Source organism: Allobosea sp. 10N428 (assembly GCF_056394545.1).
In genome coordinates, this window is the sequence record NZ_JBFTIC010000001.1 from 1 (window position 1) to 111,750 (window position 111,750).

The following is a 111,750-nucleotide window of genomic DNA, read 5'->3' on the forward strand; positions in this document are numbered from 1 at the left end:
CCGTCGCATCGTCGATGAATACGATCAGCGTGCAGCGCGGGCCACGATCCTCGAACCAGCGATGCTCGCTGCCGTCGATCTGAACCAGCTCGCCAAAATGGTCGCGACGAAGCCGTGGCTGATGAAACTGACGCCGCTGCTTGCGCGAAAGCCAGAGACCTTCCTCGCTCATCCACTTGCGCAGCGTCTCCCGGGAAACGCTCAAGCCGTGGCGTTCAAGAAGCATCTGGCTGGCAAAGGTCGGCCCAAAATCCCGATAGCTCTCGGTGACATAGGCCATGGCCATCTGGCGAACATGCGGTCCCAGCAAACGGTTGGAGGGTCGCCCGCGAGCGCGATGGCGCAGGCCCGCCGCACCGTGATCCGCAAACTGTCGCGCCAGACGATGCGCCTGGCGCCGCGTCACGTCCATGAGGTCGGCTGCCGCGGTCATCGTCAATCGGCCCGCAAAGACCGATGCCAGCACCTCAGCGCGGCGAAGCTCCCGTTCGCTCATCTCCACCCAGCCCATGCCAGACTCCAACGCACGTCACGGCGGAGGAGTGTGACATTCCTAGTTTGCCACGGTGAGACATTCTAACTTTGCGCCTACAAGAGTGATTCGCATAAGACATATTATGGAACTAACAAGCGGTTTGGACTGTGTTGCATTCCGGGGCCAATCGGCCTGACAGTCTCAGCAGAAATGGCGAAGGCATCGGGATTGCCGATATGCCGGCTGCGACCCTGAGATCGGCGATCATTCCACCAAGCCTTAGAGGCGCCGTCGGCGTGCGACACTGCGGTGCCCCGAGATTCCGGGCGTTGATTTGGCTCCATGCTCCCATTTGTCAGCAATCGACCGACTGTACGAAGCTGCGCATCGTCGCCATGGAACGGATTGCCTCGACCGGTTCCTTGCCGACGCCGATTGAGACGCGATCGAGGACGTCTTGGCAGGCCTTTTGGTCCGTCTCAGAAATGAAGCAGCGCTTGCGGCGGAAGATCGATCAGCAGCTTGGGTTTCTGTGCCAACCTTCGTTCGAGACATCCAGCGATTTAATAGCGGCTCCGCTGGGGCTCGAACAACGGATGTCGAGAACAGACTGTTCAGGCTGGATCGGCTGTACGGCCAACTGGCGCCGAACTGGTTCGGCCTCCCCGCCCGTTCGCGCTTTGCCACCAGCCATAATCGAAGGCCTCTATGCCATCTTCGACCCTGTCTCGACGCGCAATCCCTTTGAGACCGAGCGGCTTCGCTGTCGCAATCTGCTCGTATCTTGCAGATGCTCCGCTTAGGCCTTCGGCGTGGTGACACCGCCCTCCTCCTTGCCAATTCGATGAAAGATGATGTCGACTCGGAAACGGGCACCATCCTGACGCACCACTGACCGTTGCCACGGCCCGCGGTTCCGTTTCCGGTCGCACTGTCGACGCCACCAGTGCCACCTGTTCCGGCAGCTCCTGTGCCGCCGGCGCCGCCGCCTGCCAAAGTCGGACTGGCGGCGAGCGAGGTTAGCAGTGCAACTCCGGAGAGAAGGGCTGTGGCCGCATCGGCCAGTTCGAACGACAATTTCATTCCTCTTGCCAGTCAGGCAAAAATGCAGTGCAGGCGTAGGCATCGACGTATCCTCAATTCCCCGTGCTTACCGGTGCGGCGGCCTCGCAGCTTGAGAAGAGAGCTCTTCGCCCACACCGGCCCTAGCCGATAGAGGAGCCGCAGCCAGTCTCTCCAAGATCGGCACTGCAATCTGTCGTGCCAATTTCGCCTGAAGACGATGCCAACGGCGCTCTCCACCCGGATCTTTGCGCCTGCGCCGAGATGTTCCCGGGTAAGTATTCGCATCGGGACATCCCTGGCGGTATCGGTCACAACTTCCCTCAAGCGGCGCCACAGGCCTTCGCGGACGCCGTCCGTCGAAGCCGACAACTGCGTTCGATGCGGCGCGCTCTCCGGTTCACTGTTCCAGGACGAGCCGATTGACAGGGAGAAATCCATGCCCTTCACGCTCAAGATCAACGGCAAGACTCATCGCGTCGATGTTGATGACGACACGCCGCTTCTATGGGTCTTGCGGGACGTTCTCGGCATGACTGGAACGAAGTTCGGTTGCGGAGCCGCATTATGCGGCGCCTGCACCGTTCATATTGACGGCGTCGCCACGCGCTCCTGCATCACCCCGATCGACAGCATCGGTCAGTCGCAGGTGACGACGATCGAGGCCATCGGCATGACACCGGTCGGCGCGAAGATCCAGAAGGCCTGGCTCGACCGAGAAGTTGTGCAATGTGGCTACTGCCAATCCGGACAGATCATGTCGGCCACAGCGCTGCTGACGCAGAACCCTCACCCGAGCGATGCCGACATCGATGACGCCATGAGCGGCAATATCTGCCGTTGCGGCACATATCCGCGCATCCGCGAGGCGATCAAGCTCGCAGCCGGCATTGGCGGCTAGGGGGGCGATGATGATGATCCGCGATCGCAACCCAACCACCACATGCGACCGCGCCCCGTCGCGGCGAGGCTTCCTCGCGGCAAGTGCCGCGGTTGGAGGCGGCTTGATCTTGGGTCTCAACCTCCCAACTGGCCGCAGCGAGGCCGCCAGCCCTACTTCGTTCACACCCAACGCCTTCGTGCGGATCGGCAATGACGGGCGCGTTGTCCTGACCATGCCCTATGTCGAGATGGGCCAGGGTACCTACACCGCGATCCCGATGCTGATTGCCGAAGAACTTGAGGTGAGCCTCAAGGACGTCAGCCTCGAGCACGCGCCCCCGAATGAAAAGCTCTACGCCAACCCTCTGCTCGGCGTGCAGGCGACCGGTAATTCCAACGCTGTGCGAGGCGCATGGAAGCCGTTACGCGAGGCAGGAGCTGCAGCCCGGCTGATGCTGGTTGCAGCGGCGGCGAAGCGTTGGGGCGTCGAGGCGACGTCATGCCGAGCCGAGAATAGCGAAGTGATCCATCAGCCCAGCCAGCGCCGCCTCAAATACGGCGAATTGGCTGCGGAAGCCGCGAAACTCCCAATTCCCACCAGCGTCGCTCTCAAATCACCGGATGCGTTCAAGCTGATCGGCACGCGCGCCAATCGGCTTGATACGCCGGCGAAGGTCAATGGCACGGCCCTCTACGGCATCGATGCGCGCCCGTCGGGGGTCAAGTTCGCGACCCTCGCACAATCGCCGGTGTTCGGAGGTCGCCTGAAGCGCGTCGATGATACCGCAGCCAAGGCCGTCAAGGGCGTCCGTCAGATCGTCCGGCTCGACGACGCGGTGGCGGTTGTCGCAGACCATATGGGCGCCGCGAAAAAGGGCTTGGCCGCCCTCAAGATCGAATGGGACGACGGTCCGAACGCGTCGCTCACCACGGAAGCGATCGCGAAGGACCTCGAAGAGGCGGTCCGCGCCCCCGGCACGGTGGCGCAAAACATCGGTGATGCCGATAGCGCCATGGCGCAGGCCGCCACGAGGATCGACGCGATCTATCAACTTCCGTTCCTGGCTCACGCCACGATGGAGCCGATGAACTGCACGGTCTATCTGCGCAAGGATACATGCGAGATCTGGCTCGGCACCCAGGCAGTGGCGCGGGTTCAGGCGATGGCTGCGAAGGCTGCGGGTCTGCCTTTGGATCGGGTGATTGTCCATAATCACCTGATCGGCGGTGGCTTCGGACGACGGCTGGAGGCCGATGGAGCGGTTCGCGCCGTCGAGATCGCCAAACAGGTCAACGGCCCGGTCAAGGTCGTGTGGACGCGCGAGGAAGACATCCAGCACGACATGTATCGACCGTACTGGCTCGACAGGATTTCCGCTGGCCTTGATGACAAAGGTCGGCCGGTCGCCTGGATCAACCGGTTCGCGGGCCCCTCCGTCATCGCCCGCTGGCTGCCGCCGGCTTTCCAGAACGGGCTCGATCCCGATTCGACGGAGGCCGCAATCGACCTGCCTTACGACCTGCCGAATTTCCATGTCGAGTTCGTCCGGCGGGAACCGCCGGGCATTCCAACGGCCTTCTGGCGCAGCGTCGGCCCCTCGCACAATGTCTTCGTCACCGAGAGCTTTGTTGACGAGATGGCCGTGGCAGCCAAACAGGACGCAGTCGCGTTCCGTCGCTCGCTCCTCGGCAAGTCGCCGCGGGCAATGGCTGTCCTTGACCTAGCCGCAGAGAAGGCGGGCTGGGGCCAAGCCCTGCCCCAGCGCACTGGTCGAGGCATCGCGTTGCAGCACGCCTTCGGCAGCTACCTGGCGACCGTAGCTGAGGTTCAGGTCGCTTCGGATGGCGCCGTGCGCGTTCGCCGGGTCGTCTGCGCGATCGACTGCGGAATCGTCGTCAACCCGGACACGGTCGAGGCACAGCTCCAGGGCGGAGCGATTTTCGGCGCGACGGCGGCGCTCTACGGAGAAATCACACTGAAGCAGGGCCGCGTCGAACAAGCCAACTTCGACACCTATCAGATCATGCGGATCAACGAAGCGCCGGTCGTCGAAGTCCATATCGTCAAGAACGCCGAACTGCCGGGTGGCATCGGCGAAAATGGCACGTCCGCAATCGTTCCCGCCATCGCCAACGCTATATTTGCCGCCACGGGCAAGCGGCTCCGCAAGATGCCGGCAGATAGCAACTTGCTGAAGGAGGCGGGCTAGGCGACCGAACAAGAAGGCCGGCGGAGACTGTTCCTTGGTCCGCCGCGCTGCCGACAGGCAGGGCTGCCGCGCGCACCCTAAATCCTCACGCAGGTCATCGACATCAGGGAGGATCAATCATGAAGCTCCAGAGTCAGCTGACGCTTGCTGCGGGCTCGGCCGCGATGATCATTCTCGGAGGCGTCGCCCTATCCGCACAGGATAAGTATTCTTTGCAGTCGCCGAGCGGAATCGCCTTCTCCGACTTCAGGGGTTACGAGGATTGGTCGGTCGTTTCCTCGGCTCGCACCGACGAGGTGCTGAAGGTCATCGTCGCCAACCCGATCATGATCGACGCCTACAAGGCAGGGATTCCAGGCAATGGACAGCCGTTCCCTGATGGCTCCAAGATCGTGAAACTCCAATGGAAGCCGAAGAGGAGCACAGAGGCGCCGTTCATCGTCGATGTGCCCGATACCTTTTCTCAGGCTTTCGTCATCGAGAAGGACAGCAAGCGCTTTCCGGACAGCGGCGGCTGGGGGTACGCCTTGTTCAACTACGAGGCCGCATCGGACACTTTCACAGCCGATTCCAGTCCCTCAGACTGCGGCCACGTTTGTCATGTGAAGGTGAAGGCCAAGGACTACATCTTCCATCCTTACCAGAAGAGATGACGTTAGGTCCTGGAGCGATCGGCAGCGCAACAGGCGATGCTCGTGCCGGTCAGAGCTTGGACAGTTGACGGATGCGCTCTGTCAGTCGGGAGGCCCTTGCTTCCGTCATTTGTTCGCACCTGCCTCAACCTGAGCGCTTTTCCGGCTCTTCATTCAAAACGAGGCTGGCACATGTGCCGAGCGTCGCCAAATGATCAGAGGGGGCATTCACGCCGATCGTTGAGCATCTAAAAGGGGCGAACCGGGCTCCCAACGACGTTGTCGCCGGCGACGCATTGGCGTCCTCGACGCCGACGACGTGCATTCGGTGTGGCTGTACGGCTTGGCGGCTCGCGTGCTCAAAATGGCGCCGCCCTCGACAAGGCGATGTCACACGAGCGTGATGGCATCGTATCCCAGCGCGTTGTTGATGTCGTCGATCGACGTGAACGTGCCGCCGCCCGAAACACCGTCGATCTGGATGGTGCCGAAGCCGAAATCGAGAACGACGCTGGGGCCGGAATCGTCCACCGTCACCTCGACAGTCGTCGGATCGGCAACATCGACCTCGATGACGTCCTCGTCCCCCGCATTGAGGTCGGTGACTTCGTCATCGCCAAACGGAGTGTCGGCACCGTCACCGAAATGGAAGGTGTCGGTGCCTGCGCCGCCCGTCAGCAGATCATCGCCAGCGTCGCCGTATAGGTTATCGGCGCCGTTTCCGCCGTCGAGCTCGTCGTTGCCCTCGCCGCCATGGAGTTCGTCGCTGCCGGCGTCACCTTTGATCTCGTCGTCTCCGGCGTCGCCCCAGAGGGTGTCGTTTCCGGCCCCGCCAGTCAGGGCGTCGTTGCCGTCACCGCCATGGCCCGTGTCGTTGCCGTCCCCGCCACTCAACTCATCGTCGCCGGCGTCGCCATTCAACGTATCCGCATCCGCTCCGCCGCTCAGCGTGTCATCACCGTCGCCTCCATTGAGCGTATCCAGACCGGCTCCACCCTCCAGGGTGTCGTCACCGGCGCCACCGCCCATGGTGTCGTCGCCGTCACCGCCGTCCATGACGTCGTCGCCGGCGTTGCCCTCCATGATATCGTTGCCCGCATCGCCGCTCATCGTATCGTTGCCGGCATTGCCATTCATGGTGTCGTTGCCGTCGCCGCCATTCAGCGTATCGTTCCCGATACCGCCGTTCATGACGTCGTCACCGGCATCGCCGTTCAAGGTGTCGTTGCCGGCGCCGCCGTCCATCGTGTCGACGCCGGCCCCGCCGTTCAGCGTGTCGGCACCTGCCGCCCCGTTGAGGATATCGTCGCCATCGCCGCCATCGACGGTATCGTTGCCGGCGCCGCCATTGAGGGTATCGTTCCCGGCATCCCCGGACAGGGTATCGTCCCCGGCGTTGCCGTTGATGACGTCGTCGCCATCGCCGCCGCCGATCGTGTCGTTTCCGGCATCGCCGGACAGGGTGTCGTTGCCCTCGCCGCCGAGAATATTGTCGTCGCCGGCGCCGCCGCTGACGGTGTCGTCCCCGGCATCGCCGGCCAGGATGTCGTTGCCGGCATTGCCGTTGACGACGTCGTCACCGTCCCCACCGCTGATCGTGTCGTTGCCGGCATCGCCATCGAGCGTATCGGTGCCGACGCCGCCGAGAATATCGTCGTCGCCAGCTCCGCCGCTGACGAAATCGTTGCCGCCGTCCGCGTCGATCGAGTCATTGCCGGCGAAGCCGTGGATAATGTCGTCACCGCTCGTATCCGGAGGGGGGATGATGTCGTCGCCGGGTGTACCATTGATAATCGCCATGGCAGTTCTCCCTGCTGCAGAGCCCCTCGCATAGGCATGCGCCCGCCCATGCGCGGTCTTGCGCAGGGTATCGATCGTCACGGATCGAGAAATTTGCGAAGGTGGCGAAAGCTAGGAAGATGCAGGGGGGCGGCGCAATCCCCATTTGGAGACAAAATCCGTCGAGGCCGACGCTATTCCTATCTCACTTCCCAAGTCTAACTGGCTTAATCTATGGGAATTCGAGCGCTCAACGCTGCGATTTATACGGCAATCAATTGAAATATTCGACGAATGGATTCCGCCTAGCTATCGAGGCAAGCGCACCGACGCCGCCGGTAAGTCCGGCATCGCCGGATCGCTGACACTTGCAGGTGGTCATCGCCTCAAACCGTTTCTGTCACCAAATGGGGATTATGCCGGAGGATAAGCTTCCCTAGCGTCGCCTCTCCGCTTTCGGGCCGCCCTTCCATGGCTGCAAAGCGGCACCGGCCAAGTCCGGTGGTTGCGCAAATCCACGAAGGGGCGTGCTGGATCAAGGGAGGCGAGATCATGGCTGCGGTGGCGTGGGCGCTAGAGAATTTCCCGATAGCAACATGGCTGGGCAACAGGGGCTCCCCTCCCCGGATCGGAACTTCGCAGCTTCGGACGCGTCCGCCATACGGCGCGATCTGAAGCCAGCCTCCCATCACGCTCCAATGCGCCGGAGCATGATCTCGTCCGATCGGCTTTTCGGGGCGGCTTCATCCTCCCGCAACATCGCGCAAGCGCTTCTTTCAGTCCGAGGACACATGTCCGACGCGTCTGCAAGCCGCAGGAACCCTGGGTTCCGCACCAGGGTCACCGCCGACGCCGCCCTATTGAGGGGCAGCAGGCTTCTCATGGCGATCCCGGGATGGCGGGCGTTGCTCTGGGTCGTCGTCTTCAGCGTCGCGATCAATCTGCTCCTGCTGATCCTGCCCTTCTATTCGATCCAGGTCTTCGACCGAGTGATCACGAGCGGCAATATCGACACGCTCGTCGGGCTGACTGGCCTCGCCGTGGTGGCGCTCGGCTTCAGCGCCTGCTTCGACATCCTGCGCAATCGCCTGCTCGGGCGCTTCGCCGTCAGCTTCGAGCGATTGCTCGCGCCGCTCGTGCTCAAGGCGGCGATCACGGACTCGACGAAGCGGAACGAGGCCGGCACTCACGACATGGTCCGGGTGCGCGAACTCCGGAACATCCTGTCGAGCGGGACCGCCTCGACCTTGATCGACGCGCCTTTCCTGCCGGCCTTCGTAGTCGTGCTTTACCTGATTCACCCGTGGTACGGCACGATTGCGTTGATGGGCTCCCTGCTCCTGCTCCTGCTGGCGTTCGTGAGCGGGCGCGTGGCGCGTGCCGAGCTGGCGGAGGCGTCCGGGACGGCCCTGCGCGCGCAACGCGCCCTGGACGGCATCGTCGGCCATGCCAGCCTCGTCCGGGCGATGGGGTGGACGCATGGAGCGATCCGCGAATTCCTCCGGCTCAACGACGCGGCGCTGGCGCCCGTGGTCAAGGCGAATGAGCGGGTGGCCCTGATCGCCTCGCTCGCGCGCGCGGTCCGGATCATGCTCCAGGTCGCGGCGATCGGGACCGGCGCCTGGCTGGTGCTGCAGAACGAAGTGCTCAGCGGCAGCATGATGGCCAGCTCGATCCTCATCAGCCGCACTTTGGCGCCGATGGAGCAGCTCGTCGCCGGGCTGCGCACGCTGACCTCGGCGCGCGATGCCTGGGTTCACGTGCGCGGCGCCGCCGCCTCCGCCCTGATCTGCCAGGGCCGGACCCTCCTCCCGCCTCCCCTCGGCGCGCTCGACATCAACGCTGTCGCGTTTCGCAATCCGAATGCGAGGCGGTCGGCCCTGGCGGGCATCAGCTTCCGTTGTCCACCGGCCAGCGTCATCGTCGTCATCGGCCCGACAGGTGCGGGCAAATCGACACTGCTGCGGATGATCGCGGCGCTCGAAAAGCCGACGACGGGCACGATTCGGCTGGACGGCGCCTCGCTCGAGCACTGGGACCCGGATCAACTCGGCCGCTATGTCGGCTACCTGCCCCAGGATGTCGAATTATTGGGTGGCACCGTCGCCGAGGCGATCGCCGGCTTCGATGAAACGGCGACCGATGCCGACGTGATCGGGGCCGCCAGGCAAGCCAACGCGCATCAGATGATCCTGGCGCTACCGAACGGCTACGAGACCGATATCGGCCGGGATGGCAGCAAGCTCTCCGGCGGGCAGCGCCAGCGCATCGGGCTTGCCCGCGCGCTCTTCGGCAAGCGCAGGCTGATCCTGCTCGATGAGCCCAACTCCAATCTCGACCCGGAGGGCGAGGAGGCGCTGTGCGCAGCGATCCGGGAGGCGAAGGCGCGGGGAACCACGCTGGTCATCGTCACGCATCGCCCGCGCCTCTTCACTGTGGCGGACCTCATTCTCTTCCTGCGGGACGGCGTCCAGGTGGCGTTTGGTCCTCCCTGCGAAGTGCTCCCGCAGACCATGGCAGGCGCGACGCCGATGCGTCATTCACGCCCTGCCCCGAATGAGAAGGCCAGGTCCGACATCATCGACAGGAGGCGCTGATGCCTGCCGTCGCCACCCCCTCCCCGTCGCGCGGGCTCAGCGTCGTGCAGGACGGCCGGGCCGCCACACTCATCCGCGCCGTCGGCCCCGACCTGGCCCAGCTAGCGGATCTTCCACGGTCGGAGACCACCTCCCTCGTGCGCTGGGGCGCCCTGCTCCTGATCCTTCTCTTCGGCATCTTCGGCACCTGGGCTGCAGCCGTGCCGCTCGCGAGCGCGGTCATCGCACCTGGCGTAGTGAAGGTTTTGTCGCAGCACCGCGCGGTGCAGCATCTCGAAGGCGGGATCGTCAAAGCCATTCTCGTCCGCGAAGGCGAGCAGGCCGAACGCGGCCAGCTCCTCGCTCGGCTCGACACGACGCAGATCGAGGCCAATATCGGGGTTCTCGAAACCAAGCTATTCGCCGATCTTGCGATGGAGGCGCGTCTTGAGGCGGAACAGGCAGGCGCAGCCGAGGTTTCGTTCCCCGACGAACTGCAAACCAATACGACGAACAGGGAGGCGCGGTCGGCAATGGCGACGCAGCTTTCCGAATTCGCGGCAAGGGCCACCTCGCTCCAAGGGGAGCGCAAGCTCATCGATCAGCAGATATTGCAGCTCGAGGAAGCGATCCGAGGGCTTCAAAGCGGCTCTGGCGGCCTCGTGCGGCAGCTCGCCTACCTCCAGGAGGAAATCAAGGATACAGACTTTCTGCTGGCTAAGGGACTGGCCCGGCGACCGAAGGTTCTTGCGCTCAAACGAGCCGAAGCCGATGTCGAAGCCCAGATTGCGACAAATGCATCGTCGGTAGCCCAATCGAGAGGCAAGATCGCCGAGCTGGAGGACAGGCGTCGACAAACCGTCTACGCCTGGCTCGAGGACATCGCCAAGCAGAGCCACGCCGCGCGCGAACGGATCGCCGATGCGCGGCACCGGATAGCGGCGGCACGCGACATGCTGGTTCGGAGCGAGATCCGCGCACCGGAAGCAGGTCTCGTCGTCGGCCTCAACACGCGGAGCCTGAACGCGGTCCTCAATCCGCGTGAAACCCTGCTCGACATCGTTCCGATGCAGGATCGCTTGATCGTCGAGGGCGAGGTAAAGCCGAGCGATCGCAACGAGGTAAGGGTCGGGCAGCCCGCGCGCGTGCGGGTTCTCGCGCTCAACTCGAGACGCACGCCCCTGTTCGCCGGGGCCGTCACGATGGTCACGGCCGATGCACTCATCGACCCGAGATCTGGCAGGTCGTTCTACAAGGCCGAGGTTGACCTACAGCAAGCGCCGGAGCTCACTCCCTATTTCGCCTCGCTTCAGCCGGGCATGCCCGTCGAGATCTTCATTGAGACCGGGCGCAGGACTTTCGCGGAATACCTGCTGCAGCCGTTGATGCTACGCGTGCAGCGCGCCTTCAAGGAGAGTTGAACAACACGGCGGGGGATCAATGCGACGGAGGAGGCCTCGATGTTGCGGGACGATTCCATCATGCCGACGCCGCCTGGCAGAGCCGCGACGCTTCTCGCCCTGGAAGCTTTCGGACGGGCGATGCTCGGGCTGCTCGAATGCAAGCGATGCTTTGTCCTGACACTAGCCCCGCCGAACGGCTTCGCGGCAGCCGCCGTTCGTGTCGGCTTTGACAGTGACGTGCAGCCCTCGGCGGATGCGATCACGCATCTGGTGCATCGGCCGGACTGGCAGAGCGCCGGGCTGTTCGCGGTCGAAGCGACCGATACGCTCATAGCGGAATTGCTCGGGCGGGAGGCGGGCGAGGCCGGATACGCGCTTGCAGGGCGCCTGCCTGCGAGCGATGGAAATGATCTGGTTTTCCTGGCAGGCTGGCGGCCGCATTCCCTCTCGGCCGCGGAGATGGTCTGCATCTCGCGCGCCGCGAGCGTGATCTGGGCGACGACCCAGGGCTTCACGCAACGTCGACACGAAAACCTGAGTCTGGACACCCTGCTGCAGGAGCTGGCCTTTCCGGCCTTCGCCGTCGACCACCAGCTACGCCTCCTCGAAACCAACGATGCCGGCCGGCAGATGCTTCAGGCGAAGAACCCGGTTCGCCTCGACCATGGCGCCCTCGCCGGCCCCAACTCCCTCGTCAACAATCTCCTGCGCCACGCGCTGCGCGACACGATGGCATCCCGCTCAGGGCGAGGCTGGACGAACACGATCATTCCCCTGTCGACAGACCATCGCGCCTTTGCCTTCGCATGGATCGGCGCGGCGCCGACCGAGCGGCACATGGACCGGCTGCTCGTCGTCATCCCGCAGATCGATCCGGCGGCGGGGGCCAAGCGGATTGCGACGGCCTTCGGCCTGCCCTGGGCCGAGGAAAGAATCGTGATGCGCATCCTGGGTGGGGAGCCGCCATGCAAGATCGGCCAGACGCTCGATCTCACGGAAGCGACGGTCAGGACCTATATCAAACGCATCATGCTCAAGCTCGGCATCAATCGGCAGATCGAGTTTTTCCTGCTCTATATTTTGACGTTGTCACCCTTCGTCGAGGGATGTCGCGATCAGCTCTTTCCCGACGAGATACATCCTCCCAATTCATGCAGCGGGCCGCACCTGTTTCGGCATGAGGAGGCTTGATGTGACGGGCGGCGGCCCTTGTCTTCGCGTGGCCGCCGGGGCCGTCGCCGTCCTCGTTGTCCCGGTGGCCCTTGCCGGGGAGGCGCCGATCTTTGCCCTGCCGGTCGCCTGCGAGCCCGGCCGCAACTGCTTCATCCAAAACTATGTCGACGCCGACCCCACATCCTCGGCGCGGGATTTTCAGTGCGGCACCCTCTCCTATGACGGCCATAACGGGACGGATTTCCGCCTGCCGACCAAGGCTGCCCAGCGAGCAGGGGTCGAGGTCCTGGCTGCCGCCGCCGGCCGCGTCGTCCGGCGACGCGACGGCATGGCCGATATGTCCGTTCGCGACAGCGGCGCGGCGGCCGTGAAGGGCACCGAATGCGGCAATGCCGTCGTGATCGAGCATTCGGCCGGCTGGCAGACCCAATACTGCCACATGGCTCACGGCAGCCTGCGCGTCGAGGTCGGCGACCGGGTCGAAGCGCGTCAGGCGATCGGGCAGATCGGCCTGTCCGGCCTGACCGAATATCCGCATCTTCATTTCATCGTCCGTTATCGCGGCAAGATCGCTGACCCCTTCGCCTACGAGGCGCCGCCTCATTCATGTGGCGGCGGTCGCATGCTTTGGGAGCCCGCATCGGCGCCCCTGCTCGCCTACAGGCCGCGCTGGGTCTTGAATGTAGGCTTTGCCGCCGCCTCGTTGACGATGGCGACACTGGAGGCGGGTGACGCCGAACCGCCCCCGGGCATCGAAGCCCCCGCGCTCGTCGCCTATGTCCGCGGCATCGGCCTCAAGATCGGCGACGTGCAATCGATCGTCGTGAGCAATCCGTCCGGCCAAGTGATCGCCAGGCATGAAGCCTCGCCGCTCGAGCGAAATCAGGCGCAGACGCTGATCTTCACGGGGCTGAGGAAACCACCGGCCGGGTGGGCAAGCGGCACCTATCGCGCGAGATACACGGTGCTCAACGACAAGAACGAGGTTCTCGAACGAAGCTTCGATATCGAGCTTCAACAGAGCCGGCCGCACCCCTAAGCCGACCTTGTCGGCTTTCGGATTTGCCGCGTCCCTCCACGATGGGTTCAGCCGGCGTCGCGGCGCCGATAGGCGAAATAGCGCTCCTCGGGTATCTCGGCCGGAAGCGGCACGGCCTCGAAGGCGGGATCGTCGAGCGGCCAGCCGCTGACGATCAGCCCGCCGGGCTGCACCAATGCCGCCACTTGTCCTGGCAGCCATGCGAAGGCCACCCGGTCGCGCATGGGCACGCCCGTCGTGACATCGACATGGATCAGAATCGCCGCGGCGCCATGCCGGGCCGCGAAGGCCGGCAATGTCTGCTCCATCTCCCCGATGATGAGGAGGTGCTGCGGGGGCATCGATCGGGGATTCGGGCTGGGCGAGCGCTCGAAGACATGGATGTCGCGGCCGGGCAATCTCTCGCGCAGATGGTCGTATGTCCGGCCATTGCCGAGGCCGAGCTCAAGGATCAGGCCGTCCTTGTCCGCGGCGAAATCGGCTGCCCAGTTCAGCACGCTGCGCTGGGCCTTCAGACGGCGGATGAAACTGTCGAGCCGGCTCATGATCTTCGCCTGCCAATCTCTGCTTGATGCCGCAAATCGAGATTGCGGAACCGGTACGCATCTCGGCCACGCGCTTGCCAAACGGATGGGCCCGATGGCCTAATCCCCAAGACGGTCCGCATTGTCGGACACGCAGCGAAGGCCGGCAAGAGCCTCGCCCTGGGAGAGAGCCGATGATCACGAAGCGATACTTCATCGCGGCGACCGCCGCCGCATCCGTTCTGGCCTTGCATGCTCCGGCGTGGGCGGAAGCCTGGCCGGCGCGGCCGATCACCTTCATCGTGCCCTTCCCTGCCGGCGGCGGTACGGACGCGTTTGCGCGGCCGCTCGCCGCGCAGCTCGATCAGCAATTGGGCCAGCGCATCATCATCGAAAACCGCGGCGGTGCCGGCGGGACAGTCGGGGCCTCCGCAGCATCAAAGGCAAAGCCGGACGGGTATAGCTTCTTCGTCGGAGCCGCCCACCACGCCATCGCGCCCGCGCTATATCCAAAGCTCGACTACAGCATCGAGACCGATTTCATCCCGATCGCCGTCGTTGCCCAGCCGCCGCAGGTCATCGTCGTCCATCCCGGCAAGGTCCAGGCGAAGACCGTGGCCGAGCTGGTCGATTTCGCCAAGAAGAACCCGGAAAAGCTCAATTACGCCTCGGCCGGAAACGGCACGACGCATCATCTCGCCGGCGAACTGTTCCAGCTCTCGACAGGGACAAAGCTGACCCATGTGCCCTATCGCGGCGCCGGCCCAGCTTTGCAGGATACTGTCGCCGGGCAGGTCGATATCCTGTTCGACGGGCTCGGTTCCTCGGCAGCCCAGATCCAGAGCGGCGCCTTGCGGGCTCTGGCCGTTGCCTCGCCGACGCGCTCGGAGGCTGTGCCCGATGTTCCGACGGCCAAGGAGGCGGGCCTCGACGGCTACGAGGTCTCGACCTGGTATGCGCTCTGGGCTCCCAAAGGAACGCCGCCCGAGATCGTCGCACGAATGCGGACGGAGGTCGAGAAAGCGCTGAAGTCCCCGGCCATCGATGCGGCCTGGAAGAAGAACGGCTCCCCGATCCCGAGCCTGAGCGGCGACGCCTTCGGGCGCTTCGTTACGGCGGAGGTCGAGCGCTGGGGCAAGGTGGTCAAGGACGCTCAGGTCAAGCTGGAGTGAGGCCGACTCAGTGAAGCCTGACGTTCAGGACGCGCTATCGGCATCGCCATCGATGACGCTGTGGGCCGTCGCGTAGCCGAAGCCGAGCCGCGCCAGGGCGGCGAGATCCTTCTGACGGCAGGCGGCCCGCTCGTCCGGCCTGCGCCAGGGGCCAAGCCGGCGGCGCTTCGCGGCAATGCGGGCGGCGGCGATCTCGTCGCCCGCATCGGTGTTCGCGAATTCGCCCGCAAGATCGCGCGCTATCCCCTTGGCGGCCAGCTTGACCATAACGCTGCGGCTAGACTGCCCCTTGCGCCGCAGCGTCGCCGCCCGCGCCTCGGCGAAGCGGCGATCGTCGATCAATCCGCTGGACAGGCAGCGGGCGATCACATCGTCCAGTGCGGCGGCGTGATGCGCGGGATCGTCGCCGTGATGCCGACAGCTCACGGCGATCTTGCGCGCCAGCACGCGGCGCAGCTGCGCGGCGGGGGCCGAATAGCGTTCGAGATAGTGCATCGCCGCACGCTGGAGATAGTCGGCGGTGATGCGCCGCGGGGCGCGGGCAGGGCGAGCCCCCTGCCCCGGCTGGCGTTTGCTGTCGGACATGCTAGTCGGCCGCAGGCTTCGATCGGCCCGCCTTGACGCCGGAGCGGCGATCCTTCGAGGCGAGCCGGCGCTCCTTCGACGCCTTGGTCGGCTTCGTCGCGCGTCGAACGGTCGGGCGGACCGCGGCGGCGCGGATCATCTCCACCAGCCGCTCGACGGCCTCTTCGCGATTGCGCTTCTGGCTGCGATGCGTCTGGGCGACGATGACGATGACGCCATCCTGCGTCAGCTTGCTGCCGGCGAGCTTCATCAGGCGGATGGCGACCTCGTTCGGCAGCGACGGCGAACGGCGCACGTCGAAGCGGATCTGCACGGCGCTCGAGACCTTGTTGACGTGCTGGCCGCCGGGACCCGAGGCGCGCACGAAGCTCTCCTCGATCTCGCTCTCGTCGATGGCGATGGACGGGGTGACTTGAATCATGGGAGGAAGCTAGATCACGTCGCATTCGGATTGAAACATCCGAATGCGAAAAACGTGATCGATTCTGAAAGTTTAGAGCATTGCTTCAGCGAAAAACCGGTTCCCACTTTTTCGCGCAGCAATGCTTGACCGCAGATCATGGGGACAGGCAGCGTTGAAGCCCTCTCGCGACATCGAACGGCTGATCGAGATCATGGCGGCGCTGCGTGCGCCCGGAACCGGATGTCCCTGGGATCTGGAGCAGGATTTCGCGTCGATCGCTCCCTACACCGTCGAAGAGGCCTATGAGGTTGCCGATGCGATCGCGCGCGGCGACAAGCTCGACCTGAAGGACGAGCTGGGCGACCTCCTGTTGCAGGTGGTTTTTCATGCCCGTATGGCCGAGGAGGAAGGGTCCTTCGCCTTCCCGGATGTGGTGGAAGCGATCACCAGCAAGCTGATCCGCCGGCATCCGCATGTTTTCGGCGACGCGCGGGATCTCTCGCCGGCCGAAGTGAAAGTGCTGTGGCACCGGATCAAGGCCGAGGAGAAGGCGGCCAAGGCCGCGGCGCGCGAAGCAGCTGGCCTGCCGCCGCTGCAGGAGGACAGGAGCGTCCTCGCCGGCGTGCCGCACAACCTGCCCGCCCTCACCCGCGCCTGGAAGCTGCAGGCCCGAGCCTCGACCGTCGGCTTCGACTGGAACAACGCCCGGCTCGTGCTCGACAAGATCCGCGAGGAGACTGAAGAGATCGACGAGGCGCTCGCTGGCGGCGACAAGGCCGCCATCCAGGAGGAGATCGGCGATCTGCTCTTCGTGATCGCCAATCTCGCCCGCCATGTCGATGCCGATCCGGAGGCCTGCCTCAACGCCGCGAATGCGAAATTCGAGCGACGTTTCAAGGGTATCGAGACAGCGCTTGAAGCGGAGGGGCGAACCGCAAAGGAGGCGAGCCTCGACGAGATGGAAGCGCTCTGGCAGGCGGTGAAGAAGGCCGAGAAGGCGATCTGATCACGATAGTCGCCGTCAGGAGCAGACGACCTCCGGGGCCGGATCACGCGGGCTTTCGTGCAAGTGCAGGTCATCCCGGCCGGAGCGAAGCACCGAGCCGGTATCCATGGCTGAATCGTGCTCGGAAACGTTCTAGCATAGATCCCGGGTCAAGCCCGGGATGACCGCAGCTCCATGAAAAACCGGCAGAATTCGATCATATCCGACCCAAAACGGCACCTGACGTCGCCGGCCTTCACCCGTGGCGTTCAGCCTGCGGGAATCGGGCCGTGAAGGCCCCTTCCCGCTCCGGCGGCAGGCGAACGACGAGCTTGAGCCGGCCGTCCTCGGCGTCCGCGCGCTCCAGGATTTCGCCGTTGGCGTGGAGCCAGGCCAGCGACTTGCCATCGCCGGGCGCGAGTTCGAGCGCGTAGACTGGGCGGCTCAAGGCGATCCGGGTCTCGATGGCGCGGGTCAGGCGATCGATGCCCTCGCCGGTCAGCGCCGAGACGAGAACCGGCCGCGTTTCGGCGGGACGCAGCGACGCGACGCCGAGCTGGCGTTCGCGCTCGGCCGCATCGAGCAGATCCGCCTTGTTCCAGACTTCGACGACGCGCTGGCCATCATCCGGGTTGATGCCGAGATCGCGCAGGATCGCCTGGACATCCGCGGCCTGCGCCTGCGTGTCCTCATGCGAGACGTCGCGGACATGCAGCAGGACATCGGCCTCGATCGCATCCTCCAGCGTGGCACGGAACGCGGCAATGAGCTGCGTCGGCAGGTCGGAGATGAAGCCGACTGTGTCGGAGAGCATGATCCGGGCGCCATGCGGCAGCTTGATCGCCCGGGCGGTCGGATCGAGCGTAGCGAAGAGCATGTCCTGCGCCAGCACCTCAGCCGAAGTCAGCCGGTTGAACAGCGTGGACTTGCCGGCGTTGGTGTAACCAACCAGCGCAACGATCGGATAAGGCACGCGTTTCCGGCTCGCGCGGTGCAAAGAACGGGTTCGCTTCACGCTCTCCAGATCGCGCTCGATCTTGGTCATGCGCTCCTGGATGATGCGCCGGTCGGCCTCGATCTGCGTCTCGCCGGGGCCGCCGAGGAAGCCGAAGCCGCCGCGCTGGCGTTCAAGGTGGGTCCAGGACCGCACCAGCCGGCTCTTCTGGTAGTTGAGATGCGCAAGCTCGACCTGGAGCGCGCCCTCTTTGGTGCGCGCCCGCCGGCCGAAGATCTCGAGGATCAGGCCCGTGCGATCGATGACCTTGCAGCCGAAGGCCTTTTCGAGGTTGCGTTGCTGAACCGGCGACAGCGCGCAGTCCATCACGACGAGGCCGATTTCCTCGATCTTGATGCGCTCCGCCAGCTCCTCGACCTTGCCTTTGCCGAGATAGGTCGCGGGCCGCAATGCGGTCAGCAGCACCTGTACCGGCTCGACGACGGTCAGGTCGATCGCAGCCGCGAGGCCGACGGCCTCGTCCAGCCGCGCCGCGAAGGAACGCTGGTTGGCGTCGACGGAAACGCCGCGCTTCTGCAGATAGGGTCCCACGACGAAGGCGCGCGTATTCGCCGCGATGTCGCGTTCGATCTCGTCGAGCGGCTTCGCGCCTGTGACACGCGTGGCCGCCCGATCCTTGTCGTCCTTGTGGCTTGTCGCCAACTCAGTTCTTGTCCGTTTCCTCGGGCTCGAACAGCTGCACCGGGTGGCCGGGCATGATGGTCGAGATCGCATGCTTGTAGACGAGCTGCGAATGGCCGTCGCGGCGCAGCAGCACGCAGAAATTGTCGAACCAGGTGACGACGCCCTGCAGCTTCACGCCGTTGACAAGGAAAATCGTCAGCGGAATCTTCTGCTTGCGAACGTGATTGAGGAAAGTGTCCTGGAGGTTCTGAGCCCGCTCTGCGGCCATGGGTAGTCCCTGTTGTTGGGATCGGCGATCGGTTTACGCCCGCGATCCAGTTCGTTCCGTTCGGGTCGGCGGCGCATTCCGCCAGCCTCGGAACACCGACGCTCCATTAGATCGTCGAGTTCGTCTTCAACGCAAGTGCAGCAATGCCGCGTTTTTTCGCAGGTGCATCTGCGTGGCGTGCAGATGCACCCTACGAAAGGCTAGCCGACACCGAGTGACTTGAGCTTCCGGTGCAGGGCGGAGCGCTCCATGCCGATGAATTCGGCGGTACGCGAGATGTTGCCCGAGAAGCGCGCTATTTGTGCGATCAGATACTCGCGCTCGAAGATTTCGCGCGCATCGCGCAGCGCCAGGCTCATCAGCCGCTCGCCGCCCGAGCCCGATGGCGTTGTCGGCACCATCGCGCCGACCTCGGCCGGCAGCATCTCGATCGTGACCTCCGCGGTCGGATCGCCCTTGGTCAGGATCATCAGCCGCTCGACATTGTTGCGCAGCTCGCGGACATTGCCCGGCCACTCATGCGACTGCAGAACGGCCATCGCATCGGAGCCGATCCGCCGCTTGGGCAGACCGCTCGCCACCGAGATCTGGTCCATGAAGAACTCGATCAGCTCCGGCACGTCCTCGCGCCGTTCGGAGAGCGCGGGCACGCGGATCGGCACGACGCTGAGGCGGTGATAGAGGTCCTCGCGGAAATGCCCCTCGGCGATCAGTTGCGCGAGATCGCGGCTCGAGGAGGAGATGATGCGGACGTCGACATGGACCCGCGTCGCGCCGCCGACGCGCTGGAAGTTCTGGTCGACCAGCACGCGCAGGATGCGGTTCTGCGTCTCGCGCGGCATGTCGCCGATCTCGTCGATATAGAGCGAGCCGCCATGCGCCTCCTCAAGCGCGCCGACGCGACGCGAGCGCCCGTCCCCGCCCTCGACGCCGAAGAGCTCCTCTTCCATCGTCTCGGGCGTGATCGTCGCCGCATTGATGACGACGAAGGGGCTGTGCGAGCGGGTGGATGCCTCGTGCAGCGTCCGCGCCGCGAGCTCCTTGCCGCAGCCCGGCTCGCCCGTGATCAGGACGCGCGCATTGGTCGGCGCGACCCGCTCGATCGTCTGGCGGAGCTGGTTGACGACGGTCGTGCGGCCGACGATGCGGTTGGCCTGGACCGAACGGGTCTTGAGCTCCCGCACCTCGCGGCGCAGCCGCGACGCTTCCAGCGCACGCTCGGCGACGAGGACGAGCCTGTCCGCCTTGAACGGCTTCTCGATGAAGTCGTAGGCACCGCTCTTGATCGCGGACACCGCCGTCTCGATGTTGCCGTGGCCGGAGATCATCACCACGGCGAGATCCGGGTGACTCTCCTTGATCAGCTCGAGGACCTGCAGGCCGTCGAGGCGGCTGCCCTGCAGCCAGATGTCGAGGAAGACGAGGTTCGGCCGCCGCGCCGCGATCGCGGCCAGCGCCTCGTCGGCGGAGCCCGCCTTGCGGGTCCGGTAGCCTTCGTCCTCGAGAAGGCCGGCGACCAGATCGCGGATATCGACTTCGTCGTCCACCACCAGGATGTCAGCGCTCATCAACCTATCCCATTCTGCGAATCGTGAGTGACCGGGCCGGAACCCGGCCGGGCGGCATCATCGCCGCCATTGGCCTCGGAAGGGCCGGTTTCAGGGAACCAGAGGCGGATGCGGGCGCCTCTGGCACCGCTGGAGGCGTCCGGGCGGTCGAGCAGCTCGATGCCGCCGCCATGATCCTCCAGGATCTTGCCGACGATGGCGAGGCCGAGACCGGTGCCCCCTTCGCGCGTCGTCATATAGGGCTCCAGCAGCTTTTGGCGCTGGTCGGCCGGCAGCCCCTTGCCGTTGTCGATGATCTCGATGACGACGCGCCCGTCGTCGCGCCGCTCCAGGCGGACGTCGATGCGACCCTGGCCGCGCTCGTCGGCCGGAACCGCCTCGACCGCTTCCGTCGCGTTCTTGATGACATTGGTCAGAGCCTGGGAAATCAGGCGGCGGTCGAAGCGGGCAAAGACGGCTTCCGCCGGCAGGCTTTCCTCGATCGTCGTCTCCGGGTTGCCGACCCGCCAGAGGAAGACAGTCTGACGAACCGTTTCGACGATATCCTCGCGCGCCAGCGACGGCTTCGGCATGCGAGCGAAGGAGGAGAACTCGTCGACCATGCGCCGGATATCCTCGACCTGCCGCACGATCGTGTCGGTGCATTGGTCGAAGACATCCTTGCCTTCGATGATGACGCGGCCGAAACGGCGCTTGATCCGCTCGGCCGAAAGCTGGATCGGCGTCAGCGGATTCTTGATCTCGTGAGCGATGCGCCGGGCGACATCGGCCCAGGCGGCGGTGCGTTGGGCGGAGACGAGATCGGTGATGTCGTCCAGCGTCACCACGAGACCGGCGCTGAGCCCCTCGCCTTCGCGCACTGCGCGAATATTGACCATGCGGTCCTGCCCGGCCCGCGTCAGCGTCGCCTGCCCCGAGATCTGCCGCTGCCGGCCCTGCAGCGCGTCGGCGACCAGGCCCGCGACCTCGGGGGCGATCTCAGCGATCGGCCTGCCCAGCAGGCGGCCGCCAGTACCCAGGAGCGCCTCGGCCGAGCGATTGATCGTCGTGATGTGGCCATCGCCATCGAGGCTCAGCACGCCCGAAGAGACGCCCGAGAGCACGGTCTCGGTGAAGCGCCGTCGCCTGTCGATGACCTCGCTCGCCGTTACCAGGCTGTCGCGCTGGCGGCGCAGCTCCGCCGTCATCTTGTTGAAGGTCTCTCCGAGATGGGCCAGGTCGCCTTCCGATCTTCGGATCGGCACCTGGACGTAGAAATTGCCGCTGGAGACCTGATCGGTCGCATGAATCATCCGCCGGATCGGAGCGACCAGGCCGTTGGCGAAGCTGAGGCCAAGCCAGATCGCCGAGAGCAGCAGGATCAGCGCGATCAGACCGTACATCGAAGCGAAGGCGACCTGGACGCCTTTGCGGCGGGCGTCGATCGACAGGTATTCGACAGCCGCGCCACGCGCGACCGCCGGGAACTCGACCGCCAGCGGGTCGACCTCCCGCGCGATGTGCAGGAAGCTGTTGCCGTAGGCGGGCAGTTTCACCACCGCCCCGAAGACCCGGCCGGTGCGCGGGATGACGCAGATCGGCTCCGGTGCCGACTGGGCGTCGTCGAAAGCGGCCTGATCAGGCTTGGGAGCGTCCTTCAACACGTCGATATTGGCGCGCACCAGAACCTTGTCCGGCGGTTGCATGATCGCGGCGACGGGGACGCCGAGCGCTGTCGCGCGCGAGGTCAGGAAGTTTTCGAACCATTTGCGGTCGGCGTCATAGGCAGGTTTGGCGCGCGTGAGATCGTCTGCGAGCACACGGATTTCGCGGCCCAGCGAGCGGCACTGGCTCGCCGCATAGGCATCCGCCACCTCGACCGATTTGAAGATCGCATCCCGCATCCGGTCCGAGAACCAGGGCTCCAGGCCCCGCTCGATGGTGACGGTTGCGATCACCGCGACGAGAACGGCCGGCAGCGCTGCCACGATGCTGAAAAGGCCGACGATCCGCACATGCAGCCCGGCCGCTGCAGCTCCCGCCTTGCGGGCGCGGATCAGCACGGCCGCCTCGATGGCGACGACGACGAGCAGAGCCAGAATCAGAAGTGCATTGAGAACGAAGACGCCAATCACGACCTCATGCACCGGGGCGATCGGCGTCGCGCCCGACAGGACGAGGAAGGTGAGCAGCGCCGAGACCAGCGCCAGAAAGACGATGATCCCACCGATCCAGCCGGAAACGCGGCGGGATTTCTCCTCGCCGCGCGGCATCATTCTGGCTTCAGTTGCGGAAGCGGACACGTGTGCTGACAACTCCGATGCGGCACCGCCGAAGCATGGCGCCGCCTAACGGCGCCACTGATGCGCCGCCGCAACGGTGTTGTCAAAATATGACATAGACAAGGCGAGCTCGCGCGCCCTCAACGCGGCGAGCGGACAACCTGCATGTCGAGCTCGCGGATCTTCTTGCGCAGCGTGTTGCGATTGAGGCCGAGCAACTCGGCGGCACGGATCTGGTTGCCGCGCGTGGCCGCCAGCGCGGCAGCTATCAGCGGCGGCTCGATCTCGCGCAGAATGCGGTGATAGAGGCCCGGCGGGGGAATGTTGTCGCCGAAACCACCAAAATACTGGTTGAGATGGCGCTCGACCGAGCCGGACAAGGTCTCGGCGCGTTCCGGGGCAGCCGAGCTGCCGGAATAGCCCGGCCCCGCCGCAGCAGGCTGCAATTCGGCCTCGACGATCGGGGCGGTGATCGTCTCCTGTGGATAAAGCGCCGCCAGCCGGCGCACCAGATTCTCGAGTTCGCGGACATTGCCGGGCCACCGGTAGCGACGCATCACGTCCATCGCTTCCGAATCGACCTGCTTGCGCGGCAGCCCCTCCTTCTCGACCAGCGAGAAGAAGTGGCGCACGAGATCCGGGATGTCCTCGACGCGCTCGCGCAGGGGCGGCAGCCGGATTGGCACGACGTTCAGCCGGAAGAACAGGTCCTCGCGGAAGAGGCCCTGCGCGATCGAGATCCGCAGATCCTTGTTGGTCGCGGCGATGATCCGGACATTGGTCTTGATCGGGGTGCGCCCGCCGACGGTCGTATATTCGCCCTGCTGGAGCACGCGCAGGAGGCGGGTCTGCGCCTCCATCGGCATGTCGCCGATCTCGTCGAGGAAGAGCGTGCCGCCTTCCGCCTGCTCGAAACGGCCGGAGGAGCGGGTCAGGGCCCCGGTGAAGGCGCCCTTCTCATGACCGAACAATTCAGATTCGATCAGATCCTTCGGGATCGCCGCCATGTTGATGGCGACGAAGGGGCCGTTCTTGCGCTTGCCGTAGTCGTGCAGCGCGCGCGCCACGAGCTCCTTGCCGGTGCCCGACTCGCCGTTGATCATCACGGTCAGGTCGATCGGCATCAGGCGGGCCAGCGCGCGGTAGACGTCCTGCATCGCGGGAGAGCGGCCGATGAGCGGGATGTCCTCCGGCTCGGCGGCGTGGCTGCGTGCGGCCTCGCCGCGGGGGCGCGACATGGCGCGGCCGACGATGGCGACGAGCTCCTTCAGGTCGAAGGGCTTGGGCAGATATTCGTAGGCACCCCGCTCGGACGCCTTGATCGCCGTCATGAAGGTATTCTGCGCGCTCATCACGATGATCGGCAGCTCGGGCCGCACGCGCTTGATGCGCGGCAGCAGGTCGAAGGCATTCCCGTCCGGCATCACGACGTCGGTGATGATCAGGTCGCCGAGGCCCTGGGCGGCCCAGGTCCACAACGTCGCGGCCTGGCCGGTGGTACGGACTTCGTAACCGGCCCGGGCGAGCGCCTGATTGAGGACGGTGCGGATCGCGGCGTCGTCGTCGGCAACGAGGATATGACCGGTCGGCATGTGTTCGCTTAGGCCTTGCGTTGACTGCCCTGACCAAGCTGGTGCAGCGGCAGAAGGATCCTGAATTGCGTGCGGCGGGGAACGGACTCGCATTCGACGATTCCGCCGTGATCGCCGATCACCTTGGCGACAAGTGCAAGTCCAAGGCCACTTCCCTGCGCCTTGGTGGTGACGAAGGGATCGAACAGGTGCTGGACGAGGTCATGCGGCACGCCCGGGCCGTTGTCGCGGATGACGATTTCGAGCGGCAGGGCGATCCGCTCGGACGACCCGGGAACCTGCATGCGGATGCCCGGGCGATAGGCCGTCGTCAGCGTGACCTCGCCATCTATCGCATGTTCGCCAATGGCTTCTGCGGCGTTCTTGACTAGATTCAGCAGGACCTGGACGAGCTGGTCGCGATTGCCCGCGACGGGCGGCAGGGAGGGATCGTAGACTTCGGAGAAGCGGATGTGGCGGGCGAAGCCCGACTGCGCCAGCCGTTTCACATGGTCGAGCACGTCATGGACATTGACGGCGTCGCGCTCGCTCGGCCGTTCGTCACCGAACAGCTCGACGCGCTCGACCAGCTTCACGATCCGGTCCGTCTCGTCGCAGATGAGCTGGGTCAGCATGCGATCCGCATCCGAGATCGAACCTTCCAGCAATTGCGCCGCCCCGCGGATGCCGGAGAGCGGGTTCTTGATCTCGTGGGCGAGCATGGCACCGAGTGCGGTGATCGACCGAGCTGCCCCTCGATGCGTCAATTGTCTGTCCATTTTTTCAGCAATTGTCCGTTCCTGCAGCATCAGGACGACCGCGTCGCCCTGGCTGGGCAAGGGAGAGGCAAAAACATCGACGGTGCGATCACTGCCGAGGCGCGGCGAGCCGAAGTCGAGGCGGTATTCGCTGACGCTCGCGCCGCGGCGCTGCACCTCCTCGATCAGCCCCAGGACCGGGGAGCCGAAGGCGACGAGATCGTCGATGCGCTGGCGCTTGAGCATGGAGGCGCTCGACTGGAAGAAATCTTCCGCCGCCGTATTCGCGTAGATGACCACATGCCCTTCGCCGATGACCAGGACAGGCATCGGCAGGACGTTCAGCGTCTGTATTTCAATAGCGTCGAGCAGATAGGTACGCTCGCTCGCGAGCCCCTTGTCGGCAAATAGCGCCGTCATCGGCCCTTCCTTTCCGTCTCAGGCCGCTTCGCGGCTTCGTTCGGTCGAAAACAGCCCCGCAAGCGCCGTCAGCACCTGGCGAGGCTCTTCCGACGTGAGCAGTGTCCGACGCAGTTCGGGATTCGGCTCGCAGCCCTCCGCCACAGCCTCGTCGGCATAGGCGGCGAGGTGCTTGCGGGCGTGGCGCACGCCATGGGCTGCCCCCATCAAAGTCAGCAGGCCTTCGTAATGCTCCCGCGCGACGCCGAGCTTTTCGGCCAGCGTCAAGGGCGCCAGCTTGCGACCGTCGAGCGCGGCACCGATCTCGCCGACCAGCCAGGGCCGCCCGAGAGCCGCCCGTCCAATCATGACGAAGTCGGCTCCCGACTCGGCGAGACAGGCTTCGGCATCGGCGACATCGTGAATGTCGCCGTTCGCCACCAGCGGAAAATCTCCGGCCGCCCGCACCGCGGCGATGGCGCGCCAGTCTGCCTTGCCCTTGTAGAATTGCTGGCGGGTCCGGCCATGCACGGTGATCATCCGCGCTCCTGCGGCGACAGCGCGGCGCGCGAGCTCCGGCGCATTGCGGGAGGCGTCGTCCCAGCCCAGCCGCATCTTGACCGTCACCGGCAAGGTGGTGGCGGCGACCGCCGCCTCGACCAGTGCCACGGCGTGATCGAGATCGCGCATCAGCGCGGAGCCGGCCCAGCCGCCGGTCACTTTCTTCGCGGGGCAGCCCATATTGATGTCGACGATGGCTGCGCCATTGGCCTCGGCCAGCCGCGCGGCCTCGCCCATCCAATAAGGATCGCAGCCGGCGAGCTGGACGACATGGGGCGAGACGCCCTCGCCTTCCGCGCGGATGCGCGCTTCCTCGCTGCCGCGGACAAATTCGTCCGAGGCCACCATTTCCGAAACGACGATCCCGGCATGGCGCCGCGCCGCGAGCCGACGCATGACGATATCGGTCACGCCGGACATCGGTGCAAGAAAGGCCCGGGTTTCGATGGATATTCCTGCGATGTTCAAACGGCCCAGCCTGCTTTTAAGGCAACTCTTGATATGCATATTTATTGGACAATGCTGCGGGAGCGCAAGAGCTTAGAGGTTGATGCTGCATTGCAGCAGAGTCACCCCCTGCCCAGCGCCGCCGGAATTAGCTATGGCTGCCGCATGAACAGCCATTCCGCGGACCCCCTGTCGTCTTCTGACCATGCCGATACCGGCGCTCCGGTGGCGGCGCTGCTCGTCGCTGCCGGACGTGGCTTGCGCGCGGGCGCAGGCGAGCCGAAGCAGTACCGGCTGGTCGATGGTGTGCCGGTCCTCGCCCGCGCGCTCGCGCCCTTCCTGGTGGAGCCCGCCATCGGCCGTGTGGTGGTCGTCATCGGCGAGGACGATGAGGCCCGCTACGCCAATGCGGTCGCCGGGATTGACGACGACCGCCTCGCGGCTCCGACGCCGGGCGGCGCGACCCGGCAGGATTCGGTGCGACGCGGATTGCTCGCGCTTGCACGCGAGGGTTTCGACGGCATCGTTTTGGTCCATGACGCCGCCCGCCCCTTCGTCTCGCAGGCGCTGATCGGCGCGGCGATCGGCGCGCTCGGCGACAGCGGATTGGCCGCGATCCCCGCCCTGCCGGTCACGGACACGGTCAAGCGCATCGATGCCGCCGGCCATGTCGCGGAGACTCCGCCGCGCGACCAGCTCGTCACCGTCCAGACTCCGCAGGCTTTCCGCTTCAAACCGCTCCTGGCGGCGCATGAAGCTGCGGCGGCGGTTGCGCTGCACGGCTTCACCGACGATGCGGCCTTGATGGAATGGGCCGGCCACCCCGTCGCGACGTTCAAGGGCGAGATCGCCAACATCAAACTGACCCGTGCCGAGGATTTCCGCCGCATGGATGCACGCGCCGGGCAGACGCTCGTGACGCGAGTCGGCACCGGCTATGACGTCCACGCCTTCGGTCCGGGCGATCATGTCTGGCTCGGTGGCGTCAGGATCGCGCATGAACGCGGCGTCGTAGCCCATTCGGATGGCGACGTGGCGCTCCATGCCTTGACGGATGCCCTGCTCGGTGCGCTGGCCGATGGCGATATCGGCACGCATTTTCCGCCGAGCGACCCGCAATGGCGCGGCGCGGCGTCCGCGCAGTTCCTGGCTTTCGCCGCCGAACGGGTGCGGCTGCGCGGCGGGCGCATCGACCATCTCGATCTGACGATCGTTTGCGAGGCGCCGAAGGTCGGGCCGCATCGCGAGGCCATCCGCGCCGCGATCGCAGCGGCCGCCGGCATTCCCGTCGAGAAGGTCGCGATCAAGGCGACGACCTCCGAGCGCATGGGCTTCACGGGCCGGCGCGAGGGGCTCGTCGCGCTGGGAACAGCGACGATCCGGCTGCCCGAAGCGGAGTAGCGCGATGTTCGATGCCGAAGTCACGACACTGTCCGAGACCGTTTTGGCCCTGTGCCGCGAGGCCGGTCTCAGGGTCGCCACCGTCGAATCCTGCACGGGTGGCCTTGTCGCGGGAGCGCTCACGGCGATTGCCGGCTCCTCCGACGTCGTGAACGGCGGTCTGGTGACTTATTCGAACGCAGCCAAGACAGCGCTTGCCGATGTGGCGACCGAACTGCTCGCGGCCCATGGCGCGGTCAGCGAGCAGGTCGCCTGCGCCATGGCCAAAGGCGGGCGCGCCAGGCTGTCGGCGGATCTGGCCGTGGCGATCACCGGCGTCGCAGGTCCCGGCGGAGGAACCGAGCGCAAGCCGGTCGGCCTCGTGCATTTTGCCTGCGCGACGGCCACCGGAACCGTCCACCGCGAAATGCGCTTCGGAAACCTGTCGCGCGACGAGATCCGGCGGCTATCCGTGATCGTCGCTCTCGAATTGCTGCGGGACGCTGCGCGCTGAGCTGCCTCAGCGGGACAGGAGGCGCCAGACCGCCGGGAGGCATCAATCGCTGGCCGAGCGTCAGCCGCGCGTCGCGATCAATTGCCTGTCACTGCCTTTGACGCGGCTCCGCCATAGACCACATCCGCCCGGCGCGCGAAGGCCTCCGAGAATTTGTGGAAGGCCTTGTCGAACATCGCGCCCATCAGCAGGCCGAGCATGCGGCTGGCGAACTCATAGGTGATGAAGAAGCCGATTTCGCAGCCCGTATCGAGCGGCTTGAAGCTCCAGCGGTTCTCCAGATGGCGAAACGGACCGTCGACATATTCGACGAGGATCTTGAGGTTGGCAGGATCGAGCGTGACGCGGCTGGTGAAGGTCTCGTGGATCGCTTTGTAGCCCACAGTCATGTCGGCCAGAAGCACCTCGCCGCCGCCCTCCCGCGGCGTGCGTCGGCGCACCGTCAGCCCCTCGCAGAGCGGCAGGAACTGCGGATATTTCTCGATATCCGCAACAAGCGCGAACATCTGCTCGGGTGAGTGCTTCACCCGGCGGGTGCTGTTGAACATCGGCATGGTGGAAGCCGCTACTGGCCCTGCCGCGCCGCCCGGTTCGCACGCAGCCGCGCGAAATCCTCGCCGGCATGGTGCGAGGAGCGGGTCAGCGGCGTCGAGGACACCATCAGGAAGCCCTTGGCATAGGCGATGGTCTCGAAGCTCTTGAACTCGTCGGGGGTGACGAAGCGGATCACGGCGTGGTGCTTGCGCGACGGCGCGAGGTACTGGCCGATGGTCATGAAGTCGACATCGGCGGACCTCAGGTCGTCCATCAGTTGGAGAACCTCGTTCCGCTCCTCGCCGAGGCCGACCATGATGCCGGATTTGGTGAAGATCGAGGGGTCGAGCTCCTTCACCCGCTGCAGCAGCCGCAGCGAATGGAAGTAGCGCGCGCCGGGGCGCACCTTGAGATATCTGCCCGGAACCGTCTCGAGATTGTGGTTGAAGACATCGGGCCTGGCCGCGACCACCACCTCAAGCGCGCCCGGCTTGCGCAGGAAATCGGGCGTCAGGATCTCGATCGTGGTGCCGGGCGACGCTTTGCGGATCGCGCGGATGACGTTGGCGAAGTGCTCGGCGCCCCCATCCTTGAGATCGTCGCGATCGACCGAGGTGATGACGACATGCTCGAGGCCGAGCTTGGCGACGGCATCGGCCACCTTGCGCGGCTCTTCCAGATCGAGCGGCTGCGGCACGCCGGTCTTGACGTTGCAGAAGGCACAGGCGCGCGTGCAGGTGTCGCCCATGATCATGAAGGTGGCGTGCTTCTTCTCCCAGCACTCGCCGATATTGGGGCAGCCGGCCTCCTCGCAGACCGTGACCAGCTTCTCGGCCTTAACGATCGCCTTGGTCTCGGCCCATTTGGGCGAGCCCGGCGCCTTGACGCGGATCCAGTCAGGCTTCCGCAGGACCGGGTTTTCCGGACGCTTCTGCTTCTCGGGATGGCGCACCTCGCCCGCGGGCTGGGCCGGCTGCGCCTTCGGATTGCCGGCGTTGGGCCGCGGATCGCGGTTCAGCAGGTCGAGAACAAGCGCCATATCGAGGTCCGGGCTTCAAAAGCGGGAGCCGGCACTGCCGGCTCCCTCCTAGCTAATCCCCAAAGCGCGCTCCCGCAACTGCCGGGCCGCGCGCGGGGGGCGTCAGTTGCGGCTGCGCGCCGCATTCCAGATCGCGATGATGATGACGGCGCCGGCGATGGCCGCGGTCAGCGTGCGCCAGAAGCCGAAGACCGGGATCGCGAGCAGTTCCGCCACTCGCGTGCCAACGAAGGACCCGGCGACGCCGACGAGCATGTTGGTGAAAAGGCCGTGATCAGACGAGGTCAGGCGCTCGGCGATCCAGCCGGCGAGCACGCCGATCAGCAGCGTCATGAAAAAGCCGTAGCCCGGCTGGGCCATGGTGGCGGCAAAGCTTTCCATCGAAGAAGTCCCCCTAGCCATGCGCAAATGCGCGTCCAGACAACAATGACGGCCCGCGGTTCCTGTCAGGCGATGAAGCGCGCCAGCAGGATGACGAGGATCGCGCCCAGCACCGCCATTCCGGCATCGTCGAGAAAGCCATAGCCGGTATTCAGCCGCCACCCGGTCAACCGCACGATGCCCTGCCCGACCAGCATGCCGAGCACGCCGACCACGGAGTGACGGATCAACCCGCCACCACCAACCACGAGGCTGGCGACGAAGCCCGTGACGGTCCCGAACGCCACGGTCGGCAACACGACGCTCCAGTCGAGCGGCAGCGTCCGGCGCGGCGGCAGAACCTCGACCTCTTCGTCGCGAACGACGCGGTCGGGTTTGGGCGGTTTGCGGGTGCGTGGCGGCATGGCACCAATATGGAGCGCAGGCAGGCCGCCGCCAAGTCGAAGCGTCATTCTCGGGCGGCGCGAAGCGGCGACCCGAGAAACGCTTGCAAGATGAGGCTCCCGGGCCATCCCGAGATGCTCGGGTCGAGCCCGAGCATGACGAGATCCCGGCTCAGGCGTTCAGCACCTTGCCGTAGGCGTCGAGCACGCTCTCCTTCATCACCTCCGACAGGGTCGGATGCGGGAAGATGGTGTGCATCAGCTCTTCCTCGGTCGTCTCGAGGTTCATCGCGACGACGAAGCCCTGGATCAGCTCGGTGACCTCGGGACCGACCAGATGGGCGCCGAGCAGCTTGCCGGTCTTGGCGTCGAAGATCGTCTTGGCAAGGCCGCTGTCCTCGCCGAGCGCCACGGCCTTGCCGTTGGCGACAAAGTTGAAGCGGCCGACCTTGATCTCGTAGCCGGCGTCCTTGGCCTTGGCCTCGGTCAGGCCGACGCTGGCGATCTGCGGGTGGCAATAGGTGCAGCCCGGGATCATCAACTTGTCCATCGGATGCGGATGCAAGCCCTTGATCGCCTCGACGCAGATCACCGCCTCATGCTCGGCCTTGTGGGCCAGCATCGGCGGGCCGGCGACGTCGCCGATGGCGTAGATGCCCTTGACGTTGGTGCGGCAGAAATCGTCGATGACGATGCAGCCGCGATCGGTCTTCACGCCCAGCGCTTCCAGCCCGATATTCTCGATATTGCCGACGACGCCGACGGCCGAGATCATGCGATCGGCCGTGATCGTCTGCTTGCCGCCCTTCTCGTCCTCGATATGGGCGGTGACGGAGTCGGCCGATTTCTCGACCTTCGTGACCTTGGCGCTGGTGATGATCTTCATGCCCTGCTTCTCGAAGGCCTTGCGGGCGAAGGCGCCGATCTCGGCATCCTCGACCGGGACCACCTGCGGCAGCACCTCGACCACGGTCACCTCGACGCCCATCGTCCGGTAGAAGGAGGCGAATTCGATGCCGATGGCGCCGGAGCCCATGACGAGCAGCGATTTCGGCATCTTCGCCGGCACCATCGACTCGAAATAGGTCCAGATCAGCTTGCCGTCCGGCTCGAGCCCGGGCAGCGCGCGCGGCCGGGCGCCGGTCGCGACGATGATGTGGTCGGCGGTATAGGTGCCCTCGCCCTTGGCGTTCTTCGGCACCGGCCCTTGCGGTTGCATCGCCGGCTTCTTGGTCGGCGCGACGGTGATCGTGCCAGGCTTGGTCAGCTTGGCCTCGCCCCAGATGACGTCGACCTTGTTCTTCTTCATCAGGAACTGGACGCCGTTGTTCATCCTGACGGCGATGCCGCGCGAGCGCTTCACCACGGCGTCGAGATCGGCCTTGAACGAGCCTTCCAGGACGAGCCCGTAATCCTTGGCATGCTCGCCATAGTGCAGGATCTCGGCCGAGCGCAGCAGCGCCTTGGTCGGGATGCAGCCCCAGTTCGAGCAGATGCCGGCGAGATGCTCGCGCTCGACGATCGCGGTCCTGAAGCCGAGCTGGGCGGCCCGGATGGCGGCGATATAGCCGCCGGGGCCGGAGCCGATGACGATGATGTCGTAGTCAGCCATGGGCGTTTTCCTTGCGTCTCCGACGACGATGATCGGTTCTAACGGAGTTGCGCCTGCAGCGCGGCGATCGTGGTGCGCGCCGCCGGCAGAATGAACGGCACTGCCGTGCGTTGGGCCAGCTTGAAGACGTCGCCTGCAGCTTGATCCTGCGTCATCCGCATCCCCACAGTCGCGGGGATGCATTGCTTGCCTCCGCGCTGACGGCTCCAGGCGTTGACTGTGTCGGCCCCGTATTCAAAGCAGATTCTGGTATCTTCGACCGGCCGCCCGAGGACAGGCACGTAGCGACCTGCGGCCTCCAGAGACCAGCGCCCGCGCAGCACTTCGCGGTTGCCGGGGAACCAAAGATAAATCGAGCCGCCAGGCGCCATATAGGAGACTTGGGAGCCCAGATTGTTGGCCGTCACCACTCGCGTGGTTCCGGCAAAGAACGCACGCGCCTGAGACAGGGACATGCCGTCCAGCCGCCGTTCGCGCACTCCGGATTCTGTACGCGCCGCGGCGACATTCGCCTGCTGCTCGGCGCTGACACACCCGGCTATCCCGAGCGTCAGCAGCAGGGCAACAGCACGCCCAAGCCCAACGGTTCTCGTCATGCGACCCGCCTGCCGGAGCTTCACACCAGCATCGCCATGGGCTTCTCGATATAGCCCTTGAACGCCTGCAGCAGTTCGGCGCCGAGCGCGCCGTCGACGGCGCGGTGGTCGGTCGAGAGCGTCACCGACATCACCGTGGCGACAGCCGGCTGGCCGCCCTTGACGATGACGCGCTGCTCGCCGGCGCCGACCGCCAGGATCGTCGCATGCGGCGGATTGACGATCGCCGCGAAGTCCTTGACGCCGAACATGCCGAGATTGGAGACTGCCGTCGTGCCGCCCTGGTACTCCTCGGGCTTGAGCTTGCGGGCCTTGGCGCGCGCGGCCATGTCCTTCATCTCGTTGGAGATCTGCGACAGCGTCTTGTGGCAGGCGTCGCGAATGATCGGCGTGATCAGGCCGCCCGGGATCGAGACGGCGACGCCGACGTCAGCGTGCTTGTGCTTGAGCATGGTGTTGTCGGTCCAGGACACGTTCGCGTCCGGAACGGCCTTGAGCGCCAACGCCAGCGCCTTGATCACCATGTCGTTGACCGAGAGCTTGTAGGCCGGCTTGCCGTCCTTCTCGGGCGCCGCTGCGTTGAGCTCGGCCCGCAGCTTCAGCAGCGCGTCGAGTTCGCAATCGACCGTGACGTAGAAATGCGGGACCGTCTGCTTGGCCTCCGTCAGGCGGCGCGCGATCGTCTTGCGCATGCCGTCATGCGGGATCTCCTCATAGGAGCCCGGCGCGAACAGCTTCTTGACCTGTTCGTCGGAGGGGCCGACCGCGAGCGGCGCGGCGGCAGGCTTGGCGGCCGATGGCGCACTTGTCTGGGGGACAGATGCGCTAACAGCCTTGGCGCCGCCGCCCTTCTTGGCAGCCTCGACGTCCTTCTCGACGATGCGGCCATGCGGGCCGGAGCCGGCGATGGCGGAGAGGTCGAGCCCGGCTTCCTTGGCGATGCGCCGCGCCAAGGGCGAGGCGAAGGGCCGGCTGCCGTTGGGCTTGGCCGAGGCTGTGACGGGAGCGGAAGCAGCCGGGGCGGTCGAAGCTGCCGCCGGAGCCTCCGCCGTCGGCGCTTCGGCCTTCGGAGCCTCGGCCTTGGCAGGCGCAGCGCCGCCGGCCGCGGGGGCGGAGATGCTCTTGGCATCCTCGCCTTCCCCGGCGATCACGCCGATCACTTCGTTGACGGCGACATCGGCCGTGCCTTCCGGCACCACGATCTTGGCGAGGATACCCTCATCGACCGCCTCGACCTCCATGGTCGCCTTGTCGGTCTCGATCTCGGCGATGATATCGCCGGACTTGATCGTATCGCCTTCCTTCTTCAGCCACTTGGCGAGATTGCCCTTTTCCATCGTCGGAGAGAGGGCGGGCATCAGGATGTTTGTCGGCATCGGTCAGCCCCCTCTCAGCGATAGCAGACGGCCTTGGCCGCCGCGATGACGTCGCCGACATTCGGCAAGGCGAGCTTCTCGAGATTCGCCGCGTAAGGCATCGGCACGTCCTTGCCGGTGACGCGGGCCACGGGGGCGTCGAGATAGTCGAACGCCGCCTCCATGATCTTCATGCCGATCTCGGCGGTGACGCCGGACTGCGGGAATCCCTCTTCCACCGCGACGCAGCGATTGGTCTTCTGCACGGAGGCGACGACGGTCTCGATGTCCATCGGGCGGATGGTCCTGAGGTCGATGACCTCGGCCTCGATGCCTTCCTTCGCCAGCGCCTCGGCCGCGCCGAGCGCATAGGTCATGCCGATGCCGAAGGAGACGATGGTCACGTCCGTGCCGGGGCGGACGACCTTGGCCTTGCCGATCGGGATCAGGAAATCGTCGCCCTTCGGCACATCGAAGGACTTACCGTACATGATCTCGTTTTCGAGGAAGATCACCGGGTTCGGATCGCGGATCGCGCTCTTCAGCAGGCCCTTCGCGTCGGAGGCGCTGTAGGGCACGACAACCTTGAGGCCGGGCACGTTCGAATACCAGGCGGCGTAGTCATGGCTGTGCTGGGCGCCGACGCGGGCGGCCGCGCCGTTCGGCCCGCGGAAGACGATCGGGCAGCCCATCTGGCCGCCGGACATGTAGAGCGTCTTGGCAGCGGAATTGATGATGTGGTCGATCGCCTGCATGGCGAAGTTGAAGGTCATGAACTCGACGATCGGCCTGAGGCCGGAGAGCGCCGCGCCGACGCCGATGCCGGCAAAGCCGTGCTCGGTGATCGGGGTGTCGATGACGCGCTTGGCGCCAAACTCCTGCAGCAGGCCCTGCGTGACCTTGTAGGCGCCCTGATACTCCGCGACCTCCTCGCCCATGACGAAGACATCGCCGTCGCGGCGCATCTCCTCGGCCATGGCGTCGCGCAGCGCCTCGCGGACCGTCTGGCTGACGATCTCGGCGCCCGCCGGGAATTCGGAGGAGGCGTCATAGGCCTTGGCCTGGGCCGGCACGCTCTGCGGCGCACTGGCGGCAGGCGCCTCTTCGGCCTTCGCCGCGACAGGCACTGCCTCGGCCTTGGGCTGGGGCGTGGCCGTCGTGGCACTGCCGCTCGCTGCGGCGCTGACGTCCTCGCCGTCAGCCGCGATCACGCCGATCCGCGTGTTGACCGCGACATTCTCGGTGCCGTCGCCGACGAGGATCTTGGCGAGGATGCCCTCGTCGACCGCCTCGACCTCCATGGTCGCCTTGTCGGTCTCGATCTCGGCGATGATGTCGCCGGCCTTGACCTGATCGCCCTCTTTTTTCAGCCACTTGGCCAGTTTTCCTTCCTCCATGGTGGGAGAAAGGGCAGGCATGAGAATGTCGATCGGCATGAACGCACCCGGAATCTAAGACGCGGGGAAAGACGGTGAGCGGGCCAGAGGCGCCGGGCTTTCAGCCCTGCGCCGGCTCCAGCAGGATGTCGGTGTAGAGCTCGGACGGATCGGGCTCGGGGTCATGCGTGGCGAACTCGGCCGCGTCGTTGACGACCTCACGCACCTTGGCATCGATCGCCTTGAGCTCGTCCTCGCCGATCTTGAAGTCGCGGATCAGGCGGGCACGCACCTGCTCGATCGGATCGTGCTCCTCGCGCATGCGCTGAACTTCGTCCTTGGAACGGTATTTCGCCGGGTCGGACATCGAGTGTCCACGATAGCGGTAGGTCTGCATCTCCAAGATGTAGGGCCCCTTGCCGGAGCGGGCGTGCTCGACCGCACGCAAGCCGGCGTCGCGGACGGCGCGGACATCCATACCGTCGACCTGTTCACCGGGGATGTTGAACGAAACACCGCGGCGGGAGAAGTCTGTCTGCGCCGAAGCCCTGCTGACCGCGGTGCCCATGGCGTAGCGGTTGTTCTCGATGACGAACACGACCGGCAGCTTCCAGAGCTCGGCCATGTTGAAGCTCTCGTAGACCTGGCCCTGATTGGCGGCGCCGTCGCCGAAATAGGTCATCGAGACCGTGTTGTCGCCGCGGTACCAGTCGGCGAAGGCCAGGCCCGTGCCGAGCGATACCTGCGCGCCGACGATGCCGTGGCCGCCATAGAAGTTCTTCTCGCGGCTGAACATGTGCATGGAACCGCCCTTGCCGCGCGAATAGCCGCCGCGCCGGCCGGTCAGCTCAGCCATCACGCCGCGCGATTCCATGCCGCAGGCCAGCATGTGGCCGTGGTCGCGATAGCCGGTGATAACCTGATCGCCATCCTTGGAGGCCATCTGCATGCCGATGACCACGGCTTCCTGGCCGATATAGAGGTGGCAGAAGCCGCCGATCAGGCCCATGCCGTACATCTGGCCGGCTTTCTCCTCGAAGCGCCGGATCAGCAGCATCTCATGATAGGCGTGGAGATCTTCTTCCTTGGTAAAGCTCGGCGTGTTGCTGAGCGCGGCGGAGGTCTTACCAGCCCCCTCCTTGGCGCCCCGCGCCTTCGCGGCGGCTTTCGGTTGAGCGGGAGCTTTCGACTTACGCGCAGCAACAGCCATCAGGCGGTCCTCCAAGGTCTTTCGACTTTTGTTTTAGAGGATCGCAAAAATCTTGGCGAGCACGCTATCTCGCAATGCAACATTAGCTAAGCTGTTGAAAAACCGAGATAGACTTCTCGTAACCGGATTTCAGTTAATCGATACGTCCGGGACTAAATGCCGTACCGTCAGAGCCCTCAGCGGCCCATGATGACAACGTCATTCTTATGCGTACGACCGAGAATGGCGCGCGCGTTCTCTTCCAGCAGATCGCGATCGACAGCTTCGTCGCGCACCAGCGAGAGACGATGTTCCCAGGATTTGCGCTCGGCGACAAGTCCGGCGAGTTCCGCTTCCATATCGCGCAGCGACTCACGGACGGCGCCGCGTGCCTCGAGGCCGCGCGCGCCATGCTGCGCATGGAACATGAAATAGGCCACGGCTGCTCCCGAGACGAGATAGAGCGCCAATGTCACGAAGATCGAGCGGAGGCCGCGGCGGATAACCATGGCGCCACGCTAGGAAAACTTGGTTTCCGGCGAGTTAACGGAAGGCGCGGCCTGGGATTTTTGCCGTTGTGGTGAGCGGGGTGGGGATCGAACCCACGACCACATGATTAAAAGTCTGATTATGGCTGTTTTCTAGCCATTTCCTGAGTTTCCGAAAATCACGCAACGGCTTGAAAAAGAAACAAAAAGAAACCTATGTCCGCTTGATTTTTTAGGGCGCCTATCCATATTGCTGGCTACAATGTGGCTATAAGGGACGGGCCGTGGCTACAATCCGCATCACTGCTGAGAACGTTTCGGACGTCATGAAGACGGCGCGTCCGAACAAGACGACCTTCTATTTTGATGACGATCTGGCGGGGTTCGGCTTCTACCGCACTCCAGGCGATACCGGGACGTTCTTCGCCGAATTCCGGCCGGTGGCCGGCGGATCGAAGAAGCGAATTAAGCTCGGGCGCGTCGGAATTCTGAAGGCAAACGAGGCTCGAGAGGCAGCGCGCAAAGCCATCGCCAATGCGGCCCTCGGAAAAGACTTGGCGCAGGGTCGGGCGGACGAGCGCGCGAGCGTGACCGTCAAGCGCCTGCTGGAACTCTACGTTGAGAGAACCCGCGACAAGAAAAAAGCGTCGACTGCTGACGGCTACGACCTGATCGCCAGCGTGAACATCGTGCCACATATTGGCTCGATAAAGGCATCGGCGCTCACACGCCGCGAGGTGCAGGCCATGCACAGCAAGGTCGGTACCGGCCGGGGTAAGTATGCAGCCAACCGCGCCGTAGCGGTGTTGAAGGCAGCGTACGCGTGGGGCGGCAAGCAGGACCACGTGCCCACGGGCTTCAACCCGGCGTCAGGAGTTGACCGCTATAAGGAGGAGGCTCGCGAGCGCTTCCTTACGGTCGAGGAAATGCAGCGCCTAGGCGAATCCATGGTCGAGGCCGAGACGATCGGCTTTCCGGTCAACGCCGGTGACGCGAAGCACGCCCCCAAGGGCCAGCGCGTCGCTTTTCATCCTCATGTCACTGCCGCTATCCGGCTATTGATGCTGACCGGCTGCCGGCTGCGCGAGATACTGCACCTGCGCTGGAGCGAAGTGGATTTTGACCGCGGCGTGCTTCGGCTGCCCGATAGCAAAACGGGACGGAAGGTCGTGTTCCTGCCTCAGCCGGCAATCGATATTCTGAACGGGATGACGCGTATCGGGGCCTACGTGGTCGCCAGCGACAGCGCCGGCACGAAAGACGAGAAGCCGCGGGCCGACCTGAAACGACCATGGGCGGCAATCACGAAGCGCGCCGGGTTGGACGACGTTCGCCTGCATGACCTTCGCCACAGCTTCGCGTCGATCGGCGCGGAGTCGGGGTTAGGCTTGCCGGTGATCGGCGCCCTGTTGGGCCACAGCAGTGCTCAGACCACGAAGCGTTACGCCCACGCGGCGGATGAAGCGTCGCGGCGTGCCGTGGATATGATTGCCGGCAAGATCGGGAGCGCGATCGGTGGCTAAGCTTCCCCCGTACGCCACACTGCGCGCTCTGGAGATATGGGAGCGTTATGAGGACGGTCGAAAACCCGAGGCGAAACAGATGGTCATAGCGGATTTGGAGTCGGGCCGTGCCGACGATCAGGTGCAGTGGATCGCAGCGCAGATGCTCAAGGGCGAAAAGCGGGGCCGAGGGCGCCCGTCACATCCACCAACCAAGTGGCCCGACATTGGCGCAGCATTCGAAGACGCGATCGATAATGGTAAGACGTTTGAAGTCGCGAGAGAGGAGACCGCGGCGCAGTTCGACGTGTCCGAGACACATGCGGAGAATGCCCTGAGAACCTATCGGCAGGCCCGCGATTAGCCTTCAGCCCAAGAAAATCCGAATTCCGTGATGTGACTTTCCAAGTTAGGATTCACCATAGTGCCCTCAGTTTCCGCAATGGTCGCGGACTTGGAGGGCAATGGATGAACATTCGGGTTCGAGAGGCAGCAGATTACGTAGGGCTGTCGAAGTCCACGCTGGACAAACTGCGCTGCTACGGCACCGGGCCGGTCTATTTCAAGCTGGGTCGCGCCGTGGTCTATCGCAAGAGTGACCTTGACGATTGGGTTGCCGAGCACGGCGTCAAGCCCGCCAACGACAACCGCATCGCCGCCCGCGCCATGAGGGCTGCGTGATGGCGGGCTCTCTCAGGACCGTGGGCAGGATACGGGCGCTCGACCGAAGAATGGCAGCAGTACATGAGGCTGGCCACGCTGCCATAGCAATGCATGTCGGCGTCGATGTCTGGAGCGTACATATCTACCCGAACGACACCAACGACATCTGCAATGAAAAAACGTATCGCGGGCAAGCGACGTTCGAGCCGCCTTCGGACCCGAACCATTGGCGTATGATTTCTGTCGCCGGCATGGTTGCGGAACGCGTCTGGGAGGCGCGCGGGCCAGCATTTGTATGTTGGCCGGACAACCTCTCCGATTCTGATTGCATGTCTCCCACAGACTGGGAAGGCACGGGCTGTGAGCCCGGCGAGCCCGATGACGCACTGATTGCGGCTGTAGACGCGGTTGAAGACTTGCTGGTCTGGGACCTTTGGCCGAAGCTGGTCGCACTGTCCCGCAAGCTCATCGAGGCCGACAGCCGCCGGACCCCAGAGGCAACCTTGGATGTCTCGTCGATGCTCGGCCACAGGGTTGTCAGGGAAGTCGCATTCGACATCCCTGAGCGCCTCGCCGCCTAACCCATTCCGGCGCGGCCACCTCATCCTCGCAATCCGGGCTCCTCGTGCCGCGCCGGATATCCATCACCAAACTGCGGCTTAACCGCACTCACCCGCCGCCTCGCGCGGCAATTCCCGGGACATAGGCCCCGGATTCCTAGCCCGCTTATGGGCATCACGTCCTCGGAGGACACATTTGAACATCACCTCATTCTGGCCAGCCCCATCGGGCGGGCCGACCCTTGGCTATTTCGACATCCAGATATCAGACGGCCTTCGCCTTTGCGGCCTGCGCCTGCTTCAGCAGGACGATGGCCAATACCGTGTCAGCGCTCCCAAGGTAGGCACCCGTCGCGCTGCCACGTTCACGCCCGCCATCGCTTCCAAAATTACCCGCGCGGCCATCGCGCACATGAACGGACAAAAGCCGAATGTCGCTGCCTGCAACTGAACTGACCTCATCCCCGATCCGCGACCACGTCGCAATGATCCACCAGCTTGCCGAAGGCATCGACGGCGTGCTGGTCGTGTCCGTCTTCCACGACGACCGGCCCGGCAGCGTCACCCATCACCGTGTCGGCGACGTTGCCGGCATGGTGGACGCCATAGAGGCGCACGCGGACACGCTCGGCGCCAACGTCTACGCCGGCCTGCAGGTCATGCGTCGCGGCCTGGCCCGTGGTCAGCGTGGCGGCGAGGCTGACGTGGTCGCCGTGCTCGGCCTTGTCGCCGATATGGACGTGGACACTGGCAGGGCCGGCGAGTATCCCGCCGAGCCCAACTATGTGATCGAGACAAGCCCGGGCAATCAGCAGCCCTTTTGGCTGTTCAGCCGCCCGGTGCCGCCAGCCGAAGCGAAGGCTATTGCGCGCGGCCTGAAGGCTGCGACAGGCTCGGATCATGGCACGGCGGACATTGCACATGTCTGGCGCATCCCCGGTACGCTCAATCATCCGAATGCCGTCAAGCTCGCGCGCGGTCGTTCTCCGGAACCGTTCGAGGTTGCGGTGTCGCAGCCATGGGATGGCAGCCTGACGGACCCGCTGGCCTTGCTGGTCGCCGTGGGCAGCCATAGCGCTCCTGCGGCCGCTCCGTTGCCTGCGCTCGGCGATCTGCCGGATGCTGGCGCCATCACCGTATCGACCGAAGCCGCTGCGCTGCTCGCGCAAAACGATGTCGGCGACCGTAGCGCGCATGCCTCGCGTGTTGTTGAGAAGCTGGCATTCGACGGCCACAACGCGGAGGAAGCCGCCGCGTTGTTCCTGGCGGCAACCGGGGACTGGTTTGCGAGATACGCCGGCCGTGACGCGCTCGCTGACTTCCGGCGCATGTGGGCCAAGTTCTACCGCGATCCGATGCACGGCCTTGAACCGTGGACGCCACGAACCTTGCCCGTCGCAGCCAACGACAACGATGCCGACTGGATCCGCGACGAAGCCGAGTTCAAATCGGACGCCAGCCTGTCGGACCTGACGCGCCCTGGCGGCTTCGTCGAGGAGCTGGTCGATTGGATCGTGTCCTCGGCAGAGCACCCTTCGCGCGAGTTGGCCCTATCCGCCGTCCTGCCGTTCGTCGGTGCGCTGATCGGACGACGTTTCTCCGGCTATCGGGATGCTCGCAGTAACATCTACGGCATAGCGCTGGCTCCGTCCGGCTACGGCAAGGACCACGCCAGGCAGCAAATTAAGCGTTTGATCGCCTCGGCCAACCTCCACTGCTTCAGCGGGCCGGCTCGCATCATGTCCGCTACAGGGCTCCGCAATGCTCTGATGGAGAAGCCGTCGATGAACTGCCAGATCGACGAGATCGCCGGCCCTTTCCGCGAGATGCTGGACCCGCGGGCGAACGTCCATCAGCAGATGCTCAAAAGCGACCTGCTGGAATATTTCAGCACGGCGTCGACGTACTTCGAAGGCGCTGCCTACGCGCAAGCGAAAGCGGTGAAGCTCGAGGCGCCGAACCTGTGTGTCTACGGCACGAGCACCGGCGACGACTTTTGGAACAGCGTATCGGGGTTGTCCCTGCGCGACGGCTTCCTGGCGCGGCTGCTGCTGTTCAATGTGGAGGGCATGAAGCCTGAGCTGACCACCCCCAAGCACGACGTCAAACACGTCCCCGACGCCATCCGCATCGGCGCGCAGCAGTTGGCGATGGCAGGACGAAGCGGGCGGCTCGATATCCCACAGAGCGACCGCGGCGACATGCCTCGTCCGACTGTCGACGTGCCCATGACGCCCGAGGCCGAGCAGCGTCGCGCGGAGTTCAAGGCGGACATCGAGCGCAAGTTGGCGAAGGCGGACAGCGCTCACCACGCGATCCTCAACCGCGCCGTCGAGCATGCGGTGAAGCTCGCGCTGATCGTCGCAGTAGCCACCACGCCCGAGGCGCCGACCGTCACAGGCGTCAACATGGCGTGGGCGGTGCAGCTTTCCTGGCTTTCGTGCTGCGCCCTGATGCGGGAGTCCTCGTTCAATATTGCCGACAGTCAGCGCGAGGCTGCAGTGGGCAAGGTGTTGCGGCTGGTGCGCGATGCTGGTGAGGCCGGACTCACGATTGGCAAGCTCACGGATCGGACGCGCGGGCTGGACCAGCGGTTGCGGCGCGAGATCGTTCAAGACCTGGCTGTAGCCGGGCGAATAGTCGAGGTGACGCAGCCGACGGGGCCACGTGGGGGCAAGCCGACTATGCGGCTGCGTCTCGCGGGATAGCGACATACCGATGGGCGGAACCGTAAATCTGATGCGGCGAACCTAGCCAAACCGCGATTTCGGGCGGGTTTCTCGTCACACAGGAAACCCGTTCCCCGCATAACCGAAAACGGAAAACCAAGGGGAGAAAGGGTAATGAAATCAATGATATATGATAATATATATAGTATCTCTGTATCTCGTTACGACTTCAAGAACCCCCTCTACCCCCTGCAGGGGGTTATATAGGTAGGACCGAGATATACCGGGATACCCCTGTGACCGGGGCATCAACTTCCCTGGCGATGCCCCGGGCGGGACCGGCGTGGGTAGCCATTTTTCCGCGCGTGCATAACCACAAAGAAAAAGTGTCGAGCCCCGGGCGTGTCGGCTTCCTTGGCGATCGGCCAAACCGCCGGACCTGCCGGGGAGCCATGCGCAACTAAAAGTCGGGTTTTGATTTTTTTAGGGAAGCAGATCGACCCCAAAGCGGCGATTAGCAAAGCAGTAACAAGGCGTTACCCGATGCCTTGAATCTTTTCCCCGCGGGTCACATCTACCTACCAGATGTCGTGCCGCGATCGGGGGCAGACACCATTCCTTGACGAATTGCGCTCTTCGGGACTAAATTTTGTAGGACGTCCGTAGGGCATCAACTCGGCCCGCCGCGACATTAGGGTAGAGAAGGCCGCGCAGCGGCTCCTGCCTAGTTTGGCTATCCACCTATCAAATACTTCAACACCGCCGCCACCGGCCCGCTCTGGGCTGGGAAACGGCATTCCACAAGTAGACGCCGAGCAACGGTGCGCTTAATTCAATGGGGACTACATGACTGTTACAAACTCAATGCTCCATCCAGGCGCACCGGACGTTGATTTCGTCCCTTCGCGTTATCGCGCCGAACTTCCCCGCCTAGTCAAAAGGATGGTCGGAACCGACCCAGCCGGCGCGCTGGCCTTGATTCAGTACGACCGCGCGACTTCGGCGCCAGCCAATGACAACCTCGACCTGACGATCGAGAACGACGACAACCGGCGCGGCCGATTTGCCGATCCTGATGTGCACGCAAAGCCGGCGGGCATCGTGATGGATACGGACAGCATCCTGCGCACCCGCCCAAGCATCGACGAGTTAATGGCCGCGGCCCCTCCCGGTTCGCCCGTCACCTTCGACAAGCGCCCCGACCGGCGCGATCCAGTTATCGCCCGCTGCGGAACGGTTGTCCTCGACCTGACACCGGGACAGGAGCACCCGATAGATACCGGCTTCATCGTCGAATACGGACGGACGTCGAAGGACAAGCCGAGGCGCCCTTCCTGCCGCATGACCGGCGACCGCGGACCCGCAGAGCCGAAGCGCTCACAGGCGGCTGTCTGGGCGTATCTACGCCTTCCTGCTAGCACTCCCACGGCCGGCGGCTGGATGCGGCCTTGCGTTCCCCTCGGCGCCGTTACGGGTGGCTTGCATGGCCTGTCTCGCTCTGGCCCCAAGCACGACAATCGCTTCGGCGTGGTGGAAGGACGTGCGCTTCTGCGGAGCCTTGGCGTTGATGGCTCGGTACCGTTCGAGATAGCGCGGTTTCAAGCACGACGCATCGCGGTGAAGGGTAGGCCTGCCATTGCGCGCGGTGCCGAATTTGGAGGCGTGACGCAAGCGCACAGCGCGGACAAGTCCCAGCCGGTGCCGATGCCAGAGCGCGACCCGCGCGAGGAATTGGGAGCGCAGACCGTGGCTGTTCTGGAGATCGTATTATCCGGCGGCACGCTTGAGGACATTGGGAAGCACTTGGGCGCTCCAGCCAGCACTGCGGCCCGTCATGGTAAGCCGGCGCTGCTGGCCGCCGTAGATGAGGTTAAGCGCGTCATGGGAGTCGCCGCGAACGATAATCAAGGAATTTGCTCGGAGGCAGCGTAGCCGAGTCGATTCCGCAGCCACTGAGACGGGTCATAATAGGAGATGTAGAAATACATCCTCTCTGTAGACCCCTTCGACTTCAAACGACCTCGCTTCGGCGGGGTCGTTTTCTTTCATCCATTCAATGCGGCGTGCCGCACCTCTCGCTGCGCAGAGCGTCCCGCTGCGTGGCCGCCCGGCGTTCGAGCTTTGGCTCCGCCGGGCACCTCATCATGGAGCAATCATGGAGCGCGCCTACAGCCAGCGCCTAGCCGAAATCGCCGGCCGCGGTTTCTCGTCATCACGGCAGTTGCTTCGCGCCCTGCGTGAAGCGGGCCTGGTTCCTGGCCATGGAAACGCGCCGACCGCTGCAGACATCGCAAACATCGTCTTGGCGCTTTCCGCCGAGACGATCGCCACGGCACCGAAACGCGCACGGGCTCTTTCAACCTTGCCGCAGACATCGGCCACCGGCCTGCCGCCGACCGCGGGCGCCATGCTGGCAGCGCTGCTAGTGGCTCGCAAGACATCGCCAGTCTTCGGTGACTTCGACATCGAGGATGGGTTTCTCCACCTCGGCGCGACGGGCATCGTCCTCGAATGCCTGACCCTGACCGGAAAACGCGCCTGCGTGCGCTATGGCGCCGGCGCCGACGGCATTTCCAACGCGACGATCATCCCGCTCCCGATCGTTGCGAAATTCTCCCACCTAATTTGAGATCCCATGAAACCAATCGATATTCCGAAGATCAAAGATTGCTCTGACATTCTTGCCGGGCTTGAAGCTCGTCAGACCGAGATCAGTCACCAGATCAACAAAAAGTTCGCCGAGCAGCTTGCCATCGGCGCCGAGCCAGATGATGCGCCCCCAGTCGATCCCGCGGAAGCGCGCGTGGCTGCGCTACTGGGCAAGCCGCCCGCCCCTGTGACGGGGTCAAAGCGCGAGCGGCTGGGCAAGCTCACACTGGAGCTTTCCGACCTGCGGCGCGCGCTGGAAATGTTGAACCAGCAAATCTACGTCGAGCGGTCGAAAGCCATGCGTGTGCAACGCGCCCATGTGCGACCGGAGTTTCTGCGACGTATGGGCGTCTTCTGCCGCGCACTTGCCGGCGTTCACGCGGCCAATTTGTCGCTTCGGGAACTGGAAGACGCTGTCGAAGCTGCTGGGTGCAATCAGCACCATGAAGATTTGCGCGTACCGAACAGCATCGGCTCGCCAAAGGACAAGGATGGGCCGCTCGCGCGCTTTTTCGCCGAGGCCGCAAAGGCCGGAGCGATCGACAAGCGCGATATTCCAGTGGAACTGCAATGACGATTAACGTGCCTGTGCCGCGCGCCGTCGCCGCTTTTCGCGAGAAAATGGCGGTTGCCGATGCGCCCTATGCCGCAACGACGAGGCGCAGACCATCCAGACAGACACCGGCGGCCCCTGCTGTAGCTCGCAGGCGATTTCTTTCGTCGGAAGGGCGAGAATTAGCACGACCAGCAGTCCAGGGCTGGGCCTGCCTTCACGACAAGGCGTTTTTCGCCAACGACCGGTTCCGCGTCCTCCGGCTGGGCGCGTTCTCGGATACGCTGAAGGACGGCAAACGGAAGCCGCTGATCTTCGATCATGATGCTCGCCGGGAATACGGCGACACCAACTCCGGACTAGAGTTCGCAAGTTGCTTGCAAGGCTTGGCGTTTCGAATGCCAATCCGAGATGACGAGGCTGGCCGAGCAATTTTTGACAACGTGATGTCAAATAAGCGCCCCTGCGTATCGATCGGAGCCGATGTTATCAAAAAGAAAGTCCGTTGGGCGAAAGATATCGAATTCGACGATTGCGCTCAGGTCGACCTGCGCGAGATCTCACTTGTTCCAGAGGGAGCCGTTTCGAATACATTTGCCGCGATTGTGGATCTGGACGATGAGAATCCGTTTCTCTGGGCGGCATGCCGGACGCCGGACTTCGCCGCCCAGGCGACGGTGGCGAATGTGACGGCTCGGGCATCTCGCCTCGTTGAGAGGCTAGAGCGGCTCAGGGCGGAGATCCGCTCGGGATGATCGTCAGCGTTTCATGCGGATATGTCCCAGCGCCCGGCAACGGGCCGCTCGGCAAGGTGGCTTGGACGGAAATCCTGACCGAGGGCGGTTCAACCATCAATGCTGCGCCCGATGCAAATCGGTTCGGACGTCCCTTCTTCGACATCCAGATTGGCAAGGCGGGCTTGCTCGCCATTGCTTCCGCGGAGCCTATCGACTTCGCTTACTACGCAGCCGGCCAGCGCCTTCTGCAGCCAGCCGATCCGGGCGACCGCGTGCATTGGATGGACCGGATGCACGGCACGGTCGTCGTTTTGAATCGCGCTACTGGGCTCGTCAGGCGTGACGGCGGTGACGAGACCTTTGCGGTTCGAGATCGCGCCGCCCCGTTCCGACCAGGCGACGCAGTCACCTTCAGCACGACACGCGATGTCGATCGCCAGGAATGGGCGATCGATCTTCAGCCAGCTTGAATCAACAGGATTACTTATGACCCATACCAACTCGCCGATCTTCGGCGAGATTATCCGGCTCACGCCCAATGGCGCCGTGATCCGGCCAGAGGGGCTCACGACGAACAGAGGCAACTTCGCGCACAACAGTTGCTTTGTGCAGGGCAAGGCCGAGGTCGGAGCTGTTGTCGAGTTCACACCATACCGGACGCCCAATCGCCGGCACCTTGCCCTCAACGTGCGTGTGCTGACGGTCGAGCAGGTCGAGGCGCGCAGATGCCTCGGGTGACGGACGGCAGGCGCCCTTGGTTGAGATGGTACGGCCTGGCGCGGTGGCAAAGGATGCGGGCAACGCAGTTGGCAGCCGAGCCGCTGTGTCGCTTCTGTCTCGACGGCGAGCATGTGACCGAGGCTATGATCGCGGATCATGTGGAGCCGCATCGCGGATCGGAAGCACTGTTCTGGGATCCAGGCAACCTCCAGTCTCTATGCGCCTCATGCCATAGCCGCCATAAACAAGCCGAGGAGCACGGCCGGACGGTGGTTCGGTTCGGCGCTGATGGCTGGCCAGTCTGACTGGAAAAATAATCTCAAAACCTGCGGCGTCGCGCGTTGCAGACCAGCACCGTTGCGTGCCGATCGGCTGCCCGACTTCTGGCAAGCCCCCCGGGGGCATATCGATTCCCTGCCGACCTCGCGCCAACCGCAACGGTCGGTTCCCAACGCGCAGAGCGCCACGATTGAAACAACGGGGGTAACCCATGGCGCGGCAGCGCCTATCACTAGCTCATGCGCGCCTGACCGGCGCCTATTCGAAGAACCCAAAGCGCTATCGTGCACGCGTTGAGCCGTCTGGCCTTGATCCAATCGGCGACCCGCCTGAATGGCTTGCTCCGGATATTGCGGAGCAGTTTCGCGACCTGACCGCCCGTCTTCCATGGCTAAACGCGAGCCACACCGGCATCACCGTGATTGCTGCGGTCCTACAGGCCCGCATGGCGCAGGGCGTACTGGGCGTTCCGGGCCTGCAATTGCTCCGCGTCACCCTGAATTCGATGGGCGCCACGCCGGCTTCCGCGCACAAGGTTGCGATGCCGGAGGTGTCGGCTGACGATCCCGCGGAGGAGTTTTTCCGCTAAAACAGCCGGCGCGACCCTGACCGTCGCGCCGGTTAGCCTTGATCAGGCCGAAGCTTTAGCGCGAGCGCGCTTCGGTGCCACGGGGGCGGGAATTGCCTTCCGACGCTGCTGGCCCAACCCCATTTTCTTCGCAAGTTGAGAGCGCGCCTCCGCGTAGGCCGGCGCGACCATCGGATAATCCGGGGGTAGGTTCCACTTCGCGCGATACTGATCGGGGGTCATGTCGTAGGCGGTGCGAAGGTGCCGCTTCAGAGATTTGAATTTCTTGCCGTCCTCAAGGCAGATCAGGAAATCGGCCGTGATCGACTTCTTGACTGGAATGGCGGGCGACGCTCGCTCTTCCTGAACCGGCTCAGGCTCCTTACCAAGGCCGACTAGAGCGGAGTGTGTGTTAGCAATCAATGCCGAAAGTTCGGCCATTGGCACACTATTGTTCGAAACGAACGCTGAAACGATATGCGCGGCCAAGTCGACTAGCGCTTCGTTGTTTTCTGACAATTCCATTCTCCTGCCGTCCGCTGAAAACTCAGCGATCTGTTTCTTTCCAGAGCTCAAACTATCGGATTCTAATATGAGAATAAACCCTATATATTCGGAAACTTGTTTATTCCTTCTACCTCGACATGGCCGGCACTAGCGCGAAAACAGCCGCGTCGATCGCGCGGCTTAAAAGGCGCCTGGCGCGCGTCCCCATCGAAGTTCGATCTGCGGCCGCGGCACAGGCCCTGATCGAGGGCAACAATCTCGTCGTCGCCCTGCGCGGCAGCTCACCAAAAGACGACGGCACGCTCCGCGACAGCATCCGGCTCGAACAGGGCAAATACGGTGACAAGTTCTACGTCAAAGCCGGCGGCTCGAAGACGACGAAGCCAGTGCGCGAAGGCGAATCAGCAAGCTACGACTACATTTTTGCCAGCGAATACGGAACGGCACACCAGCCGGCACGCGCCTGGTTCTACCCAACCTATCGCGTCAGGCGGAAGGCGATCCGCAAACGCATTGAAGATGCTGCGCGCGCTGCGGCAGCCAAACTATCGGATTGAATGATGAGTGAAGCCGACCAAGACCGCGAGCCTCTTCAGTAGCGGGTCGAAAGGCAGCGGCTCGTCGGATGAGGACCGCGTGACATCGGTCGAGCGCTATATGGACGCGCTCATGAAAGCGCAGTCCATGGCCGAGGCAGAGCGCCAGACGGTCAACATGACGTCGGTCGAGCGTGCGAAGGCGAAGGCTTTGGTCGAAGGTCAGGCTGCCGCTCAACGCGATGTCACGTCAGGTCTGCGCGAGACGGCAGTTCTGACCCAAGGCGAGAAAGATAAAATTCTCGGAATCGCCGAAGCGACGGCCAAATGGAAAGAAGAAACCAAGAACGTAAAGGAATCCTTGGATTTCGCCAAGGATCTAACAACCGATGTGTCCAAGGGTTTCGTTGATGACTTGATGAACGGAACCAAAGCAGCCGACGCTTTCAACAATGCGCTCAGGCGTATCATGTCCACGCTGGCCAACAAGGCCATTGAAGGACTGATCGGCAGCATGTTCGGCGGCAGCAGCGGCGGCGGAAATATCTTCGGTGTGATCGGAAAGGCGTTCGGTTTCGCCGACGGCGGACCCGTGGGCGCCGTGAATTCTGATCATATGGAGGTGCTCGCGTGAGTGCTGTTGCGACGTTTATCGAGCACGACCGCGTGCACCTGCTGGCTGACGCCTGTTTCTATGATGAAGCCGGCACACTGACGGCGATCGAGCCGAAGGTGCGGCCTGTGCCGCGGGCGAGCGCAGTGTTCTCAAGCCGAGGATCCCGCTGGGCGTTTGACGCCTTCGAGATGGCTTGTGAATGCATCGAATACGACGGCTTCGACGGGTTCGTTTCGAAACTGGACGACATCTTCGCGGTGTTCGACTTGTTGATGGGCGGACTCCTTGGGGAGATCGTCATCGCTGGCTGGTCGGACAAGGACGGCGTCGGACGCGTGCTCTATCGCAAGACGTACGACCGGGACGGCGATGATTGCGAGCCGGGGGTTGTCTATGTGATGGGCAAACGCTCCGGCTTCGGCGTCGACCGGCTAGACCTTGGCGATGACTGGTCGGAAGAACGCGCCGTTGCGGCTTTCCAGCGGGGTCGAGAGCGGGCCGAGGACATCACCTACGGCATGGGCGACGAGCCGGTTCTGCGTCATGCCGTGGGCGGGTACGTTACGCACGCCATTGTCACCGCTGACGGTGTCGGACTGACGCGCATCTGTGAATGGCCGGACGAGATTGGTCATAAGATCAATCCGGGTGGGACGACAACAATCTTCGATTGGAGCGAGATCTGGCCTGAGATTAGTCGCCGTGAGCAATCCCTGCTACGACCAGCTTGTTACCCAGCGTGCTGCCAAGGTGGAGCCGGACGGGTTCCGGCGTTGACGGCGCGGCCAGCTTAGCCAGAGCCTCAAAGGACAAATACCGCGAACTCTCGGCATTTGAGCCCAGTTCACGCGCTATCCGCATGAACTTTTGAGCGGTGTCCTCGCTCATCCCGAATTCGCCGCGAACCCACGGCAAGAAATTGCCATGTCCTAGCGCCTCTTTTTGTTGTATCAAGTCTTCGCCAGTTTCGATGATGGCTTGGTACATCCGCCCCCTGATCCGCTCAGCAGCAGCCCGCGCGGACGCCGCCTTCTCGGCGGGCGCTAGAACTTCCTCGCGAACCGGCTCTGGGGCGACACGTGAACGCCAAATTGTGCTCAGGGCCACTGGCTTGAACCTTCAAGCCAGTCCGATCGGCCCGCTTCTGGTCAAGGGGCAGCATCCAGCCACAAAAAACCCCGCGGGGAGGCGGGGCAAGGTGGTGTTGGGCACACTGGTAACCAGCCGCCTGGCCTATTGTTCCGAAGCCGGGCCGGATAGGCTGGAACTTTCAACGTCCTAGGTCTGTTGCCGCATTAATAAGGAGGGATGCCATGACAAAATTCCTACCGGGGCGAACGACCACCATCGGGAACGACCGATATGGATGAAGCGCTGGTCGCAGCCGGAATGGTGGCGGTCGCCGCCATCGCCTGGTTCGCATCGCGTCGCTGGCATTTGTAGCTAGGGAGCGTCGTCCCGCGGACCTCGGGCGAACTGGCTAATAGCCAACAGGACAAGCTCGTCCTCATTACGACAAACCGGAAGCAAGGCGGTTACGATCTGAGCGAGCCGCGAACGTTCGGCTGCCTCGTCGTCCGAAACGATGCCTTCCGCGACGACCTGGCGCCAAGCTTCTTGAAACGCCGCGTGCGCGAGCGCCAGTTCGCCTGGATCCGTGAGTGATGAAAAGGGCATGGGCGATCGGGAGATGGTTAACGGCGAGCGCAGATTTATTGGCCGGACACGCCGAACTCGCCCGATCGACCGCGCAGTCCTCACAACCCGATTACCGAGATGTTCTACCGTCTCCGGAAGCCGAAGTAACGACCATCTATCCTCAAGATTTGTCAGAGATCGGCTTGCCGCTGCTCTTGCCGCGAGCCTGTCCGATCATCTCGGATTCGTCCGTGAGCGCGCCGCGGCGATCCGCCTTTTGCTGCGCAGTCGCATCCGAGCCCCTGAGAGCCTCGTCCACGGCATCCGCTGCATGTGATCTCACCTCGTCCGCACTGGTCTGCATTTCTGCTTCTGTGGCCGCTTGGCGGGCCGGTAGGTGCAGTTTCACAACGCCCTCACCGCGTGAATCATCAATGAACTCGACGCCAGCGGATTGAAGAGCATTGCGAATGGCCGTGAGCGTGCTCACCCGCGAATCCGTTAAGCCGCGCTCGATGTTCTTGATGCTCATCTCGGAGACCCCCGACGCGGCTGCCAGGTCCGTCTGCTTCCAGTTCAAAAAGGCTCGTGCGGCCCGTATCTGTGCGGCGCTGATCATGCTCGTACCGTATGTGATAATGACCGTAGGGGAAAGAAAATTGTTTCTGAAGGTTATTTTTGTGGTTGACGGCTATCAAGCTAACCCTTACGGTTAATTTATCGACCCAAAGGAGCCAGTCCATGACCCGCAACGCAGTTAACAACCTACTGCCCTTCGAGACCTACATCCTTGAGATTGTCGAGTCGGAGTATGTGCCCACCTGCGACGGACTGGGCATGGTGCTGAAGTGCAAGGCTCAGGTCGTGAGCGGCTCGTATGAGGGGCGTCCCTATTGGCTGAACTACTGCCTTGAGCATCAGAGCGACGAGCGAAACGAGGCAGGTCAGCGCGCCTTCGCTGGGCTTCGTCGAGCAACCGGCGTGCTGAGCCCGAATTTCAGTACGGACCTGCACTTCAAGCCGTTCGGCGTGAAGATCGGTATTAAGGCCCGCAAAGACACCGGCGAACTCGAAAACGTCATCAAGCAGTACATGTTTGAGGCGGATGGCGAACCGCCGCGGCCGCCTGCCTCTGGCTGCCCAACAACCGAATGGCGAAAGGCGGCCTAACGAAGCGCGGTCAGCGAAGGGACGGGCAGTCGCGGCGATGCGGCGATGCCCGTCATCAGACGCTTTCGATCACTCGTCCGGCAAAAGTCATATAATCCGCGCCGACCGACGTAATCCTAATATGGCACCGTCCACCGTCGTCTGTCTCAAGCATTAGATCGCCTTGAAGGTCTGCGAGCGCCAGTACTTTGGGGTCGCAGAGCAGCTTACCCGATCTATCGTTCGACATGTCGCAAACCACCTCGGAACGTTGTCCTGTCTTCGTGATCAAGCGGGCCATAGGTTCGATCCTTCTACGCGAGGGTGGCGACGCGCTCGCGTCCGGGGTGACAGACTGCTTCGTCCATCAAATCGTTGCGCGTGAGCGGAACCAGTCCTTTGATATGGGTAATCGCTTGAAAAAACACTAGGGGCAGCTCGATATTAATAGGTCAAATTCAAAAAAATATAAGTATTTCCCTAATGATATCTGCGAATTAACGACCTCCTATCAAGCTGTAATTTTGTTTACAGCGCAATTTGGTGTGTGACGCTTGCCTCATATCTTGTTTCCGCCGCTACGAGTATAATCGAACGCGACACGCGCGAAGGGCATCACGGCGGACGAGCCGACGAAGCTCCTGAAGCCGAAGTGAACGCAAGCGCCAACCTGGCGGATGTGTCAGCGGCGCGACGGCCCGTCTGCGCAAGGGGGCGGGCTTCTAGATTCTGGTTACAAACGAGGCTGGCTGGCTACAGTGTGGCTACAAATTTTATAGCCAGCGCTTCAATCTGTAATTAAGTTGTTGATTTCGTTGGTGAGCGGGGAGGGGATCGAACCCTCGACCACATGATTAAAAGTCACGTGCTCTACCACTGAGCTACCCGCCCTCACCGAGGCGCTGACATACGGAGCGATGCCGCCCGGGTCAACTCGTTCGATGAAGTCGTCACCATCTCAAGCGCCGCGAGGCCGCCGACCGGCGAAACCCGGCGTTTTCTTGCGGCATCGCAGCATCGGAACTTCTGGACGCCCTTCCCCTCCCATGCATTCTGGGGGCGCCCATAACAACGAACGGCGATTCAACGCCGGGGGATTCCAACTGATATCGGGAGAGAGAGAATGGACGAACGGGAAATCCGCGGCCTCGTCGCGGATGTGAAGGGTGGCGCGCTGTCGCGACGATCCTTCATCCAGAGGATGGCGGCAGTGGGCATCACGGCCCCGATCGCGAGCCAGATCCTGGCATGGAACGATGTGGCGATGGCAAACGCCGCGCTGCAATACAAGCCGACCAAGGCCGGCGGCGGCGGGGCGCTGAAGATCCTGCTCTGGCAGGCGCCGACCCTGCTCAACCCGCATTTCGCCTCGGGCACCAAGGACCAGATCGCCTCGCGCATCTTCTTCGAGCCGCTCGCCGGCTGGGACAAGGAAGGCAACCTCTTCCCGCAGCTTGCCGCGGAGATTCCGAGCAAGGCCAATGGCGGCCTCTCGGCAGACGGCAAGGAGGTCATCTGGAAGCTGAAGCAGGGCGTGAAGTGGCATGACGGCAAGCCGTTCACCGCCGACGACGTCGTCTTCACCTGGGAATATGCCGCCGATCCGGCGACCGCCGCCTACACCACCGGCTCCTACACCAACATCAAGGTCGAGAAGATCAACGATCACACCGTCAAGGTGATCTTCAAGGACCCGACGCCGTTCTGGGCCGATCCCTTCGTCGGCGTCGCCGGCATGATCATCCCGAAGCACCATTTCGGCGACTACAAGGGCGCGAAGTCGCGCGAAGCGCCCGGCAACCTGAAGCCGGTCGGCACGGGCCCCTACAAATTCGTCGACTTCAAGCCCGGCGACATTCTCACCGGCACCCGCAATGAGGACTACCACGTCAAGAACCAGCCGCATTTCGACACGCTCGAAGCCAAGGGCGGTGGTGACGCGGTCTCGGCGGCGCGTGCCGTGCTCCAGACCGGCGAATACGACTATGCCTGGAACATGCAGGTCGAGGACGAGATCCTCAAGCGCATGGAGACCGGCGGTCGCGGCAAGGTGGTGGCGGTTCCCGGCGGCGACATCGAGTTCATCATCCTGAACACGACCGATCCGTGGACCGAGGTCGATGGCGAGCGCTCCAGCGTCAAGACCAAGCATCCGACGCTGTCGGATCCGAAAGTGCGCGAGGCGATCAACCTGCTGATCGACCGCGATTCGATCCAGAAGTTCATCTATGGCCGGGGCGGCACCGCGACGGCGAGCTTCGTCAACGAGCCCAAGCAGTTCAAATCGCCCAAGCTCAAATACGAATTCAACATCGACAAGGCCAACAAGATCCTCGACGACGCCGGCTGGAAGAAGGGCGCCGACGGCATTCGCGAGAAGGACGGCAAGAAGCTCAAATACGTCTTCCAGACCTCGATCAACGCCCCGCGCCAGAAGACCCAGGCCATCATCAAGCAGGCCTGCCAGCGCGTCGGCATCGACCTCGAGCTCAAGTCGGTCACGGCGTCGGTCTATTTCTCTTCCGACGTGGCCAACCCCGATACCTACACCAAGCTGTATTGCGACATGGAGATGTACACCACGACGCAGCCGCAGCCCGATCCGGAGCGCTTCCTCAACCAGCTCGTCTCCTGGGAGATCGCCAACAAGGAGAACAAGTGGCTGGGCCGCAACGTCTCACGCTACTCGGACCCTGAAGCCGACAAGGCCTACAAGGCCGCCCAGAAGGAGTTCGACCCGGTCAAGCGCGCCGCGCTGCTGATCAAGGTCAACGAGATCTTCTGCGAGGCCAATATCCTGCTGCCGATCCTCTCACGCACGGTCGTCGGTGCCTCGGCCAACAACCTGGAGGCCGATATCTCCGGCTGGGAGGTCACGACCTGGAATTTGGCAGCCTGGTATCGGACCTGAGCGCACCGCCATTTCAAACAGGACCGGCCCCTTCGGGGGGCCGGTCCGCTAATCCAACAAACCCCGTTCCAGAGCCACATCGATGCAGCCATGGATATGGCCGTGCAACAGCCGCTGCGCCTCGCCTGCGTCGCGGTGAAGCGCGCAATCGAGCAGCGCGCGGTGCTCCCCGATCGAGGTCGGTCCCCAGAAGATGAAAAACACCATCTGGTAGCGCAGATAGCGCTCATAGATCCCGGCATGGAGATCGAGCAGCGCCTTTGAGCCACAGGCCGAGACCAGCGCCTGATGAAACTCGAAATCGTAGCGCTTCCACTGCTGCGTGCCGGAATCGTCGCCGGTCAGCAGGCGCTCCTCCATGCGGGCGAGCTTGTGATGGGCCGCGACGACGCGCCCTTCCCATTCCATGTCGCCGGCTGCGAAAGATTGCGCGAGCGCGTGGCTCTCGATCAACAGCCTGAGGTCGGCGAGCTCCCGGAGTTCGCTGGCCGTGCAGGGCGCGACCTGGAAGCCGCGCTGCCCTTCCGCCACGACAAATCCCTCCGGCGCGAGGCGATTCAGGATTTCGCGAAGCGTGCTGATGCCGACGCCATAAACCGGCCGCAGCTTGTCGAGCGTCAGCCGCTGGCCGGGCTGCAGGCGCCCGAAGACGATATCCTGCCGGATTCGCTCATAAGCCTGCTCGCCCGTGGACAGAGCGGCGATCTCCTCGCCGCCGCTATCCGCTGCCGCTTCCGCCATGACATCCCCTTTCCTGATCATGACGCAGATTAAGCCCTTCGGCCGAGCGAGCCAACCGTTAAAGCTGTCCATCCATGAAATAGCAGACGATCTACGAATTATCGGTTGATTTGAATCGGGCACCGAGTAGGATCGTCGGCACAAGAAGCCGACGGAGCCGTGGACTCCGCAGCGAAGGATCTCGGGAGGTCATCATGTCGGCAGGCGGGAAGCCGGCAGCCGGGCGCGGCTGCATCTACATCCTGAACGGCCCCAACCTGAATCTGCTCGGGCAGCGCGAGCCGGCAATCTATGGCAGCACGACGCTGGCCGAGATCGGCGAGCGCTGCGCGGCCAAGGCGAAGACGCTCGGTTTCACCGTCGACTTCCGCCAGACGAATTTCGAGGGCGAGCTCGTCGAAAGCGTACAGCAGGCGCGGCAGGAGGCCTGCGGCATCATCATCAACCCGGCCGGCTACAGCTTTACCTCGGTAGCCTTGCTCGATGCGCTGAAAATGTTCGAGCGACCGAAGATCGAGCTGCACATCTCGAACGTTCATGCGCGCGAGAGCATCTATCACAATTCGCTGGTTTCGCGGACGGCGACCGGGATCATCATCGGGCTCGGCGCCGCCGGCTATGAGCTTGCCATCCAGGCGATGGCCGGGCTGGTGGAGGCCTGAATATGGCTTTGATCGCCGCAAGCCGGATCGACGATGCGGAGCGGCGGCCTTCAGCGGCGCAGCGTGCGCAGCATGGTATCGATCGCAGCGGCCCTGCGGCGCGTCAGAGCCTCCGGCGCGCCCATGTCGTGGCCGAAAATCTGGCGGATGCTCGCGCGGTTCGAGACGTTGTAGAAGGCGAGCGCACTGATCGTCAGGTGGATGTCGATCGCTTCGATCCCCGGCCTGAACACGCCCCCCGCGACGCCGCGTTCATAGGCCTCGCGGATCATGTCGATCACCGAGAGGTTGAGGGCGGAGATCCTGTCGGACGACGCAAGGTGTCGGGCGTGATGGATGTTCTCGATCATCACCATCCGAACGAAATCCGGGTTCTCGGCGTGATAGTCGAAGGTGAATCCCGTAAGCAGCGCGATCGCCTCTTCCGGCTCCAGGCTCGCAAGGTCGAGCCCGCGCTCGAAGCTGCGGATGCGCTCATACATCTCTTCAAGGACAGCGCGATAGAGCCCCTCCTTGTCGTCGAAATAGTAGTAGATCATCCGTTTGCTGGTGGCGGTTCGGGCTGCGATCTCGTCGACGCGGGCGCCGCTCAGGCCGTTCTCGACGAATTCCAGCCGCGCCGCCTCCAGGATACTGCGGCGCACGCCCTCCGGGTCCTGGGTCCAGGACGCCGATTTCCGGCTCGTTCCCCGCGGTTTGATCGCTGCCTTGCTCATGTTCTACCCGGCGCCCTGCTGCCCCGCCGACCTTCGGCGGCACCCAAATGGACAGCTCGGTTAATTTCGCTTGACCAAATGAACTAAGTGGTACAATTAACATACCATCGGCCTCATGCAAGCTGCGTGAGCGACTGAAAAGGCCCTCGCAAGAAGGGCTGCGAAGACAGACGGGACCCGGACCGACCCCTTTTTTCGAGAAGGTCGGCCGCTTTGGGAAGCGCCATGAATTACAAGCTCGATTTCACTCCCGTGATCGAGGGCATGCCCGACCTCCTGATGGGCTGCCTCGGCACGTTTCTGCTGGCGCTCAGCGGGATGGCGCTGGCCATCGTGATCGGAATCGGCGGCGTGGTGCTGCGGGATTCACGCTTTGCCCCCGTGCGCTTTCTGGTGCGGGCTTTCGTCGAGATCATCCGCAACACGCCCTTCCTGGTGCAGATCTTCTTCATCTACTTCGCGCTGCCGCTGACGGGCCTGCGCCTCGACCCGACGCCGACGGCGATCATCGCGCTCGGCATCAATGGCGGCGCCTATGCCATCGAGATCATCCGCGGCGGCGTCCAGTCGATCAGCAAGGGCCAGACCGAGGCCGGTCTGGCGCTTGGCCTGCACAAGGCGCAGGTCTTCCGGCTGATCGTGCTCAAGCCGGCGCTGCGCGCGATCTTCCCGTCGCTGACCAGCCAGTTCGTGCTGCTGACGCTGACCACCTCGGTCGCCTCGGCGATCTCCGCCTATGAGCTGACCTCGGTCGCGCAGCGGATCGAGTCCGACAGTTTCCGCTCTTTCGAGGTCTACGGCACGATCACGCTGTTCTACCTCGTGATCTCCTGGGTGATGATGCGCTTCTTTTCGGCGATCTCGACCCGCTACTTCAGCTATCCGGTGAAGTGAGGGCGCGATGGGCTGGAACGAATTCCTCTTCCTCCTCACCGGCCTGAAATGGACCGTGGCGCTGTCGGCGATCGGCTTCGTCTTCGGTTCGGTCTCCGGGCTCGGGATCGCGCTGATGCGCACGTCCGGACGTTCGCTGCTGGAACGGATCACCGCCGGCTATATCGCCCTGTTCCAGGGTACGCCGCTCCTGATGCAGCTCTTCGTCGTCTATTACGGGCTGGCGCTGGTCGGGCTGAAGCTCGATGCCTGGGTCGCGGTCGCGATCGGCTTCACGCTGCATGCCAGCGCCTATCTCGGCGAGATCTGGCGCGGCTCGATCGAGGCGGTCCCGAAAGGGCAGACCGAGGCCGCCAAGGCGCTGAGCCTACACTATGTCTCGCGGATGCGGGACGTGATCCTGCCGCAGGCGATCCGCATCTCGCTGCCCGCGACGGTCGGCTTCCTGGTCCAGTTGATCAAGGGCACCTCGCTTGCCGCCATCGTCGGCTTCACCGAGCTGACGCGGGCCGGCAACATCGTCTCCAACCAGATCTTCCAGCCGCTCCTCGTCTTCGGGATCGTCGGCGTCCTCTACTTCCTGCTGTGCTGGCCGCTCTCGCTCTACGGCTCGCATCTGGAAAAGCGCATGGCCATCGCCGCGCGCTGAGCATCCCGGTTCAACGCCTAGACCAACCACCAACTATAAAGGGAGAGAAACATGACGAAGATGAAATCCACCCGCCGCAGCCTGCTGATCGCCGGCGCAGCCGCGCTGGCCCTGCCCGCCCTGGTCGGCAGCCCGGCGCAGGCGATCACCCCGGCCGAGATCAAGGCCAAGGGCAAGATCGTGGTCGGCATCCAGGGCGACAACCCGCCATGGGGTTTCGTGACCAGCGCCGGCAAGCAGGATGGCCTCGACGCCGACATCGCCACGCTCTTCGCCAAGGAGCTGGGCGTGCAGGTCGAGTTCGTGCCGCTCGAGGTCAACAACCGCATCCCGGCGCTGACCACCGGCCGCGTCGACGTGCTCTTCGCGACCATGGCGATGCTGCCGGAGCGCGCCAAGGCCGTGCAGTTCTCGAAGCCCTATGTCGCCAACACCATCGTGCTGATCGGTCCCAAGAAGGACAAGATCACCACCAACGAGGACATGGCGCGCTATACGATCGGCGTCGCCAAGGGTGCGGCGCAGGACACGCAGGTGACCAAGAACGCGCCGGCAGGCACGACGATCCGTCGCTATGACGGCGACGCGCCCTCGATCCAGGCGCTGGTCTCCGGCCAGGTCCAGGCGCTCGGCGGCAACATCTTCTACATGCAGCGCGTCGAGCAGGGTCGCCCCGGCGAGTTCGAGAACAAGCTCGAGTTCCAGAACCTCTACAACGGCGCCTGCACCCGCCTCGGCGAGAAGGAGATCAACGCGGCGCTCAACACCTTCATCGACAAGATCAAGGCGAATGGCGAGCTGCAGAAGGTCTACGACAAGTGGATGAAGGTGCCGGTGCACAAGTTCCCGGACAGCCTCGAAGGCATCACCTTCACCGCGAGCTGAGCGCTCCGGACCATCTCCGCGCTACTCTGAAGCGCGGAGATGGTCCGACGCCTTGTTTGATCGCATTTCCTCTCGCGAACCGGCGTCCACTTCGCTCGAAAATGCTTTAGGGACCGGAGCCCGGACCATGAACCAGCCAGTCCTCAAGAGCGCCGCTGCGGCGGATGCCATGATCGCCATGGCGCATGTCGAGAAATGGTATGGCGACTTTCTGGCCCTGACCGACATCAACCTCGAAGTCCGCAAAGGCGAGCGCATCGTCCTGTGCGGCCCTTCAGGCTCCGGCAAGTCGACGCTGATCCGCTGCATCAACCATCTGGAGACCTACCAGAAGGGTGAGATCAGGGTCAGCGGCGCCAAGGTCGACGACAACGCGAAGACCATCGACGCGGTTCGCCGCGAGGTAGGCATGGTCTTCCAGCACTTCAACCTGTTCCCGCATATGAGCGTGCTGCAGAACTGCATGCTGGCGCCGATGCGCTCGCTCGGCGCGAGCAAGGCGGAGGCAGAAGCGACCGCCCGCCAGCTGCTCGGCCGGGTTAAGATTCTCGAACAGGCAGAGAAGTATCCTGCCCAGCTCTCGGGCGGCCAGCAGCAACGCGTCGCCATCGCACGCGCGCTCTGCATGAAGCCCAAGGTCATGCTGTTCGACGAGCCGACTTCAGCCCTCGACCCGGAGATGGTCAAGGAGGTGCTCGACACCATGATCGCGCTCGCCGACGAAGGCATGACCATGATCTGTGTCACCCATGAGATGGGCTTCGCCCGGCAGGTGGCGAACCGCGTCATCTTCATGGCAAACGGTGCCATCGTCGAGGAGGCGCCGCCCGAGGAGTTCTTCCATAACCCGCGCCAGGAGCGGACCCGGAAGTTTCTCGGCGAAATCCTCCACAAGCACTGAACCCAAACGCCTGCAACGGAACGCAACCATGTCCCGCCTCGTCTATGTCCTGAACGGCCCGAACCTGAACCTGCTCGGCAAACGCCAGCCGCATATCTACGGGCACGAGACCCTGGCCGATGTCGAACGCGATTGCCGGATGCTGGCCGAGGAGCTGAAGCTGGAACTGCGCTTCCATCAATCCAACCGCGAATACGAACTGATCGACTGGATCCATGAGGCGCGCGAGGACGGCGCGGGCATCGTCATCAACCCCGCGGCCTTCACCCATACCTCGGTCGCGCTGCTCGATGCGCTCAACACCTTCGAGGGGCCGGTGATCGAATGCCATATCTCGCAGGTGCATAAGCGCGAGGCGTTCCGCCACCATTCCTATGTCTCGCTGCGTTCCGACGGCGTCATCGCCGGCTTCGGCACGCAGGGTTATCAGCTCGGGCTGCGTCGCATCGCCAAGCTGATCGACGACAAGGCCGCTTGAGGATCGATCCTATGGCTCCGGTCAAAATCGCGGTGATGGGTGCGGGCCTGATCGGCAAGCGCCACGCTGTCCATGTCAGGGCCCAAGAGGGCGCGCTCCTGTCGGCGATCATCGACCCGGCGCCAGCCGGCAAGGCCTTCGCCGCGGAGATGGGCGTCACGTGGTACCCGGCATTCGACGCCGTCCCCGCCGGCGCGAGGCCGGACGGCGTCATCGTGGCGACGCCGAACCAGCTCCATGTCGCCAATGGGCTGGAGCTGGCGGCGGCCGGCATCCCGATGCTGGTCGAGAAGCCGATTGCGGATAGCGTCGATGGCGCGCGCAAACTGGTTCAGGCGGCGGAGGCTGCGGGTGTGCCCCTGCTCGTCGGCCACCACCGGCGCCATAATCCGATGATCCGCAAGGCGCGCGAGACCATCGACGCCGGCCGGCTCGGCCGCGTCCTGACGCTGACCGGGCAGTTCTGGCTGGTGAAGCCGGACGCATATTTCGACGTCGACTGGCGCCGGCAGGAAGGCGCCGGGCCGATCCTGATCAACCTGATCCACGATATCGACCTGTTCCGCTATCTCTGCGGCGAGATCGTCGGGGTGCAGGCGCAAAGCTCGAATGCGGTGCGCGGCAACCCGGCCGAGGAGACGGCCGTCGCCATCCTGCGCTTCGCCAATGGCGCGCTTGGCACGGTCAGCGCCTCCGACACCGTGGTCTCGCCCTGGAGCTGGGAGCTGACGACCGGCGAGAATCCGGCCTATCCGCGCCAGGACCAGTCCTGCTACCAGATCGGCGGCACGCACGGGTCGCTGACTATCCCGGCGCTCGAACTGTGGGGCCATACCGACAAGCGCGGCTGGTGGGAGCCGCTGAAGCGCGAGCGCATCCCATTCGTTCCAGAAGATCCGCTCCAGGCCCAGATCCGGCATTTCTGCGCGGTGATCCGCGGCGAAGAGGAACCCCTCGTCTCCGGCCGTGAGGGGTTGGCGACGCTCGCGGTCATCGAGGCGGTGAAACAGGCGGCGCGCTCCGGCGGCCCTGTCGAGGTGGCGACCGAACCTGTGTCGGCGAGGGCTTCGACATGATCAAGGGCACGACACGGCTGATCGGCCATCTCGGCTTTCCGACCGAGAGCTTCAAGGCGCCGATGATCTACAACCCCTATTTCGAGCGGGATGGGATCGACGCCGTCGTCGTGCCGATGGGCTGCCGCAGCGAGGATTACCCCGACTTTCTCAAGCTGTTCTTCCGGCTGTCCAACGCGCATGGCGCGCTGGTGACCATGCCGCACAAGGTGACCACAACCGGCCTCGTCGACACGCTCTCCCCGACCGCCGCGATTGCCGGCGCCTGCAATGCGGTGCGCCTTGAGCCGGACGGCCGGCTTGCCGGCGACATGTTCGATGGCGAAGGTTTCGTCCGCGGTGTCCTGCGCAAGGGGCGCACGCTCGCTGGCGCCCGGGCGCTCGTCGTCGGCGCCGGAGGCGTCGGCTCGGCGATCGCCGCATCGCTGGCGAAGGCCGGTGTCGGTGAACTCGGCCTGTTCGATACCCACGGGGCGATGGCCGAGGAGCTGGGCCGGCGGCTTGTCGCGCACTACCCTGCCCTGCGCGTCACGACCGGTTCGAACGATCCAGAGGGCTTCGACATCATCGTCAATGCGACGCCGCTCGGCATGAAGCCGGGCGATCCCTTGCCGCTCGATGTCGCCCGCCTGCCCTCCTCCGCCCTGGTCGGCGAGGTCGTGATGGCGCAGGAAATCACGCCGTTTCTGGCGGCGGCACGCGCACGCGGCTGTGCGGTGCAGGTCGGCACCGATATGCTGTTCGAGCAGATCCCCGCCTATCTGGAGTTCTTCGGCCTGCCCACGACCACGGCCGAAGATCTGCGCGCCGTGGCGCGGCTGGGCTGAGAGGAGGCAATCCCGTGGTTCCATCGATCGCCACCGTCTGCGTCTCCGGCACGCTCCAGGAAAAGCTCGAAGCCATCGCTGCCGCCGGCTTCACGGCGGTCGAGATCTTCGAGAACGACCTGATCGCCTTTCCGGGCTCTCCGGCCGAGGTTCGGCGCATCTGTGGCGATCTCGGCCTGACGATCGTGACCTGCCAGCCCTTCCGCGATTTCGAGGGCATGCCGGAGGCGCGCCGCCAGCGCGTCTTCGACCGGGCGGAGCGCAAGTTCGATCTGCTGCAGGAGCTGGGGACAGATCTGCTTTTCGTCTGCTCCAGCGTCTCGCCTGAAGCACTTTCCGGCATCGACCGGCTCGCGGCCGATTTCATCGAGCTCGGCGAACGGGCCGGCCGGCGGGGCCTGCGCGTTGGCTACGAGGCGCTGGCCTGGGGGCGGCATGTCTTCGACTATCGCGACGCCTGGGAGATCGTGCGCCGCGCGAACCGGCCGGAAGTCGGGATCGTGCTGGATTCCTTCCACATCCTGGCGCGGGGGCTCGACCTTTCGGCCATCGGCACCATCCCGCGCGACAAGATCGCGATGGTGCAGATGGCGGACGCGCCGCTGCTGCAGATGGACCCGCTGTCATGGAGCCGGCACTGGCGCTGCCTGCCCGGACAGGGCGATCTCAACCTTTCCGGCTTCATGCGCGCTCTGGTCTCGACCGGCTATGACGGGGTGCTGTCACTGGAGATCTTCAACGACCGCTTCCGGGCAGGCTCCGCCCGTTCCGTCGCGCTCGACGGCCATCGCTCGCTGATCTGGCTGCTCGACGAAACGGCACGCCAGATCGGCAAGCCTTTGCCTGGCGCGGTGCCGATGCCGCCGCCGGCACCCGTCGAGGCGGTGGAGTTCATCGAGTTCGCCGTGTCGGAAGCCGAGCGGCCGGGCTTCGAGCGGCTGCTGCGCGCGCTCGGGTTTGCGCGTTCCGGCGCGCATCGCTCCAAGGATGTCGATCTCTGGAGCCAGGGCGATATCCGCATCGTGCTGAACAGCGAGGCGGACGGCTTCGCCCATAGCTACCAGATCACCCATGGCACCTCGGTCTGCGCTCTGGCGCTGCGCGTGCCGGATGCGCAGGCCGCAATCGCCCGCGCCACGGCTCTGCTCGACGTGCCGCATGCCGGCGCGGTCGGGCCGGCCGAGCTCGATATCCCGGCCGTGCGCGGGCTCGGCGGCAGCCTCGTCTATTTCCTCGACCACGCCTCGGCGCTCGGCCGCTGGGCCGAGGTGGATTTCGAGGCGACGGAGGAAACCGGACGCGATGCCGGGCTGACCGGCGTCGACCATGTCTCCCAGAGCATGCAGTACGAGGAGATGCTGACCTGGCTGCTGTTCTATTCGTCGCTGTTCGAGACGAAGAAGGCGCCGAGCCAGGCCGTGCTCGATCCCGGCGGCGTCGTCCAGAGCCAGGTCATTGAGAGCGGACTCGATGGCGAGAGGGGCCATGGGCTCCGGCTCATCCTCAACGGCTCGCAGAGCCACCGCACGCTCTCGGCCCGTTTCATCACCGATTTCTTCGGCTCCGGGGTGCAGCACATCGCCTTTGCGACCGACGACATCGCCGCGACGGTGGAGCGGCTGGTTGCGAACGGCGTGGCCATGCTGCCCATCCCCGAGAACTACTATGACGACCTCGAGGCCCGCTCCGACCTGTCGGAACAGGAAATCGATGCGATGAAGGCGTTGAACATCCTCTACGACAGCGATGCCTCGGGCATCTTCCGGCAGGCCTATACGCAGACTCTGGATGGCGGGCTGTTCTTCGAGATCGTCCAGCGCGACGGCTATGCCGGCTATGGCGCTGCCAATGCCGGCATCCGCCTGACCGCGCAATCCAGGCTCGCCCGCCCGATCAGCGTTCCCGCCCCGAGCCATGGCTGAGGATCTGACGATGACCTCTCCTTGCATCATCACCGTCGCGATCACGGGGTCGCTGCCGACGAAGAATGATAACCCCGCGGTCCCGATCACGATCGCGGAACAGGTCGAGTCGACACAGGAAGCCTTCGAGGCGGGCGCGACGCTGGTTCATGCCCATGTCCGCAACGATGACGGCACGCCAAGCTCCGATCCCGAACGCTTCGGGCGGCTGCTCGAAGGGCTGCGCCGACATTGCCCCGGCATGATCGTGCAGTTTTCGACAGGGGGGCGCTCCGGCGCAGGCCGCGAGCGCGGTGGCATGCTGCCGCTCCGGCCCGACATGGCCTCGCTGTCGACGGGCTCCTGCAACTTCCCGACGCGGGTCTATGAAAACAGTCCGGAGCTGGTCGACTGGCTGGCCGCCGAGATGAAGAGCCACGGTATCAAGCCGGAGATCGAGGCCTTCGACCTGTCGATGATCTTCAAGGCCGCCGAGATGGAGCAGGCGGGCGCGATCGCCGGGCCACTGCATGTTCAATTCGTGATGGGCGTCAAAAACGCCATGCCGGTCGATCGAGCCGTCTTCGAATTCTACATCGCGACCCTGAAGCGGCTCGCCCCGGCCGCGACCTGGACCGGCGCCGGGATCGGGCGCGACCAGATCACGCTCAATCGCTGGTCGCTGGAGCTCGGCGGCCATTGCCGGACAGGGCTGGAGGACAATGTCCGCCTCGATCGCGACACGCTCGCGCCGTCCAATGCGGCGCTGGTCCGGCGTATCGTCGCGCTGTGCCCCGAATATGCGCGCCATCCCGCCTCGGTGGCGGAGGCGCGCGCGCTCTTGTCCCTTCCCGCTGTCGCCTGACGGAGGCACGATGTCATGACCCGTCTCATCCTTCCCTATGCGGCACCGGACCAGGGCCAGCCGGCCTCGCTGTTCCCGGATTACCGCTCGACCGTGGCCCGCAGCCCACGGCAGGCGCCGATCATGGTCCCGCAGACGCTGACCGAGGTGACCGGCCCGAGCGACTGGTCCCGGCTGATGGGGCCGGCGATGTCCGACCTCACCGCCCAGCACAAGGGCGAGCCGCAAGGTCAGCGCATCGTCGTGACCGGCCGCGTGCTCGATGAGGACGGCCGGCCCGTTCCGAACACTGTCGTCGAGATCTGGCAGGCCAATGCCGCTGGCCGCTATATCCACGCCAAGGATGACTGGCCGGCGCCGCTCGATCCGAACTTCACCGGCGTCGGCCGCGTCGTCACCGACGGTGAGGGTCGCTACCGCTATGTCACGATCCGGCCCGGCGCCTATCCCTGGGGCAACCATAAGAACGCCTGGCGCCCGGCCCATATCCATCTCTCACTGCTGGGGCCGGCCTTCGCGACCCGGCTAGTCACGCAGATGTATTTCCCCGACGATCCGCTGATCGAGATCGATCCGATCGCCAACGCCGTGCCGATGCCCTATCGCCAGCGCATGGTCTCGCGCTTCGACATCGGCACCACCGTGCCGAACTGGGCGCTGGGCTATGTCTTCGACATCGTGCTCAAGGGCCGCGACCAGACACCGTTCGAGGACGATCATGACGACGACCACTGACTCGACGAGTGGGGACCTGGAAACCCGCAACGCCGCCCCGCGGCACGACAATCAGGACGCGGCGCTCTTCGGCCAGACGCCCTGGCAGACGGTCGGTCCCTATTTCCATTATGGCCTGCCGTGGAAGGGCGGCGCCGACCTTGTCGAGCGCTCCGATATGGGCGCGCGGCCGGACCTGATGCCGCCGGAGCATTTCCTGCTGTCGGGCTCGAATGTCTCGGGCACGCCGGGGGGCGAGGTCATCGCGCTGGCCGGCTGCGTCTACGATGCCGACGGCAAGCCGATCGAGGACGCGATGATCGAGATCTGGCAGGCCAACGCGGCGGGCCGCTATGCCAGCCCGGACGATCTTCGTGAGGAGGTGCCGCTCGACCGGCATTTCGTCGGTTTCGGCCGGGCGTCGACCGACAAGGGCGGCGTCTTCCGCTTCCGCACCATCCGCCCCGGCCGCGTGCCCGGCCCCGGCAACAGCCTGCAGGCGCCGCATATCGCGCTCTCGGTCTTCGGCCGCGGCCTGCTGAAGCGGCTGCCGACCCGACTCTATTTCGCCGACGGCGAGGGCAACGAATCCGACCCGATCCTCAATCTGGTGCCCGAAGCGCGTCGCCACACCCTGATCGCCCAGCGCAAGCCGGACGGCACCTGGTGGCTCGACATCAACCTCGCCGGCGAGAACGAGACGGTCTTCTTCGATCTGTAGAAGCGCGGCGCGCTCGCCCGGCCGCTATGCTCGGGCTTGACCCGAGCATAGCGGGACGAGAACGTACCGGCGCCTTCCTGCGAGAGATTCTCGGGTCTGCGCTTTGCTCCGCCCGAGAATGACGGCCTTAAAAGGCGGCTGCTCAGGCCGCCTTTTTCCTTTCGGCGATGCGCGCGAGATCGGTCAGCAGCCGGCGCGTGGCCTTCAGGCGCTGCTCGACTGTCTCGAAATCGTCGATGAAGACGACGCGCATGTCGGGGCGCACCTTCGCCAGCGTGCCCTGCTTGGCGACGAAGCCGACCAGCCCTTCCGGGTTGGCGAACTCGTTGTTGCGGAAGGCGACGATGATGCCCTTCGGCCCGGCCTCGACCTTCTCGACATTGGCGCGCTTGCACAGCGCCTTGATCGCGACGATCTCGAGGAGCTGGTTGACCTCCTCCGGCAGCGGGCCGAAGCGATCGACCAGCTCAGCGCCGAAGGATTGCAGCTCGGCATCGTCGTCCATGGTCGAGAGGCGCTTGTAGAGCGTCAGCCTGAGCGTGAGGTCAGCGACATAGTGCTCGGGGATCATCACCGGCGCGCCGACCTGGATGGCCGGCGACCACTGCGTCTCGGTCTCGAACTCGATGCCGGCCTTGAGTGCCGCCACCGCCTCTTCCAGCATCTGCTGATAGAGCTCGTAGCCGACTTCTTTGATATGGCCCGACTGCTCGTCGCCGAGCAGGTTGCCGGCGCCGCGGATGTCGAGATCGTGGCTGGCGAGCTGGAAGCCCGCTCCGAGCGTATCCAGCGATTGCAGCACCTTGAGGCGCTTCTCGGCCTGCTCGGTCAGCTTGCGGTTGGCCGGCACGGTGAAGAGCGCATAGGCGCGCGTCTTCGAGCGGCCGACACGACCCCGGAGCTGGTAGAGCTGGGCGAGGCCGAACATGTCGGCGCGGTGGACGATCAGCGTGTTCGCCGTCGGGATATCGAGGCCCGACTCGACGATCGTGGTCGAGAGCAGGATGTCGTACTGGCCGTCATAGAAGGCGGTCATCACGTCTTCCAGAGTGCCGGCCGCCATCTGGCCATGGGCGATGCCGACCTTGCACTCCGGCACCTGCTTGTCGAGGAAGTCCTTGACCTCGGCAATGTCCTCGATACGCGGCACGACATAGAAGGAACGCCCGCCGCGATATCTTTCACGGAGCAGCGCCTCGCGCACGATCAGCGGATCGAAGGGTGTAACGAAGGTACGCACGGCAAGGCGGTCGACCGGCGGCGTCGCGATGATCGAGAGCTCGCGCACGCCGGTCATGGCGAGTTGGAGCGTGCGCGGAATGGGGGTCGCCGACAGCGTCAGCATATGCACCTCGGCGCGCAGCTCCTTCAGCTTCTCCTTATGGGCGACGCCGAAATGCTGCTCCTCGTCGACGATGACGAGGCCGAGATCCTTGAAGTCGACGCCCTTGCCAAGCAGCGCATGGGTGCCGACGACGATGTCCATCGTGCCGTCCTTGGCGCCCTGCTTCACCGCCTTGAGATCGGCCGAGCCGACGAAGCGCGACGCTTGTCCGACATTGACAGGTAAGCCGGCAAATCGATCCGCGAAATTGCGGTAGTGCTGGCGAGCGAGCAGCGTCGTCGGCACGACGACCGCGACCTGCTTGCCGTTCAGCGCCGTAGCGAAGGCTGCGCGCAGCGCGACCTCGGTCTTGCCGAAGCCGACATCGCCGCAGACGAGCCGGTCCATCGGCCTGCCGGCCGCGAGGTCGTCCAGCACCGCGTCGATGGTGTTCTGCTGGTCCTCCGTTTCCTCGTATGGGAAGCGGGCGATGAATTCGTCATAGACCCCATCCGGCGGAACGAGGCGGGGCGCATCCTTGAGCGCGCGCGCTGCCGCGATCTGGATGAGCTTGCCAGCCATCTCGCGGATGCGCTGCTTGAGCTTGGCCTTGCGCGCCTGCCAGCCGCCACCGCCCAGCCGGTCTAGCTGGACTTCAGTGTCCTCCGAGCCATAGCGGGAAAGCAGTTCTATGTTCTCTACAGGCAAGAACAGCTTGGAATCGCCGGCATAGTGGATTTCGAGGCAGTCATGCGGCGCGCCGACGGCCGTAATCGATTGCAAACCGATAAAGCGGCCGATGCCGTGATCGACATGGACGACGAGATCACCCGGCGCGAGCGCGGAAAGCTCCGCAATGAAATCCTGCGGCCGGCGCGTCTTGCGGCGCGGACGGACGAGGCGGTCGCCGAGGATATCCTGCTCGCCGACGACGGCGAGGCGCCCGGCCTCGAAGCCAGTCTCGAAGCCCCAGACAGCGAGCGCGACCGTGCCGGGCTTGAGATCGAAGGCGGCCCGCAGCGAGCCCGTCATCTGGACGCTCTTCAGACCGTGGTCTTCGAGAACATGGGCGAGGCGCTCGCGCGAGCCTTCCGACCAGCCGGCGAGGATGACGCGCTTGCCGTCGGCTTCGAGCGCGCGGACATGGGCGACGGCCGCCTCGAAGACGCTGCCGGAATCGCCGGCACGCTCGGCCGCAAAGCTGCGCCCCTGCTTGCCGCCGAGATCGAGGATGAGCTTGCCTTCGCTGTCGGGCAGTTGGAAGGGGGTGAGCGTGGCGACGCCGGAGGCATCGACGATGCCTCGCCAATCCGCCGGCGAGAGATAGAGCGCGTCCGGTGGCAGCGGCTTGTAGGGAATGCCTCCTGCTCCGCCCTGGTCGAGCGCTGCCTTGCGGGCGTCGTAATAGTCCTTGATCAGGCTGATGCGCTCGCCGACCGCGTCCTCGGCCTGATGGTCGAGCACCAAGGGCACGTCCGGCAGATAGGTGAAGAGCGTGTCGAGCTTCTCGGTGAGCAGAGGCAGCCAGTGCTCCAGCCCGGCCGGGCGGCGGCCTTCGCTGACGGCCTCATAGAGCGTGTCGTCGCGGCCGGGCGTGCCGAAGGTCGAGATGTAGGATTGGCGGAAGCGGCGGATGCTCTCGCTCGTCATCTGCGCTTCGGACATCGGCACGAGATCGAGTCCACGGAGCTGCCCGGTGGTGCGCTGCGTCTCCGGATCGAAGGTGCGGATCGACTCCAGCGTGTCCCCGAAGAAGTCGAGCCGGATCGGCGCCGGCATGCCCGGCGGGAACAGGTCGACGATGCCGCCGCGCACGGCGAATTCGCCGGTCTCGCGCACGGTCGAGGTGCGCAGATAGCCGTTGATGTCGAGCCAGCGCGCCAGCTCCTCGATATCGACCATGTTGCCCGGCGCCGCCGAGAAGCTCTCCGACGCCACCTTGCCGAAAGCGGGCACGCGCTGGAGCGCGGCATTGACGGTGGTCAGCAGCAGGCGCGGCCGCTCGCCCGACTTCGACTTGGCGAGGCGCGAGAGCGTCGTCATCCGGTGCGCGACGATGGCGGGCGCCGGCGAGACGCGGTCATAGGGCTGGCAGTCCCAGGCCGGGAAGCTCATCACTTCGAGATCGGGCGCGACGAATTGCAGTGCGTTCTCAAGCACCTGCAGGCGCTGGCCGTCACGGGCGATGAAGACGAGCAGTGCCGGCCCCTCCGCCTTCTTGGCGCGGGCGCGGGTCAGGTCGGCGAGGACGACGGCGTCGAAACCATCAGGCACGCCGGCGAGCGTTGGCTTGTCGCCGCGGTTCAGCGCATCGAGGATGCGGTCGAGTTGCGGCTTGGCGATCTGGCTGGGAGGAGGAATGCTCATCGGAAAGGCGTCATTCTGCGAAAGGGCGTCATTCTCGGGCTTGCCCCGAGAATCTCGGGACGAGCGGGCTCCGATTCAGAGATGGCCGGGTCAAGCCCGACCATGACGGCAATGGGGCCGCTCACACATGAATCGGCTTGTCGTGATGGTGGAAAGCCCGAAGCTTGCGGAACAGTTCCGTGTCGTAATTCACGGGCACTGTGGCTTCTCCGGTCACCCAGCTCAGCAGATCCCGGTCCAACACCTCGATCAGGCGCTCGAACTCGTCGAGCTCGGCATCGTCGAAGCCGGCGATGGCGTCATCGGCGAAGCGGCCCATGATCAGGTCCATCTCCCGCATGCCGCGATGCCAGGCGCGGAAGAGGATCTTGCGGCGGCGCGGGTCGAGATCGGCGCTGGAGCGGGTCGAGCCGGACATGGGAACCTCGGCAAGGAAATGTCAGGTCCGAAAACCTGGGGGATGGCGCAATGACAAACGGGCCGGCCCGTCGCGGAGCCTGCCTGCGCGGGTTATATAGCGACCTAACCCGGTGAAGTCAGCGGCCAAGCCACCGCGATCTTCGCGTTCCTGACAGTTTCGCGAGATATCTTGCGCCCTTCGATCCTCGATCCGCTCTTTGCTCCCGTCACGGCGCTCTCCGGCGTCGGGCCGAAACTCGGCAAGGTTCTCGATCGTTTCCTCGGCGATGAGACGCAGGCTGCGCGCGTGGTCGATCTGATGTTCCACCTGCCGACCGGTGCGGTAGACCGCAGGCCGAGCCCGACGATCGCGGACGCGCCGATCGGCGACATCGCGACCTTCACCGCCCGCGTCAGCGAGCATCGCGCCGCGCCGGCCGGCAAAAAGGCGCCCTATCGCATCCTTGTCGAGGATGAGACCGGCGACGTCACCCTCGTCTTCTTCCACGCCGATTCCCGGCATCTGGCACAGACCCTGCCGATCGGCGCCTATCGCCTGATCTCGGGCAAGCTGGAGCTCTGGGAGGGCATGCGCCAGATGGTGCATCCCGAGCGCATCCTCGATCCCAAGCTCGCGGCCACCCTGCCCGCCTTCGAGCCGGTCTATCCGCTGACCGAGGGCATCGGCGCCCGTGTGATGATGCGGACCGTGCAGGCCGCGGCGGAGCGCTGCCCGGAGATGCCGGAATGGCAGGATCCCGCTTTCCTTGCCAAGGGCGATTTCCCCTCGTTCCATCAGGCGATCGAGGCGCTGCACCATCCCGCCGATCGCAAGGCGGCCGAGGGCGATACCGTCGCGCGGCGCCGGATCGGCTATGACGAATTGCTGGCGAGCCAGATCGCGCTCGCCCTTGTGCGCCGCCAGCAGAAGAAGATCGCCGGGCGGGCCACTACCGGCGACGGGGGCGTGCGCTTCCGCATCCAGTCCGCCCTGCCCTTCGAGCTGACCGAGGGGCAGCGCAAGGCGATCGCCGATATCCATGCCGATATGGCCCGGCCCGAGAAGATGCTGCGCCTGCTCCAGGGCGATGTCGGCTCGGGCAAGACCGTGGTCGCGCTGATGGCGATGGCGGCTGCCGCCGAAGCCGGGCGGCAATCGGTGCTCATGGCGCCGACCGAAATCCTCGCCCGCCAGCATGCCGAAAGATTGGCGCCGTTGGCCGAGAAGGCAGGGCTCAAGCTCGCCCTGTTGACCGGGCGCGAGAAAGGCGCCGGCCGCAGGCAGGTGCTCGCCGGGCTGGCGGATGGCTCGATCGACATCGCCGTCGGCACGCATGCGCTGTTCCAGGAGGGCGTCGCCTTCCATGATCTCGCGCTCGCCGTGGTCGACGAACAGCATCGCTTCGGCGTCCACCAGCGCCTGCTGCTCGGCTCGAAGGGCGAGGCCGTCGACGTGCTGGTGATGACCGCGACGCCGATCCCGCGCACACTGGCGCTGACCTGGTTCGGCGACATGGACGTCTCGATCCTCGCCGAGAAGCCGGCCGGGCGGAAGCCAATCGTGACCCGCGCCATCTCCTCCGAACGCTATGACGAGGTCGTCGGCGCCATCGGCCGGGCGGTCGAGAGCGGGGCGCAGGCCTATTGGGTCTGCCCACTGGTGCAGGAATCGGACACGCTCGACGTCGCCGCCGCACAGGAGCGTTACGAAGCGCTGCAGGAGATCTTCGGCGCCAAGGTCGGCCTGCTGCACGGACAGATGCCCGGCCGCGAGAAGGACGCCGCCATGGCCGCCTTCGTCGCCGGGGAGACGCGCATTCTCGTCTCGACCACCGTCATCGAGGTCGGCGTCGACGTGCCCAATGCCAGCGTCATGGTGATCGAGCATGCCGAGCGCTTCGGCCTCGCGCAGTTGCACCAGTTGCGCGGACGCATCGGGCGCGGCTCGGCCGCCTCGACCTGCCTGTTGCTCTACAAGGGGCCGCTCGGGCCGGTCGCCGAGGCGCGGCTCACGATCATGCGCGAGACGGAGGACGGCTTCCGTATCGCCGAGGAGGATCTGCGGCTGCGCGGCGAAGGCGAGGTGCTCGGCACCAAGCAGTCGGGTTCGCCGGACTGGCGCATCGCCCGCCCCGAGACCGATGGAGACCTTCTGGCAGCCGCCCGCGACGATGCACGGCTCCTGATCGAGCGCGATCCGCATCTGGAGACGCCGCGCGGCCAGGCGATCCGGGTTTTGCTCTACCTGTTCGAGCGCGATGTCGCGATCCGGCTGCTCAGGGCGGGATAGGCTTGGTCGTCATGCGCGGGCTTGACCCGAGCATCTCCTGACGCGGAGGCCCGGGAGCCTCCTTCTGAAAGAGATTCTCGGGTCAGCGCTTCGCTTCGCCCGAGAATGACGGCGTGGTCCCACCGCAATCCTGATCAAGCGCGGCCGTCTTGCCTGCGCCATGGTGTCGGCGCTGCGTGGAGAGAACATGGACCCGGTCAAGGCAGCCATCTGGTGCATCGAGAGCCGCTTTACCGCCGAGCTCACGCTCGACGAGATCGCTGAGGTCAGCGGCGTCTCGCGCTTCCATCTCAGCCGCGCCTTCGGCGTGGCGACCGGCCGCTCGGTGATGCGCTATGTGCGCGAGCGCCGACTGTCGGAGGCGGCACGCCAGCTCGCCGGTGGCGCGCCCGATATCCTCACGGTCGCGCTCGACTGGGGCTATGGCTCCCACGAAGCCTTCACCCGCGCCTTTCGTGAGCAGTTCGGCATCACGCCGGAAGAGCTGCGCGCCCGGCGCGACCTCTCATCGCTCGCTCTCGTGGAGTCGTTGAACATGCATGACATCACCCCTGCCCCCATCGCCGAACCGCGCATCGCCACCGGCAGACCTATGCTGATCGCCGGGTTCAGCGGCCATTTCTCGATGGACAAGACGCAAGGCATCCCGCTGCTCTGGCAGAAGATCGCCCCGCATTTCGGCCATATCCCCGGCCAGCGCGGCTATGTCGCCTATGGCGCGAGCTATAACTGCGATGACAACGGCGCCTTCGACTACATCGCGGGGGCCGAGGTCTCCTCCTTCGGCGGACTTCCGGACGAGTTCGTTCGGCTCAGCGTGCCGGAGCAGCTCTGCGCCGTCTTCGAGCATCGCGGCCATATCACCGGCATCAAGCAGACCTATGAGGCGATCTGGCGCGACTGGTTCCCGAAATCGGGGCGAGAGCCGGCGATGGGCGTCACTCTCGAGGTGATGGATGAGCGCTTCGACGGCGCGACCGGAAACGGCACCGTCGAGATCTGGGTGCCGCTCAAGCGGTGACCGGAGGTTTCGTTTCGATCTTCGGCTTGCCGTTCTGCTCGCCGGGCTGGATCAGCCCGGCGGACATGATGAGCTTGGCGCCGTCCTCGACCGAGATCGAGAGCTCCACCACCTCGCGCCGGGGCAGGTAGAAGAAAAAGCCCGTGGTCGGGTTCGGCGTGCAGGGCAGGAAGACGCCGATCTGTTCCTCGCCATCCGGCAGGCGCCCGGCGATGTCGGGCGCGGCCTCCTGCGCGATGAAGACGATCGACCACATGCCGGGCTGCGGAAACTGCACCATCCCCACCTTGCGGAAGGAGGTGCCCGACTGCGAGAAGATCGTCTCGAAAACCTGCTTCACGCCCTTGTAGAGGCTGCGCACCACCGGCATGCGGTCGAGGATCGCCTCGCCGGCGCGGATGAGCGAGCGGCCGACGAGATTGGCGGTGAGGAAGCCGAGCAGCGTCAGCCCGACCAGCGCGATAACGAGGCCGAAACCGGGTATCGGATAAGGCAGATAGGCGTCGGGCAAGTATGAGTTCGGAATGAGCGGCTTCACCAGCCCGTCAATGAAATTGATGAACCACCACGTCACCGAAGCGGTGATGGCGAGCGGCGCGGCGATGACGAGGCCGGTCAGGAAATAGCGGCGCAGCCGCGCGCCCCAGGTCGGGCGCAGGATTTCCGTCGGAAGAATGAGGCGGGGATCGGAAGGGCCGGCGGTCATCTCTCTCCCCTGGGCACCGGCGCGGCCTCCAGCCTGCTTGCAGACGCAGTCTCGCGCCGCGATATGACAAGATAAGCGAGGCGGAGCTATCCGCTAGAGAATTTTCGAGCGGTTCGCGTAAAGAAAATGCGCCAAAACAAAGAGATAGACCATTTCCGCGATTCGGAGAAACGCGGAAATGCTCTAGCCCCGCGCTTCATGCCAGCAAGGACGAGGTCGTGAGCGACGACGATCAGCCGCAAAGCCGCTGGCCGCGGCCGCTTCTGTTTGCGGCCGGCTGGGTCTTCACGGCGCTCGGTATCGTCGGGCTGATGCTGCCGGTTATGCCCGGCACCGTTTTCCTGATTCTCGCGGCCTGGTGCTTCTCGCGCTCTTCGCCGCGGTTCGAGACCTGGCTGATAGGTCATCCGAAGCTCGGCCCGCACGTCAAGCGCTGGCGAGAGACCGGCGCCATCGCCCGGCGGGCGAAATATGCCGCCTGTGGATCGATGGTGCTGAGCTTCGTGCTGCTGACGCAAACAAGCGCGCCGCCGATCGCGCTGGCGACGACGGCGATTTGCCTGATCGGTGCGGGCCTCTACGTCTCGACCCGCCCCGACCATTGATACCCGGCGCTGGCAGGATGCGGCATGCGCCGCACCCTCCACGTCACTCCACCGTGACGGACTTCGCCAGATTGCGGGGCTGATCGACGTCCTTGCCCATGAAGACGGCCGTCTGATAGGCGATCATCTGGATCGGCAGGGCGTAGACGATCGGCGCGAAGGTCGGATCCATATCGGGCATGATGATCGTCGCCTCGGGCTCGATGCCGCATTCGGCGGCGCCCTTTGCGTCGGTAATCAGGATGATGCGGCCGCCGCGCGCCGCGACCTCCTGCATGTTCGAGGCGGTCTTCTCGTAGAGAGCGTCATGCGGCGCGACGACGATGACCGGCATGTCCTCGTCGATCAGCGCGATAGGCCCATGCTTCAGCTCACCTGCGGGATAACCTTCCGCGTGGATATAGCTGATTTCCTTCAGTTTCAGGGCTCCCTCAAGCGCGAGCGGGAAGCTGGTGCCGCGGCCGAGATAGAGCACGTCCTTGGACTTGGAGAGCTCGCGCGCGAGCTTCTCGATCTCGGGCTCCAGCTCCAGCGCCTTGGCGATCAGACCGGGCAGCGCGATCAGGTGCTGCACATGGCCGGCCTCCTCCTCGGCCGAGAGCGTGCCGCGGGCACGAGCGGCAGCGAGCGCGAGCGAGGCGAAAACCGCGAGCTGGCAGACGAAGGCTTTGGTCGAGGCGACGCCGATCTCGGGGCCGGCGAGCGTCTGCGCGACCGCATCGCTCTCGCGCGCGATGGTCGAGGTCGGCACGTTGACGACCGAGAGGATGGCCTGCCCGTTCTGGCGGGCGTAGCGCAGCCCGGCCAGCGTGTCGGCGGTTTCGCCGGACTGCGAGATGAAGAGCGCGAGGCCGTGCTCCGGCAGCGGCGCCTCGCGGTAGCGGAACTCAGACGCGACATCGATCTCGACCGGCAGGCGGGCGAGCTTCTCGAACCAATATTTCGCGATGAGGCCGGCATAATAGGAGGTGCCGCAGGCGCTGATGGTCAGGCGCGAGAGGCCCTTCCAGTCGATCTTGTCGCCGAAGGGCAGGCGCACCGCGCCATTGGCCATGTCGAGATACTGCGTCAGCGTATGGCCAATGACCTCCGGCTGCTCGTAGATCTCCTTCGCCATGAAATGGCGGTGATTGCCCTTCTCGACCAGGAAGGCTCCGGCCGCGACGCGCTGGGCGCGGCGTTCCACCTCCGCTCCGGTCTTGTCGTAGAAGGTTGCGCCGCGGCGGTTGAGCACGACCCAGTCGCCCTCCTCCAGATAGGCGATCAGATTGGTGAAGGGCGCCAGCGCCAGCGCGTCGGAGCCCAGATACATCTCGCCGTCGCCGATGCCGACCGCGAGCGGCGAGCCCTTGCGGGCGCCGATCAGCAGATCTTCCTGGCCGTGGAACAGGAAGGCGAGCGCGAAGGCCCCGTGCAGGAGCGGCAGGCTCGCGCGGACCGCATCGGCCGGAGACTTGCCGCGATCGAGCTCGCGGGTCACGAGATGGGCGACGATCTCGCTGTCGGTCTCCGTCTCGAAGACGTAGCCGTCGGCCTGCAGCGCGGCGCGCAGCTCGCGGAAGTTCTCGATGATGCCGTTATGGACGACGGCGAGCTTCGCTGTAGCGTGCGGATGGGCGTTGGTCTCGTTGGGCTTGCCATGGGTGGCCCAGCGGGTGTGACCGATGCCGATCAACCCGTCGAGCGGCTCGGTCGACAGGCGGACCTCGAGATTCCTGAGCTTGCCCTCGGCGCGGCGACGGGCGAGCTGACCGGCTTCCAGCGTCGCGACACCCGCGGAATCATAGCCGCGATATTCGAGTCGCCGCAGCGCCTCGACGATCTGCGTCGCTACCGCTTCCTTGCCCAAAATCCCGACGATGCCGCACATGGGCGAACCCTTCGAATTGTTACTGCTGGCGATACCGCTTAGCTGCAGAAGAAGCGGTTGCCCAATCAATCTAAATGACGAACTGTGAACGGCCGTTCGCCAGCTTCTCTCGGAATTCCGACTATTCCGCGGCCTTCTTGGCAGCTTTCCGCGCCATTGCTTCCGCGCGGAACGTTTTCGCCCAGCCCTCTTTCTCGACCTGCCGGCCGCGGCCGATGGCCAGCGCATCCGGGGCAACGTCTCTGGTGATGACCGAGCCGGAGCCGATATAGGCACCCTCGCCGATCGCCACCGGCGCAACCAGCGAGGAGTTCGAGCCGATAAAGGCATTCGCGCCGATCGTCGTCTTCGATTTGGCGAAGCCGTCATAGTTGCAGGTGATCGCGCCGGCGCCGATGTTGGCGGCTGCGCCGATCGTCGCATCCCCGATATAAGTCAGATGGTTGACCTTGGCGCCCGGGCCGATATCCGACGCCTTCACCTCGACGAAGTTGCCGACCTTCGACCTCTCGGCAAGCCTCGCGCCCGGCCGCAGCCGGGCGAAGGGGCCGACATTCGCCCCCTGGCCTATGGAAGCGCCTTCGAGATACGAGAAGGCGTGGATCAAGGCAGCGTCGGCGATGCGCACTCCCGGTCCGAAGATCACATTGGGCTCGATCACGACGTCGCGGCCGATCTCGGTATCGAAGCTGAAGAAGACCGTTTCCGGGGCGATCAGCGTCGCTCCGCCGAGCATGACCGCGTTGCGCGTGCGCCGCTGGAATTCCGCTTCCGCCGCAGCCAGTTGCGCCCGGTCGTTGACACCCTGGACTTCGCTTTCCGGTGCCCTCAGGACGACGGCGTCCAACCCGCGCGACCGCGCGATTGCGACCGCGTCCGTCAGGTAGAATTCCCGCTGGCCGTTTTCGTCGTCGATCGCTTCGAGAATCGCCAGGGCGTGCTCGCCGGCGAGCGCCATGAGGCCGGCGTTGCACAGTTTGATCTTCCGCTGCGCCGATGTCGCATCCTTGTGCTCGACGATCGCCTCGAGGTGGCCATCATGCTCGACGAGCCGGCCGTAGCCGGCCGGGTCGCGTGCCTCGAAACCGAGGACGGCGACCGCCGCTCCGCCGGCCAGCGCCCCGCGCAGCGCCAGGAAGGTTTCCGGCCGGACGAGCGGCGTGTCGGCGAAGGCCACCAGGATTTCTCCGTGGCCGTCCTTCAAGGCTTCCTTGGCCGCCAGCACGGCGTGGGCGGTTCCGCGCCGCTCGTGCTGCGTCGCGATCCGCGCCGCGGGAAGGAGCTTCAAAGCCTCCTCGCCGACCTCGGGACGCTCGGATGAGATCACGACGGCAACGGCGTCCGCGCCGGCCTGCGAGACCGAGGACAGGACATGGCCCAGCATGGAAAGACCGGCAACGGGATGAAGCACCTTCGGGGTGCGCGATTGCATGCGGGTGCCTTCGCCGGCCGCCAGAACGATCGCAAGGCAAGAGCGAGCCGGCTGTATTTCGGTCATCTTTGTCGTTTCCCCTGCGGGCATGACTGGATTTCTGCCCGCTCCTCACGGTCGCTTTCGCGCATGCTGGCGTTGCAGGCGGCGTGGATAGCCGATCCCTGCGGCTTTTGCCAAAGTCGAAATGGCAAAATGAGGGCGTCCCGAAGACGGCCGCCGTTCATCCGCCGTTACAAGTCGGTCTGGGATACCCTCTCCAGCGGGTGCGATCATCACTAATTTCCTGATCGGAACCGCTTTTCAGCCGAACTGGAAATGATCTAGAAGCGCGGAGGACGAGGGCGTCGTCCGCGCAGTTTGGAAAAGATGTCGAATCCCTTGAATCGCAGACAGTTTCTGGAGGGCGCGGCYGGTGGGGCGGCCCTGCTGTCTCTCGCCGCGCCGGCTGCGGCCCAGACGCCGGCAGGCGCGGCCGCCCTTAACATTCCCGCTCTCGCCGATGGACAGCGTTTCGACCCGGCCCTGGTGGTCGATGCCGCCCGCACCTTGGCACAGCGTCCGTTGATCCCGCTTGGAGCGTCCGACCTGCCCGAAGGTTATGCGACGCTTCCGGCCGACCAGTTCGCCGGGATTCGGACGCGTCCCGAGGCGACGATCTGGGCCGGTGAGAATCGCGGCTTCACCGTCGAGCCGCTGCATCGCGGCTTTGTGTTCTCCAACCCCGTCAGCCTGTTCACGGTCGAGGACGGCACCGTGCGCCGCGTCGGCTTCGATCGCGCCAAGTTCGACTATGGCCGCGTCACGCCTCCCCCGGCCAATGCCGATTTGCAATTCTCCGGCATGCGGATCGCCGCCGGGCTCGAGCGGCCGTTCGAGGTCGCGATCTTCCAGGGCGCCACCTTCTTCAGAGCGCTCGCCCGTGGCCAGAATTTCGGCGCGATGTCGCGCGCGCTCATCCTGCGGCCGGGCGAGCAGCGCGGCGAGGAGTTGCCCTTCTTCCGCGCCTTCTGGATCGAGCGGCCGAGCCCGGCCACCGGCTCGCTGGTGATCCACGGACTGCTCGATTCGGAGAGCGTGACCGGCGCGGCGCGGATGACGCTGCGCCCGGGCGACGTGACCTTCATCGATGTCGAGATGACCCTGTTCGCCCGGCAGGCGCTGGAGCATGTCGGCTTCGGCTGCACGAGCGCGACTTTCCTCTCCGGCCCGCAAAGCCGGCGCACTTTCGACGACCTCAGGCCGTCGATCGGCGAGGTTTCCGGCGTTCAGATGCAGTCGGGCGGCGGTGAATGGATCTACCGGCCGGTGAGCAACCCCGCGACATTGCAGGTCTCTTCCTTTGTGGACGAAAACCCCAAGGGCTTCGGCCTGGTGCAGCGCGAGCGGGATCCCACCGCGTTCCAGGACGACGACCAGCGCTTCGAGCTCAGGCCCAGCGTCTGGAACGAACCTCTCGGCGACTGGGGCGCGGGCTCCGTCCAGCTGATCGAGATCCCCAGCGACTCCGAGCTGAACAAGAACATCATCATGTACTGGCGGCCCAAGCAGCCGCTGGCTGCCGGCAGCGAAACCTCGATCAGCTATCGACAGGCCTGGTGCTGGCAGCCGCCCGACCGGCCGCCGCTGGCGATCGCGACCCGCACCCGGCAGGGCAAGGGCTCGCAGGGTCGCCGCCGCCGCTTCATCGTCGAATTCGCCGGCGACAAGCTCGGCGATGCCGGATTGATCGCCTCGACGCGGGCAACCGTGACCGCGCAGCCCGGCGCGGTGCATGGCGTCCGGCTCTGGCCCTATCCTGAGCGCAAGATGATGCGCGTCGGGTTCGAGGTCGATCCGGGCACCGAAGCGCTCTCCGAGCTCAGGCTCGTCCTGCAATCCGGCGGCCAGCCCGTCTCGGAAACATGGTTGAACCGATGGACGTGGTAACCGCGCCCCGCCAGGAGATCGCGGAAACCGAGGCGCGCAGCTTCAACCCCGCCCGCGAACCTGCCACTCCGCCCGAAGACCGGCTGATCATGCCGGTTCAGTCCTTCCGGAGCTGGAGCGCCTCCGAACGGCGCAAGCCCGCGGCGCCGGCCAACTGGAAGACGCCCTGGCTGAAGCGCCTGTTCGTCTTCGGCGGCGGCTTCGCGCTCACGGCCTATGGCGCCTGGGAAATGTACAACGTCGTGTCGGTCAGCCGCACGACGTCGTTGCAGTACGCCTTGCTCGTGCTGTTCACGATCAACTTTTCCTGGATCGCCCTCGCCTTCACCAGCGCCCTGCTCGGCTTCTTCGGCGTGCTCTTCGGCGCCGGTCGTGCGGAGCGGGCGGACAGCCTGAAGCATCGCACCGTGGTGGTGATGCCGATCTACAACGAATCATCCGCACGCATCTTCGCGGCGGTGGCCGCCATCCGCGAGTCGGTCGAGGCCACCGGGCTCGGCGACCATTTCGACTACTTCATCGTCTCCGACACGACCAATCCGGATGTCTGGGTGGCCGAGGAGCGCGCCTTCCTGGCATTGCGTGAGCGGATCGGGCCCAATTCCCGCATCTATTACCGCCACCGCCCGAAGAACCATCACCGTAAGGCCGGCAACATCGCGGATTTCGTGACGCGCTGGGGCGGCCTCTACGAGCACATGGTCGTGCTCGATGCCGACAGTCTGATGACCGGCACCTGCATCGTGCGGCTTGCCGCCGCGATGGAGGCCGACCCCGACGCCGGCATCATCCAGTCGCTGCCGCTGATCATCAACCGCAACACCTTCTTCGCGCGGCTGCAGCAGTTCGCGGCGCGTGTCTATGGCCCCGTCATCGCCACCGGCCTCGCCATGTGGTCCGGACGCGACGGCAATTACTGGGGCCATAACGCCATTATCCGGACGAAGGCCTTCGCCGACCATTGCGGCCTGCCCGATCTCAAGGGCAAGCCGCCCTTCGGCGGCCATGTGCTGAGCCATGACTTCGTCGAGGCGGCGCTGATCCGCCGGGCCGGCTGGTCTGTCTACATGCTGCCGGACCTGACGGGGTCTTACGAGGAAAGCCCGCCCTCGCTGATCGACATCTCCGTCCGCGACCGCCGCTGGTGCCAGGGCAACCTTCAGCATTCGCGGATCATGGGTGCGAAGGGCTTCGTGGCACCGACGCGCCAGCATTTCGCCACCGGCATCATGGGCTATCTCGCCTCGCCGCTCTGGCTGATGCAGTTGGTCGTTGGTATCCTGATCGTGTTGCAGGTCAACTACGCTAGGCCCGAGTACTTCACGCAGGAATTCACGCTCTTCCCGGTCTGGCCGCGGTTCGACCCCGAACGCGCCTTGCGCCTGTTCGCGCTGACCATGGCGATCCTGCTGGCGCCGAAGCTGTTCGGCCTGCTGCTGACGCTGTTCAACAACAAGCTGCGGCGTGCCGGCGGCGGCGCAATCCGCCTCGTGGTCTCCGCCCTGATCGAGGTGCTGTTCTCCGCCTTCTTCGCGCCGATCATGATGCTGATCCAGTCCGGCTCGGTCTTCCAGATCCTGCTCGGCCGCGACACGGGCTGGAATCCGCAGCGCCGCGACGACGGCTCGATTCCGCTGAAGGACATCATCCGCCGCCACCGCACCCATACGGTGCTCGGCGTCGTGACAGGCCTGTCGGCGTTCATGATCGCGACCTCGCTCTTCGCCTGGATGTCGCCGACGATCGTCGGCCTCGTGCTGGCGATTCCGCTGTCCTGGGCCTCTGGCCAGCTCGCGATCGGCCTATGGCTCAAGCGCCACAAGCTGCTGATGACGCCGGAGGAAGGCGCTCCTCCGGCCATCGCGCTGCGCGCCAACGAATTGCAGGCCGAGTTCGAGAAGGCCGGCTTCGACGATGCCGATGGCATCAAGGCGCTTCACGCCGATGCCGAGCTGCGTCACGCCCATGAGCTGATGCTGCCCTATGGCCAGTCACGCCGGCGCGGCGAGATCGAGCCGGACCGTGCCGTCGCCCAGGCCAAGCTCGTCGATGCCGAGACGGTCGACGATGCGGCGATCTGGCTCAAACCGAAGGAGCGCATGGTCGTGTTGCACGATCGCGCGCTGATCGGGCTCCTGGCCTCGCTGCCGCCGGTCGAGGTCAAGAGCTGAGTCAGCCCCTATCGCGTGAAGGGGCTGACGTCCGGCGGCGTGGCGGCAGGCTCAGATCTGCTCGAAGGCGATCATGCAGCCCATGGCATCCTCTGCCTGGACGAAGAGCCGTTCCTCGTTCTGCACGAAGGGAATCTCGGCCGCGGTCAGGCGCTCCGCCATCGCATCGAGGCTCGGCACCGCGACGCAGAAACCGAGGAACCGGGCCGGCGTGGTGTCCGGCTCGACCTGATAGGCGCCAAGGGCAGCTTCGGGATCGAGCACGTCGATGCGGCCGCGCGGCAGAGCGAGAACATAGTCCTCATTGCCTTCCAGCACCTCGGCGCCACCACTGAAGGTGGTGAGGAAGGCCCGGTGCAGCGCCGGTTCCTCAGCGACGATCACGGCCGAGGTCAGAGCTGTCGCGCCATTCTCATGTTGCTGGAAATCCGGATTCCAGAAGTTCTGCGGCTCGAGCTGCTGACAGACGAAGAAGCCGCATTCAGGCGCGCGGGAATCGGCTGCAAAGGCGAGTTCGAAGGCGACCCGCACAGTGGAACCGTCCGGCCGCGTGCCCTGACGCTCGAAGAAGAAAGGCTCGAAATCTCCGATTCCGGCAGCCTGGAACGTGGCCGCGTCGGCCTTGGCATTGGTGCTTTCCAGCACCAGCATCGAGAGCCCCTCCCCCTGCCCGGCCAGCGCATCGCGAACGAAGGCGCCGAAGGAGAAGCGGCGTTCGCCATGCGGCGGGATCGCGCTCTGGTCGGCGATAGTGACGAGTTCAAGGAACGAGCCCGGGAACTGCACGATTCGGTTCTCGGTGCCCCAAGGGTGGCGATTGCGGGTACCGACGCGGAAGCCGAGCTTCTCGTAGAAGCGCCATGCGGCATCGAGATCGCGCACGCCGATGACGAGATGGTCGAGGCCGCGGGGCGTGGAGGCTGTGGCAGGCATGGCAGGCTCTTTCGACAGGCGTCAGGAACCCAAGGCTAGCAACACTTCACGGCGCGGTCATGTGCCTGCCGCGCTTATGGCTCGATGAAGTGCGGCAGGAAGCGCGAGGTATTCCTGGTGATCGGCGAGGCATCCTCGCGCAGGCAAAGCCCGCAGGGCTGCGAGGCGACGAGCCAGGAGCCGAGAACGGCGTAGTTTCCGTCGGCCGAGAACAGGTTGCTCGCCGCATCCTGCAGGATATGACCCTCCGCGCCATAGGGGCCGTCATCGCTGTCGAGCACCCGGTCGCGTTCCATCAGCGTGATGTTGGCGCCCTCGCGCGAATAGAGCGGCTTGCGCACGCGGCGCGCCGACAGCGTCGCACAGCGCGGATCGCCCTCGAAGAAGGCCGGGAGCAAATTGGGATGGCCGGGCTCCATCTCCCAGAGACAGGCGAGCAGCCCCTTGTTGGAGAGCAGCGCCTTCCAGGGCGGCTCGACGAATTGACATTGCGACCCGGCGAGCGCCCCGCCGTAGCTCTCGCGAAACAGCCATTCCCAGGGATAGAGCTTGAACAGCGTCTCGATCGGCTGGTTGGCGCCGTCGCAGAAACGCCCATCCGAGAGCAGGCCGATCTCCTCGATATAGGTGAAGCGCGCATCGAGACCGGCCTGGACGGCGCAGTCAGTCAGGTAGTCGACCGTGCCCTTGTCCTCGGCACTGCCCTGCACGCAGGTCAAATGCAGGCGATAGCGCGAAGGCTCGCGCAACGCGGCGAAGGCGGCGATCAGGCGCTCGTGCAGCGAATTGAACTGGTCGGAGCCCTTCGGGATCGCGCCGCGCCCCATAGCCTGCTCCAGCCAATCCCATTGCACGACGCTCGATTCGAACAGAGCCGTCGGCGTATCGGCGTTGTATTCGAGCAGCTTGGCAGGCCCATGCCCGTCATAGGCGAGGTCGAGCCGGCCATAGAGATTGCGCTCGCCGCGCTGCCAGCTCCGGCGGATATAGTCCCAATGCTCGGCTGGGATAGCGAGGCGGCCCAGGATTTCCTCGCTCGCCAATGCCTTCTCGATGAAGGCGAAGCACAGCTGCTCAATCGCTTCGGTCGGCGCCTCGATGTCCCGCTCGATCTCGTCGAGCCTAAAGGCGTAGGCAGCGCTTTCGTCCCAATAGGTCTCGCCGTCGATGGTGTGGAAGGCGAACCCCAGACGCTCGACCTGGTCGGTCCAGTCCGGCCGTGGCGGGAGGGTGACGCGGCGCATCTCAGGACGAGGAATGCGAGGAATAGGAGCGCGCGATCGAACCGAAGCCGCCGCGGGAGGAGACGCTGGTCGTTGCGGCGCTGCCACTCCGCGCACCCGTCGCAAAGGCTGCGGTGACGCCGCGTCCGCTTGTCGTCGAATAGGCCCGCGAACGGCTGCTGCTGGACGAACTGCTCCCGCCGGAGGAGCCCGATGACGAGCTGCCGCTGCGCGCTTGCTGGCATTCCGGCAGCGGCGATCCCGGCGGGCAAGCTGCGGTGGTGGGCGGCAGCAGCGGTTGCGCGCCGGCCAGGCCGCGCGCCAGCATGAAGCCGGCGAGGGCGGGGATGAAATACTGCGCCCCGCCGATACTTGCCGAGCTGCAGCCATTGGCGCCGTATTGCGCCTCGCATTCGTTCTGATTGCGGAACTTCGGCGCATCCTTGAGCTGCGTGGCCGTCGCTTCGGCGAAGGCCGTTTCGCATTGCTGGGCGCTGAGTTGACCGCTCGCGCGGCAGTCGCTCAAATTGTTGTAGACGAGGTTCTCCTCGCTCTCGTCCCCTGTCATCGACCAGACGGTGGCGACGAGGAGGACACCGGCAGCAGCGAGCCCGATTTGGGACGAGCGCTTCATGGCCGCCTCATTCCGTCATGCTGGCCGCGGCCAGCGTTCCGGACGCCACGGCGATGACCGCGAGCATCACGGCCGACGGCAACCCGTCCTCCTCGATCTTCCGCGACAGCTCGGGGATCAGGAGGCGCGCGAGACCATAGGCCGCGAACTGGATGACCATCGCCGCCACCGCCCAGAGGATGCAGTCGGGAATGCTGCTCGCCTGGGAGATTGCCTGCTCCAGCGGCAAGGAGAAGCCGACGACGTTGCCGCCGAGCGCAACTGCCGCCGAGAGATTGCCATCACGGATCAGGGCGATCTCGTCATGCGGCGTCATGCGCAGATAGAGCCCCGCGAAGGCGGCGATCAGCGCCGCGCCAACGGCGAAATAGAGGAGGAACGCGGGCAGGCCCGCCATGGAGATCGTCATGCCACCCCGCCCGATGCCCGTCCGATGGCCACTATATACCTGCGGTTGCCGCGCACCACCAACACTATCCGAAAGACTGCGTCAGCCGTCATTCGGAGGGAGGATGAACCGCATGGCGATCCGGGAGAGGCACTGCAGTTGCGGCCAGTTGCGCGTCGCTTGTCAGGGAGAACCGGCCATCGTCGCGCTCTGTCATTGCCGCGAGTGCCAGATGCGAACAGGCAGCGCCTACGGGGTCGCGGCATTTTTTGCTCGCGAGGCCATCGTCACTTCAGGCGCCCATGCCGATTATAACCGGCCAGCCGATAGCGGCCTTCGCGTCCCGAACCATTTCTGTCCGCGCTGCGGGAGCACGGTCTTCTGGGAGCCGTCGCGAAGGCCGGAGTTGAGAGTGGTGGCGGTCGTAGCGTTCGCCGACCCCGAATTCCCGGCCCCGCGGCGGGTCTTCGTCGAGCAGCACCGTCACCCTGGGGCGACGGTGATTCCGGAAAAGCAGATCGCCACGTGCCCTTGCGGACAGCGGTGTCGGCTCTTTGCCGACACACCTTGCGCCCTAGCTGCCGCCTTTCGGGCTAGAACGGATCAGACCAGCCGGCTCTGAGCCTTGGCCGCCTCGATGAAGCTCGCAAAGAGCGGGTGCGGCTCGAAGGGGCGAGACTTCAGCTCGGGGTGGTACTGCACGCCAATGAACCAGGGATGGTCGGGATACTCGACCGTTTCGGGCAGCAGCCCGTCCGGCGACAGGCCGGCGAAGCGCATGCCCTTCGCCTCCAGCCGCTCGCGATAGCCCATATTGACCTCGTAGCGGTGGCGATGGCGCTCGGAAATTTCGGTCGAGCCGTAGATCTCGGCGATCTTCGAGCCCGCGGCGAGCGTCGAGGCATAGGCGCCGAGCCGCATCGTGCCACCGAGATTGCCGTCGGCGGCGCGCTGCTCCAGCTCGTTGCCGCGCATCCACTCCGTCATCAGGCCGACGACCGGCTCCTGGGTCGGGCCGAATTCGGTCGAGTTGGCGTTGTCGATGCCAGCAAGCGAGCGCGCCGCTTCGATCACCGCCATCTGCATGCCAAAGCAGATGCCGAAATACGGCACCTTGCGATTGCGGGCGAAAGTCGCCGCCTTGATCTTGCCCTCGGCGCCGCGATGGCCGAAGCCGCCCGGCACCAGGATGCCGTGGACATGCTCGAGGAAGGGCGCCGGGTCCTCCTTCTCGAAGACCTCGGATTCGATCCAGTCGAGATTGACCTTCACATTGTTGGCGATGCCGCCATGCGTCAGTGCCTCGATGAGAGACTTATAGGCGTCCTTCATGCCGGTGTATTTGCCGACGACGGCGATGGTGACCTCGCCCTCGGGGTTCTTCACGCGCTCGGAGATGCGCTTCCAGTTGGTGACGTCCGGCTCGCTCGAGGCATCGAGGCCGAAGGCGGCGAGCACCTCGTTGTCGAGCCCTTCCGCATGGTAGGACAGTGGCACGTCATAGATCGAGGCGACGTCACGGGCCTCGATGACGGCCGTCTCGCGGACATTGCAGAACAGCGCGAGCTTGCGGCGCTCCTCGCGCGGGATCTCGCGGTCGGTGCGGCAAAGCAGGATGTCGGGCTGAATGCCGATCGAGCGCAGCTCGGCGACCGAGTGCTGGGTCGGCTTGGTCTTCAGTTCGCCAGCGGTCGGAATGTAGGGCAGCAGCGTCAGGTGGATGAAGATGCACTGGCCGCGCGGCAACTGCTGGTTGGTCTGACGGATGGCTTCGAGGAAGGGCAGGCTCTCGATGTCGCCGACCGTGCCGCCGATCTCGACCAGCGTGAAGTCGTAATCCTCGTTGCCGTCGAGGATGAATTCCTTGATGGCGTTGGTGACATGCGGGACGACCTGGATCGTCGCGCCGAGATAATCGCCCCGGCGCTCCTTGGTCAGGATGTCCATGTAGATGCGGCCGGTGGTGATGTTGTCGCCCTTGTTGCAGGGCCGGCCGGTGAAGCGCTCGTAATGGCCGAGGTCGAGATCTGTCTCGGCGCCGTCGTCGGTGACAAAGACCTCGCCGTGCTGATACGGGCTCATCGTGCCCGGATCGACGTTGAGGTAGGGGTCGAGCTTGCGCAGGCGGACCTTATAGCCACGAGCCTGCAGAAGGGCTGCGAGAGCCGCCGCCGCCAGGCCTTTGCCAAGCGAGGACACCACGCCGCCGGTGATGAAAACATACCGCGTCATGGGAGTTCACCTCTATCGCCACGGGTTCGATTCGCTAAGCGCGTTCAGTGCAGTCCCGCCTTGCCCTGAGCGCTTGTCCACAAAAGAGAAGGCCGGTCGCCCGGCCCCTCCAAACTCAAAAGAGAAGGGCCGGTTTCCCGGCCCTGCCCTGCTTACTGCTGCGGCGCCGCTGGCGGCGTCGGCGGCTGTGCGCCGCCCTGGCTTTGGTTCTGCATCTGGCGGAGCTGGTCGAGCACGCCGGCATTCGGGGCGCTCGGAGCCGCAGGCGCGCCAGGGGTCGCAGGCGCGGTCGTCGCCGGAGCGCCGTCGATGATCGAGCGCTGGACGCGGCCGCGATTGGCCATGACGGCCAGCACGATCGAGGTCAGGAAGAAGAGAGCCGCGAGGATCGCCGTTGCGCGCGTCAGCGCATTGGCCTGGCCGCGGCCGGTCATGAAGCCGCCGACGCCGCCACCGCCGCTGCCCATGCCGAGGCCGCCACCCTCCGAGCGCTGCAGCAGCACGACGCCGACGAGCGCGACGACGATGATCAGGTGGATGACGATGAGAACGTTCTGCATGGTCTCACGAAATGGATATGGCGCGGGCTGCCGGCAAGGGCCACCCGCTCCTCCTCGAAAGGTCGAGGCGAATTCGGCGGCGCACATAACATGCGTGCGCCGACAGCGCCACCCCTCAGTGACGGCCGATCAGCCCGGCGCCCTGCTCCGGCTCAGCCGTTGCAGGCGCGAGCGATCGCCAGGAATTCCTCGGCCTTCAGACTTGCGCCGCCGACGAGCGCGCCATCGACATGGGCGACGTTCATCAGTTCGGCCGCATTGGAAGGCTTGACCGAGCCGCCATAGAGCAGCCGCACGCCGGCCGCCGCGGCCTTGCCGATGAGGAGGCCGAGCTCTGTGCGGATCGCAGCATGCATCTCGGCGACGTCGGCGGCCGTCGGCGTCAGGCCGGTGCCGATGGCCCAGACCGGCTCATAGGCGACCACGAGCGTGCCCGCCGTCGACCCCTCCGGAATCGAGCCGCGCAGCTGCTCCTCGACGATGGCGAGCGCCTTGCCGGCCTCGCGTTCGTCCTTGGTCTCGCCGACGCAGACGATCGGCACCAGCAGCGCCTTCTGCGCCGCCTCGGCCTTGGCCTTGACCGTCGCATTGCTCTCGCCATGGAGCGTGCGGCGCTCGGAATGGCCGACGATGCAAAAGCTCGCGCCGGCATCGGCCAGCATCGCGGCCGAAAGCTCACCCGTGAAGGCGCCGGAGCCTTGCGTGCTGCAATCCTGCCCGCCCGTGGCGATGCGTGTGCCGATCAGGGTGGCCGAAGTCGTGAACAGCAGCGTGGCGGGCGGGCAGATGGCGATGTCGACACCCTGCTTCAGCGCGGCGTCGTAGCCCCTCGCGACTTCGGCTGCGATGGCGAGATCGGCCTTGAGGCCGTTCATCTTCCAGTTGCCGGCTACCAGCGGCCTGATGCTGCGCGTCACGTCTTTCCTCCGAAAATTGATCGCTGCGCTCTAGCAACGCGCGCCCGCCGCCGCAATCGCATGCGACCTCGCGACACGATTCCGCTACGGCGATTGCGGCTTTCGCCGCCGGTTCCTATAAGCAGCGCCGAAACAGACGCGCGCAGGGCATAAATCCGCGCCACGAACAGGTTCAGGGAAAGACACCTTCCATGATGATGCAGGGCATCCGCAAGGCGAGTCAGGGTTTTCTCGGCAAGCTCGTCGTCAGCGTCATGTTCGGCGTCCTGATCCTCGCCTTCGCGATCTGGGGCGTCGGTGACATCTTCCGCGGCTATGGGCGGAACGAGGTGGCGAAGGTCGGCAAGACCGAGATCGGCCTCGAGCAGATGCGCCAGGCCTATCAGAACGACCTGCAGAACCTGATCCGCCAGCAGCGCCGCCAGATCTCGCCCGAGATGGCGCGCGCGCTCGGCCTCGACCGCCAGACGCTCTCTCGCCTGCTGACCGAGGCGACGCTGGACCAGACGGCGCAGGGCATGCGGCTCGCCGTTTCCGACGACACGATCCGCAACCTGATCTTCGACGATCCGGTCTTCCGCGACGCCGCCGGCCAGTTCTCTTCGGCACGCTTCAACGAGCTGCTGCGCTCGAACGGGTACACCGAACAGAGCTATGTCGCGCTCCAGCGCTCGACCATCCTGCGCCAGCAGCTCTCCGAGATGCTGGTCGGTGGCCTCACCGCCCCGCTTGCCTTGCAGGAGCTCGGCAGCCGCCTGCGCAACGAGAAGCGCGCCGTCACCTTTGCGCGGATGCCTGCGAGCGCCGCCGGCGAGATCGCGGCGCCGACCGAGGACCAGCTCAAGACCTTCTTCAACGACCGCAAGATCGCCTTCCGCGCGCCGGAGTACCGCACGGCCGACATCCTCGCGATCTCGGCCGACGCACTCGCCGATCCGGCCAAGGTCACGGATGAGGAGGCCAAGGCGCGCTACGAGGCGGTCAAGGCCCAGCGCTTCACCACGGCCGAGACCCGCACCATTCAGCAGATCGCCTTCCCGAATGTCGAAGAAGCCCAGGCTGCCAAGGCCAAGATCGACGGCGGCGAGACCTTCGACGAGATCGCGACCGAGCGGAACGTCGCCTTCAACGACCTGACGCTCGGCACTTTCACCCGCGATCAGGTCTTCGACGCCGCCGTGCGCGAGGCCGCCTTCGCCCTCGAGCAGGAAGGCGTCAGCGCACCGGTCACCAGCGCCTTCGGCACGGTGCTGCTGCGTGTGACGAAGGTCGACACCGCGCATGTGCGCCCGTTCGAGGAGGTCGCCGCCGAGCTGAAGCAGGAGATCGCGACCAGCCGCGCGGCCGGGCATATCACTGAGCTGCACGACAAGATCGAGGACCAGCGCGCCGCCGCCAAGCCGCTCGCCGAGATCGCCAAGGAGTTCAACCTGAAGCTGCGCAGCGCAGGCCCGCTGAACGCCACGCTCGGCCGGCCCGACGGCTCGAAGGAGGAGGCATTGCCGGGCGGCGACGCGACGCTGCAGGCGATCTTCCGCTCCGATATCGGCGTCGACAACGAGGCGATCCGCCTGCCGCGCGAAACCGGCTATGTCTGGTTCGACGTCACCAAGATCGACCCGGCGCGAGAGCGCGGCTTCGATGAGGTCAAGGCCGAGGTCGAGAAGCAATGGCGCGCCGACGAGACGGCGGCCAAGCTCGCGGCAAAGGCGCGTGAGCTGACCGAGCGGCTCGATAGGGGCGAGAACTTCGACGCGGTTGCCGCCTCAGTCGGGCTCACCATCGAGACCGCCGCCGATATCGGCCGTCAGGACCAGCGCCCGGAGCTGCCGGCTACCGTCGTCAGCCAGATCTTCGGTACTGCCGCCGGCAAAAGCGGCTCGGCGGCCGGCACAGATGGCGGGCGCATCCTGTTCAAGGTCGATTCGGCGACCGTTCCGCCTTACGTCCGCACCACGCAGGAAGCTGGCAATTTCGAGCGGGCGCTCTCGTCGAGCGTCAGCGAGGACATCCTGGTGCAATATGTCGCCAAGCGTCAGGCCGAGCTGGGTGTCAGCATCAACGAGGCTGCGTTCCGCAATGCCACGGGCGGAGCGCAGAATTGACGATGCAGCCCCTTCAGGAGTTCGAGCGCTTCGCGCAGATCTATGAGACGGGCGCACCGCAACTCCTGCGGCAGGTTCTGGTCGGCGACTGCGAAACGCCGGTCGCGGCCTTCCTGAAGCTGCGCCGCTCCACTTCCGGCCCGGCCTTCCTGCTCGAATCGGTGGAAGGCGGCGCCGTGCGCGGCCGCTACTCGATGATCGGGCTGGAGCCGGACCTGATCTGGCGCTGTCACAAGGGCGAAGCCTCGCTCTGCCGGACCGCGCTGGGCGACAGCTTCCTCACCGATCCGCGCCCGGCCTTCGAGAGCCTGCGTGCGCTCCTCGATGAGAGCGCGATTCCGGAGGCTGACGATCTGCCGCCGATGGCGGCCGGCGTGTTCGGCTATCTCGGCTACGACATGGTTCGGCTGATGGAGCGGCTGCCGGAGCCGAAGGAGACCGGCACCGGCCTGCCCGACGCCATCCTGACCCGGCCGACGCTGATGGTGGTGTTCGATTCGGTGCGCGACGAGATCCATGTCGTGACGCCGGTGCGGCACATGCCGGGCGTCGCCGCCCGCCACGCCTATGAGCGGGCGCAGGAGCGGCTGGAAGCGGTGGTGCAGGCGCTGGAAGGCTCCCTGCCCGCCGAGGCCGACATCGACATCGCCAACCTGCCGGAGCCGGCGACGATCTCGAATACAAGCGAGGCCGAATTCAACGAGATGGTGGCCAAGGCGAAGGAGTACATCCGCGCCGGCGACATCTTCCAGGTCGTGCTGTCGCAGCGTTTCGAGGCGCCGTTCGCGCTGCCGCCCTTCGCGCTCTATCGCGCACTGCGGCGAATCAACCCGGCGCCCTTCCTCTGCTATCTCGACTTCAGCGATTTCCAGATCGTCTGCTCGAGCCCGGAGATCCTGGTCAGACTGCGGGACGACACCGTCACCATCCGCCCGATTGCCGGCACGCGCCGCCGCGGCGCCACGGAGGCCGAGGACGAGGCACTGGCGGAGGAATTGCTGGCCGATCCGAAGGAGCGCGCGGAGCATCTCATGCTGCTCGATCTCGGGCGCAACGATGTCGGCCGCGTCGCACAGATAGGCACGGTCAAGGTGACCGATTCCTTCTTCATCGAGCGCTACAGCCAGGTGATGCATATCGTCTCGAACGTCGAGGGAGCGATCGATCCCAAGCACGATGCGCTCTCGGCGCTGATCGCCGGCTTCCCGGCCGGCACGGTCTCCGGCGCGCCGAAGGTACGGGCGATGGAGATCATCGACGAGCTCGAGCACGATGCGCGCGGCGCCTATGGCGGCTGCATCGGCTATTTCGGCGCCAATGGCGAGATGGATACCTGCATCGTGCTGCGCACAGCCGTCGTCAAGGACGGGCGCATGCATGTCCAGGCCGGCGCCGGCATCGTCTACGATTCCAACCCGGCCTCCGAGCAGGAGGAATGCATCAACAAGGCCAAGGCCCTGTTCCGCGCCGCGGAGGAAGCGATCCGCTTCGCCGCCCGGACCGGGCGCGGGCAGTAATCTCCTCAAAAACAAACCGCCCGGCTGCTTGCAGCCGGGCGGTTTTCTTTTGTCCTGGCGTCGCGGCTCAGTGGCTCTTGCCGCCTACCGTCATCCGGTCGACCCAGGCGATGCCGATGGCGGAGAAGATGAAGACGACGTGGATCAGCGTCTGCAGCAGGACGCCTGTCTCGGTGTAGTTCGCGGTCCTGCCCACGATGCCGATATTGCCGGCCTCGATGAAGGTCCTGAGCAGGTGGATCGACGAGATGCCGATGATCGCCATCGCCAGCTTGATCTTGAGGATGCTCGCATTGACGTGGCTCAGCCATTCCGGCTGGTCGGGATGGCCTTCGAGCCGCAGCCGGGAGACGAAGGTCTCGTAGCCGCCGACGATGACCATGATCAGCAGATTCGAGATCATCACCACGTCGATCAGGCCGAGAACGACCAGCATGATCTGCTGCTCGCTGAAATCGAAGGCGTGGGTGACGAGGTGCCAGAGTTCCTTCAGGAAGAGGAAGACATAGACGCACTGAGCCACGATGAGGCCGATATAGAGCGGCAGCTGCAGCCAGCGGGAGCTGAAGATGAGCGCCGGCAGGGGTTTCATCGCGCCAGTGGCGCCTAAGTGGGAGGGCGGGCTGCCGGAGGCCATGGTCGGGTCCTGATCCTTCGAATGTATGACGAGGTTTTTCGGTGGAGAGACGCTAGATGGCGAGGAAAACGCCTCTGCGCAACCCGCCAGCCGATGCTCTGGCACCCAACAGCCACAATGTTGTGACGACCTATTTGCGCCGGGATTGCCTGCTAGTCTTTGCGCGAGATCGACAGATCGCTAGAGTTGAAACCGACCGGGGGAACATGCCGAGTTCCACTCGCACAGGACAGCAGAGGAGTTTCGTCATGATCAGGACGCTTGTCGTCGTCACCGCTCTCGCCGGTTGCGGCGCCATGGCCGCCCCCGCTTCGGCAGCGCCGCTGGCTCCGGCCTCTGCAGCCATTGCCTCGGCCAAGGTCGATTCGGGCCTGCTGCAGAGCGTGCAGTGGCGCCCCTACGGCTATTACGGCCCTCGCTACTATCGCTACAACCGAGGCCCGGCGGTCGGCGCCGGCATCGCAGCTGGCGTCATCGGCGGGGCCCTGGCGGCCGGCGCGCTCGCCGCTCCGCCGCCACCCCCGGTTTACTACGGCTATCCGGCCCCGGCGCCGGTCTATGGCGCGCCCGCGCCTGCCTATGGCTACGGCATCGAGGATGTCGACGCCGTGGCCTACTGCTCGCGCCGCTTCAGGAGCTACAATCCCGAGACCGGCACCTATATCGCCAAGGGCGGTGTGGTTCGCGCCTGCCCCTGACAGGGCTCGACAATCCATTCCCGGATGTTCGCTCCCCGCAGCAATGCGGGGAGTTTTCTTTTCGCGGTGGAAAGCGGCTTGCCATGACGGCGGCGATCCCGCTTATCCTGCGCCCTGCCTAACCCGGAGCGTCTCGTGCGTATCGCCACCTGGAACGTCAATTCGGTGCGCCAGCGTCTCGGCCACCTGCTCGATTTCCTGAAGGAGGCTGAGCCCGCCGCGCTCTGCCTGCAGGAGATCAAGTGCGTGGATGCCGACTTCCCGCGCGCCGAGATCGAGGCGGCCGGCTGGCAGGTCGAGACCCACGGCCAGAAGACCTTCAACGGCGTTGCGATTCTCAGCCGTTCCCGGCTGGAGGATGTCCGGCGCGGCCTGCCCGGCGACGATGGCGACGAACAGGCGCGCTATCTCGAAGGGGTGCTGCCCCTGGGCGACGGCGTGGTGCGCGTGGCCTCGATCTATCTGCCGAACGGCAACCCGCCCAACACCGAGAAATATCCCTACAAGCTCGGCTGGATGCAGCGGCTGACCGCCCATGCCCGGATGCTGCTGGAGCAGGAGGAGCCGCTGGTGCTCGCCGGCGACTACAACGTCATCCCCGAGCCGCGCGACGCCCGCGACCCTGCCGCCTGGGTCAGCGACGCGCTGTTCCTGCCGCACACACGCGACGCCTTCCGCGGGCTGATCAATCTCGGACTGACCGAGGCTGTGCGCAGCACGACCGATGCCGGCGGACTCTACACCTTCTGGGATTATCAGGCCGGCGCCTGGCAGCGGAACAACGGCATCCGCATCGACCATCTGCTGCTCTCTCCACAAGCCGCGGACAGGCTCGCGGGAGTGAGGATCGCCAAGCATGTCCGCGGCTGGGACAAGCCGTCCGACCACGTGCCCGTGATGGTCGAGCTGAACTAAGGGCGGCAACCAGCCTTCAGGCTCGGGCTCGACCCGAGCATCTCGGAAACCAGCGCCATCTCGTCCTGAGATTCTCGGGGGCAAGCCCGAGAATGACGGCGCCCTAGTTCTGGCCGTTGTTGCTGTTGCCGCTGTTGCGCGAGCTCGCCATTTGCTGGCGCTCGACGAGGGCCAGCGCCGCCGAGCGATCGGCAGCCGAAGCTGCGGCGAAGGCGGCAGCGTGGCGCTCGATGATCCAGGATTCGCGCGCCGGGTCGGCACCCTCGCGGGCCATGGCGAGCCACATCAGGCCGAGCACCGGCTGACGCGGCACGCCCTCACCACCGCGCAGCAGCATCTCGCCGAAAGCGGCGCGCGCCGGTGCATGCCCCTTCTCGGCAGCGAGCTTCATCCAGCGCGCCGCCTGCCGCGGATCGCGGCTGGTGCCCTGGCCGGTCATGTAGAGGCGGCCGAGATTGTACTGACCGTCCGGGTCGCCGAAATAGGAGGCAGCATAATTGAACATGTCGAAAGCCCGGTCGGGGTTGGGCTTCACATAGCTGCCCTTGATGCCGTCGGAGAAGTAGCCGCCCAGCGCAACGAAGGCGCTGCCGACGATACGGCCCTCGGCCGTGCCCGGAATGGCGTCGGCATTCTCGTCCGCGATCTTCGAGAAATACTCGAAGGCCTTGAGATCATTGGCCGGAACGCCCTCGCCTCCGGCATACATCCGGCCCAGCTTGTACTGCGCGGTGAGGTGCCCCTGCGAGGCGGCGTATTCGAGTGCGCGAACGGCGCCGACCTTATCGCCGGCAGAGGAATCGCGCATCCAGGCCCGCAACGCATCGCGCGCGCTGTTGAACGGCACGAGCGGCAGCGCCGTATGCCCCGTCGGCGTATTGGGTGCGGGAGCGACGATCGCCGCTCCGGGGGCTCCCGACAGGGAATCGCCCGGTTCCGGCAGCGCGGCGCCCGGAATAGCGCGCGGCGGTACCGGCTTTCCGCCTGCAAGATCCTGGGCACAGGCGGCCTGCTGGCCACCCAGGAACAGGAACAGGCATGCTATGGTCGAGTTAGATATCCGCATAGCAATGGGTTTCGGCCGCCCCTCCTGGATGGGTGACTGCGCCGCCCTTGGCGGAGCCAACCGTCTGCGCGTATTTCCACAGCGCGCCGGAGTTGTAGTCGGTTTTCCTCGGTTTCCAGCCCTTACGACGCTCTTCAAGTTCGGCATCAGAAAGGCGGACTGCGAGCTTTCCTGTGATGGCGTCGAGTTCGATGATGTCGCCGTCGCGGATCAGGCCGATCGGGCCGCCGACAGCGGCCTCGGGGCCGACATGGCCGACGCAGAAACCGCGGGTCGCGCCTGAGAAGCGGCCATCGGTGATCAGCGCGACCTTGTCGCCCATGCCCTGGCCGTAGAGGGCGGCGGTGGTCGACAGCATCTCGCGCATGCCGGGGCCGCCCTTGGGACCCTCATAGCGGATGACGAGGACGTCGCCTTCCTTGTAGGTCCGGTTCTTGACGGCCTCGAAGGCGTCCTCCTCGCAATCGAAGCAGCGGGCCGGGCCGGTGAAGACGAGCTTGTCCTCGGGCATGCCGGCGATCTTCACGATCGCGCCGTCGGGAGCGAGATTCCCCTGCAGGCCGACGACGCCGCCGGTCACCGTAATCGGCTTGTCGGCGCGATAGACCACGTCCTGCTGATCGTTCCACTTCACCGAAGCCATATTCTCGGCGATGGTGCGGCCGGTGACGGTCAGGCAGTCGCCATGGAGGAAGCCGGCATCGAGCAGGCTCTTCATGACGAGCGGAATGCCGCCGACCTCGAACATGTCCTTGGCGACGTATTTTCCGCCCGGCTTCAGGTCGGCGATATAGGGCGTCTTCTTGAAGATCTCGGCGACCTCGAAGAGATCGAAGTCGATGCCGCATTCATGTGCGATTGCCGGCAGGTGCAGCGCGCCATTGGTCGAGCCGCCAGTGGCGGCGACGACCATCGCGGCGTTCTCGAGCGCCTTACGGGTGACGATGTCGCGCGGGCGGATGTTCCGGGCGATCAGCTCCATCACCATCTCGCCGGCGGTGTAGCAGAAGGTGTCGCGGACATCGTAGGGCGCCGGCGCGCCGCAGCTATAGGGCAATGCCAGGCCGATCGCCTCGGCGACCGTCGCCATGGTGTTGGCGGTGAACTGGGCGCCGCAGGAGCCGGCAGAGGGGCAAGCGGCCTCCTCGAGCTCCTTGAGGTCCTCGTCGGACATCGCGCCGACCGAATGCTTGCCGACGGCCTCGAAGACGTCCTGCACCGTGACCGGGCGGCCCTTGAAGGTGCCGGGCAGGATCGAGCCGCCATAGATGAAGATCGACGGCACGTTGAGGCGAACCATCGCCATCATCATGCCGGGCAGAGACTTGTCGCAGCCGGCCAGGCCGACGAGAGCGTCGTAGCAATGGCCGCGCATGGTCAGCTCGACCGAGTCGGCGATGACCTCGCGCGAGGCGAGCGACGACTTCATGCCCTGGTGGCCCATGGCGATGCCGTCGGTGACGGTGATGGTGCAGAACTCGCGCGGCGTGCCGGCGGCGGACGCCACGCCCTTCTTCACGGCCTGGGCCTGGCGCATCAGCGAGATGTTGCAGGGGGCCGCCTCGTTCCAGCAGGAGGCGACGCCGACGAAGGGCTGCGCGATCTGCTTCGCGGTCATGCCCATCGCATAATAGTAGGAGCGGTGCGGGGCCTTGGCCGGGCCAACGCTCACATGGCGGCTCGGCAGCCTCGACTTGTCGAACACACGCGTATCCATCGCCACTCGTCCCGTCCCCCGACCAGCACGGCGCGAAGATGTGCCACGCCATGCACGCCGGGAGCAATCGCACCCCCGAATACCCAACAGCGGCCCGGAACCGATCCGACACCCGCACGTTAGTTCCAATTTGAATATATCTCAGGGACTTAACGCCCCGTTTTGCTGGGCGCCGTTTGTGGCGGCATCGCGGCGATTGCGATAGTCGCGAGAGCGCGGGGCGCCGATCTCATCGGTGTGTTGCGGCGATGTCACAAAGTTGAGTGCGGCAGTTGACGCAGCGGCCGCTCAGACCCGTCTGCAAATTCCCTCAAGCCCTCATCCTCGGGAGCCATTCCGCCGGGAATGGAGTCTCGAAGGATGCTCCAGGAGATTCAGGAGAGATCTGGGCCATCCTTCGAGACGCGCCTGAAGGCGCCCCCTCGGGATCAGGCTGGCGTTTTCAAGCAGCCGCTCAGAGCACCATGGGAAGGACGAAGAAGCCGCCGACGATGATGGCGAGGAGGGCGAGCGCCGTCATCGGCAGATGCTTCTCGATGAAGATGCGGATGTCGTCGCCATAGAAGCGCAAGGCCACGGCGATCATCAGGAAGAATGTGGTGCGCGACACCACCATGCCGATGGTGAACTTCCACAGGTCGAAATGCAGGAAGCCCGACATGATCGTGACGATCTTGAACGGAATCGGCGTCAGGCCCTTGGTGACGAGAACCCAGAACCAGTAGTCCTGCGAGGACGAGATCAGGTGCGCGGCCTTGTCCTGCAGCCCGTAGATGCCGATCAGCCAGGCGCCGACCGATTCGTAGAGCAGAGCGCCGATGGCATAGCCGAGATAGCCGCCGAGCACCGCACCGAGCGAGCAGATGCCGGCATAGAACCAGGCGCGGTCGGGCCGGGCGATGCACATCGGAATCAACAGCGGGATCGGCGGCAGCGGGCTGACCGAGCTTTCAACGAAGGTGATGGCGAAGAGCAGCCAGGGGGCAGCAGGATGGGAGGCGTACGAAACGCACCAGTCATAAGCTCGCTTGAGCATGGGTTCTGAACAGCCGGTCCTTTGGCCGCCACGCATTCTGCATGGCGGATTTGCGTCGGGCGCATCTAAGCGGGGTCCGCGAGAGATTGCCAGTCCTCTCTTGGATCAACGTCAATTTGACGACATTGCCGTGACCGGATTGCGGTGGCCGGTCACGATAGCCGCGTCAGCGCCTCGGCGATCTTGAGCTTGCGCGCTTGCGCCGCAGCCTTGCGCTCGCGGTTCTCCTCGACGATCTCTTCCGGCGCGCGGGCCATGAAATCAGGGTTGCCCAGCTTCTTCTCGACGATCGCGATGTCCTGATCGAGCTTGGCGAGTTCCTTCGTCAGGCGCGTGCGCTCCGCGTCGAGGTCGATCAGGCCGGCGAGCGGCAGCGCCGCCACCTCGCCGCGCACGATGATCTGTGCCGATTGCGCCGGCGCAGCCGCCTCGAAGGCGATGTCGGAGGCGCGAGCGAGACGCTCGATCATCGGCCGCCAGCTCTCGATCGTCGCCCGCGTCGCAGTGGAAGCGTTGACGAGGACGAGCGGCGCCTGTGTGCCGGCGGGAACATTGACCTCCGAGCGCACCGAGCGGATGTCCGAGATCAGGTCGACGACGAAGCCGATCTCAGCCTCGGCCGCCGAATCCTTGAGCGCTGAAAGATCGGGCCAGCGGGTGAGGCAGACCAGCGAAGCATCGCCCGTCGCCAGCTTGCGCGGCGCGCCGGCCTCGGCCTTCTGCGCCCAGAGCTCCTCGGTCAGGAACGGCATGAACGGGTGCAGCAACTGGCAGATCAGGTCGATGACGTAGGCGACCGTCGCCTGTGTCTCGGCCTTCGCCGCGGCATCGACGCCCTCGCCCTGCAGCACCGGCTTGGCAAGCTCCAGATACCAGTCGCAGAACTGGTTCCAGACGAAGCGATAGGCCGCGCCCGCCGCCTCGTTGAACTTGAAGCTGGGGATGCCCGCCGCGACCTCCTCGGCCGCCTGCGCGGCTTCGCTGAGGATCCAGCGGTTCAGCGGCTGCTTGACCGAGGCTGGGTCGAAATCGGCAGCGCGCAGGCAGCCGTTCAGTTCAGCGAAGCGCGCGGCGTTCCAGATCTTGGTCGCGAAGTTGCGATAGCCCTCGACGCGGGACGTCGCGAGCTTGATGTCGCGGCCCTGCGCCGCCATGGCGGCCAGCGTGAAGCGCAGCGCATCGGCGCCATATTTGTCGACCAGCACCAGCGGATCGATGACGTTGCCTTTCGACTTCGACATCTTCGCGCCCTTCTCGTCGCGAACGATGGCGTGCAGATAGACCTCGCGGAATGGAACCTCGTCCATGAAGTTGAGGCCCATCATCATCATCCGGGCGACCCAGAAGAAGATGATGTCGAAGCCGGTGACGAGCGTCGCCGTCGGGTAATAGTGCTTCAGCTCGGCCGTCTGCTCCGGCCAACCCAGCGTCGAGAAAGGCCAGAGCGCCGAGGAAAACCAGGTGTCGAGCACGTCCTCGTCGCGCTTGAGCGCGACGGTGTCGCCGTAATGCGCCATCGCCAAAGTCTGCGCCTCAGCTTCCGACTCGGCGACGAAGACCTCGCCGTCCGGTCCATACCAGGCTGGGATCTGATGGCCCCACCAGAGTTGGCGCGAGACGCACCAGGGCTCGATATTCTCCAGCCAGTCGTAGAAGACCTTGGTCCAGTTCTCAGGCGTGAAGGTCGTGCGGCCGTCGCGGACCGCCTTGATCGAGCGGTCGGCCAGCGGCTTGACGTCGACATACCACTGGTCGGTCAGCCAGGGCTCGATGACGACGTCAGAGCGGTCGCCATGCGGCACGGTATGGCCATGCGGCTCGACCTTCGCGAGATAGCCGCGCTCGGCCATCATCGCGACGACGCGGCGGCGCGCGACGAAACGGTCGAGGCCGTCGAGCGCGAGCGTCTCGGCTTCCGGCTTGGAACCGGCCAGGAAATCCTCGTTGCCGGCGAGCAGGATACGCGCCTCGCCGTCGAGGATGTTGACGACATCGAGCTTGTGGCGCTTGCCGACCTCGAAATCGTTGAAGTCATGCGCCGGGGTGATCTTGACCGCGCCGGTGCCCTTCTCCGGATCCGCATAGTCGTCGGGCACGATCGGGATGACGCGGCCGACCAGCGGCAGCACGGCATTGCGCCCGATCAGATGGCCGATTGTCTCGTTATCCGGGTGGACGGCGATCCCGGTGTCGCCAAGCATCGTCTCGGGACGGGTCGTGGCAACGGTGATGAAGGTCGAGGCGTCGTCCGCGTCGTAGGTCGCGCCTTCGAGTGGATAGTTGAAATAGTAGAGATGGCCGTTCGGGTCGCGGTTCAGAGCCTTGTCGAGCTTGGCGGCGTCGAAAGGCTCCTCGCTGCCCCGCTCCCATTTGAACGTGCCGGTCTTCTCGACCTGCAGGACCTCGATATCCGAGATCGCGGTCTGGAATTTCGGATCCCAGTTCACCAGCCGCTTGGCGCGATAGATCAGCCCCTGCTTGTGCAGGCCGACGAAGACCTTGAGGACGGCGGCCGACAGCCCCTCATCCATGGTGAAGCGTTCGCGCGACCAGTCACAGGAAGCGCCGAGACGGCGGAGCTGGTTGAAGATCGTGCCGCCCGACTCCTCCTTCCACTTCCAGACTTCGGCCAGGAAGGCCTCGCGCCCCATCGTGCGGCGGTCGGTGCGGTCTTCGGCGGCGAGCTTGCGCTCGACGACCATCTGGGTCGCGATGCCCGCGTGGTCGGTGCCGGGCTGCCAGAGCACGTCCTTGCCGCGCATGCGCTCGAAGCGGCAGAGCACGTCCTGGAGCGTGTTGTTGAGCGCGTGGCCCATATGCAGCGAGCCGGTGACGTTCGGCGGTGGGATCACGATGCAATAGGGCTCGGCCCCGGGGGCGGAGCCCCTGCCCGCCTTGAAGGCTTCAGCCTCGTCCCAGGCCTTGCTGATCCGGGCCTCGACGGCTGCCGGCTCGAAAGTCTTGTCCATCATCACATCGCTCGAACGCAGAAAGGCCGGGGAACCTGCCCCGGCCGGAAGATCACAGGCCAAAAGGTCTCGTGTCTTAAGAGCGCATGCGAAGGGCGCCCGTCAACGTTTTCGATGACGCGCAATCGTCAGCCTTGCGCTGAAGCGGCTCAACCAAGGTTTGACTGCAGGAACCAGAGCGACTTGTCGAGCATGCGCGAATAGGCCGTCAGGATGTCGGCGGAGTCGGCGTCGCCAGCCTCGGCGCAGGCGTCGATCGCGTCGCGAACCTTGTTGCCGGTGTCGGCATAGCGCTCGATCAGTGCGTGGAGATGATCCTGAACCGACACGATCTCGGTCGGATAGGGTTTGAGCGAGGTCGCCGCGACCGTCGTCTGCGCGGTGCCGAGCGCGATGCCGCCGAGCTGCGCGATCCGCTCCGCGACAGTGTCGACATGCTCGTCGAGGTCGTCGCGAAAACCGTCCAGCATGAGATGCACGGCGATAAAGCCCGGTCCCTTCAGATTCCAGTGCGCCTGCTTGGTGACCAGCGCCAGATCGATGCCGTCGGCAAGTCGTTCGTTGAGCAGCCCGACGACCTTCGTCTTGGTGTTCGAAGCCAGATCGATCTTGCTCGATTTGACGATCTTCGCGGATGCGGAGGTCTTCGGCGCAGTCTTCGTGGCAGGCTTGGCCATGACAAATCCCCCTAAGCGGACAACGACAAAGGAAAGCACGCTGCGCCGAGAGCGGGCGCGGCGTGCCACTCCCTACGCACGGGGGGCACCATTGTTCCCTCGCCAAAGCCTGAACTCCGGAGGGAACCTGCCACGCAGCGATCCGTTGCATCCCAAACAGCTGCAACGGGAGACACCGACATGCCTCACAACGATCAGAAGCGCGTCTGGGACCTCATCGACTCGATTAAATTCGCGATGCTCGTGACCCATGATGGAAACGGCGACGAGCTTCGGGCACGTCCGATGCACGCCCATGGCAAGCGCGAGGAGGACGCCATCTACTTCCTGACGGATCGCCGCCATCACAAGGACGACGAGATCCAGATCAACGATAATGTCTGCCTCGCCTTCTCCGACACGAGCGGACACCGCTATCTGTCGATCAGCGGCACGGCGAGCTTGGTCGACGATCCCGCCCGCGTGCGTGCGCTGTGGGAGCCGAGCAACAAGGCGTTTTGGGACGACGAGAACGATCCCAACATTCGCATCCTGCGCGTGCGGCCCTCAATGGCCGAGTTCTGGGACAGCCCCGGCAAGATTGTCACCAGCGTCAAGATGGCCGCGGCGGCTCTGACCGGTGCGAAACCCGAACTCGGAGAACACCGCAAGGTTGTCCTCTAAAGCTCTGCTGCTGAACGGAAAAACGATGCTGAAGCTCATTGTTCATGGCCTCGGGGCATGGTTCGCCGTCGAGGCCGCCTCGGGGCGCTATCCGCATCCGATTGCGGTCGGGCTGACGATGCTGGTGTCGCGGCTTGGCGCGCCCGCGACCTTGCTCGCGGTCGCTGGATACGGGCTCGAACGGCTCAGGGAAGCCGGGGCCTTCGACAGCCGGGCTCGGCAGCCACGGCGCCGCCAGGCAGCGCCTGCCGCCATACGGCGGCGCAGAGCGCAACCCGTCAGCCCTCCCCGGGAAAGCTCGCAACGAACCGAGATCTGATCGCGCTCCGCCTGCACCCATGAGCGGCCGCGGGAGCGTGGCGGGCCTTGGAGCCGGTCAGCTGCGTCCGCCGCGGGCGACGCGCTCTATCTCGGAGCGGACCAGACGCTCGACCATCGTCGGAAGGTTGTCGTCGAGCCAGGTCTTGAGCATCGGCTTGAGCATGTCCTTGACCAGGTCTTCCAGCGTCCGGGCGTTGTTGCTGAGCACGGTGCTGGCGAGTTGGCCGAAAGCGTTGGTCACGGCCGAGCTGGCCTGGTCCGACAGCAGGCTTGCCATGTCCACGGCAGGCGCGGGCGACGCAGCGATGACGGGAGCCGGTTCCGGCGCAGGAGGCGGCGGCGCCGCAACAGCAACGGCCAGCTGCTCATCGGCGAAGGCGATGTCGGAATCGTCGACGATGCTGATCGGTGGGGCTGGTTCAGCTTCAGCTACAGGCGCAGCTGTCGGGGCTGCGATCAGAGCGGCTTCGGCTCCCAGATCCAGCACGTCATCATCGATAGCCGCTATCGTGGCCGGCTCGGGCTCGGGCTCCGATTGCAGAACCTGAGCGGCAGCAGCCTCACCCGGCTTCGCCTCATCGTCCGAAATGATCCGGCGAATGGAAGCGAGAATCTCTTCCATCGACGGTTCGTTGGGCTTGGCTTGCGCGCTCATGAAGGCCTGACCGTTCGACATCGGGCGCGCCGATGGAATCAACGCTGCTCCAAGAGCGGATTATTCCACGACTTATCGGGCAGACAAGGCGATGACGGCCTCTCCCACAGGAGAAATCGGCGCTGTTGCGCGAATGCGCCGGCCCCGATCGCCGCGCGTCCTGTCGAACGCGCTATGGCGATCTTCCTTTGTTCGAGCATCGGGTTTGTCCGAAAAGTGGATTCCACTTTTCGGTCCGATGCTCGAGGCGGCCGTCATCATGGCCAGCCGCAATTAAGGAGAGCCTCAGCGGCCGTCAGGCGTCTGTGTGCCCCACAACAGGCCCTTGACCTGATCGTAGTGCTGGCGGGGCTCGTAGGTCTCCGCCTTGAGTTTGAGCGTCTGCGAGGAGAGCTTGCCGACGGCCGAAAGCACCGCATAGGACGCGACGACACGATCGCGCTGCGCCGTCACCAGGCTCGAACGCGCACTGACCAGTTCCTGCTGCGCGTTCAGGACGTCGAGAGTGGTTCGCTGGCCGACCTTGGCTTCTTCGCGAACACCGGCAAGCGCCGTCGAGGACGCCTCGACCTGAGCCTGCGCGGCGATGATCTGGGCTTTGGCCGCTTCCAACCCGCCCCAGGCGGAGACGACCGCCGCGCGAACCGTATCGCGCTGCGTATCGACATCGATCCGGCGTTGCCCGGCCGTTTCTTTGGCCTGGCGCGTGCGGGAGTAGACCTGCCCGCCTTCATAGATCGGGATCGTCAGCGCGCCGACGATGGTCGCAGACAGGCGGTTGTCGCCGAAGAACGTGCTGTCGTAACGCTGCTGGACCGTGCCGGTGACGCCAAAGGTCGGGTATAGGTCAGCTTCCGTCACCTTCACCTGCAACTCGGCGGCATCGACGCCGTGCAGGGCCGCGACGATCGCCGGGTGATTTCCGAGGGCATGATTCAGCGCCAGCGGGAGCGATTTCGGCAGGAGGTTCTCGACCGGACGGGCGGGCGTCAGCGAACGCGGCTCGATGCCGATATTCTGGCGAAACCGCGCCACCGAGGTCTTGAGATTCGATTCGGCGAGAATCGCCTGCGACTGCGCCGAGGACAGCCGCGCCTCAGCCTGCGCGACGTCGGTTCGCGTCACCTCGCCGACCTGAAATCGGTCGCGTGTCTGGCGCAGCTGCTCTTCCAGAACCTCGACGTTGTTACGGTTCAGGCTGAGAATCGCCGTGTCGCGCAGCACGTTCATATAGGACGTCGCGCCATCGAGCAGCACGTTCTGCTCGGTATTGCGCAGGGTAGCGCGTGCGCCAAGCACCTGCGATTCGGACTGGCCGACCGAGTTGCGGGTCTTGCCGGCGTCGAAAATGTTCTGCGTGATCGAAACCCCGGCGCCGCGCGGCGCCAGCCGACTGACGGTGCTGTTGTGAAGGCCCGATGACGTACTGCCGGCCGGGGTGTCGGTCTCCAAGATGCTCGCGCCGATATCGGCCGAAGCCTGGATACGGGGACGATATCCGGAAAGAGCCTGCGGAACATTCTCGTCTACGGCGCGCACCGATGCGCGCTGCGAATTCAGCGTCGGGTTACCTGAATAGGCCCGAGCCAGCGCGGCTTCCATCGACTGGGCCGCCGCAGGCAAAGCCCAGCCGCCTGACATCGCCAAGGCGATGATGGCGGAGAGCCCGAACCCGGAAATCTTGTCGTATTGTCTTTTCACTGGACGCCTCGTGTGCGCACTGAAGTCGCGCCCAGGCTACGCCCCAGCCTCGGCATAAGTCTCAATTTCATACTCTGCCCGACGCCGCGAGCCAACGCATGGGTGCCGTCAGGAGCATTTCCCTCGGAACCTGCCACAAAAATGCGACACCCTCCTTTCGAAAATGCAAACGCTCAAAAGATGAAGGCCTCCGGTCGGCGGAACTCGGACAGAACCGGAGCCGCAGCGTCGAACACCGGGCGGCCGGCAACGATATCCGCGGATTTTCGATAGAGTTTGACCCGGGCGGCGCGGCCTGCCCCCTCGACCACGACCAGCCGCCCCTCGGCACGCAGCAAGGGGAAGAGCGATTCCGGCTCGGTCTCGCAAGAGCCGCTCACCAGAATCGCGTCGAACGATTCGCTGGCAGGCTGCGTGGCAGTGATCGTGACCTGGCGAGCGCCGGCGGCGCGCAGCGCGCCTTCGGCAAGAATGCGAGCGGCCGAGTCGGGCTCCCACAATGTCACCTTGGCGCCGACATGGGCCATCAGAGCCGCACCATAGCCGGAGCCGCCGCCATATTCGAGCGCATCCTCACCCGCCTGCAGGTCGAGCAGCTGGATCATGCGGGCGATGACCATCGGCGCCATCAGCGCACGCCCGGTGCCCGGCAAGGCGATCGACTGATCGAGATAGGCAAGATGCGTGAAATTTTCCGGGACGAACACCTCACGCGGGACCGCATCGGCCGCAGCCAGAACGGCCCGATCGGTCACGTCATAGGTACGCAACTGGCAATCGACCATGTTGCGGCGCAGCCCGCTGAAACCTTCCATAACCCTGAACTCTCCGTCTGCGCTGGCACCGGGCACGGAGCGGCCACGAGAGCACATTCCGCGCGACCGGCTCAGCGCCGTCACGGCTGCTTTGTGTTCGACCCGCGCGCAAAAGGCAAGCGCGCCTTGCATCGCAACAAGGCGGTGGGCGGTTGGGTGAACTAACGATTTCGGGGGGAAATGTTGGCTCCCGGAGCAGGATTCGAACCTGCGACCAATCGATTAACAGTCGATTGCTCTACCGCTGAGCTATCCGGGAACAACGTGGCGGGGTCATAGCGGGGCGCCCCCGGCAGCGCAAGCCCCTTGCGAGCCAACGAAGCAGATTTGTCATCAACGCTGTGGACGGTGCGATGCCGGCTTGCGGCGAACTGCGGCTTGTGGTTATAGCGCTTTCGCTGAAGCGGCAGACGCCGCTTTCGCCGGAAGGCCTCGTGGCGGAGTGGTTACGCAGAGGACTGCAAATCCTTGCACCCCGGTTCGATTCCGGGCGAGGCCTCCAAGCATATTTCCTTATTCCTGATGCCGATCTGCCGCCTGCCGCGTTTGACTGGCGTGCGCACGATGTTGCGCCCCGCGGGTGAGGAATGATGGCCCAACACGCCCTGCACTGGTTCAGGAACGATCTGCGACTGGCTGACAACCCTGCCCTCGCCGCCGCGGCGCAGGCCGGGCCGGTCCTCTGCCTCTATATTCTCGACACCAGCCCCGATCGTCGCCCGCTCGGCGCAGCCTCGCGCTGGTGGCTGTCGCGCTCGCTCGACACGCTCGGCATTGCGCTGGCGCAGAAAGGCAGCGAGCTCGTGCTGATGCAAGGCGATCCGGCTGCGCTGATTCCACGCGTCGCGGCAGCGGCCGGGATCAGGCTGGTCACGTGGAATCGCCGCTACGAGGCAGAGGCGATCGCGCTCGATCGCCAGCTCAAGGAAGAACTGTCGCGGTGCGGAATCAGCGTCCATAGCTTCAACAGCCATCTCCTGAACGAGCCCTGGCAGGTCACAACCACGACCGGGCAGCCGATGAAGGTGTTCACGCCGTATTGGCGCGCCGCCCGGCAGAAGGGCGAGCCGCTGGCTCCGATTCCTGCGCCAGCGCGAATCGAGGCGGTTGCCCTGCCCGATTCGATCGAGCCTCTCAGCGTTACCCTGCCGAATCTCGGGCTCGAGCCCCGGAAGCCCGACTGGGCCGGGGGCATGCGGGCGGAATGGACGCCGGGAGAAGACGGCGCCTCCGCTCGACTCGACGATTTTCTCGCCGGCGGACTGGCGGGTTATGCCGAAGGCCGCGACCGGCCAGGCCGCGAATCCACGTCGCGCCTTTCACCGCATCTACGCTTCGGCGAGATCGGCCCATGCCAGATCTGGCATGCGCTCCATCATGCCCGCGCCACCGGCGAGGCGGCGGGATCGGAACGCGATGCGGAAAAATTCCTGTCCGAGATCGGCTGGCGGGAATTCTCCTACCACCTGCTCTTCCACAATCCCGAGCTGGCGACACGCAACTACGATGAGCGCTTCGACTGTTTTCCCTGGCAACCCGCCAGGGAAGCGCTGAGCCGCTGGCAGCGCGGACAGACCGGCATCCCGCTGGTCGACGCCGGCATGCGCGAGCTCTGGGCGACAGGGTGGATGCACAACCGTGTCCGGATGGTCACGGCGTCCTTTCTGATCAAGCATCTGCTGCAGGACTGGCGCGCCGGCGAAGCCTGGTTCTGGGACACGCTCGTCGATGCCGACCCCGCCAACAACGCTGCCAGCTGGCAATGGGTGGCCGGATCGGGCGCCGACGCCTCGCCCTATTTCCGCATCTTCAATCCGGTCACGCAGGGCGCGACCCATGACCCCGCCGGCGGCTATGTGCGCAAATGGGTGCCGGAGCTGGCCGGGCTCGCGAATGACGACATCCACGAGCCGTGGAAGGCGTCCGAGATGGCGTTGCGCGCGGCGGGAGTGCGAATCGGCGAGACCTATCCGGCCCCGCTCGTCGACCTCGCCTTCGGGCGCCAGCGCGCGCTCGATGCCTTCGCCAAGATCCGCAACCGTTGAAGCAACGCTCAGTCAGGCCGCTCGGCAAAGCGGGACATCAGCGCGAAATAGATCGGATAAGGCAATAGCCGCGCCGCCTTCAGGATCCAGGCGAGGCGACGCGGGAAGGTGATTTCGAAGCCGCCGCGCTCGAAGCCGTCGACGATTCGACGGGCGCCATCCTCCACCGTCAGCAGGAACGGCATCGGGAATCGCCGGCCCTGCGTCATCGGCGTGTCGACGAAACCGGGATTGACCAGTTGCAGGCGAATGCCGGCTGCCTTGCAATCGAAGCGCAGCGCCTCGCAGAAATAGATCGCGCCCGCCTTGGCGGCACCATAGGCGGCAGCACCGGGAAGGCCACGGTAGCCGACCAGCGACGCGTTGACCGCGATCTGGCCGCGCCCGCGGGCAGCCATACGCGACTCCACGGCGAAGAGGCTTTTCACGACGCCGAGCAGATTGACCGCGACAACCTTTTCGACCGTCTCGGCATCAATCCTGCCGCCTTGCCCCGACGCGATGCCGGCATTCAGGAACGCCAGCGCGATCGGTCCGTGAATGCTCTCGATGGCCTCCGTCACTCCCCGCATCGCCTGTGCGTCGGTCACGTCGCCGGCATGGGCTACGATGCGGCCCGGCAGGCCTTCAGCCTCGCGCGCCACCGCTTCGAGGGCATCGGTCCTGCGCGCGGTGATCGCGACCGTCCAGCCGCGCCGCGCCAGCTCGAGCGCGACCGCCGCGCCGATGCCGGAGCTGGCACCGGTGATCCAGGCGACGCCGTCCTGCGGGGTCATGCGGGGCAAGGCCATCGGCGGCTCCGGTTTGATCGGAACAGCCATCTAGGCATCGAAACGCGATGCCGGAAGCCATGCGGTCCAAATCATCCCCGTTATCCCGCCAAGGCTGTGGCACTGTCGCGGCAATCGGTGCAGTCTGCGCGGCGAAGGCGCCTTGCGCGCGACCCGCGAGATTGACGTGATCATGTCGACCGAACTGCTGTTTCGCCAGGATGCCTATCTGCAGGAGACGCCTGCGACCGTCCAAACCGTCAACGAGCGCGGCGGCGTTATCCTCGACCGTACGGTGTTCTACGCGACCGGCGGCGGCCAGCCCGGCGATGTCGGGCATCTCCGACTGACGGACGGCGGCATCGTCGCCATCGGCACCACGATCTACGATCCCGAGGACAAGAGCCGCGTCATCCATGTTGCCGCTGAGGGACAGGCGCTGCCGGCGCCGGGCGATGCCGTCACGGCAGTGCTCGACTGGGAGCGCCGCTTCAAGCGCATGCGCGTGCACACCGCGCTCCATCTGCTCAGCGTCGTGCTGCCCTTCCCCGTCACGGGGGGATCGATCGGCGATGGCGACGGGCGGCTCGATTTCGACATCCCGGAAGGCGGACTGGACAAGGCCGAAATCACCGAAAAGCTCCAGGCCTTGGTCGCGCGCCATGCCGACGTGACCGAACGCTGGATCACCGACGAGGAGCTCGACGCCAATCCGGGCCTGGTCAAGACGATGTCGGTCAAGCCGCCGCGCGGCTCGGGCCGCGTCCGGCTCGTGGCTATCGGCGATATCGATCTGCAGCCCTGCGGCGGAACCCATGTCCGCAACACGGCGGAGATCGGCCTCGTCAGCGTCACCGATATCGAGAAGAAGGGCAAACAGAACCGGCGCGTGCGCATCGCGCTGGCCTAAGATTGGCTTTCGACGGACCGTCACGG

Annotated in this window: 105 protein-coding genes and 3 tRNA genes; 57 read left to right on the forward strand and 51 right to left on the reverse strand. The window is 65.0% G+C overall.

The annotated features are described in order from the left end of the window. Positions 1-511, reverse strand: a 511-nt coding sequence (locus AC1DDA_RS00005) for a helix-turn-helix domain-containing protein (protein WP_476794126.1), incomplete at its 3' end; no start/stop codon positions are given. A gap of 1,465 nt (positions 512-1,976) precedes the next feature. Here AC1DDA_RS00005 and AC1DDA_RS00010 point away from each other — a divergent pair. The 3 genes from AC1DDA_RS00010 (at position 1,977) to AC1DDA_RS00020 (ending at position 5,282) form a co-directional block, all read left to right on the forward strand. Continuing rightward, positions 1,977-2,438, forward strand: a complete 462-nt coding sequence (locus AC1DDA_RS00010; protein WP_476795102.1) for a (2Fe-2S)-binding protein — start codon at positions 1,977-1,979, stop codon at positions 2,436-2,438. A gap of 13 nt (positions 2,439-2,451) precedes the next feature. Beyond that, positions 2,452-4,629 (forward strand): xanthine dehydrogenase family protein molybdopterin-binding subunit, encoded by a 2,178-nt coding sequence (locus AC1DDA_RS00015; protein WP_476795103.1) that lies wholly within the window; start codon positions 2,452-2,454, stop codon positions 4,627-4,629. A 119-nt stretch (positions 4,630-4,748) separates the two neighbouring features. Beyond that, the gene (locus tag AC1DDA_RS00020) at positions 4,749-5,282 is read left to right on the forward strand and encodes a cytochrome P460 family protein (protein ID WP_476794127.1); all 534 of its coding nucleotides are present in this window, start codon (positions 4,749-4,751) and stop codon (positions 5,280-5,282) included. A gap of 369 nt (positions 5,283-5,651) precedes the next feature. On the opposite strand, the gene AC1DDA_RS00025 is transcribed toward AC1DDA_RS00020, so the two are convergent. Continuing rightward, on the reverse strand, positions 5,652-7,061 hold the full coding sequence (locus AC1DDA_RS00025; protein ID WP_476794128.1) for a calcium-binding protein: 1,410 nt from the start codon (positions 7,059-7,061) through the stop codon (positions 5,652-5,654). Between the two features lie 860 nt (positions 7,062-7,921). Between AC1DDA_RS00025 and AC1DDA_RS00030 the strand changes: the two genes are divergently transcribed. From AC1DDA_RS00030 to AC1DDA_RS00045, 4 genes are read left to right on the forward strand one after another with little or no spacing between them, the layout of a single operon-like run. Next, positions 7,922-9,637, forward strand: coding sequence for a type I secretion system permease/ATPase (locus AC1DDA_RS00030; RefSeq protein WP_476794129.1), 1,716 nt, complete (start codon positions 7,922-7,924; stop codon positions 9,635-9,637). Next, positions 9,637-11,037 carry an HlyD family type I secretion periplasmic adaptor subunit gene (locus tag AC1DDA_RS00035; protein WP_476794130.1) on the forward strand — a complete coding sequence of 467 codons (1,401 nt, stop codon included), beginning with the start codon at positions 9,637-9,639 and terminating at the stop codon, positions 11,035-11,037. The genes AC1DDA_RS00030 and AC1DDA_RS00035 overlap by 1 nt, the downstream gene beginning before the upstream one ends. Before the next feature lie 39 nt (positions 11,038-11,076). Then, positions 11,077-12,210 carry a helix-turn-helix transcriptional regulator gene (locus tag AC1DDA_RS00040; RefSeq protein WP_476794131.1) on the forward strand — a complete coding sequence of 378 codons (1,134 nt, stop codon included), beginning with the start codon at positions 11,077-11,079 and terminating at the stop codon, positions 12,208-12,210. A 1-nt stretch (position 12,211) separates the two neighbouring features. Then, positions 12,212-13,231, forward strand: coding sequence for a M23 family metallopeptidase (locus tag AC1DDA_RS00045; RefSeq protein ID WP_476794132.1), 1,020 nt, complete (start codon positions 12,212-12,214; stop codon positions 13,229-13,231). Between the two features lie 47 nt (positions 13,232-13,278). On the opposite strand, the gene AC1DDA_RS00050 is transcribed toward AC1DDA_RS00045, so the two are convergent. Beyond that, complete coding sequence (locus tag AC1DDA_RS00050) at positions 13,279-13,776, reverse strand: class I SAM-dependent methyltransferase (protein ID WP_476794133.1); 498 nt, start codon at positions 13,774-13,776, stop codon at positions 13,279-13,281. A 173-nt stretch (positions 13,777-13,949) separates the two neighbouring features. Between AC1DDA_RS00050 and AC1DDA_RS00055 the strand changes: the two genes are divergently transcribed. Continuing rightward, positions 13,950-14,927: a Bug family tripartite tricarboxylate transporter substrate binding protein gene (locus AC1DDA_RS00055; protein ID WP_476794134.1), complete on the forward strand. Its 978-nt coding sequence runs from the start codon at positions 13,950-13,952 to the stop codon at positions 14,925-14,927. A 24-nt stretch (positions 14,928-14,951) separates the two neighbouring features. On the opposite strand, the gene AC1DDA_RS00060 is transcribed toward AC1DDA_RS00055, so the two are convergent. Both AC1DDA_RS00060 and arfB read right to left on the reverse strand, forming a co-directional pair. Further along, complete coding sequence (locus AC1DDA_RS00060) at positions 14,952-15,512, reverse strand: regulatory protein RecX (RefSeq protein ID WP_476794135.1); 561 nt, start codon at positions 15,510-15,512, stop codon at positions 14,952-14,954. A 1-nt stretch (position 15,513) separates the two neighbouring features. Then, positions 15,514-15,933, reverse strand: a complete 420-nt coding sequence (gene arfB / locus AC1DDA_RS00065) for an alternative ribosome rescue aminoacyl-tRNA hydrolase ArfB (protein WP_476794136.1) — start codon at positions 15,931-15,933, stop codon at positions 15,514-15,516. A gap of 154 nt (positions 15,934-16,087) precedes the next feature. Between arfB and mazG the strand changes: the two genes are divergently transcribed. Beyond that, positions 16,088-16,921 carry a nucleoside triphosphate pyrophosphohydrolase gene (mazG, locus tag AC1DDA_RS00070; protein WP_476794137.1) on the forward strand — a complete coding sequence of 278 codons (834 nt, stop codon included), beginning with the start codon at positions 16,088-16,090 and terminating at the stop codon, positions 16,919-16,921. Between the two features lie 235 nt (positions 16,922-17,156). Here mazG and hflX read toward each other — a convergent pair whose 3' ends face one another. The 7 genes from hflX to dusB form a co-directional block, all read right to left on the reverse strand. Beyond that, entirely contained in the window at positions 17,157-18,485 is a 1,329-nt protein-coding gene (hflX, locus tag AC1DDA_RS00075) for a GTPase HflX (protein WP_476795104.1), read from the reverse strand. A 73-nt stretch (positions 18,486-18,558) separates the two neighbouring features. Continuing rightward, positions 18,559-18,807, reverse strand: coding sequence for an RNA chaperone Hfq (gene hfq, locus AC1DDA_RS00080; RefSeq protein WP_038365847.1), 249 nt, complete (start codon positions 18,805-18,807; stop codon positions 18,559-18,561). A 200-nt stretch (positions 18,808-19,007) separates the two neighbouring features. Further along, positions 19,008-20,375 (reverse strand): nitrogen assimilation response regulator NtrX, encoded by a 1,368-nt coding sequence (ntrX, locus tag AC1DDA_RS00085; RefSeq protein WP_441513334.1) that lies wholly within the window; start codon positions 20,373-20,375, stop codon positions 19,008-19,010. Further along, a complete protein-coding gene (locus tag AC1DDA_RS00090; RefSeq protein WP_441513333.1) occupies positions 20,375-22,657 on the reverse strand; it encodes a sensor histidine kinase NtrY-like in 2,283 nt (760 codons plus the stop codon). The genes ntrX and AC1DDA_RS00090 overlap by 1 nt, the downstream gene beginning before the upstream one ends. A 119-nt stretch (positions 22,658-22,776) precedes the next feature. Then, complete coding sequence (gene ntrC, locus AC1DDA_RS00095) at positions 22,777-24,228, reverse strand: nitrogen regulation protein NR(I) (RefSeq protein WP_476794138.1); 1,452 nt, start codon at positions 24,226-24,228, stop codon at positions 22,777-22,779. Between the two features lie 8 nt (positions 24,229-24,236). Beyond that, a complete protein-coding gene (locus AC1DDA_RS00100; RefSeq protein ID WP_441513516.1) occupies positions 24,237-25,295 on the reverse strand; it encodes a two-component system sensor histidine kinase NtrB in 1,059 nt (352 codons plus the stop codon). A gap of 108 nt (positions 25,296-25,403) precedes the next feature. Continuing rightward, positions 25,404-26,432 carry a tRNA dihydrouridine synthase DusB gene (gene dusB, locus AC1DDA_RS00105; RefSeq protein ID WP_476794139.1) on the reverse strand — a complete coding sequence of 343 codons (1,029 nt, stop codon included), beginning with the start codon at positions 26,430-26,432 and terminating at the stop codon, positions 25,404-25,406. Between the two features lie 105 nt (positions 26,433-26,537). Here dusB and AC1DDA_RS00110 point away from each other — a divergent pair, with 105 nt between their 5' ends. Together AC1DDA_RS00110 and AC1DDA_RS00115 are read left to right on the forward strand one after the other, a co-directional pair. After that, positions 26,538-27,773, forward strand: coding sequence for a bifunctional 2-C-methyl-D-erythritol 4-phosphate cytidylyltransferase/2-C-methyl-D-erythritol 2,4-cyclodiphosphate synthase (locus AC1DDA_RS00110; RefSeq protein WP_476794140.1), 1,236 nt, complete (start codon positions 26,538-26,540; stop codon positions 27,771-27,773). 4 nt (positions 27,774-27,777) lie between these two features. Next, positions 27,778-28,266 carry a CinA family protein gene (locus AC1DDA_RS00115; protein ID WP_476794141.1) on the forward strand — a complete coding sequence of 163 codons (489 nt, stop codon included), beginning with the start codon at positions 27,778-27,780 and terminating at the stop codon, positions 28,264-28,266. A gap of 77 nt (positions 28,267-28,343) precedes the next feature. On the opposite strand, the gene AC1DDA_RS00120 is transcribed toward AC1DDA_RS00115, so the two are convergent. From AC1DDA_RS00120 to AC1DDA_RS00165, 10 genes are all read right to left on the reverse strand, one after another. After that, the gene (locus tag AC1DDA_RS00120; RefSeq protein WP_476794142.1) at positions 28,344-28,820 is read right to left on the reverse strand and encodes a type II toxin-antitoxin system RatA family toxin; all 477 of its coding nucleotides are present in this window, start codon (positions 28,818-28,820) and stop codon (positions 28,344-28,346) included. Positions 28,821-28,831: 11 nt separating this feature from the next. Beyond that, positions 28,832-29,839 carry a lipoyl synthase gene (gene lipA / locus AC1DDA_RS00125; protein ID WP_441513327.1) on the reverse strand — a complete coding sequence of 336 codons (1,008 nt, stop codon included), beginning with the start codon at positions 29,837-29,839 and terminating at the stop codon, positions 28,832-28,834. 102 nt (positions 29,840-29,941) lie between these two features. Next, entirely contained in the window at positions 29,942-30,220 is a 279-nt protein-coding gene (locus AC1DDA_RS00130) for a GlsB/YeaQ/YmgE family stress response membrane protein (protein ID WP_441513326.1), read from the reverse strand. A gap of 65 nt (positions 30,221-30,285) precedes the next feature. Then, positions 30,286-30,672 (reverse strand): GlsB/YeaQ/YmgE family stress response membrane protein, encoded by a 387-nt coding sequence (locus tag AC1DDA_RS00135; protein ID WP_441513325.1) that lies wholly within the window; start codon positions 30,670-30,672, stop codon positions 30,286-30,288. A 103-nt stretch (positions 30,673-30,775) separates the two neighbouring features. Further along, on the reverse strand, positions 30,776-32,215 hold the full coding sequence (gene lpdA / locus AC1DDA_RS00140; RefSeq protein WP_476794143.1) for a dihydrolipoyl dehydrogenase: 1,440 nt from the start codon (positions 32,213-32,215) through the stop codon (positions 30,776-30,778). Positions 32,216-32,253: 38 nt separating this feature from the next. After that, positions 32,254-32,811, reverse strand: coding sequence for a hypothetical protein (locus AC1DDA_RS00145; protein ID WP_476794144.1), 558 nt, complete (start codon positions 32,809-32,811; stop codon positions 32,254-32,256). Positions 32,812-32,831: 20 nt separating this feature from the next. Next, on the reverse strand, positions 32,832-34,187 hold the full coding sequence (locus tag AC1DDA_RS00150) for a pyruvate dehydrogenase complex dihydrolipoamide acetyltransferase (protein ID WP_476794145.1): 1,356 nt from the start codon (positions 34,185-34,187) through the stop codon (positions 32,832-32,834). A 14-nt stretch (positions 34,188-34,201) separates the two neighbouring features. Continuing rightward, positions 34,202-35,602, reverse strand: a complete 1,401-nt coding sequence (locus tag AC1DDA_RS00155; protein ID WP_476794146.1) for a pyruvate dehydrogenase complex E1 component subunit beta — start codon at positions 35,600-35,602, stop codon at positions 34,202-34,204. 61 nt (positions 35,603-35,663) lie between these two features. Next, the gene (gene pdhA / locus AC1DDA_RS00160; protein ID WP_441513321.1) at positions 35,664-36,752 is read right to left on the reverse strand and encodes a pyruvate dehydrogenase (acetyl-transferring) E1 component subunit alpha; all 1,089 of its coding nucleotides are present in this window, start codon (positions 36,750-36,752) and stop codon (positions 35,664-35,666) included. Between the two features lie 176 nt (positions 36,753-36,928). Continuing rightward, positions 36,929-37,240: an FtsB family cell division protein gene (locus AC1DDA_RS00165; RefSeq protein WP_441471074.1), complete on the reverse strand. Its 312-nt coding sequence runs from the start codon at positions 37,238-37,240 to the stop codon at positions 36,929-36,931. Positions 37,241-37,503: 263 nt separating this feature from the next. Here AC1DDA_RS00165 and AC1DDA_RS00170 point away from each other — a divergent pair, with 263 nt between their 5' ends. The 14 genes from AC1DDA_RS00170 (at position 37,504) to AC1DDA_RS00235 (ending at position 48,140) form a co-directional block, all read left to right on the forward strand. Then, the gene (locus tag AC1DDA_RS00170; protein WP_476794147.1) at positions 37,504-38,742 is read left to right on the forward strand and encodes a tyrosine-type recombinase/integrase; all 1,239 of its coding nucleotides are present in this window, start codon (positions 37,504-37,506) and stop codon (positions 38,740-38,742) included. Next, the gene (locus tag AC1DDA_RS00175) at positions 38,735-39,085 is read left to right on the forward strand and encodes a hypothetical protein (protein WP_476794148.1); all 351 of its coding nucleotides are present in this window, start codon (positions 38,735-38,737) and stop codon (positions 39,083-39,085) included. Before AC1DDA_RS00170 ends, AC1DDA_RS00175 begins: the two co-directional genes overlap by 8 nt. A 104-nt stretch (positions 39,086-39,189) precedes the next feature. Then, positions 39,190-39,402, forward strand: coding sequence for a helix-turn-helix transcriptional regulator (locus tag AC1DDA_RS00180; RefSeq protein ID WP_476794149.1), 213 nt, complete (start codon positions 39,190-39,192; stop codon positions 39,400-39,402). A gap of 50 nt (positions 39,403-39,452) precedes the next feature. Then, entirely contained in the window at positions 39,453-39,965 is a 513-nt protein-coding gene (locus AC1DDA_RS00185) for a hypothetical protein (protein WP_476794150.1), read from the forward strand. A 175-nt stretch (positions 39,966-40,140) separates the two neighbouring features. Beyond that, entirely contained in the window at positions 40,141-40,395 is a 255-nt protein-coding gene (locus AC1DDA_RS00190) for a hypothetical protein (RefSeq protein ID WP_476794151.1), read from the forward strand. Beyond that, positions 40,376-42,652 (forward strand): DUF3987 domain-containing protein, encoded by a 2,277-nt coding sequence (locus AC1DDA_RS00195; RefSeq protein WP_476794152.1) that lies wholly within the window; start codon positions 40,376-40,378, stop codon positions 42,650-42,652. Before AC1DDA_RS00190 ends, AC1DDA_RS00195 begins: the two co-directional genes overlap by 20 nt. 807 nt (positions 42,653-43,459) lie before the next feature. Continuing rightward, a complete protein-coding gene (locus AC1DDA_RS00200) occupies positions 43,460-44,545 on the forward strand; it encodes a hypothetical protein (protein ID WP_476794153.1) in 1,086 nt (361 codons plus the stop codon). Positions 44,546-44,768: 223 nt separating this feature from the next. Further along, positions 44,769-45,242: a hypothetical protein gene (locus AC1DDA_RS00205; RefSeq protein ID WP_476794154.1), complete on the forward strand. Its 474-nt coding sequence runs from the start codon at positions 44,769-44,771 to the stop codon at positions 45,240-45,242. 6 nt (positions 45,243-45,248) lie between these two features. After that, positions 45,249-45,836: a hypothetical protein gene (locus AC1DDA_RS00210; RefSeq protein WP_476794155.1), complete on the forward strand. Its 588-nt coding sequence runs from the start codon at positions 45,249-45,251 to the stop codon at positions 45,834-45,836. Beyond that, a complete protein-coding gene (locus AC1DDA_RS00215) occupies positions 45,833-46,570 on the forward strand; it encodes an HK97 family phage prohead protease (protein WP_476794156.1) in 738 nt (245 codons plus the stop codon). The genes AC1DDA_RS00210 and AC1DDA_RS00215 overlap by 4 nt, the downstream gene beginning before the upstream one ends. Beyond that, complete coding sequence (locus AC1DDA_RS00220) at positions 46,567-47,022, forward strand: hypothetical protein (protein WP_476794157.1); 456 nt, start codon at positions 46,567-46,569, stop codon at positions 47,020-47,022. The genes AC1DDA_RS00215 and AC1DDA_RS00220 overlap by 4 nt, the downstream gene beginning before the upstream one ends. A 16-nt stretch (positions 47,023-47,038) precedes the next feature. After that, entirely contained in the window at positions 47,039-47,290 is a 252-nt protein-coding gene (locus tag AC1DDA_RS00225) for a hypothetical protein (protein ID WP_476794158.1), read from the forward strand. Positions 47,291-47,343: 53 nt separating this feature from the next. Continuing rightward, a complete protein-coding gene (locus tag AC1DDA_RS00230) occupies positions 47,344-47,577 on the forward strand; it encodes an HNH endonuclease (RefSeq protein WP_476794159.1) in 234 nt (77 codons plus the stop codon). Between the two features lie 185 nt (positions 47,578-47,762). Continuing rightward, entirely contained in the window at positions 47,763-48,140 is a 378-nt protein-coding gene (locus tag AC1DDA_RS00235; protein ID WP_476794160.1) for a hypothetical protein, read from the forward strand. A gap of 42 nt (positions 48,141-48,182) precedes the next feature. Here the strand turns inward: AC1DDA_RS00235 and AC1DDA_RS00240 are convergent, their stop codons facing one another. Continuing rightward, the gene (locus AC1DDA_RS00240; RefSeq protein ID WP_476794161.1) at positions 48,183-48,644 is read right to left on the reverse strand and encodes a Ros/MucR family transcriptional regulator; all 462 of its coding nucleotides are present in this window, start codon (positions 48,642-48,644) and stop codon (positions 48,183-48,185) included. 119 nt (positions 48,645-48,763) lie between these two features. On the opposite strand from AC1DDA_RS00240, the gene AC1DDA_RS00245 reads away from it, so the two are divergent. From AC1DDA_RS00245 to AC1DDA_RS00255, 3 genes are read left to right on the forward strand one after another with little or no spacing between them, the layout of a single operon-like run. After that, positions 48,764-49,183 carry an HK97-gp10 family putative phage morphogenesis protein gene (locus AC1DDA_RS00245; protein ID WP_476794162.1) on the forward strand — a complete coding sequence of 140 codons (420 nt, stop codon included), beginning with the start codon at positions 48,764-48,766 and terminating at the stop codon, positions 49,181-49,183. Between the two features lie 7 nt (positions 49,184-49,190). Continuing rightward, entirely contained in the window at positions 49,191-49,796 is a 606-nt protein-coding gene (locus AC1DDA_RS00250; protein WP_476794163.1) for a hypothetical protein, read from the forward strand. After that, entirely contained in the window at positions 49,793-50,572 is a 780-nt protein-coding gene (locus AC1DDA_RS00255) for a hypothetical protein (protein ID WP_476794164.1), read from the forward strand. Before AC1DDA_RS00250 ends, AC1DDA_RS00255 begins: the two co-directional genes overlap by 4 nt. Here the strand turns inward: AC1DDA_RS00255 and AC1DDA_RS00260 are convergent. Both AC1DDA_RS00260 and AC1DDA_RS00265 read right to left on the reverse strand, forming a co-directional pair. Further along, complete coding sequence (locus tag AC1DDA_RS00260; RefSeq protein WP_476795105.1) at positions 50,472-50,765, reverse strand: DUF3102 domain-containing protein; 294 nt, start codon at positions 50,763-50,765, stop codon at positions 50,472-50,474. The two genes, AC1DDA_RS00255 and AC1DDA_RS00260, sit on opposite strands and share 101 nt — an antisense overlap. An 832-nt stretch (positions 50,766-51,597) precedes the next feature. Next, complete coding sequence (locus AC1DDA_RS00265; protein WP_476794165.1) at positions 51,598-52,035, reverse strand: helix-turn-helix domain-containing protein; 438 nt, start codon at positions 52,033-52,035, stop codon at positions 51,598-51,600. Positions 52,036-52,157: 122 nt separating this feature from the next. On the opposite strand from AC1DDA_RS00265, the gene AC1DDA_RS00270 reads away from it, so the two are divergent. Continuing rightward, entirely contained in the window at positions 52,158-52,586 is a 429-nt protein-coding gene (locus AC1DDA_RS00270; RefSeq protein ID WP_476794166.1) for a hypothetical protein, read from the forward strand. 795 nt (positions 52,587-53,381) lie between these two features. Here the strand turns inward: AC1DDA_RS00270 and AC1DDA_RS00275 are convergent. After that, positions 53,382-53,456 (reverse strand) — tRNA-Lys (locus tag AC1DDA_RS00275). Between the two features lie 232 nt (positions 53,457-53,688). Here AC1DDA_RS00275 and AC1DDA_RS00280 point away from each other — a divergent pair. Beyond that, entirely contained in the window at positions 53,689-55,476 is a 1,788-nt protein-coding gene (locus tag AC1DDA_RS00280; RefSeq protein ID WP_476778324.1) for a peptide ABC transporter substrate-binding protein, read from the forward strand. A 48-nt stretch (positions 55,477-55,524) separates the two neighbouring features. Here AC1DDA_RS00280 and AC1DDA_RS00285 read toward each other — a convergent pair whose 3' ends face one another. Beyond that, entirely contained in the window at positions 55,525-56,217 is a 693-nt protein-coding gene (locus tag AC1DDA_RS00285; RefSeq protein ID WP_476794167.1) for a GntR family transcriptional regulator, read from the reverse strand. A gap of 194 nt (positions 56,218-56,411) precedes the next feature. On the opposite strand from AC1DDA_RS00285, the gene aroQ (AC1DDA_RS00290) reads away from it, so the two are divergent. Next, positions 56,412-56,879, forward strand: coding sequence for a type II 3-dehydroquinate dehydratase (aroQ, locus tag AC1DDA_RS00290; RefSeq protein WP_476794168.1), 468 nt, complete (start codon positions 56,412-56,414; stop codon positions 56,877-56,879). A 50-nt stretch (positions 56,880-56,929) separates the two neighbouring features. On the opposite strand, the gene AC1DDA_RS00295 is transcribed toward aroQ (AC1DDA_RS00290), so the two are convergent. After that, positions 56,930-57,523: a TetR/AcrR family transcriptional regulator gene (locus AC1DDA_RS00295; protein WP_476794169.1), complete on the reverse strand. Its 594-nt coding sequence runs from the start codon at positions 57,521-57,523 to the stop codon at positions 56,930-56,932. Positions 57,524-57,820: 297 nt separating this feature from the next. Between AC1DDA_RS00295 and AC1DDA_RS00300 the strand changes: the two genes are divergently transcribed. The 11 genes from AC1DDA_RS00300 to pcaG all read left to right on the forward strand — a co-directional run bounded on the left by AC1DDA_RS00300 (position 57,821) and on the right by pcaG (position 67,506). After that, complete coding sequence (locus tag AC1DDA_RS00300) at positions 57,821-58,489, forward strand: amino acid ABC transporter permease (protein WP_476794170.1); 669 nt, start codon at positions 57,821-57,823, stop codon at positions 58,487-58,489. A 7-nt stretch (positions 58,490-58,496) separates the two neighbouring features. Then, entirely contained in the window at positions 58,497-59,138 is a 642-nt protein-coding gene (locus AC1DDA_RS00305) for an amino acid ABC transporter permease (protein ID WP_441513315.1), read from the forward strand. A gap of 51 nt (positions 59,139-59,189) precedes the next feature. After that, on the forward strand, positions 59,190-60,023 hold the full coding sequence (locus AC1DDA_RS00310; protein ID WP_441513314.1) for a transporter substrate-binding domain-containing protein: 834 nt from the start codon (positions 59,190-59,192) through the stop codon (positions 60,021-60,023). A 169-nt stretch (positions 60,024-60,192) separates the two neighbouring features. After that, positions 60,193-60,924: an amino acid ABC transporter ATP-binding protein gene (locus tag AC1DDA_RS00315; protein ID WP_476778764.1), complete on the forward strand. Its 732-nt coding sequence runs from the start codon at positions 60,193-60,195 to the stop codon at positions 60,922-60,924. A gap of 28 nt (positions 60,925-60,952) precedes the next feature. Next, positions 60,953-61,402, forward strand: coding sequence for a type II 3-dehydroquinate dehydratase (gene aroQ / locus AC1DDA_RS00320; protein WP_441513313.1), 450 nt, complete (start codon positions 60,953-60,955; stop codon positions 61,400-61,402). Between the two features lie 11 nt (positions 61,403-61,413). Further along, positions 61,414-62,478, forward strand: coding sequence for a Gfo/Idh/MocA family protein (locus AC1DDA_RS00325; RefSeq protein ID WP_476794171.1), 1,065 nt, complete (start codon positions 61,414-61,416; stop codon positions 62,476-62,478). Further along, positions 62,475-63,305 carry a shikimate dehydrogenase family protein gene (locus AC1DDA_RS00330; protein WP_476794172.1) on the forward strand — a complete coding sequence of 277 codons (831 nt, stop codon included), beginning with the start codon at positions 62,475-62,477 and terminating at the stop codon, positions 63,303-63,305. Before AC1DDA_RS00325 ends, AC1DDA_RS00330 begins: the two co-directional genes overlap by 4 nt. Before the next feature lie 14 nt (positions 63,306-63,319). After that, positions 63,320-65,227, forward strand: coding sequence for a bifunctional sugar phosphate isomerase/epimerase/4-hydroxyphenylpyruvate dioxygenase family protein (locus tag AC1DDA_RS00335; protein ID WP_476794173.1), 1,908 nt, complete (start codon positions 63,320-63,322; stop codon positions 65,225-65,227). 10 nt (positions 65,228-65,237) lie between these two features. After that, on the forward strand, positions 65,238-66,071 hold the full coding sequence (locus tag AC1DDA_RS00340) for a 3-oxoadipate:acetyl-CoA acetyltransferase (RefSeq protein WP_476794174.1): 834 nt from the start codon (positions 65,238-65,240) through the stop codon (positions 66,069-66,071). Between the two features lie 15 nt (positions 66,072-66,086). Beyond that, positions 66,087-66,806 carry a protocatechuate 3,4-dioxygenase subunit beta gene (pcaH, locus tag AC1DDA_RS00345; protein ID WP_476778333.1) on the forward strand — a complete coding sequence of 240 codons (720 nt, stop codon included), beginning with the start codon at positions 66,087-66,089 and terminating at the stop codon, positions 66,804-66,806. Next, positions 66,790-67,506: a protocatechuate 3,4-dioxygenase subunit alpha gene (gene pcaG, locus AC1DDA_RS00350; protein WP_476794175.1), complete on the forward strand. Its 717-nt coding sequence runs from the start codon at positions 66,790-66,792 to the stop codon at positions 67,504-67,506. Before pcaH ends, pcaG begins: the two co-directional genes overlap by 17 nt. Positions 67,507-67,648: 142 nt before the next feature. On the opposite strand, the gene mfd is transcribed toward pcaG, so the two are convergent. Continuing rightward, positions 67,649-71,197, reverse strand: a complete 3,549-nt coding sequence (mfd, locus tag AC1DDA_RS00355) for a transcription-repair coupling factor (protein ID WP_476794176.1) — start codon at positions 71,195-71,197, stop codon at positions 67,649-67,651. Positions 71,198-71,318: 121 nt separating this feature from the next. Continuing rightward, positions 71,319-71,615, reverse strand: a complete 297-nt coding sequence (locus AC1DDA_RS00360) for an FAD assembly factor SdhE (RefSeq protein ID WP_476794177.1) — start codon at positions 71,613-71,615, stop codon at positions 71,319-71,321. A 171-nt stretch (positions 71,616-71,786) separates the two neighbouring features. Between AC1DDA_RS00360 and recG the strand changes: the two genes are divergently transcribed. Next, complete coding sequence (gene recG / locus AC1DDA_RS00365) at positions 71,787-73,886, forward strand: ATP-dependent DNA helicase RecG (protein WP_476794178.1); 2,100 nt, start codon at positions 71,787-71,789, stop codon at positions 73,884-73,886. Positions 73,887-74,073: 187 nt separating this feature from the next. After that, the gene (locus AC1DDA_RS00370; RefSeq protein ID WP_476794179.1) at positions 74,074-74,907 is read left to right on the forward strand and encodes an AraC family transcriptional regulator; all 834 of its coding nucleotides are present in this window, start codon (positions 74,074-74,076) and stop codon (positions 74,905-74,907) included. Here AC1DDA_RS00370 and AC1DDA_RS00375 read toward each other — a convergent pair. Then, positions 74,897-75,613 (reverse strand): DUF502 domain-containing protein, encoded by a 717-nt coding sequence (locus AC1DDA_RS00375; protein WP_476794180.1) that lies wholly within the window; start codon positions 75,611-75,613, stop codon positions 74,897-74,899. The two genes, AC1DDA_RS00370 and AC1DDA_RS00375, sit on opposite strands and share 11 nt — an antisense overlap. 218 nt (positions 75,614-75,831) lie before the next feature. Here AC1DDA_RS00375 and AC1DDA_RS00380 point away from each other — a divergent pair, with 218 nt between their 5' ends. After that, positions 75,832-76,218 (forward strand): YbaN family protein, encoded by a 387-nt coding sequence (locus AC1DDA_RS00380; RefSeq protein ID WP_441513301.1) that lies wholly within the window; start codon positions 75,832-75,834, stop codon positions 76,216-76,218. Positions 76,219-76,261: 43 nt separating this feature from the next. Here AC1DDA_RS00380 and glmS read toward each other — a convergent pair whose 3' ends face one another. Then, positions 76,262-78,088, reverse strand: a complete 1,827-nt coding sequence (glmS, locus tag AC1DDA_RS00385; RefSeq protein WP_441513300.1) for a glutamine--fructose-6-phosphate transaminase (isomerizing) — start codon at positions 78,086-78,088, stop codon at positions 76,262-76,264. Between the two features lie 121 nt (positions 78,089-78,209). After that, positions 78,210-79,586 (reverse strand): bifunctional UDP-N-acetylglucosamine diphosphorylase/glucosamine-1-phosphate N-acetyltransferase GlmU, encoded by a 1,377-nt coding sequence (gene glmU, locus AC1DDA_RS00390; protein ID WP_476794181.1) that lies wholly within the window; start codon positions 79,584-79,586, stop codon positions 78,210-78,212. A 315-nt stretch (positions 79,587-79,901) separates the two neighbouring features. Between glmU and AC1DDA_RS00395 the strand changes: the two genes are divergently transcribed. Continuing rightward, positions 79,902-81,449 (forward strand): OpgD/OpgG family glucan biosynthesis protein, encoded by a 1,548-nt coding sequence (locus AC1DDA_RS00395; protein ID WP_441513298.1) that lies wholly within the window; start codon positions 79,902-79,904, stop codon positions 81,447-81,449. Then, positions 81,425-83,620, forward strand: a complete 2,196-nt coding sequence (mdoH, locus tag AC1DDA_RS00400) for a glucans biosynthesis glucosyltransferase MdoH (protein WP_476794182.1) — start codon at positions 81,425-81,427, stop codon at positions 83,618-83,620. Before AC1DDA_RS00395 ends, mdoH begins: the two co-directional genes overlap by 25 nt. 51 nt (positions 83,621-83,671) lie before the next feature. Here the strand turns inward: mdoH and AC1DDA_RS00405 are convergent, their stop codons facing one another. The 4 genes from AC1DDA_RS00405 to AC1DDA_RS00420 form a co-directional block, all read right to left on the reverse strand. Beyond that, complete coding sequence (locus tag AC1DDA_RS00405) at positions 83,672-84,553, reverse strand: VOC family protein (RefSeq protein ID WP_441513296.1); 882 nt, start codon at positions 84,551-84,553, stop codon at positions 83,672-83,674. Between the two features lie 74 nt (positions 84,554-84,627). Beyond that, entirely contained in the window at positions 84,628-85,797 is a 1,170-nt protein-coding gene (locus tag AC1DDA_RS00410) for a glutathionylspermidine synthase family protein (protein ID WP_476794183.1), read from the reverse strand. A gap of 1 nt (position 85,798) precedes the next feature. Further along, the gene (locus AC1DDA_RS00415) at positions 85,799-86,410 is read right to left on the reverse strand and encodes a DUF1190 domain-containing protein (RefSeq protein WP_476794184.1); all 612 of its coding nucleotides are present in this window, start codon (positions 86,408-86,410) and stop codon (positions 85,799-85,801) included. 7 nt (positions 86,411-86,417) lie between these two features. Continuing rightward, positions 86,418-86,819 (reverse strand): DUF350 domain-containing protein, encoded by a 402-nt coding sequence (locus AC1DDA_RS00420; protein WP_476794185.1) that lies wholly within the window; start codon positions 86,817-86,819, stop codon positions 86,418-86,420. 112 nt (positions 86,820-86,931) lie between these two features. On the opposite strand from AC1DDA_RS00420, the gene AC1DDA_RS00425 reads away from it, so the two are divergent. Then, complete coding sequence (locus AC1DDA_RS00425) at positions 86,932-87,420, forward strand: GFA family protein (protein WP_476795106.1); 489 nt, start codon at positions 86,932-86,934, stop codon at positions 87,418-87,420. Here AC1DDA_RS00425 and AC1DDA_RS00430 read toward each other — a convergent pair. The 3 genes from AC1DDA_RS00430 to tpiA form a co-directional block, all read right to left on the reverse strand. After that, complete coding sequence (locus AC1DDA_RS00430) at positions 87,402-89,030, reverse strand: CTP synthase (protein ID WP_441513291.1); 1,629 nt, start codon at positions 89,028-89,030, stop codon at positions 87,402-87,404. The genes AC1DDA_RS00425 and AC1DDA_RS00430 overlap by 19 nt on opposite strands. Positions 89,031-89,182: 152 nt before the next feature. Further along, the gene (secG, locus tag AC1DDA_RS00435; RefSeq protein WP_441471045.1) at positions 89,183-89,590 is read right to left on the reverse strand and encodes a preprotein translocase subunit SecG; all 408 of its coding nucleotides are present in this window, start codon (positions 89,588-89,590) and stop codon (positions 89,183-89,185) included. 152 nt (positions 89,591-89,742) lie between these two features. After that, positions 89,743-90,507: a triose-phosphate isomerase gene (gene tpiA, locus AC1DDA_RS00440; protein ID WP_476794186.1), complete on the reverse strand. Its 765-nt coding sequence runs from the start codon at positions 90,505-90,507 to the stop codon at positions 89,743-89,745. A 191-nt stretch (positions 90,508-90,698) separates the two neighbouring features. Here tpiA and AC1DDA_RS00445 point away from each other — a divergent pair, with 191 nt between their 5' ends. Then, on the forward strand, positions 90,699-92,612 hold the full coding sequence (locus AC1DDA_RS00445; RefSeq protein WP_476794187.1) for a peptidylprolyl isomerase: 1,914 nt from the start codon (positions 90,699-90,701) through the stop codon (positions 92,610-92,612). A 2-nt stretch (positions 92,613-92,614) separates the two neighbouring features. Beyond that, positions 92,615-94,129, forward strand: coding sequence for an anthranilate synthase component I (trpE, locus tag AC1DDA_RS00450; protein ID WP_476795107.1), 1,515 nt, complete (start codon positions 92,615-92,617; stop codon positions 94,127-94,129). A gap of 67 nt (positions 94,130-94,196) precedes the next feature. Here trpE and AC1DDA_RS00455 read toward each other — a convergent pair whose 3' ends face one another. Continuing rightward, the gene (locus AC1DDA_RS00455) at positions 94,197-94,766 is read right to left on the reverse strand and encodes a TIGR00645 family protein (protein WP_476778349.1); all 570 of its coding nucleotides are present in this window, start codon (positions 94,764-94,766) and stop codon (positions 94,197-94,199) included. 248 nt (positions 94,767-95,014) lie between these two features. On the opposite strand from AC1DDA_RS00455, the gene AC1DDA_RS00460 reads away from it, so the two are divergent. Both AC1DDA_RS00460 and xth read left to right on the forward strand, forming a co-directional pair. Beyond that, positions 95,015-95,464, forward strand: coding sequence for a BA14K family protein (locus tag AC1DDA_RS00460; RefSeq protein ID WP_476778350.1), 450 nt, complete (start codon positions 95,015-95,017; stop codon positions 95,462-95,464). A 135-nt stretch (positions 95,465-95,599) separates the two neighbouring features. After that, entirely contained in the window at positions 95,600-96,379 is a 780-nt protein-coding gene (gene xth / locus AC1DDA_RS00465) for an exodeoxyribonuclease III (protein ID WP_476794188.1), read from the forward strand. A gap of 103 nt (positions 96,380-96,482) precedes the next feature. On the opposite strand, the gene AC1DDA_RS00470 is transcribed toward xth, so the two are convergent. The 5 genes from AC1DDA_RS00470 to dps all read right to left on the reverse strand — a co-directional run bounded on the left by AC1DDA_RS00470 (position 96,483) and on the right by dps (position 103,844). Further along, positions 96,483-97,445 (reverse strand): tetratricopeptide repeat protein, encoded by a 963-nt coding sequence (locus tag AC1DDA_RS00470; RefSeq protein ID WP_476794189.1) that lies wholly within the window; start codon positions 97,443-97,445, stop codon positions 96,483-96,485. Beyond that, a complete protein-coding gene (gene ilvD, locus AC1DDA_RS00475) occupies positions 97,432-99,162 on the reverse strand; it encodes a dihydroxy-acid dehydratase (RefSeq protein ID WP_476794190.1) in 1,731 nt (576 codons plus the stop codon). Before ilvD ends, AC1DDA_RS00470 begins: the two co-directional genes overlap by 14 nt. Positions 99,163-99,616: 454 nt before the next feature. Continuing rightward, the gene (locus AC1DDA_RS00480; RefSeq protein ID WP_441513282.1) at positions 99,617-100,198 is read right to left on the reverse strand and encodes a YqaA family protein; all 582 of its coding nucleotides are present in this window, start codon (positions 100,196-100,198) and stop codon (positions 99,617-99,619) included. 152 nt (positions 100,199-100,350) lie between these two features. Next, the gene (locus tag AC1DDA_RS00485; protein ID WP_476794191.1) at positions 100,351-103,170 is read right to left on the reverse strand and encodes a valine--tRNA ligase; all 2,820 of its coding nucleotides are present in this window, start codon (positions 103,168-103,170) and stop codon (positions 100,351-100,353) included. A gap of 146 nt (positions 103,171-103,316) precedes the next feature. After that, entirely contained in the window at positions 103,317-103,844 is a 528-nt protein-coding gene (dps, locus tag AC1DDA_RS00490; protein ID WP_476778354.1) for a DNA starvation/stationary phase protection protein Dps, read from the reverse strand. Positions 103,845-104,024: 180 nt separating this feature from the next. Between dps and AC1DDA_RS00495 the strand changes: the two genes are divergently transcribed. Further along, a complete protein-coding gene (locus tag AC1DDA_RS00495) occupies positions 104,025-104,507 on the forward strand; it encodes a pyridoxamine 5'-phosphate oxidase family protein (RefSeq protein ID WP_476794192.1) in 483 nt (160 codons plus the stop codon). Positions 104,508-104,532: 25 nt separating this feature from the next. After that, complete coding sequence (locus AC1DDA_RS00500) at positions 104,533-104,826, forward strand: hypothetical protein (protein WP_476794193.1); 294 nt, start codon at positions 104,533-104,535, stop codon at positions 104,824-104,826. Between the two features lie 57 nt (positions 104,827-104,883). Here the strand turns inward: AC1DDA_RS00500 and AC1DDA_RS00505 are convergent, their stop codons facing one another. From AC1DDA_RS00505 to AC1DDA_RS00520, 4 genes are all read right to left on the reverse strand, one after another. Further along, positions 104,884-105,504, reverse strand: coding sequence for a PopZ family protein (locus tag AC1DDA_RS00505; protein WP_476794194.1), 621 nt, complete (start codon positions 105,502-105,504; stop codon positions 104,884-104,886). Between the two features lie 264 nt (positions 105,505-105,768). After that, positions 105,769-107,184: a TolC family outer membrane protein gene (locus AC1DDA_RS00510; RefSeq protein WP_441513276.1), complete on the reverse strand. Its 1,416-nt coding sequence runs from the start codon at positions 107,182-107,184 to the stop codon at positions 105,769-105,771. Between the two features lie 173 nt (positions 107,185-107,357). Next, a complete protein-coding gene (locus AC1DDA_RS00515; RefSeq protein ID WP_476794195.1) occupies positions 107,358-107,999 on the reverse strand; it encodes a protein-L-isoaspartate O-methyltransferase family protein in 642 nt (213 codons plus the stop codon). A 184-nt stretch (positions 108,000-108,183) separates the two neighbouring features. Continuing rightward, positions 108,184-108,258, reverse strand: a tRNA-Asn gene (locus AC1DDA_RS00520). Between the two features lie 169 nt (positions 108,259-108,427). Here AC1DDA_RS00520 and AC1DDA_RS00525 point away from each other — a divergent pair. Further along, a tRNA-Cys gene (locus AC1DDA_RS00525) sits at positions 108,428-108,501 on the forward strand. 88 nt (positions 108,502-108,589) lie between these two features. Next, positions 108,590-110,044 carry a cryptochrome/photolyase family protein gene (locus tag AC1DDA_RS00530; RefSeq protein ID WP_476794196.1) on the forward strand — a complete coding sequence of 485 codons (1,455 nt, stop codon included), beginning with the start codon at positions 108,590-108,592 and terminating at the stop codon, positions 110,042-110,044. 8 nt (positions 110,045-110,052) lie between these two features. On the opposite strand, the gene AC1DDA_RS00535 is transcribed toward AC1DDA_RS00530, so the two are convergent. Beyond that, positions 110,053-110,835 (reverse strand): SDR family NAD(P)-dependent oxidoreductase, encoded by a 783-nt coding sequence (locus AC1DDA_RS00535; RefSeq protein WP_476794197.1) that lies wholly within the window; start codon positions 110,833-110,835, stop codon positions 110,053-110,055. Between the two features lie 172 nt (positions 110,836-111,007). Between AC1DDA_RS00535 and AC1DDA_RS00540 the strand changes: the two genes are divergently transcribed. Further along, positions 111,008-111,724: an alanyl-tRNA editing protein gene (locus AC1DDA_RS00540; protein WP_476795108.1), complete on the forward strand. Its 717-nt coding sequence runs from the start codon at positions 111,008-111,010 to the stop codon at positions 111,722-111,724. Positions 111,725-111,750: the final 26 nt, after the last annotated feature.

What these genes read in the sequence shown, in the direction of transcription:
- AC1DDA_RS00010 (WP_476795102.1), top strand. Translation starts at nt 1,977, where the DNA reads ATGCCCTTCACGCTCAAGATCAACGGCAAGACTCATCGCGTCGATGTT.
- AC1DDA_RS00015 (WP_476795103.1), top strand. Translation starts at nt 2,452, where the DNA reads ATGATCCGCGATCGCAACCCAACCACCACATGCGACCGCGCCCCGTCG.
- AC1DDA_RS00020 (WP_476794127.1), top strand. Translation starts at nt 4,749, where the DNA reads ATGAAGCTCCAGAGTCAGCTGACGCTTGCTGCGGGCTCGGCCGCGATG.
- AC1DDA_RS00025 (WP_476794128.1), bottom strand. Translation starts at nt 7,061, where the DNA reads ATGGCGATTATCAATGGTACACCCGGCGACGACATCATCCCCCCTCCG.
- AC1DDA_RS00030 (WP_476794129.1), top strand. Translation starts at nt 7,922, where the DNA reads ATGGCGATCCCGGGATGGCGGGCGTTGCTCTGGGTCGTCGTCTTCAGC.
- AC1DDA_RS00035 (WP_476794130.1), top strand. Translation starts at nt 9,637, where the DNA reads ATGCCTGCCGTCGCCACCCCCTCCCCGTCGCGCGGGCTCAGCGTCGTG.
- AC1DDA_RS00040 (WP_476794131.1), top strand. Translation starts at nt 11,077, where the DNA reads ATGTTGCGGGACGATTCCATCATGCCGACGCCGCCTGGCAGAGCCGCG.
- AC1DDA_RS00050 (WP_476794133.1), bottom strand. Translation starts at nt 13,776, where the DNA reads ATGAGCCGGCTCGACAGTTTCATCCGCCGTCTGAAGGCCCAGCGCAGC.
- AC1DDA_RS00055 (WP_476794134.1), top strand. Translation starts at nt 13,950, where the DNA reads ATGATCACGAAGCGATACTTCATCGCGGCGACCGCCGCCGCATCCGTT.
- AC1DDA_RS00060 (WP_476794135.1), bottom strand. Translation starts at nt 15,512, where the DNA reads ATGTCCGACAGCAAACGCCAGCCGGGGCAGGGGGCTCGCCCTGCCCGC.
- arfB (WP_476794136.1), bottom strand. Translation starts at nt 15,933, where the DNA reads ATGATTCAAGTCACCCCGTCCATCGCCATCGACGAGAGCGAGATCGAG.
- hfq (WP_038365847.1), bottom strand. Translation starts at nt 18,807, where the DNA reads ATGGCCGCAGAGCGGGCTCAGAACCTCCAGGACACTTTCCTCAATCAC.
- ntrX (WP_441513334.1), bottom strand. Translation starts at nt 20,375, where the DNA reads ATGAGCGCTGACATCCTGGTGGTGGACGACGAAGTCGATATCCGCGAT.
- ntrC (WP_476794138.1), bottom strand. Translation starts at nt 24,228, where the DNA reads ATGCCGACCGGTCATATCCTCGTTGCCGACGACGACGCCGCGATCCGC.
- AC1DDA_RS00100 (WP_441513516.1), bottom strand. Translation starts at nt 25,295, where the DNA reads ATGCCTGTCCTGGTCATCGGCGAAGGGCATGTGGTCATCTACGCGAAT.
- dusB (WP_476794139.1), bottom strand. Translation starts at nt 26,432, where the DNA reads ATGCATATCAAGAGTTGCCTTAAAAGCAGGCTGGGCCGTTTGAACATC.
- AC1DDA_RS00110 (WP_476794140.1), top strand. Translation starts at nt 26,538, where the DNA reads ATGAACAGCCATTCCGCGGACCCCCTGTCGTCTTCTGACCATGCCGAT.
- AC1DDA_RS00115 (WP_476794141.1), top strand. Translation starts at nt 27,778, where the DNA reads ATGTTCGATGCCGAAGTCACGACACTGTCCGAGACCGTTTTGGCCCTG.
- AC1DDA_RS00120 (WP_476794142.1), bottom strand. Translation starts at nt 28,820, where the DNA reads ATGCCGATGTTCAACAGCACCCGCCGGGTGAAGCACTCACCCGAGCAG.
- lipA (WP_441513327.1), bottom strand. Translation starts at nt 29,839, where the DNA reads ATGGCGCTTGTTCTCGACCTGCTGAACCGCGATCCGCGGCCCAACGCC.
- AC1DDA_RS00130 (WP_441513326.1), bottom strand. Translation starts at nt 30,220, where the DNA reads ATGGAAAGCTTTGCCGCCACCATGGCCCAGCCGGGCTACGGCTTTTTC.
- AC1DDA_RS00135 (WP_441513325.1), bottom strand. Translation starts at nt 30,672, where the DNA reads ATGACGCTTCGACTTGGCGGCGGCCTGCCTGCGCTCCATATTGGTGCC.
- lpdA (WP_476794143.1), bottom strand. Translation starts at nt 32,215, where the DNA reads ATGGCTGACTACGACATCATCGTCATCGGCTCCGGCCCCGGCGGCTAT.
- AC1DDA_RS00145 (WP_476794144.1), bottom strand. Translation starts at nt 32,811, where the DNA reads ATGACGAGAACCGTTGGGCTTGGGCGTGCTGTTGCCCTGCTGCTGACG.
- AC1DDA_RS00150 (WP_476794145.1), bottom strand. Translation starts at nt 34,187, where the DNA reads ATGCCGACAAACATCCTGATGCCCGCCCTCTCTCCGACGATGGAAAAG.
- AC1DDA_RS00155 (WP_476794146.1), bottom strand. Translation starts at nt 35,602, where the DNA reads ATGCCGATCGACATTCTCATGCCTGCCCTTTCTCCCACCATGGAGGAA.
- pdhA (WP_441513321.1), bottom strand. Translation starts at nt 36,752, where the DNA reads ATGGCTGTTGCTGCGCGTAAGTCGAAAGCTCCCGCTCAACCGAAAGCC.
- AC1DDA_RS00165 (WP_441471074.1), bottom strand. Translation starts at nt 37,240, where the DNA reads ATGGTTATCCGCCGCGGCCTCCGCTCGATCTTCGTGACATTGGCGCTC.
- AC1DDA_RS00180 (WP_476794149.1), top strand. Translation starts at nt 39,190, where the DNA reads ATGAACATTCGGGTTCGAGAGGCAGCAGATTACGTAGGGCTGTCGAAG.
- AC1DDA_RS00185 (WP_476794150.1), top strand. Translation starts at nt 39,453, where the DNA reads ATGGCAGCAGTACATGAGGCTGGCCACGCTGCCATAGCAATGCATGTC.
- AC1DDA_RS00195 (WP_476794152.1), top strand. Translation starts at nt 40,376, where the DNA reads ATGTCGCTGCCTGCAACTGAACTGACCTCATCCCCGATCCGCGACCAC.
- AC1DDA_RS00200 (WP_476794153.1), top strand. Translation starts at nt 43,460, where the DNA reads ATGACTGTTACAAACTCAATGCTCCATCCAGGCGCACCGGACGTTGAT.
- AC1DDA_RS00205 (WP_476794154.1), top strand. Translation starts at nt 44,769, where the DNA reads ATGGAGCGCGCCTACAGCCAGCGCCTAGCCGAAATCGCCGGCCGCGGT.
- AC1DDA_RS00210 (WP_476794155.1), top strand. Translation starts at nt 45,249, where the DNA reads ATGAAACCAATCGATATTCCGAAGATCAAAGATTGCTCTGACATTCTT.
- AC1DDA_RS00215 (WP_476794156.1), top strand. Translation starts at nt 45,833, where the DNA reads ATGACGATTAACGTGCCTGTGCCGCGCGCCGTCGCCGCTTTTCGCGAG.
- AC1DDA_RS00220 (WP_476794157.1), top strand. Translation starts at nt 46,567, where the DNA reads ATGATCGTCAGCGTTTCATGCGGATATGTCCCAGCGCCCGGCAACGGG.
- AC1DDA_RS00225 (WP_476794158.1), top strand. Translation starts at nt 47,039, where the DNA reads ATGACCCATACCAACTCGCCGATCTTCGGCGAGATTATCCGGCTCACG.
- AC1DDA_RS00230 (WP_476794159.1), top strand. Translation starts at nt 47,344, where the DNA reads ATGCGGGCAACGCAGTTGGCAGCCGAGCCGCTGTGTCGCTTCTGTCTC.
- AC1DDA_RS00235 (WP_476794160.1), top strand. Translation starts at nt 47,763, where the DNA reads ATGGCGCGGCAGCGCCTATCACTAGCTCATGCGCGCCTGACCGGCGCC.
- AC1DDA_RS00240 (WP_476794161.1), bottom strand. Translation starts at nt 48,644, where the DNA reads ATGGAATTGTCAGAAAACAACGAAGCGCTAGTCGACTTGGCCGCGCAT.
- AC1DDA_RS00245 (WP_476794162.1), top strand. Translation starts at nt 48,764, where the DNA reads ATGGCCGGCACTAGCGCGAAAACAGCCGCGTCGATCGCGCGGCTTAAA.
- AC1DDA_RS00260 (WP_476795105.1), bottom strand. Translation starts at nt 50,765, where the DNA reads ATGTACCAAGCCATCATCGAAACTGGCGAAGACTTGATACAACAAAAA.
- AC1DDA_RS00265 (WP_476794165.1), bottom strand. Translation starts at nt 52,035, where the DNA reads ATGATCAGCGCCGCACAGATACGGGCCGCACGAGCCTTTTTGAACTGG.
- AC1DDA_RS00270 (WP_476794166.1), top strand. Translation starts at nt 52,158, where the DNA reads ATGACCCGCAACGCAGTTAACAACCTACTGCCCTTCGAGACCTACATC.
- AC1DDA_RS00280 (WP_476778324.1), top strand. Translation starts at nt 53,689, where the DNA reads ATGGACGAACGGGAAATCCGCGGCCTCGTCGCGGATGTGAAGGGTGGC.
- AC1DDA_RS00285 (WP_476794167.1), bottom strand. Translation starts at nt 56,217, where the DNA reads ATGGCGGAAGCGGCAGCGGATAGCGGCGGCGAGGAGATCGCCGCTCTG.
- aroQ (WP_476794168.1), top strand. Translation starts at nt 56,412, where the DNA reads ATGTCGGCAGGCGGGAAGCCGGCAGCCGGGCGCGGCTGCATCTACATC.
- AC1DDA_RS00300 (WP_476794170.1), top strand. Translation starts at nt 57,821, where the DNA reads ATGAATTACAAGCTCGATTTCACTCCCGTGATCGAGGGCATGCCCGAC.
- AC1DDA_RS00305 (WP_441513315.1), top strand. Translation starts at nt 58,497, where the DNA reads ATGGGCTGGAACGAATTCCTCTTCCTCCTCACCGGCCTGAAATGGACC.
- AC1DDA_RS00310 (WP_441513314.1), top strand. Translation starts at nt 59,190, where the DNA reads ATGACGAAGATGAAATCCACCCGCCGCAGCCTGCTGATCGCCGGCGCA.
- AC1DDA_RS00315 (WP_476778764.1), top strand. Translation starts at nt 60,193, where the DNA reads ATGATCGCCATGGCGCATGTCGAGAAATGGTATGGCGACTTTCTGGCC.
- aroQ (WP_441513313.1), top strand. Translation starts at nt 60,953, where the DNA reads ATGTCCCGCCTCGTCTATGTCCTGAACGGCCCGAACCTGAACCTGCTC.
- AC1DDA_RS00325 (WP_476794171.1), top strand. Translation starts at nt 61,414, where the DNA reads ATGGCTCCGGTCAAAATCGCGGTGATGGGTGCGGGCCTGATCGGCAAG.
- AC1DDA_RS00330 (WP_476794172.1), top strand. Translation starts at nt 62,475, where the DNA reads ATGATCAAGGGCACGACACGGCTGATCGGCCATCTCGGCTTTCCGACC.
- AC1DDA_RS00340 (WP_476794174.1), top strand. Translation starts at nt 65,238, where the DNA reads ATGACCTCTCCTTGCATCATCACCGTCGCGATCACGGGGTCGCTGCCG.
- pcaH (WP_476778333.1), top strand. Translation starts at nt 66,087, where the DNA reads ATGACCCGTCTCATCCTTCCCTATGCGGCACCGGACCAGGGCCAGCCG.
- pcaG (WP_476794175.1), top strand. Translation starts at nt 66,790, where the DNA reads ATGACGACGACCACTGACTCGACGAGTGGGGACCTGGAAACCCGCAAC.
- mfd (WP_476794176.1), bottom strand. Translation starts at nt 71,197, where the DNA reads ATGAGCATTCCTCCTCCCAGCCAGATCGCCAAGCCGCAACTCGACCGC.
- AC1DDA_RS00360 (WP_476794177.1), bottom strand. Translation starts at nt 71,615, where the DNA reads ATGTCCGGCTCGACCCGCTCCAGCGCCGATCTCGACCCGCGCCGCCGC.
- AC1DDA_RS00370 (WP_476794179.1), top strand. Translation starts at nt 74,074, where the DNA reads ATGGACCCGGTCAAGGCAGCCATCTGGTGCATCGAGAGCCGCTTTACC.
- AC1DDA_RS00375 (WP_476794180.1), bottom strand. Translation starts at nt 75,613, where the DNA reads ATGACCGCCGGCCCTTCCGATCCCCGCCTCATTCTTCCGACGGAAATC.
- glmS (WP_441513300.1), bottom strand. Translation starts at nt 78,088, where the DNA reads ATGTGCGGCATCGTCGGGATTTTGGGCAAGGAAGCGGTAGCGACGCAG.
- glmU (WP_476794181.1), bottom strand. Translation starts at nt 79,586, where the DNA reads ATGACCGAAATACAGCCGGCTCGCTCTTGCCTTGCGATCGTTCTGGCG.
- mdoH (WP_476794182.1), top strand. Translation starts at nt 81,425, where the DNA reads ATGGTTGAACCGATGGACGTGGTAACCGCGCCCCGCCAGGAGATCGCG.
- AC1DDA_RS00405 (WP_441513296.1), bottom strand. Translation starts at nt 84,553, where the DNA reads ATGCCTGCCACAGCCTCCACGCCCCGCGGCCTCGACCATCTCGTCATC.
- AC1DDA_RS00410 (WP_476794183.1), bottom strand. Translation starts at nt 85,797, where the DNA reads ATGCGCCGCGTCACCCTCCCGCCACGGCCGGACTGGACCGACCAGGTC.
- AC1DDA_RS00415 (WP_476794184.1), bottom strand. Translation starts at nt 86,410, where the DNA reads ATGAAGCGCTCGTCCCAAATCGGGCTCGCTGCTGCCGGTGTCCTCCTC.
- AC1DDA_RS00420 (WP_476794185.1), bottom strand. Translation starts at nt 86,819, where the DNA reads ATGACGATCTCCATGGCGGGCCTGCCCGCGTTCCTCCTCTATTTCGCC.
- AC1DDA_RS00425 (WP_476795106.1), top strand. Translation starts at nt 86,932, where the DNA reads ATGGCGATCCGGGAGAGGCACTGCAGTTGCGGCCAGTTGCGCGTCGCT.
- AC1DDA_RS00430 (WP_441513291.1), bottom strand. Translation starts at nt 89,030, where the DNA reads ATGACGCGGTATGTTTTCATCACCGGCGGCGTGGTGTCCTCGCTTGGC.
- secG (WP_441471045.1), bottom strand. Translation starts at nt 89,590, where the DNA reads ATGCAGAACGTTCTCATCGTCATCCACCTGATCATCGTCGTCGCGCTC.
- AC1DDA_RS00445 (WP_476794187.1), top strand. Translation starts at nt 90,699, where the DNA reads ATGATGATGCAGGGCATCCGCAAGGCGAGTCAGGGTTTTCTCGGCAAG.
- trpE (WP_476795107.1), top strand. Translation starts at nt 92,615, where the DNA reads ATGCAGCCCCTTCAGGAGTTCGAGCGCTTCGCGCAGATCTATGAGACG.
- AC1DDA_RS00455 (WP_476778349.1), bottom strand. Translation starts at nt 94,766, where the DNA reads ATGGCCTCCGGCAGCCCGCCCTCCCACTTAGGCGCCACTGGCGCGATG.
- AC1DDA_RS00460 (WP_476778350.1), top strand. Translation starts at nt 95,015, where the DNA reads ATGATCAGGACGCTTGTCGTCGTCACCGCTCTCGCCGGTTGCGGCGCC.
- AC1DDA_RS00470 (WP_476794189.1), bottom strand. Translation starts at nt 97,445, where the DNA reads ATGCGGATATCTAACTCGACCATAGCATGCCTGTTCCTGTTCCTGGGT.
- ilvD (WP_476794190.1), bottom strand. Translation starts at nt 99,162, where the DNA reads ATGGATACGCGTGTGTTCGACAAGTCGAGGCTGCCGAGCCGCCATGTG.
- AC1DDA_RS00480 (WP_441513282.1), bottom strand. Translation starts at nt 100,198, where the DNA reads ATGCTCAAGCGAGCTTATGACTGGTGCGTTTCGTACGCCTCCCATCCT.
- AC1DDA_RS00485 (WP_476794191.1), bottom strand. Translation starts at nt 103,170, where the DNA reads ATGATGGACAAGACTTTCGAGCCGGCAGCCGTCGAGGCCCGGATCAGC.
- dps (WP_476778354.1), bottom strand. Translation starts at nt 103,844, where the DNA reads ATGGCCAAGCCTGCCACGAAGACTGCGCCGAAGACCTCCGCATCCGCG.
- AC1DDA_RS00495 (WP_476794192.1), top strand. Translation starts at nt 104,025, where the DNA reads ATGCCTCACAACGATCAGAAGCGCGTCTGGGACCTCATCGACTCGATT.
- AC1DDA_RS00500 (WP_476794193.1), top strand. Translation starts at nt 104,533, where the DNA reads ATGCTGAAGCTCATTGTTCATGGCCTCGGGGCATGGTTCGCCGTCGAG.
- AC1DDA_RS00505 (WP_476794194.1), bottom strand. Translation starts at nt 105,504, where the DNA reads ATGTCGAACGGTCAGGCCTTCATGAGCGCGCAAGCCAAGCCCAACGAA.
- AC1DDA_RS00515 (WP_476794195.1), bottom strand. Translation starts at nt 107,999, where the DNA reads ATGGAAGGTTTCAGCGGGCTGCGCCGCAACATGGTCGATTGCCAGTTG.
- AC1DDA_RS00530 (WP_476794196.1), top strand. Translation starts at nt 108,590, where the DNA reads ATGGCCCAACACGCCCTGCACTGGTTCAGGAACGATCTGCGACTGGCT.
- AC1DDA_RS00535 (WP_476794197.1), bottom strand. Translation starts at nt 110,835, where the DNA reads ATGGCCTTGCCCCGCATGACCCCGCAGGACGGCGTCGCCTGGATCACC.
- AC1DDA_RS00540 (WP_476795108.1), top strand. Translation starts at nt 111,008, where the DNA reads ATGTCGACCGAACTGCTGTTTCGCCAGGATGCCTATCTGCAGGAGACG.